General features: G+C 66.2%; 103 protein-coding genes, 3 tRNA genes and 3 pseudogenes (2 of these 109 only partly in view). 29 read left to right on the top strand and 80 right to left on the bottom strand.

The genetic code is table 11. From position 1 onward, the window contains the following. From dprA to ffh, 18 genes are all read right to left on the bottom strand, one after another. Window positions 1–322 carry the 5' end (the start) of a DNA-processing protein DprA gene (dprA, locus tag AC1DGI_RS02495; protein ID WP_476897638.1) on the bottom strand. It extends 866 nt beyond the left edge of the window, so 322 of the gene's 1,188 nt are visible here — the first part of the coding sequence; it begins with the start codon at window positions 320–322; its stop codon lies beyond the left edge, outside the window. 69 nt (window positions 323–391) lie between these two features. Next, window positions 392–1,939 (bottom strand): YifB family Mg chelatase-like AAA ATPase, encoded by a 1,548-nt coding sequence (locus AC1DGI_RS02490; RefSeq protein ID WP_476897637.1) that lies wholly within the window; start codon window positions 1,937–1,939, stop codon window positions 392–394. Then, complete coding sequence (locus AC1DGI_RS02485; protein ID WP_349411446.1) at window positions 1,940–2,296, bottom strand: YraN family protein; 357 nt, start codon at window positions 2,294–2,296, stop codon at window positions 1,940–1,942. It lies immediately after the preceding gene. 91 nt (window positions 2,297–2,387) lie between these two features. Continuing rightward, on the bottom strand, window positions 2,388–2,714 hold the full coding sequence (locus AC1DGI_RS02480) for a DUF2469 domain-containing protein (protein ID WP_056426737.1): 327 nt from the start codon (window positions 2,712–2,714) through the stop codon (window positions 2,388–2,390). A gap of 52 nt (window positions 2,715–2,766) precedes the next feature. Then, window positions 2,767–3,438 (bottom strand): ribonuclease HII, encoded by a 672-nt coding sequence (locus tag AC1DGI_RS02475; RefSeq protein ID WP_476897636.1) that lies wholly within the window; start codon window positions 3,436–3,438, stop codon window positions 2,767–2,769. Between the two features lie 11 nt (window positions 3,439–3,449). Next, complete coding sequence (lepB, locus tag AC1DGI_RS02470) at window positions 3,450–4,253, bottom strand: signal peptidase I (protein ID WP_476897635.1); 804 nt, start codon at window positions 4,251–4,253, stop codon at window positions 3,450–3,452. Beyond that, window positions 4,254–4,931 (bottom strand): signal peptidase I, encoded by a 678-nt coding sequence (lepB, locus tag AC1DGI_RS02465; RefSeq protein WP_476897634.1) that lies wholly within the window; start codon window positions 4,929–4,931, stop codon window positions 4,254–4,256. It abuts the gene before it with no gap. A 105-nt stretch (window positions 4,932–5,036) separates the two neighbouring features. Then, window positions 5,037–5,396, bottom strand: a complete 360-nt coding sequence (rplS, locus tag AC1DGI_RS02460) for a 50S ribosomal protein L19 (protein ID WP_056738299.1) — start codon at window positions 5,394–5,396, stop codon at window positions 5,037–5,039. A gap of 249 nt (window positions 5,397–5,645) precedes the next feature. Next, window positions 5,646–6,455, bottom strand: coding sequence for a tRNA (guanosine(37)-N1)-methyltransferase TrmD (trmD, locus tag AC1DGI_RS02455; protein WP_441403307.1), 810 nt, complete (start codon window positions 6,453–6,455; stop codon window positions 5,646–5,648). A 1-nt stretch (window position 6,456) separates the two neighbouring features. Continuing rightward, window positions 6,457–7,080 (bottom strand): ribosome maturation factor RimM, encoded by a 624-nt coding sequence (rimM, locus tag AC1DGI_RS02450; protein WP_476897633.1) that lies wholly within the window; start codon window positions 7,078–7,080, stop codon window positions 6,457–6,459. Between the two features lie 125 nt (window positions 7,081–7,205). Continuing rightward, entirely contained in the window at window positions 7,206–7,448 is a 243-nt protein-coding gene (locus tag AC1DGI_RS02445; RefSeq protein ID WP_056426755.1) for an RNA-binding protein, read from the bottom strand. 1 nt (window position 7,449) lies between these two features. Further along, the gene (gene rpsP / locus AC1DGI_RS02440) at window positions 7,450–7,866 is read right to left on the bottom strand and encodes a 30S ribosomal protein S16 (protein ID WP_441400837.1); all 417 of its coding nucleotides are present in this window, start codon (window positions 7,864–7,866) and stop codon (window positions 7,450–7,452) included. A gap of 220 nt (window positions 7,867–8,086) precedes the next feature. Continuing rightward, window positions 8,087–8,524, bottom strand: coding sequence for a hypothetical protein (locus AC1DGI_RS02435; RefSeq protein WP_441400821.1), 438 nt, complete (start codon window positions 8,522–8,524; stop codon window positions 8,087–8,089). A gap of 649 nt (window positions 8,525–9,173) precedes the next feature. Further along, window positions 9,174–10,049, bottom strand: coding sequence for a VOC family protein (locus tag AC1DGI_RS02430; protein WP_441400823.1), 876 nt, complete (start codon window positions 10,047–10,049; stop codon window positions 9,174–9,176). A 77-nt stretch (window positions 10,050–10,126) separates the two neighbouring features. After that, the gene (locus AC1DGI_RS02425; protein WP_476897632.1) at window positions 10,127–11,233 is read right to left on the bottom strand and encodes an amidohydrolase family protein; all 1,107 of its coding nucleotides are present in this window, start codon (window positions 11,231–11,233) and stop codon (window positions 10,127–10,129) included. Window positions 11,234–11,236: 3 nt separating this feature from the next. Then, window positions 11,237–11,725: a GNAT family N-acetyltransferase gene (locus AC1DGI_RS02420; protein WP_476897631.1), complete on the bottom strand. Its 489-nt coding sequence runs from the start codon at window positions 11,723–11,725 to the stop codon at window positions 11,237–11,239. 1 nt (window position 11,726) lies between these two features. Next, on the bottom strand, window positions 11,727–12,476 hold the full coding sequence (locus AC1DGI_RS02415; RefSeq protein ID WP_476897630.1) for an alpha/beta fold hydrolase: 750 nt from the start codon (window positions 12,474–12,476) through the stop codon (window positions 11,727–11,729). A gap of 115 nt (window positions 12,477–12,591) precedes the next feature. Then, complete coding sequence (gene ffh, locus AC1DGI_RS02410; RefSeq protein WP_476897629.1) at window positions 12,592–14,178, bottom strand: signal recognition particle protein; 1,587 nt, start codon at window positions 14,176–14,178, stop codon at window positions 12,592–12,594. Between the two features lie 150 nt (window positions 14,179–14,328). Between ffh and AC1DGI_RS02405 the strand changes: the two genes are divergently transcribed. Then, a complete protein-coding gene (locus AC1DGI_RS02405) occupies window positions 14,329–15,717 on the top strand; it encodes a glucose-6-phosphate dehydrogenase (RefSeq protein WP_476897628.1) in 1,389 nt (462 codons plus the stop codon). A 177-nt stretch (window positions 15,718–15,894) separates the two neighbouring features. Here the strand turns inward: AC1DGI_RS02405 and AC1DGI_RS02400 are convergent, their stop codons facing one another. Then, window positions 15,895–16,233, bottom strand: a complete 339-nt coding sequence (locus AC1DGI_RS02400; protein ID WP_441400835.1) for a P-II family nitrogen regulator — start codon at window positions 16,231–16,233, stop codon at window positions 15,895–15,897. Next, window positions 16,230–17,600, bottom strand: a complete 1,371-nt coding sequence (locus AC1DGI_RS02395; RefSeq protein WP_476897627.1) for an ammonium transporter — start codon at window positions 17,598–17,600, stop codon at window positions 16,230–16,232. The genes AC1DGI_RS02400 and AC1DGI_RS02395 overlap by 4 nt, the downstream gene beginning before the upstream one ends. Window positions 17,601–17,826: 226 nt before the next feature. Between AC1DGI_RS02395 and AC1DGI_RS02390 the strand changes: the two genes are divergently transcribed. Then, a complete protein-coding gene (locus tag AC1DGI_RS02390) occupies window positions 17,827–19,068 on the top strand; it encodes an MFS transporter (RefSeq protein ID WP_476897626.1) in 1,242 nt (413 codons plus the stop codon). 554 nt (window positions 19,069–19,622) lie between these two features. After that, entirely contained in the window at window positions 19,623–20,873 is a 1,251-nt protein-coding gene (locus tag AC1DGI_RS02385) for a hypothetical protein (protein ID WP_476897625.1), read from the top strand. An 89-nt stretch (window positions 20,874–20,962) separates the two neighbouring features. On the opposite strand, the gene ftsY is transcribed toward AC1DGI_RS02385, so the two are convergent. Continuing rightward, entirely contained in the window at window positions 20,963–22,171 is a 1,209-nt protein-coding gene (gene ftsY / locus AC1DGI_RS02380; protein ID WP_441402137.1) for a signal recognition particle-docking protein FtsY, read from the bottom strand. 23 nt (window positions 22,172–22,194) lie between these two features. Then, window positions 22,195–25,818, bottom strand: a complete 3,624-nt coding sequence (smc, locus tag AC1DGI_RS02375) for a chromosome segregation protein SMC (RefSeq protein ID WP_476897624.1) — start codon at window positions 25,816–25,818, stop codon at window positions 22,195–22,197. Window positions 25,819–26,063: 245 nt separating this feature from the next. Here smc and AC1DGI_RS02370 point away from each other — a divergent pair, with 245 nt between their 5' ends. Genes AC1DGI_RS02370 through AC1DGI_RS02360 form a run of 3 tightly spaced genes read left to right on the top strand, consistent with a single transcriptional unit; the run spans window position 26,064 to window position 30,786 of the window. Continuing rightward, on the top strand, window positions 26,064–27,086 hold the full coding sequence (locus AC1DGI_RS02370) for a 3-oxoacyl-ACP synthase III (RefSeq protein WP_441402486.1): 1,023 nt from the start codon (window positions 26,064–26,066) through the stop codon (window positions 27,084–27,086). Then, a complete protein-coding gene (locus AC1DGI_RS02365; RefSeq protein WP_476897623.1) occupies window positions 27,080–29,785 on the top strand; it encodes an alpha/beta fold hydrolase in 2,706 nt (901 codons plus the stop codon). Before AC1DGI_RS02370 ends, AC1DGI_RS02365 begins: the two co-directional genes overlap by 7 nt. Beyond that, a complete protein-coding gene (locus AC1DGI_RS02360; protein WP_476897622.1) occupies window positions 29,782–30,786 on the top strand; it encodes an NAD-dependent epimerase/dehydratase family protein in 1,005 nt (334 codons plus the stop codon). Before AC1DGI_RS02365 ends, AC1DGI_RS02360 begins: the two co-directional genes overlap by 4 nt. On the opposite strand, the gene mutM is transcribed toward AC1DGI_RS02360, so the two are convergent. The 5 genes from mutM to coaD all read right to left on the bottom strand — a co-directional run bounded on the left by mutM (window position 30,738) and on the right by coaD (window position 33,889). Further along, window positions 30,738–31,703 (bottom strand): bifunctional DNA-formamidopyrimidine glycosylase/DNA-(apurinic or apyrimidinic site) lyase, encoded by a 966-nt coding sequence (mutM, locus tag AC1DGI_RS02355; protein ID WP_476897621.1) that lies wholly within the window; start codon window positions 31,701–31,703, stop codon window positions 30,738–30,740. The genes AC1DGI_RS02360 and mutM overlap by 49 nt on opposite strands. A gap of 8 nt (window positions 31,704–31,711) precedes the next feature. Beyond that, window positions 31,712–32,428, bottom strand: coding sequence for a ribonuclease III (rnc, locus tag AC1DGI_RS02350; RefSeq protein WP_441402922.1), 717 nt, complete (start codon window positions 32,426–32,428; stop codon window positions 31,712–31,714). Between the two features lie 21 nt (window positions 32,429–32,449). After that, window positions 32,450–32,653, bottom strand: a complete 204-nt coding sequence (rpmF, locus tag AC1DGI_RS02345; RefSeq protein WP_476897620.1) for a 50S ribosomal protein L32 — start codon at window positions 32,651–32,653, stop codon at window positions 32,450–32,452. 36 nt (window positions 32,654–32,689) lie between these two features. Next, window positions 32,690–33,214 (bottom strand): YceD family protein, encoded by a 525-nt coding sequence (locus tag AC1DGI_RS02340; RefSeq protein ID WP_476897763.1) that lies wholly within the window; start codon window positions 33,212–33,214, stop codon window positions 32,690–32,692. Between the two features lie 198 nt (window positions 33,215–33,412). Beyond that, the gene (gene coaD, locus AC1DGI_RS02335) at window positions 33,413–33,889 is read right to left on the bottom strand and encodes a pantetheine-phosphate adenylyltransferase (RefSeq protein ID WP_476897619.1); all 477 of its coding nucleotides are present in this window, start codon (window positions 33,887–33,889) and stop codon (window positions 33,413–33,415) included. A gap of 48 nt (window positions 33,890–33,937) precedes the next feature. Here coaD and AC1DGI_RS02330 point away from each other — a divergent pair, with 48 nt between their 5' ends. From AC1DGI_RS02330 to AC1DGI_RS02320, 3 genes are read left to right on the top strand one after another with little or no spacing between them, the layout of a single operon-like run. Continuing rightward, window positions 33,938–34,834 carry an SDR family NAD(P)-dependent oxidoreductase gene (locus AC1DGI_RS02330; protein ID WP_476897618.1) on the top strand — a complete coding sequence of 299 codons (897 nt, stop codon included), beginning with the start codon at window positions 33,938–33,940 and terminating at the stop codon, window positions 34,832–34,834. Further along, window positions 34,831–36,039 carry an aminotransferase class I/II-fold pyridoxal phosphate-dependent enzyme gene (locus AC1DGI_RS02325; RefSeq protein WP_441402597.1) on the top strand — a complete coding sequence of 403 codons (1,209 nt, stop codon included), beginning with the start codon at window positions 34,831–34,833 and terminating at the stop codon, window positions 36,037–36,039. Before AC1DGI_RS02330 ends, AC1DGI_RS02325 begins: the two co-directional genes overlap by 4 nt. Beyond that, window positions 36,036–36,824 carry a spermidine synthase gene (locus AC1DGI_RS02320; protein WP_476897617.1) on the top strand — a complete coding sequence of 263 codons (789 nt, stop codon included), beginning with the start codon at window positions 36,036–36,038 and terminating at the stop codon, window positions 36,822–36,824. Before AC1DGI_RS02325 ends, AC1DGI_RS02320 begins: the two co-directional genes overlap by 4 nt. A gap of 8 nt (window positions 36,825–36,832) precedes the next feature. On the opposite strand, the gene AC1DGI_RS02315 is transcribed toward AC1DGI_RS02320, so the two are convergent. After that, entirely contained in the window at window positions 36,833–37,324 is a 492-nt protein-coding gene (locus AC1DGI_RS02315) for a MarR family winged helix-turn-helix transcriptional regulator (RefSeq protein WP_476897616.1), read from the bottom strand. Between the two features lie 222 nt (window positions 37,325–37,546). Between AC1DGI_RS02315 and AC1DGI_RS02310 the strand changes: the two genes are divergently transcribed. After that, a complete protein-coding gene (locus AC1DGI_RS02310) occupies window positions 37,547–38,521 on the top strand; it encodes an ABC transporter substrate-binding protein (protein ID WP_476897615.1) in 975 nt (324 codons plus the stop codon). A 12-nt stretch (window positions 38,522–38,533) separates the two neighbouring features. On the opposite strand, the gene rsmD is transcribed toward AC1DGI_RS02310, so the two are convergent. Genes rsmD through rfbB form a run of 6 tightly spaced genes read right to left on the bottom strand, consistent with a single transcriptional unit; the run spans window position 38,534 to window position 45,930 of the window. Next, the gene (gene rsmD, locus AC1DGI_RS02305; protein ID WP_476897614.1) at window positions 38,534–39,115 is read right to left on the bottom strand and encodes a 16S rRNA (guanine(966)-N(2))-methyltransferase RsmD; all 582 of its coding nucleotides are present in this window, start codon (window positions 39,113–39,115) and stop codon (window positions 38,534–38,536) included. A gap of 45 nt (window positions 39,116–39,160) precedes the next feature. Continuing rightward, a complete protein-coding gene (locus AC1DGI_RS02300) occupies window positions 39,161–41,386 on the bottom strand; it encodes an ATP-dependent DNA helicase RecG (protein ID WP_476897613.1) in 2,226 nt (741 codons plus the stop codon). Then, window positions 41,376–42,401, bottom strand: coding sequence for a DAK2 domain-containing protein (locus tag AC1DGI_RS02295; protein WP_476897762.1), 1,026 nt, complete (start codon window positions 42,399–42,401; stop codon window positions 41,376–41,378). The genes AC1DGI_RS02300 and AC1DGI_RS02295 overlap by 11 nt, the downstream gene beginning before the upstream one ends. Window positions 42,402–42,423: 22 nt before the next feature. Continuing rightward, window positions 42,424–43,455 (bottom strand): thiamine-phosphate kinase, encoded by a 1,032-nt coding sequence (locus tag AC1DGI_RS02290; RefSeq protein WP_476897612.1) that lies wholly within the window; start codon window positions 43,453–43,455, stop codon window positions 42,424–42,426. Between the two features lie 57 nt (window positions 43,456–43,512). Then, window positions 43,513–44,928, bottom strand: a complete 1,416-nt coding sequence (locus AC1DGI_RS02285; protein WP_476897611.1) for a sugar nucleotide-binding protein — start codon at window positions 44,926–44,928, stop codon at window positions 43,513–43,515. A 3-nt stretch (window positions 44,929–44,931) separates the two neighbouring features. Beyond that, window positions 44,932–45,930, bottom strand: coding sequence for a dTDP-glucose 4,6-dehydratase (gene rfbB, locus AC1DGI_RS02280; RefSeq protein ID WP_476897610.1), 999 nt, complete (start codon window positions 45,928–45,930; stop codon window positions 44,932–44,934). A 53-nt stretch (window positions 45,931–45,983) separates the two neighbouring features. On the opposite strand from rfbB, the gene rfbA reads away from it, so the two are divergent. The 3 genes from rfbA to AC1DGI_RS02265 all read left to right on the top strand — a co-directional run bounded on the left by rfbA (window position 45,984) and on the right by AC1DGI_RS02265 (window position 47,878). Next, complete coding sequence (rfbA, locus tag AC1DGI_RS02275; protein ID WP_476897609.1) at window positions 45,984–46,847, top strand: glucose-1-phosphate thymidylyltransferase RfbA; 864 nt, start codon at window positions 45,984–45,986, stop codon at window positions 46,845–46,847. 89 nt (window positions 46,848–46,936) lie between these two features. Then, the gene (locus AC1DGI_RS02270; RefSeq protein ID WP_476897608.1) at window positions 46,937–47,518 is read left to right on the top strand and encodes a YdcF family protein; all 582 of its coding nucleotides are present in this window, start codon (window positions 46,937–46,939) and stop codon (window positions 47,516–47,518) included. A 72-nt stretch (window positions 47,519–47,590) separates the two neighbouring features. Next, window positions 47,591–47,878 (top strand): hypothetical protein, encoded by a 288-nt coding sequence (locus tag AC1DGI_RS02265; RefSeq protein WP_476897607.1) that lies wholly within the window; start codon window positions 47,591–47,593, stop codon window positions 47,876–47,878. 29 nt (window positions 47,879–47,907) lie between these two features. Here AC1DGI_RS02265 and AC1DGI_RS02260 read toward each other — a convergent pair whose 3' ends face one another. After that, a complete protein-coding gene (locus AC1DGI_RS02260) occupies window positions 47,908–49,365 on the bottom strand; it encodes a hypothetical protein (protein ID WP_476897606.1) in 1,458 nt (485 codons plus the stop codon). 98 nt (window positions 49,366–49,463) lie between these two features. Between AC1DGI_RS02260 and wecB the strand changes: the two genes are divergently transcribed. After that, entirely contained in the window at window positions 49,464–50,606 is a 1,143-nt protein-coding gene (wecB, locus tag AC1DGI_RS02255) for a non-hydrolyzing UDP-N-acetylglucosamine 2-epimerase (RefSeq protein ID WP_476897605.1), read from the top strand. A gap of 352 nt (window positions 50,607–50,958) precedes the next feature. Here the strand turns inward: wecB and AC1DGI_RS02250 are convergent, their stop codons facing one another. Beyond that, entirely contained in the window at window positions 50,959–51,216 is a 258-nt protein-coding gene (locus tag AC1DGI_RS02250) for a hypothetical protein (RefSeq protein WP_476897604.1), read from the bottom strand. Between the two features lie 305 nt (window positions 51,217–51,521). Between AC1DGI_RS02250 and AC1DGI_RS02245 the strand changes: the two genes are divergently transcribed. The 3 genes from AC1DGI_RS02245 to AC1DGI_RS02235 are packed head-to-tail and all read left to right on the top strand — an operon-like array spanning window position 51,522 to window position 53,738. Continuing rightward, complete coding sequence (locus AC1DGI_RS02245) at window positions 51,522–51,956, top strand: hypothetical protein (protein ID WP_476897603.1); 435 nt, start codon at window positions 51,522–51,524, stop codon at window positions 51,954–51,956. Next, on the top strand, window positions 51,898–52,965 hold the full coding sequence (locus AC1DGI_RS02240) for a GSCFA domain-containing protein (protein WP_476897602.1): 1,068 nt from the start codon (window positions 51,898–51,900) through the stop codon (window positions 52,963–52,965). The genes AC1DGI_RS02245 and AC1DGI_RS02240 overlap by 59 nt, the downstream gene beginning before the upstream one ends. 59 nt (window positions 52,966–53,024) lie before the next feature. After that, entirely contained in the window at window positions 53,025–53,738 is a 714-nt protein-coding gene (locus tag AC1DGI_RS02235; protein WP_476897601.1) for a hypothetical protein, read from the top strand. Window positions 53,739–53,995: 257 nt separating this feature from the next. On the opposite strand, the gene AC1DGI_RS02230 is transcribed toward AC1DGI_RS02235, so the two are convergent. From AC1DGI_RS02230 to AC1DGI_RS02150, 17 genes and pseudogenes are all read right to left on the bottom strand, one after another. Beyond that, window positions 53,996–54,250: a transposase gene (locus AC1DGI_RS02230; protein WP_476897600.1), complete on the bottom strand. Its 255-nt coding sequence runs from the start codon at window positions 54,248–54,250 to the stop codon at window positions 53,996–53,998. Next, complete coding sequence (locus AC1DGI_RS02225; protein WP_476897761.1) at window positions 54,160–54,597, bottom strand: transposase; 438 nt, start codon at window positions 54,595–54,597, stop codon at window positions 54,160–54,162. The genes AC1DGI_RS02230 and AC1DGI_RS02225 overlap by 91 nt, the downstream gene beginning before the upstream one ends. A gap of 79 nt (window positions 54,598–54,676) precedes the next feature. Beyond that, window positions 54,677–54,829 carry a hypothetical protein gene (locus tag AC1DGI_RS02220; RefSeq protein WP_476897599.1) on the bottom strand — a complete coding sequence of 51 codons (153 nt, stop codon included), beginning with the start codon at window positions 54,827–54,829 and terminating at the stop codon, window positions 54,677–54,679. A 25-nt stretch (window positions 54,830–54,854) separates the two neighbouring features. Beyond that, window positions 54,855–55,727 (bottom strand): annotated as a pseudogene (locus AC1DGI_RS02215) (IS256 family transposase). 52 nt (window positions 55,728–55,779) lie between these two features. Next, window positions 55,780–55,872 (bottom strand): annotated as a pseudogene (locus AC1DGI_RS02210) (hypothetical protein); the annotation flags it as partial. Window positions 55,873–56,039: 167 nt separating this feature from the next. Then, window positions 56,040–56,411, bottom strand: a pseudogene (locus AC1DGI_RS02205) (hypothetical protein); the annotation flags it as partial. A 388-nt stretch (window positions 56,412–56,799) separates the two neighbouring features. Beyond that, a complete protein-coding gene (locus AC1DGI_RS02200) occupies window positions 56,800–57,885 on the bottom strand; it encodes a glycosyltransferase (RefSeq protein ID WP_476897598.1) in 1,086 nt (361 codons plus the stop codon). Between the two features lie 2 nt (window positions 57,886–57,887). Next, on the bottom strand, window positions 57,888–60,293 hold the full coding sequence (locus AC1DGI_RS02195) for a glycosyltransferase family 2 protein (protein WP_476897597.1): 2,406 nt from the start codon (window positions 60,291–60,293) through the stop codon (window positions 57,888–57,890). An 89-nt stretch (window positions 60,294–60,382) separates the two neighbouring features. Beyond that, a complete protein-coding gene (locus tag AC1DGI_RS02190; protein WP_476897760.1) occupies window positions 60,383–61,732 on the bottom strand; it encodes a UDP-glucose dehydrogenase family protein in 1,350 nt (449 codons plus the stop codon). A 144-nt stretch (window positions 61,733–61,876) separates the two neighbouring features. Next, window positions 61,877–63,784: a glycosyltransferase gene (locus tag AC1DGI_RS02185; protein WP_476897596.1), complete on the bottom strand. Its 1,908-nt coding sequence runs from the start codon at window positions 63,782–63,784 to the stop codon at window positions 61,877–61,879. 3 nt (window positions 63,785–63,787) lie between these two features. Beyond that, the gene (locus tag AC1DGI_RS02180) at window positions 63,788–64,561 is read right to left on the bottom strand and encodes a hypothetical protein (protein WP_476897595.1); all 774 of its coding nucleotides are present in this window, start codon (window positions 64,559–64,561) and stop codon (window positions 63,788–63,790) included. Window positions 64,562–64,598: 37 nt separating this feature from the next. Beyond that, window positions 64,599–65,894, bottom strand: a complete 1,296-nt coding sequence (gene wecC, locus AC1DGI_RS02175) for a UDP-N-acetyl-D-mannosamine dehydrogenase (RefSeq protein WP_476897594.1) — start codon at window positions 65,892–65,894, stop codon at window positions 64,599–64,601. Continuing rightward, entirely contained in the window at window positions 65,875–67,530 is a 1,656-nt protein-coding gene (locus AC1DGI_RS02170) for a glycosyltransferase family protein (RefSeq protein WP_476897593.1), read from the bottom strand. The genes wecC and AC1DGI_RS02170 overlap by 20 nt, the downstream gene beginning before the upstream one ends. Window positions 67,531–67,781: 251 nt before the next feature. Beyond that, window positions 67,782–68,669: an ABC transporter ATP-binding protein gene (locus AC1DGI_RS02165; RefSeq protein WP_476897592.1), complete on the bottom strand. Its 888-nt coding sequence runs from the start codon at window positions 68,667–68,669 to the stop codon at window positions 67,782–67,784. Then, window positions 68,656–69,543 (bottom strand): ABC transporter permease, encoded by an 888-nt coding sequence (locus AC1DGI_RS02160; RefSeq protein WP_476897591.1) that lies wholly within the window; start codon window positions 69,541–69,543, stop codon window positions 68,656–68,658. The genes AC1DGI_RS02165 and AC1DGI_RS02160 overlap by 14 nt, the downstream gene beginning before the upstream one ends. Before the next feature lie 13 nt (window positions 69,544–69,556). After that, window positions 69,557–71,260, bottom strand: a complete 1,704-nt coding sequence (locus tag AC1DGI_RS02155) for a glycosyltransferase (RefSeq protein ID WP_476897590.1) — start codon at window positions 71,258–71,260, stop codon at window positions 69,557–69,559. A gap of 35 nt (window positions 71,261–71,295) precedes the next feature. Next, window positions 71,296–72,537 (bottom strand): glycosyltransferase family 4 protein, encoded by a 1,242-nt coding sequence (locus AC1DGI_RS02150; RefSeq protein ID WP_476897589.1) that lies wholly within the window; start codon window positions 72,535–72,537, stop codon window positions 71,296–71,298. Between the two features lie 113 nt (window positions 72,538–72,650). Here AC1DGI_RS02150 and AC1DGI_RS02145 point away from each other — a divergent pair, with 113 nt between their 5' ends. Continuing rightward, on the top strand, window positions 72,651–72,872 hold the full coding sequence (locus tag AC1DGI_RS02145) for a hypothetical protein (protein ID WP_476897588.1): 222 nt from the start codon (window positions 72,651–72,653) through the stop codon (window positions 72,870–72,872). 772 nt (window positions 72,873–73,644) lie between these two features. Continuing rightward, window positions 73,645–74,148: a DUF3515 family protein gene (locus tag AC1DGI_RS02140; RefSeq protein ID WP_476897587.1), complete on the top strand. Its 504-nt coding sequence runs from the start codon at window positions 73,645–73,647 to the stop codon at window positions 74,146–74,148. Window positions 74,149–74,238: 90 nt separating this feature from the next. On the opposite strand, the gene AC1DGI_RS02135 is transcribed toward AC1DGI_RS02140, so the two are convergent. From AC1DGI_RS02135 to murA, 4 genes are read right to left on the bottom strand one after another with little or no spacing between them, the layout of a single operon-like run. Next, the gene (locus AC1DGI_RS02135) at window positions 74,239–75,387 is read right to left on the bottom strand and encodes a D-alanine--D-alanine ligase family protein (protein WP_476897586.1); all 1,149 of its coding nucleotides are present in this window, start codon (window positions 75,385–75,387) and stop codon (window positions 74,239–74,241) included. A 2-nt stretch (window positions 75,388–75,389) separates the two neighbouring features. Then, entirely contained in the window at window positions 75,390–76,451 is a 1,062-nt protein-coding gene (locus tag AC1DGI_RS02130; protein ID WP_476897585.1) for an NAD(P)H-dependent glycerol-3-phosphate dehydrogenase, read from the bottom strand. Further along, complete coding sequence (locus AC1DGI_RS02125) at window positions 76,448–77,221, bottom strand: lysophospholipid acyltransferase family protein (protein WP_476897584.1); 774 nt, start codon at window positions 77,219–77,221, stop codon at window positions 76,448–76,450. The genes AC1DGI_RS02130 and AC1DGI_RS02125 overlap by 4 nt, the downstream gene beginning before the upstream one ends. 8 nt (window positions 77,222–77,229) lie before the next feature. Further along, a complete protein-coding gene (murA, locus tag AC1DGI_RS02120; RefSeq protein ID WP_476897583.1) occupies window positions 77,230–78,555 on the bottom strand; it encodes a UDP-N-acetylglucosamine 1-carboxyvinyltransferase in 1,326 nt (441 codons plus the stop codon). A gap of 257 nt (window positions 78,556–78,812) precedes the next feature. Here murA and AC1DGI_RS02115 point away from each other — a divergent pair, with 257 nt between their 5' ends. Then, window positions 78,813–80,177 carry an HNH endonuclease gene (locus AC1DGI_RS02115; RefSeq protein ID WP_476897582.1) on the top strand — a complete coding sequence of 455 codons (1,365 nt, stop codon included), beginning with the start codon at window positions 78,813–78,815 and terminating at the stop codon, window positions 80,175–80,177. A gap of 158 nt (window positions 80,178–80,335) precedes the next feature. Here AC1DGI_RS02115 and AC1DGI_RS02110 read toward each other — a convergent pair whose 3' ends face one another. After that, window positions 80,336–81,586 (bottom strand): MFS transporter, encoded by a 1,251-nt coding sequence (locus tag AC1DGI_RS02110; RefSeq protein ID WP_476897581.1) that lies wholly within the window; start codon window positions 81,584–81,586, stop codon window positions 80,336–80,338. 74 nt (window positions 81,587–81,660) lie between these two features. Here AC1DGI_RS02110 and AC1DGI_RS02105 point away from each other — a divergent pair, with 74 nt between their 5' ends. Beyond that, window positions 81,661–82,203 carry an ArsR/SmtB family transcription factor gene (locus tag AC1DGI_RS02105; protein WP_476897580.1) on the top strand — a complete coding sequence of 181 codons (543 nt, stop codon included), beginning with the start codon at window positions 81,661–81,663 and terminating at the stop codon, window positions 82,201–82,203. Window positions 82,204–82,246: 43 nt separating this feature from the next. On the opposite strand, the gene leuD is transcribed toward AC1DGI_RS02105, so the two are convergent. Beyond that, complete coding sequence (gene leuD, locus AC1DGI_RS02100; protein ID WP_476897579.1) at window positions 82,247–82,849, bottom strand: 3-isopropylmalate dehydratase small subunit; 603 nt, start codon at window positions 82,847–82,849, stop codon at window positions 82,247–82,249. 80 nt (window positions 82,850–82,929) lie between these two features. Next, window positions 82,930–84,363: a 3-isopropylmalate dehydratase large subunit gene (gene leuC, locus AC1DGI_RS02095; RefSeq protein WP_441400928.1), complete on the bottom strand. Its 1,434-nt coding sequence runs from the start codon at window positions 84,361–84,363 to the stop codon at window positions 82,930–82,932. A 160-nt stretch (window positions 84,364–84,523) separates the two neighbouring features. Here leuC and AC1DGI_RS02090 point away from each other — a divergent pair, with 160 nt between their 5' ends. Beyond that, window positions 84,524–85,243, top strand: a complete 720-nt coding sequence (locus tag AC1DGI_RS02090) for an IclR family transcriptional regulator (RefSeq protein ID WP_441400930.1) — start codon at window positions 84,524–84,526, stop codon at window positions 85,241–85,243. Between the two features lie 36 nt (window positions 85,244–85,279). Further along, window positions 85,280–85,822, top strand: a complete 543-nt coding sequence (locus tag AC1DGI_RS02085) for a DUF1697 domain-containing protein (protein ID WP_441400932.1) — start codon at window positions 85,280–85,282, stop codon at window positions 85,820–85,822. An 18-nt stretch (window positions 85,823–85,840) separates the two neighbouring features. Here the strand turns inward: AC1DGI_RS02085 and AC1DGI_RS02080 are convergent, their stop codons facing one another. Together AC1DGI_RS02080 and AC1DGI_RS02075 are read right to left on the bottom strand one after the other, a co-directional pair. Continuing rightward, entirely contained in the window at window positions 85,841–87,457 is a 1,617-nt protein-coding gene (locus AC1DGI_RS02080; protein ID WP_476897578.1) for a GTPase, read from the bottom strand. After that, entirely contained in the window at window positions 87,454–89,241 is a 1,788-nt protein-coding gene (locus AC1DGI_RS02075) for a dynamin family protein (protein WP_476897577.1), read from the bottom strand. Before AC1DGI_RS02075 ends, AC1DGI_RS02080 begins: the two co-directional genes overlap by 4 nt. A gap of 87 nt (window positions 89,242–89,328) precedes the next feature. On the opposite strand from AC1DGI_RS02075, the gene AC1DGI_RS02070 reads away from it, so the two are divergent. Continuing rightward, the gene (locus AC1DGI_RS02070) at window positions 89,329–89,472 is read left to right on the top strand and encodes a hypothetical protein (protein ID WP_476897576.1); all 144 of its coding nucleotides are present in this window, start codon (window positions 89,329–89,331) and stop codon (window positions 89,470–89,472) included. A 149-nt stretch (window positions 89,473–89,621) separates the two neighbouring features. Here the strand turns inward: AC1DGI_RS02070 and AC1DGI_RS02065 are convergent. Both AC1DGI_RS02065 and AC1DGI_RS02060 read right to left on the bottom strand, forming a co-directional pair. Further along, window positions 89,622–89,694 (bottom strand) — tRNA-Glu (locus tag AC1DGI_RS02065). Between the two features lie 84 nt (window positions 89,695–89,778). Further along, a tRNA-Gln gene (locus AC1DGI_RS02060) sits at window positions 89,779–89,850 on the bottom strand. A gap of 342 nt (window positions 89,851–90,192) precedes the next feature. Between AC1DGI_RS02060 and AC1DGI_RS02055 the strand changes: the two genes are divergently transcribed. Continuing rightward, a complete protein-coding gene (locus AC1DGI_RS02055) occupies window positions 90,193–91,653 on the top strand; it encodes a hypothetical protein (RefSeq protein WP_476897575.1) in 1,461 nt (486 codons plus the stop codon). 142 nt (window positions 91,654–91,795) lie between these two features. Here AC1DGI_RS02055 and AC1DGI_RS02050 read toward each other — a convergent pair whose 3' ends face one another. From AC1DGI_RS02050 to AC1DGI_RS01980, 15 genes are all read right to left on the bottom strand, one after another. Continuing rightward, window positions 91,796–92,533: an HAD family hydrolase gene (locus AC1DGI_RS02050; protein WP_476897574.1), complete on the bottom strand. Its 738-nt coding sequence runs from the start codon at window positions 92,531–92,533 to the stop codon at window positions 91,796–91,798. Beyond that, complete coding sequence (gene gltX, locus AC1DGI_RS02045) at window positions 92,533–94,068, bottom strand: glutamate--tRNA ligase (RefSeq protein ID WP_476897573.1); 1,536 nt, start codon at window positions 94,066–94,068, stop codon at window positions 92,533–92,535. The genes AC1DGI_RS02050 and gltX overlap by 1 nt, the downstream gene beginning before the upstream one ends. Window positions 94,069–94,103: 35 nt before the next feature. After that, a complete protein-coding gene (locus AC1DGI_RS02040; protein WP_476897572.1) occupies window positions 94,104–94,880 on the bottom strand; it encodes a fumarylacetoacetate hydrolase family protein in 777 nt (258 codons plus the stop codon). Between the two features lie 74 nt (window positions 94,881–94,954). Beyond that, window positions 94,955–95,746: an MBL fold metallo-hydrolase gene (locus tag AC1DGI_RS02035; RefSeq protein ID WP_441403626.1), complete on the bottom strand. Its 792-nt coding sequence runs from the start codon at window positions 95,744–95,746 to the stop codon at window positions 94,955–94,957. A gap of 100 nt (window positions 95,747–95,846) precedes the next feature. Beyond that, window positions 95,847–96,959, bottom strand: a complete 1,113-nt coding sequence (locus AC1DGI_RS02030; protein ID WP_441403270.1) for a branched-chain amino acid aminotransferase — start codon at window positions 96,957–96,959, stop codon at window positions 95,847–95,849. A gap of 148 nt (window positions 96,960–97,107) precedes the next feature. After that, window positions 97,108–98,160, bottom strand: a complete 1,053-nt coding sequence (locus AC1DGI_RS02025; protein ID WP_476897571.1) for a 3-isopropylmalate dehydrogenase — start codon at window positions 98,158–98,160, stop codon at window positions 97,108–97,110. A gap of 252 nt (window positions 98,161–98,412) precedes the next feature. Then, window positions 98,413–99,969, bottom strand: coding sequence for a methionine--tRNA ligase (gene metG, locus AC1DGI_RS02020; protein WP_476897570.1), 1,557 nt, complete (start codon window positions 99,967–99,969; stop codon window positions 98,413–98,415). 62 nt (window positions 99,970–100,031) lie between these two features. Further along, the gene (locus tag AC1DGI_RS02015) at window positions 100,032–100,799 is read right to left on the bottom strand and encodes an ABC transporter ATP-binding protein (RefSeq protein ID WP_441401963.1); all 768 of its coding nucleotides are present in this window, start codon (window positions 100,797–100,799) and stop codon (window positions 100,032–100,034) included. Beyond that, window positions 100,796–103,585, bottom strand: a complete 2,790-nt coding sequence (locus AC1DGI_RS02010) for an ABC transporter permease (protein WP_476897569.1) — start codon at window positions 103,583–103,585, stop codon at window positions 100,796–100,798. The genes AC1DGI_RS02015 and AC1DGI_RS02010 overlap by 4 nt, the downstream gene beginning before the upstream one ends. A gap of 202 nt (window positions 103,586–103,787) precedes the next feature. Continuing rightward, window positions 103,788–105,383, bottom strand: a complete 1,596-nt coding sequence (gene serA, locus AC1DGI_RS02005) for a phosphoglycerate dehydrogenase (protein ID WP_441401961.1) — start codon at window positions 105,381–105,383, stop codon at window positions 103,788–103,790. Window positions 105,384–105,526: 143 nt separating this feature from the next. Then, window positions 105,527–106,552 carry a ketol-acid reductoisomerase gene (gene ilvC / locus AC1DGI_RS02000; RefSeq protein ID WP_476897568.1) on the bottom strand — a complete coding sequence of 342 codons (1,026 nt, stop codon included), beginning with the start codon at window positions 106,550–106,552 and terminating at the stop codon, window positions 105,527–105,529. Window positions 106,553–106,648: 96 nt separating this feature from the next. Continuing rightward, a complete protein-coding gene (gene ilvN / locus AC1DGI_RS01995) occupies window positions 106,649–107,161 on the bottom strand; it encodes an acetolactate synthase small subunit (protein WP_441402795.1) in 513 nt (170 codons plus the stop codon). Between the two features lie 2 nt (window positions 107,162–107,163). Next, window positions 107,164–109,062, bottom strand: coding sequence for an acetolactate synthase large subunit (locus tag AC1DGI_RS01990; RefSeq protein ID WP_441402794.1), 1,899 nt, complete (start codon window positions 109,060–109,062; stop codon window positions 107,164–107,166). Between the two features lie 363 nt (window positions 109,063–109,425). Further along, complete coding sequence (ilvD, locus tag AC1DGI_RS01985; RefSeq protein ID WP_476897567.1) at window positions 109,426–111,147, bottom strand: dihydroxy-acid dehydratase; 1,722 nt, start codon at window positions 111,145–111,147, stop codon at window positions 109,426–109,428. Window positions 111,148–111,285: 138 nt separating this feature from the next. Next, window positions 111,286–112,224, bottom strand: coding sequence for a LysR family transcriptional regulator (locus tag AC1DGI_RS01980; RefSeq protein ID WP_476897566.1), 939 nt, complete (start codon window positions 112,222–112,224; stop codon window positions 111,286–111,288). Between the two features lie 105 nt (window positions 112,225–112,329). Here AC1DGI_RS01980 and AC1DGI_RS01975 point away from each other — a divergent pair, with 105 nt between their 5' ends. From AC1DGI_RS01975 to AC1DGI_RS01960, 4 genes are all read left to right on the top strand, one after another. Further along, window positions 112,330–113,196: a sunset domain-containing protein gene (locus AC1DGI_RS01975; RefSeq protein ID WP_476897565.1), complete on the top strand. Its 867-nt coding sequence runs from the start codon at window positions 112,330–112,332 to the stop codon at window positions 113,194–113,196. Between the two features lie 2 nt (window positions 113,197–113,198). Beyond that, window positions 113,199–114,293, top strand: a complete 1,095-nt coding sequence (locus AC1DGI_RS01970) for a PQQ-dependent sugar dehydrogenase (protein ID WP_476897564.1) — start codon at window positions 113,199–113,201, stop codon at window positions 114,291–114,293. 118 nt (window positions 114,294–114,411) lie between these two features. Next, a tRNA-Lys gene (locus AC1DGI_RS01965) sits at window positions 114,412–114,487 on the top strand. A 141-nt stretch (window positions 114,488–114,628) separates the two neighbouring features. Beyond that, window positions 114,629–114,835: a hypothetical protein gene (locus AC1DGI_RS01960; protein ID WP_476897563.1), complete on the top strand. Its 207-nt coding sequence runs from the start codon at window positions 114,629–114,631 to the stop codon at window positions 114,833–114,835. A 44-nt stretch (window positions 114,836–114,879) separates the two neighbouring features. Here AC1DGI_RS01960 and AC1DGI_RS01955 read toward each other — a convergent pair whose 3' ends face one another. After that, window positions 114,880–115,343 carry the 3' end of a DUF1648 domain-containing protein gene (locus AC1DGI_RS01955; RefSeq protein WP_476897562.1) on the bottom strand. The gene runs 619 nt beyond the window's last position, so the window shows 464 of its 1,083 coding nt (coding positions 620–1,083); the start codon falls outside the window, past its right edge — the gene reads right to left on this strand; the stop codon is at window positions 114,880–114,882.

The raw sequence follows: 115,343 nt of genomic DNA, 5'->3' as shown, positions 1-115,343 counted from the left end.
GCCACAGTGGATCCGCCGGAATGATCAGGCGGCCGCCGAGGCGCTGCACGGTCGCGAGGTCGCGCGCCGGCGCCAGGTCGGGAACTCTCGGTGCCCAGCGTTTCAGTGCCAGGCCCAGCCCGGTCCAGCCTCCGCCTGCGCCGTGCTCCTCCAGCACGTGGGAGAGTTCCTGTTCCAGCCCGGGCCCTGCGGTCAGCTGCCCGGTCGCGATCCTCAGGGCGTCTTCTGCTCCGGCGACCCGCACGAGCGCCAGGCCTGCGGCGTCCTGGGGTTCCAAGAGCCTGGACAACGCGGCCCGGGCAGTCCGTTCGTTTTCAGTCATGGTGCTGCTTTCTCTTCGTGCTGCTCTCTTCTCAAGCCGGGGTTCCGATGCCGGCATCCCGTGGCGCCGTCAGGCGGCTGTGGCTGTGGCCTGCCGAAGGCCGAGTGCCTGGCCGATGTCGTCGGCATCGGGGACGGGGCGGGCAGAGAGGTCCGCGAGGGTCCAGGCCAGGCGCAGGACCCGGTCGTAGCCGCGGGCCGTGAGGGCGCCGCGTTCCAGTGCCCGGTCGAGAATCCGGGTGGTCGGGCCTGCCAGCCGCAGCGGGCCGCGGAGCACCCGGCCCGGTACCTGCGCATTGGTTTCCAGCCCGAGCGGCCGGAGCCGGTCCAGTTGACACTCCCGGGCTGCCTGCACCCGCACCGCAATCTCGGCTGTGGTCTCTTCGCCGCGGGGCTGGCCGAAGTCCGCGAGCGCCACGCGTTCAACCTCCAGCTGGATGTCGACCCGGTCCAGCAGCGGGCCGGACAGCTTGGCGAGGTAGCGGCGCCGCATCATCGGGGTGCAGGTGCAGTCCACCCCCTTGCCGGAGGCTTTGCCGCAGGGACAGGGATTGGCGGCGAGGACCAGCTGGAACCGGGCCGGGTAGGCTGCCGTGCCCGCCGAGCGGTGGATGACCAGTTCGCCGCTCTCGAGCGGCTGGCGGAGTGCGTCCAGGACGCGTCGTTCGTACTCAGGGGCCTCGTCAAGGAAGAGCACGCCGCGGTGGGCGCGGGAGGCCGCCCCCGGCCGCGGGAGCCCTGATCCGCCGCCAATGATCGCGGCCGCTGTGGCCGTGTGGTGCGGGTTCTCGTAGGGCGGCCGGCGCAGCAGTGTGACCGTGGCCGACGTCAGCGAACTCAGTGAGTGGATTGCTGTAACTTCCATCGCCGCCCTGTCGCCAAGGTCCGGCAGCAGGCCCGGCAGCCGTTCGGCCAGCATCGTCTTGCCAGCCCCCGGGGGGCCGGTGAGCAGGACGTGGTGCGCCCCGGCCGCTGCCACCTCCAGGGCCCGCCGCCCGTCGCCCTGGCCCGAGACGTCGCACATGTCCGGCACCACGTCGGCGCCGGCGTCGGCCCCGGGGTCGTCCGGTTCGTCGTCATCGGGTTCGAAATCCAGGGCCAGCTCCTGCGGGTCGGCGCCGAAGTCGAAGGCCAGCCGGGCCAGGGTCCGGTAGCCGCGGACCTGGGCGCCCGGCACCAGTGCGGCCTCGGCAGCGTTCGCCTGCGCCACCACCACCTCTGGAAAGCCCGCCTGTACGGCAGCCATGACGGCCGGGAGGATGCCGCGCACGGGGCGCAGGCGTCCGTCCAGGCCAAGTTCCGCTAAGAAGACATGCCGCCCGGTGGGGCGGACGTCGTTGGCGGCCAGCAGCACGGCCATGGCGATGGACAGGTCGAACCCGGAGCCTCGCTTGGGCAACGACGCCGGGATCAAGTTCGCGGTAATCTTCCGTCGGCTCAATGGGATACCCGAGTTCTGCGCCGCGGATCGGATCCGTTCCTTCGCCTCGTTGAGCGATGCGTCCGGGAGGCCCAGGATGACGAACGCCGGAAGGGTCTGGCCGATGTCGGCCTCGACCTCGACGATGTAGCCGTTCAACCCGACCAGCGCGACCGAATAGGTCCGCCCCAGCGCCAACTACCCCACCCCTTTGAGGTGTTCGATGGCCGGTCCGCCGGTGCCGTCGTCGAGTACAGCGATGACGTCCACACGTCGAAGCGGCATCCGCAGCTCATGGTCCCGGCACCACGCCGAGGCCAGCCGGTGCAGCCGCGCGAGCTTATCCACGCCCACGGCCTCGAAAGGGTGCCCGTAGGCGAGGGATTTACGTGTCTTGACCTCGGCGATGACCAGGGCGTCGCCGTCGAGCGCCACGATATCGATCTCGCCCTCCGGGCAGCGCCAGTTGCGGTCCACGATCCGCATGCCCTGGGCTTCGAGGAAGCCGGCGGCGAGTTCTTCGCCGCGGCGGCCCAGCACATCCTTTGCTCTCATGCCTCCAGCGTGCGTCCTGAAAAGACGCCGCCACAGGCACCGGTTGGGCTATGTGGGTAACTTCAGCCCTTGCACCAGCTCGGGACGGGGATCAGTTGCCCAGGCCCTCGACCTTGGGCAGGGCCAGCTCCTCGCTGCGCGGGAGTTCCTCGACGTTGACGTCTTTGAAGGTGATGACGCGGACGCTCTTGACGAACCGGGCGGAGCGGTACACGTCCCAGACCCAGGCGTCCTGCAGCGTCAGGTCGAAGTACACCTCGCCGTCGGCGCTGCGTGCCTGCAGGTCCACGTGGTTTGCCAGGTAGAAACGCCGCTCGGTCTCGACCACATAGCTGAACAACCCGACGACGTCGCGGTATTCGCGGTAGAGCTGCAGCTCCATGTCGGTTTCATAGTTTTCAAGGTCCTCGGCACTCATGGTTCCATCTTGCACCATCGGGCGCCGGCCGCGCGCCACCGCCGGCCCCGGCTCAGTCGCGGAGCAGCTGCCAGCTGACGCGGTGGTACGGGGTGGGACCGGAGGCGCGGAGCGCGTCTTTGTGCGCGGCGGTGCCGTAGCCCTTGTTTTCGCTCCAGCCGAAGGCCGGGTACTCGGTATCCAGGGCAGTCATCTGGCGGTCGCGTTCAACCTTGGCCAGAACGGAGGCCGCGGCAACGCTGAGGCACTGCATGTCGGCCTTCACCAGGGTGTGCACCGGCGCGTCGCAGCCCGGCTCCTGTGGCCCTTCGTCGAACAGGGAGGCCTGCGCCACGGGTGAAAGCCAGTTGTGGCTGCCGTCCAGCAGCACCACGTCCGGCGTCACGCCGGCGGCCAGCACCGAGAACCAGGCCCGGTTGCCGGCGAGCCGGAGTGCTCCGATGATCCCGAGCGCGTCGATCTCCGCGGCGCTGGCGTGCCCCACGGCCGAGGCGACGCTCCAGCTCCGCACCAGCGGCTCGAGCCGTTCCCGGTCCGCGGCTTTGAGCAGCTTGCTGTCGCGCACGTCCGCGAGCAGCTTCTGCTGGTGCAGGTCCACGACGGCGATCCCGACGCTGACGGGGCCTGCCAGGGCACCGCGGCCCACCTCGTCGATCCCGGCGAGCAGCCGGGCGCCGGAGCCGCGGAAGCGGCGCTCGTAGTCGAGGGTTGGAGCTTCGGACACGGCCGTTGTCCCTACTTTCCGGTCGCCGCCGGGACGCCGCGGAAGACGTCCGGGTAGTTGTCGAGGGCGCTGATCCGGTTCAGCGGCCAGGCGATCACTGCGGCTTTGCCTTCAATGTCGGCTTCGTCAATGAAGCCGCCGTTGGTTTCCATGTGGGCGCGGGAATCGGCGGAGTGGTTCCGGTTGTCTCCCATCACCCAGACCTTGCCGGCCGGCACGACGACGTCGAAGTCGCGCACCTGCGGCACCTCGGCGCTGTTGATGTACTTCTCGTCCAGCGGAGCCCCGTTGACGGTGAGCCTGCCGCTGCCGTCACAGCAGACCACGTGGTCGCCGGGCAGGCCGATGACGCGCTTGACCAGGTGCTGTTCGGAGTTGTCCGGGAGCAGGCCCACAAACGTCAGTGCGTCCTGCACGCCGGAGAAGGCTCCGCCCGGTTTCTGCGCTGCAGGAGCCAGCCAGCCCTTGGTATCGCGGAACACGACGACGTCGCCGCGCTGCATGGCGATCGGCTCCGGCACCAGGAGGTTGACGAAGATTCGGTCGTTGACGTCCAGGGTGTTCATCATCGATTCGGACGGGATGTAGAACGCCCGGAACAGGAACGTCTTGATCAGGAAGGACAGCACGACGGCGATCACCACCACCGTGGCGACCTCTTTGAACCAGAGGAACACGGGGCTGCGGCCCTCACGAGCTTTCGCCCGGCGCGCACGTGCCGGGGCTGGCTGGTCGGCGTCGGGGGTGGGCGGAGAGGTCACCAGGGGCTCGTCGTGCCCTTGCGGATCAGGTGTCCGTGGTCCGGTCTCGGGCATCTACTGTCCGTTCTTGATTGTCGTGGCGGCTTCGTCGGGCCGCGCTATTGCTGCAAATCTATCAAGCGGCCAGATGATCTGTACCGGCCGGCCAATGATCCGGTCCAGCGGGACCATTCCGCCGCCCGGCGCCCCCAGCAGGCTGCGGGAGTCGGCCGACTTGGACCGGTGGTCCCCCATCAGCCAGAGCCGGCCGGCCGGGACAATCACACTGAATTTTAGCTGGCTTGGGGCATCGCCCGCATACAGATAGGGTTCCGCAACTTGCTGGCCGTTGACTGTGAGCCGGCCGTCGGCGTCGCAGCAGACCACGTGGTCGCCGGGCAGGCCGAGGACGCGCTTGACATAGGTCGTGTCGCTGCCGGTCAAGCCCAGCCAGTGGCCGGCGCCGGCAAGGAAATCCGCCGCCGGGCCCTTGCCGCTGTTGAGCGGGGCGAAGGAACCGCGGCCGTCAAACACCACGACGTCGCCGCGGCGGACCGGTTCAAAGGCAAAGTCCGTGCGCGAAACCAGGATCCTGTCCCCGTCGCGGAGCAGCGGTTCCATCGATGCCGACGGGATGAAGTAGATGTCCAGCCAGAGCGAGCGGACCAGGCCGCTGATGAGGACAGCGAGGACCAGGCCCAGAAGCGCAAAACGCCAGCCCAGTTTCCTGGGCCGGCGTTTTGTCTGTTCCATGATCCGTGTCCCCTGGCGCTCTTCTAAATTGAACAGCGCAGTGGCGGCTGGTTGCGGCAGATGCCGGAACCAGTCCGTGGATCCGCGCAGGATCGTCCGGAGAACTTACTTGGCGGTCTGGAAGTCGCGCTTTTCCTTGATCTTCGCAGCCTTACCGCGCAGTGCACGCATGTAGTAAAGCTTGGCGCGGCGCACGTCACCCTTGGAGACGAGCTCGATCTTGTCGATGATCGGGGAGTGCACCGGGAAGGTACGCTCCACGCCAACGCCGAAGGAGACCTTGCGGACGGTGAAGGTTTCGCGCACGCCGTCGCCCTGGCGGCCCAGGACGAAGCCCTGGAAAACCTGGACACGGGAGTTCTTGCCTTCGATGATGTTCACGTGCACCTTGATGGTGTCACCCGCGCGGAACTCGGGAACATCGTTGCGCAGCGAGGCTGCGTCTACGGAATCGAGGATATGCATTGATCCACTCCTGGTGAACGCCACAGGTCATTCACGTTGGGTCACGACGGCCAAGCCCGGGCGCATTTGCGCGCCGGAAATTCCCGCCGAAAGTATTGTCGTTCCGGCTCCGTCAGGAATTGACGGGGCCGGGGTGCCGCTGTTGGTCACGCTCCCCCTGTGGCAGGTTCGCTACCCAGCAGGCACAAAGACTAATTTTGCCACATTCCGGGGCGTTGTGGTGAATTGGCGTCGCCGGATCGGCTTCGCTCAGGCGTCGCTGCGGCGCTGGAGCCGGCCGTCGACGACGTCGTATCCGAGTTCCCCGAACGCCGTGCGGTCCGCGCGGGGCAGTTTGCCGGCGTCGAACACGTCGAGCAGGTCCGGACGGCGTTCAGCGGTCCGCCGGTACTGTTCGTGCCGCCGCCATTGCGCGATCTTGCCGTGGTTGCCGCTCAGCAGCACGGCGGGAACCTCGCGGTCCCGCCAGCTGGAGGGCTTGGTGTAGACCGGATATTCCAGTAGGCCGTCGGAGTGGGATTCCTCCACGAGCGACTCGGGGTTGCCGACGACACCGGGCAGCAGACGGCCGACGGCCTCGACCATGGCCAGCACTGCCACCTCGCCGCCGTTGAGCACGTAGTCGCCCAGGCTCATGGGCCGGACGGTGAAGTGGTCCGCGGCCCACTCCAGGACGCGTTCGTCGATGCCCTCGTAGCGTCCGCAGGCGAAGACCAACTGGTCCTCGTACGCGAGTTCGTGCGCGATCGCCTGGCTGAAGCGCTCCCCCGCCGGCGACGGAACGATCAGCACGGGCTTGCGGGCGTCCCCGCCGGCGGCAGCCGTGGGCGCGGCTTCGGCAACGGCGGTCAACGCCTGGGCCCAGGGTTCGGGCTTCATCACCATGCCGGCGCCCCCGCCGTAAGGAGTGTCATCCACCGTGCGGTGCCGGTCCGTGGTGAAGTCCCGAAGGTCGTGGACGTTCAGGTCCAGCAGCCCGTCCTGGCGCGCCTTCCCGATCAGGGAAAGCTCCAGCGGGGCCAGGTATTCGGGAAAGATGCTGACGACGTCGATCCGCATCTCAGGCGCGGTTCCCGTCGCGGGCACCCGCGTCGGTACCCTCCGGCCCCGGGCCATTGTCGCCGTCGGAGTCGCCGTCGTCGCTGTCGCCGTCGTCGGCGGTGGCTCCGGTCTCGGTGTTGACTTCGAAGAGTCCGTCCGGCGGGGTGACGAGGACGTACTTTTCGGCGATATTGACCTCGGGGACGATCTGCTCCACGAACGGGATCAGGATTTCCTTCCCGCCCTGGTCAGTCACCACCAGCAGGTCCTGGACCGGGAAGGTGTGCAGCCCGGAGACCTTCCCAACCACCGTGTCACCGACCMGGACGTCCAGGCCCACGAGTTCGTGCTCGTACCAGCCCTCGTCGTCGTCCTCCTCGGCCAGGTCCTCGGTCTCGACGAAGAGCTTGGCGCCGCGGAGGGCTTCCGCGTCGTTGCGGGTCTCCACGCCCTCGAAGGCCAGCAGCAGGATGTCCTTGTTCCAGCGAGCGCTTTCCACGGTCAACGGGCCGGCCGAGGCCGGTTCCACCACGAACTGCGTGCCCGGAACAAAGCGGTCTCCGGGCGCGTCCGTGAGCACCTGGACGGTCACTTCGCCGCGGATGCCGTGGGGCTTGCCGATTCGTGCCACCTGAAGCTGCATCTGTTCCTCTGTTCGGATTTTTCTTGAAGTCTGGGGCTTGTTGGCGCTTACTGCGCAAAACAGTCCGGCCCCTCCACCATAAGCTGGTGGAGGGGCCGGACTAAAGGCAAGTGTTGCTGGCTGCGCTACCGGCGGCGGTCGGTATCGACGACGTCGACCCTGACCGGCTCACCATCGGCCAGTGCCGCCACCACGGTGCGCAAGGCACGTGCGGTGCGGCCCTGGCGCCCGATCACCCGTCCGAGGTCGTCCTGATGAACGCGCACCTCGAGGGTGTCCCCACGGCGGTTGTTCTTCGCACTGACCTTGACGTCCTCGGGGCTGTCAACAATCCCGCGGACCAGGTGTTCGAGCGCTTCTGCCAGCAAGTTACTCAGCCTCGGTGGTCTCTGCTTCGGCGGGAGCCTCGGCGGCGTCGTCCTTCTTTGCCTTCTTGGTGATGGCTTCCGGGATGATCACGGAACCCTTTTCCGGGGCAACGAAGGCGGCCTTGGGAGCCTTGGTCTTCAAGGTGCCCTCCTGGCCGGGGAGACCCTTGAACTTCTGCCAGTCGCCGGTGATCTTCAGGATCGCGGCAACCTGCTCGGACGGCTGCGCGCCGACGCCGAGCCAGTACTGGGCACGGTCCGTGTCGACCTCGATGTACGAGGGCTCTTCGGTGGGGTGGTACTTGCCGATCTCTTCGATGGCACGGCCGTCACGCTTGGAGCGTGCGTCCATGACGACGATGCGGTAGTACGGTGCGCGCATCTTGCCGAAGCGCTTAAGGCGAATCTTTACGGCCACTTTTGTGGTCACTCCTGTTTCTGAAACGGGGTCGAGCCCGGCGTTCTGCACCCGTGGGGCGGGCCATACTAGGGGGTTCTAAAGGACAGGATCCGGACGCGGAGAGAGGGGCCACGCAGATCGAGTACCTGTTCATTGTGCCAGATCACCGCGCGGATTTCGACTTGACACCCGAAGCCGGCATCTTTCAGCGCATTTTGGCGGCGCCGGCTGGTGGGCGTCAGGAGGTCCAGACGTAGAGCCCGTCCTTGGTGGCGGGGTCCACGCCCGCGGCGAGCTCGGCCAACTGCCGGACATAGCGGGCGGCCTGCTCGGCGCCGAAGGGCATGTCCTCCTCGGCGGCCCAGCCCTCGGCGACATCTGTCAAGACGTCGCCGTCGCCTTCGGTCTCGTAGCTGAGCAGGTCCGCCAGGGTCCGGACCATGGCCGCCGGTACACCCAGCAGCGAGTCGCTGGCCACGTCCACCATCGCGAGCTCATAGTCGGCGCCTGCGGCATGCACGGCGGTCCCGGCAAGGTCGCCGAGGCGCTCGACCTCGAAGTCGCTGATGTCCGGAATCCGGACGGCTCCCGCGGCGGCCGGGGCGCCCTCGTCGAGGGCGGCCGCACGCTTGAGGGCGGCGTCGTGGGTGGCGACGAAGATTTCAGTAAATCCCAAGGAAGTGCTCCTCATGAAGGTCGGCTCGGCGTTCGTACCGGCGGCCGCATCGCAGGCAAGAACCCGCGCCGGCCGTCCGGTTTCAGCCTAGCCCAGCCGGGGGGACATGCCCTCCCTTCGCCGCGAGCAGCGGACACATAGGCACTATGCCCACGCCTGGCAGCGACCACTGAGCATGTTCCGCGTTTTCGTCCGCTACCACTGGACATGTCCCGCGCTTGGGGCTGCGCCACCGGGACATGTCCCGCGTTAGGGCTGCCCGGTGGACATATCGGCACTATGCCCACGCCTGGCAGCGACCACTGAGCATGTCCCGCGCTGGGGTCCGCGACCACTGGACATGTCCCGCGCTTGGGGCTGCGCCACCGGGACATGTCCCGCGTTAGGGCTGCCCGGTGGACATATAGGCACTATGCCCACGCCTGGCAGCGACCACTGAGCATGTCCCGCGCTTGGGTCCGCGACCACTGGACATGTCCCGCGCTTGGGTCCGCGACCACTGGACATGTCCCGCGCTTGGGGCTGCGCCACCCGGACATGTCCCGCGTTAGGGCTGCCCGGTGGACATATAGGCACTATGCCCACGCCTGGCAGCGACCACTGAGCATGTCCCGCGCTTGGGTCCGCGACCACTGGGCATGTCCCGAGGTCAGCGAACGGCGACGCGGATCCGGTTGCGCCACGGATCGTCGAAGCGCAGTTCGGCGCCGGTGTGGTGGGACTGGACTCCGGCGGTCTTGAGGCGGTCCGCGAGGGCGCCGACGTCATCGCCGGACGGTACTTCGATCAGGACCTCACCCAGGCCCAGGGTGTCGCGGCGGGGTCCCGCGCCTCGGCTGTTCCAGACGTTCATGGCCATGTGGTGGTGGTAGCCGCCGGCGGAGACAAAGAGCGCCTGCCCGTGCCAGCCGGCGGTCTTCTCAAAGCCGAGCGTGCCGACGTAGAAGTCGTGGGCGGACTGTACGTCGCCGACCTGCAGGTGGATGTGTCCGATGCCGGCGTCGGACTGCCGCTGACCGGCCAGGGACGCCTCGGTGAGGTGTTGTTCGAGGTAGCGCTGCGGCGGCAGGGCGAGGCTGTCCATCACGACGTTGCTGCCCTCCCAGGACCAGGCGTCCCGGGGACGGTCCCAGTAGAGTTCGATGCCGTTGCCCTCGGGGTCATTGAAGTAGAAGGCCTCGCTGACAAGGTGGTCGGCGCTGCCGGTGAAGAACTGCGGCGCGTACTGGGCCGCGCTGGCCACGGTGGCGGCCAGCGCCGGCTGGTCCTCGAAAAGCAGGGCGGTGTGGAAGAGCCCGGCCTCGCCGCGCGAGGGCAGGTTGAGCCCGGGGGCCGGAGCAAGGTGAACCAGCGGCTTCTGCTTGCGTCCAAGGTAGAGCCCGCCGTCCTGCTCGGCCACGATGTCGAGGCCCAAGGCACGCTGGTAGTAGTCGGTCATGAGCTTCATGTCGCCGACTTTGAGCATCACAGTGCCCATGGTGAGTTCGGCGGGAAGAAGATCCTGGGTACTGGCTTCTGCTGTCATCGAAACGCTCCAGTGGTTTTTGCGGCCACCGACTCTCGGCGACCCTTTCATACTACTAAATTACTTGAAGCTTCAATTTATTCCTTAGGTGCCGGGACGCTCGGCCGGACCAGTTCGCCGCGCAGCACGATGCTTCGCAACTCCCGCAGGGTGGCGAGATTGGCACGCGGATCCTCGCCGCAGACCAGCACGTCGGCACTGGCGCCTTCGGTGATCGATTCCGCTCCGAGCCAGTCGCGGGCGGCCCAGGCGCCGGTGTCGAGCGCGGCCCCGGCCGGGAGTCCGGCTGCGTGCAGCGCCTCGAGTTCGTCGACGATGCGTCCGTGCTGGATGACGCTGCCCGCGTCCGTTCCGGCGTAAATGGCCACGCCGGCCTCGTACGCTTCGAGAATCCGCTCGGCGCGTCGTTCCCAAAGCGAGCGCATGTGCGCGGCGTAGCGGGGGAACTTCGACTCGGCCTGGGCTGCAATGTCCGGGAAGGTGGCGATGTTGATCAGCGTGGGCACGATCGGGACGCCCTGGTCGACGAAACGGGGCAGGTGCCGAGGGAGCAGCCCGGTTCCGTGTTCGATGCAGTCGATGCCGGCGTCGAGCATGTCGTCGAGGGTGTCCTCCGCGAAGCAGTGCGCCGTGATCCGGGCGCCTTCATCATGGGCCGCCTGCACAGCGTCCTTGACGTTCGACGCCGGGAAGCTGGCGGCGAGGTCGCCCGCGTCGCGGTCGATCCAGTCCCCCACCAGCTTGACCCAGCCGTCGCCGGCGCGGGCTTGCTTGCGGACGGCCTCCACTAGGTCCTCGGGCTCGACTTCGACAGCCAGGCCGCGCAGGTACCGGCGGGTCCGCGCGATGTGCCGGCCGGCGCGGATGATGCGCGGCAGTTCGCTCCGCTGCTGGATCCAGCGGGTGTCGTGGACGGCTCCGGCGTCGCGGACCAGCAGGGTTCCGGCGTCACGGTCCGTCCTGGCCTGGCCCTCGGCGACTTCTTCCGGGACGTCCCCACCGGGACCGAGCCCGATATGGCAGTGCGCATCGACCAGCCCGGGGATAACCCAGCCGTCCAGGACCAGGTCCGGGGCCGCGCGGGGACGCCTAAAGGTCAGCCTGCCGTCGACGGCCCACAGTCCGCGGTGTTCCCTGCCGGGTCCGGTGAGGACGGGGCCGCTGAACTCGATGATGTTGCTCATGGCTTAAAGCCTAAGCCGCATGGCTATCCGTGGGCCCAACTCATCCAGCCCCAGCTGCGCCTCGTGCGCCCGCAAGGCCGCGAGTTCTCCGCCGGGGTTTGCGACGGGCTCGAAGCCGCAACTCGCGTAAAACGGTCCATTGAACGGAATGTCCGCAAACGTGCAAAGCGTCATCGATTCATAACCCCGGCACCGGGCGGCGTCGACGGACGCTCTAACCAGAGATCGTCCGATCCCGCGGCCGGCGAAGTCAGGATGCACCGAGAGTTGTTCCAGATGGGCTTGTCCGTCGACTTCATCAACGCGCACAAACCCTACGGGTGGATTTCCGGCAACCAGGACACAGACAGGGTCAACCGAGGTCGGGAGCAGAGGAGTCAGGAACGCGTGATACCCCAGCTCCGCCTCCAGCATGCGGTCTGCCGCGGCCTCGATGGCGGACAGCGCAGGGAGGTCTTCCGGCGTTGCCGTCCGGATGCGCGGCGCGGCCACCTTAGGACGCCCGGGCGTGCCCGCTGCGGTTGACCTCGGCGATGAAGGAGCGGATGGCGCGGTCGCCTTCCTTCGAATCCTGGGGACGATGGCCGCCGGCGGCGATGCGGTGCAGCGCGCCCGTCTCCCGCAGGTAGCCGGCGATTTCCTCGTAGAGCGGTTCCCAGCCGCCGGTAAGGACCAGCGTGGGCACGCCGGGGACGATTTGCAGCGGAGCTTCCCAGCCCGGGGCCTGCAGCCTGAGTCGGTGTGCTTCCCGCCCGTCGTCTGCGGCGGGCGCGCCCAGGGTGCCGCGGACCGGGGCGTGTGCGGCGAACACGCGGCGCACGAATTCTCGGTGGAAATCCTCATCGCTGAGGTTGTTGCGGACGTCGAAGAGCGGCTGCATGAGCGCCCGGTGCGCCGCGGTCGCCGGCAGTTCGGCCGTAAGCGAGAGGCAGGCGGGTTCCACGAGAGTGAGCGACCGGACCAGATCGGGACGTTCCACGGCCGCCATCATCGCCGCAATGGCCCCTTGGGCGTGGGCCACGACGTGGCCGCCGGAGTCGCCGCGGCCGTCGTCGGCGAGGGCACGCAGGACAATGCCGGCGTCCGCCGCGAAATCGGTTGCCAGCGGGTCGGCGACGGCGTCGAAGCCGTGCCGCCGCAGGAACAGTGCGTCATAGCCCAGGGCCATGCCATGCTGTTTCGGCCACGCCGCGGCGCCAAAGCTGCCGGCACCGTGGACGAAGACTACGCGCTCCTTGAACATGTCCTAAGCCTATGGCACCGTCCCGGCATCCCGGCCGACGACATACTGGTGTTCGACATGCGGGTCATCGACATAATGTTCATCGACATACTGGCGGGGACCAAGCCGGCTTCCGCTACTTGCTGCCGCCGAGGAACTTGTCGAAGCCCTTGGGCAGGTTCAGCTGGGACGGGTCGAAGTCTCCGCCCTGCTGGCCGAAGGCAGCGCCGGTGGGCAGGGCCTTGGCGCCGGCGGCACGGCGCGCCTCCGCGTCCTTGAGCTCCTGGGCGGCCTTGGCCGGGTTGCCGGAGCGTGCCTTCTTCTTCGCCGCAGGCTTGGACCCCTTGCGGGCTCCTCCCCCACCCATCCCGGGCAGCCCCGGCATGCCGGGCATCCCGCCGCCGGCCGCCATTTTCTTCATCATCTTCTGCGCCTGCGCGAATCGTTCCAGCAGGCCGTTGACCTCGGAGACGTGCACGCCGGAACCGCGGGCGATGCGGGCGCGGCGGGAGCCGTTGATGATCTTCGGGGACACCCGCTCGTGCGGAGTCATGGACCGGACGATCGCCTCGACGCGGTCAATCTCGCGCTCGTCGAACTGTTCCAGTTGCTGCCGGATGTTCTGCGCCCCCGGCATCATCATGAGCATCTTCTTCATCGAGCCCATGTTGCGGATCTGCTGCATCTGGGCGAGGAAGTCCTCGAGGGTGAAGTCCTCCTGGTCGGCGAACTTCTTCGCCATCCGGGCCGCTTCGTCCTTGTCCCACGACTTTTCGGCCTGCTCGATCAGGGTGAGCACGTCGCCCATGTCGAGGATGCGCGAGGCCATCCGGTCCGGGTGGAAGAGCTCGAAGTCGTCCAGGCCTTCGCCGGTGGACGCAAACATCACCGGCTTGCCGGTGACCGACGCGACGGACAGCGCGGCACCGCCGCGGGCGTCGCCGTCGAGCTTGGAAAGCACAATGCCGGTGAAGTTGACGCCTTCATCGAAGGCCATCGCCGTGTTCACGGCGTCCTGGCCGATCATCGAGTCGATCACGAAGAGGACTTCGTTGGGGACGATGGCCCGGCGGATCTGGCGGGCCTGTTCCATCATCTCGGCGTCGACGCCGAGGCGGCCGGCGGTGTCCACGATCACGACGTCGTGCAGGGTGCGCTTGGCTTCCTCGACGCCGGCACGGGCGACGGCGACCGGGTCACCGGCGGGGTGGTCCAGCTCGGAGGAGGTGGCGCCCGGGTGCGGGGCAAAGACAGGAACACCGGCGCGCTGCCCGACCACCTGCAGCTGCGTCACAGCGTTGGGGCGCTGGAGATCGCAGGCCACCAGCATGGGGCTGTGGCCCTGCGCCTTGAGGAACCTGGAGAGCTTGCCGGCGAGGGTGGTCTTGCCCGCACCCTGGAGGCCGGCGAGCATGATGATGGTGGGCCCGGTCTTGGCCAGCCGGATCCGGCGGGTCTCGCCGCCGAGGATCTCGACGAGTTCCTCGTTGACGATCTTCACGATCTGCTGGCTCGGGTTCAGCGCACCGGAGACCTCGGCGCCGAGGGCGCGCTCACGCACGCGGGCGGTGAACTCACGGACCACCGGCACGGCGACGTCGGCGTCCAGCAGGGCACGCCGGATCTCGCGGACCGTGGCGTCAACGTCCGCCTCGGTGAGGCGGCCCTTGCCACGGAGGTTCTTGAAGGTTGCTGTCAACCGGTCAGAGAGTGAATTGAACACGCGCCGTGCACTTCTTTCAGTGGATCTACAGCTGGCGGCCAGTGCGGCGCGCCAGAGTCGTGACTGTTTCGCCGGAACGAACTGCCTCGACAACGGGACTCGACTATCTAGGGTACCAAGCCGCACCTTCAAGGTGGCATGCTGGCGTAGGTGACCAGTCAAACAACTGTAAAGACCTTGCTAATCCTCGGCGCTTCGGGCGACCTGACCGGCAGGCTGCTGCTGCCGGGACTGGCCCGCCTGGTGGCGAGGGGCCACACGCCGGACCTCACGCTGGTAGGCGCAGGCTCGGACGACTGGACCCAGGAGCAGTGGGTGGACCGCCTGGAAACCTCCTTCGCCGACGCCAACTCCCAGGCCAGTTCCAGCGGGAAGCGGGAGCTGAAGCGGCTCCGCGCGGGCACCAGCTACCACCAGCTGGACGTCACCGCCGGGGGCCAGCTCGCCGGCCTGCTCGCCAAACTGGCGGGACCGGTGGCGGTGTACTTTGCCCTGCCGCCGAAGATCAGCCAGCTGGCCTGCGAAGCCCTCACCCCCGACCAAGTGCCGGCCGGAACCCGGCTGGTAATGGAGAAGCCTTTCGGGTCCAGCGAGGAATCCGCCCGGAACCTCAACAAGACCCTGGCCGCCCTAGTCCCCGAGGACCACATCCACCGGGTGGACCATTTCCTGGGCAAGGCCACCGTGCTGAACATCCTGGGCCTGCGTTTCGCGAACAACTTCCTGGAACCGATCTGGAACCGGGACCACATCGCGAAGGTGGAGATCATCTTCGATGAAGACCTCGCCCTCGAAGGCCGGGCCCGTTACTACGACGGCGCCGGCGCCCTCCGGGACATGATCCAGAGCCACCTGCTGCAGGTCATGGCCCTGATGGCGATCGAACCGCCGGCCTCGGTGGACGAACGGGACCTCCGCGACGCCGTCGCCGCGCTCCTGCGCGCCAGCAGTATCAAGGCGCCGTACGCCAAAAACACCCGGCGCGCACGGTATACCGCTGGCACCATCGACGGCCGGAAGGTCCCCGACTACGCCAAGGAAGCCGGCGTGGACCCAACCCGGGAAACCGAGACCCTCGCCGAGGTCCAGGTGAGCATCGACAACTGGCGCTGGCAGGGCGTGCCGTTCCTGCTCCGCTCGGGCAAGGCGCTCAGCGCCACCCGCAAGGAGGCCGTGGTCACCTTCCATCCGGCGCCGCACCTGCCCCGGGGCTTCACCGGCGTGGACTCCCCCAACCAGCTGCGGATCGGCTTCGGCCCGGACACGCTGCAGTTCGACGTCGACGTCAACGGCCCCGGCGACGTACTGAGCCTGGACCGGGCCACCCTGCACGCCGAACTGAGCGCCTCCGACCTGCTCCCCTACGGTGAAGTCCTGGAGGGGGTCCTCAGCGGCGACCCGCTGCTCTCCGTGCGGGGCGACACGGCGGAGGACTGCTGGCGCATCATTGACCCCGTGCTCAAGGCCTGGGCGCGGGACAGCGTGCCGCTGGAGGAATACGCCGCCGGGACGCCCGGTCCGGCGGGCTGGGCGACGTAGCGGACACAACGACGCCGGGCACCGCCGTCGGACGCACGGCTTGGCACCGCCGTCGGACGCCGCTGGGCACCGCCGTCGGGCGCACGACAGCGGGCCGGCCACCTCTTCAGGTGTCCGGCCCGCTGTCGCAACCCTCATTCGCGGTCCGCTGGCGCGGTGCGGCTGGAGGGCCGCAGCCTAGATGGCTGCCGCGCCGCGTTCTCCGGTGCGGACCCGCACGGCCTCGAAGACATCCACGGTCCAGACCTTTCCGTCACCGGCCCTGCCGGTGTTCGAGCTGGCGATGATGACATCCAGGATGTCGTCCGCCTGCTCGTCGGTGGCGAGCACCTCGACCCGGATCTTGGGCAACAGGTCCACGTTGTACTCGGCCCCGCGGTACACCTCGGTGTAGCCGCGCTGCCGGCCGTAGCCGCTGGCCGCACTGACCGTCAGGCCCTGCACCCCGTAGGCTTCCAGGCCTTCCCGGATGGCGTCGAGCTTTTCCGGACGGACGATTGCTGTGATCAGTTTCATGCCCCCACACTCTCCTTGCCAGCTGCTGTCTTCTTGCCGTTGGAATGGGCGTTCACGGCTTCGGGCGCCGGGGTCACGGCGTCGCCCTGCGGCTTGCCCGTGATCAGTTCGTGCAGCGGCTGGAAGCTTCCGCCCTGGCCGCCGACGCCGAACTCGTAGGCCGTCTCAGCGTGCAGGCTGAGGTCCACACCCACAGCTTCCTGCTCCTGCGAGACCCGGAAGCCCATCGTCTTGTGGATCGGGAAGGCAATGACGAAGGTCATCACAGCGGTGAACACGATGGAGAACAGTGCCGCGAGGGCCTGAGCGACGAGCTGTGTGCTGCCGCCGCCGTAGAACAGGCCCGCGGCGCCTTGGGACGGGGTGGCCAGGAAGCCGATCGCCACGGTGCCGATGACGCCGGACACAAGGTGGACGCCGACGACGTCGAGCGAGTCGTCGTAGCCGAACTTGAACTTCAGGCCGACGGCGAGGGCCGAGGCGACACCGGCAACGAGGCCCAGGGCGATCGCACCGAGCGGCGAGACGTTGGCGCAGGCCGGGGTGATGGCGACCAGGCCGGCCACCACGCCGGACGCGGCGCCGAGGGACGTCGGGTGCCCGTCGCGGAAGCGTTCGACGGCGAGCCAGCCGAGCATCGCGGCGGCGGGAGCGGCCAGGGTGTTGACCCAGATCAGGCCGGCCTGCTCGACTGTGGCGGCGGCGCCGGCGTTGAAGCCGAACCAGCCGAACCAGAGGATTGCGGCGCCGAGCATGACGAACGGAATGTTGTGCGGGCGGTGGTTGGGGTCCTTGCCGAAGCCCTTGCGGTTGCCGATGATCAGGACCAGGATCAGGCCGGCCACACCGGCGTTGATGTGGACCACGGTGCCGCCGGCGAAGTCGATCACCGGGGCGAAGGTCTGGCCGAACCAGCCGTCCTTGGAGAAGAGGCCCCCGCCCCAGACCATGAAGGCCAGCGGCGCGTAAACGAGGGTGGCCCAGATGGGCGTGAAGATGACCCACGCCGAGAACTTGGCCCGGTCCGCGACTGCGCCGGAGATCAGCGCCACGGTGATGATGGCGAAGGTCGCTGCGTAGCCCACCTTGAGCAGATCCGCCGGGTCGGTGAAGTTGTGCAACCCGAAGTGGCTGAACGGGTTGGCGACGATCTGGAAGAAGTTGTCTTCGTTGCTCGTGGCCATCGAGGCGCCCCACAGGACCCACGTGATGCCGACGGTTCCGATGGCGACGAAGCTCATCATCATCATGTTCAAAGCCGACTTGGCGCGGGTCATGCCGCCGTAGAAGAATGCCAGGCCCGGGGTCATGAACAGCACGAGGGCTGAAGCGACCAGGAGCCAAACGAGACCTGCGGTGAGTTCCATGGTCTGCGTCCTCTCTTGCTTTTGGTGCGGAGTAGTCCGCCGGTCCCAACGCATTTTGCGTTCTAAGAAGAGTCTGCTGGGGCCGTGTTTCACCGACTGGGGATTTACATTGCCGGGTTGTTACAAGAACCTCCCGGAAGTAAATGGTGCGTCTCAGGCTTGTTACGGTTATGTTTCCGGGACCCCATCCGCCCCCGGCCTCCCTCCCGGCACTGAAAGCAGCACCATGAGCAAAGCAACCCGTTCCGCCCACGGAGCCCGGCCCCCGACGGGCCTGCCGCGTCCCGGCCGGCCCCGCCTGCCACGGGACATCAAGGTGATGCTGGCCGCGGCCTTCCTGATCGCGTTGGGCTTCGGCCTGGTGGCACCGGTGCTCCCCCAATTCGCCACCACGTTCAACGTCGGCGCGACCGCCGCGGCGGTGATTGTCAGTATCTTCGCGTTCATGCGGCTCGTGTTCGCGCCGGCGGGCGGGGCGCTGATCGTCCGGCTGGGGGAACGCCCGGTCTACGTGGCCGGGCTGCTGATCGTGGCGGCGTCGACGGCGGCCTGCGCCTTCGCCCAGGACTACTGGCAGCTGTTGATCTTCCGGGGCCTGGGCGGGGCCGGATCGGTGATGTTCACGGTGGCGTCGATGACCCTGGTGGTGCGGCTGGCGCCGCCGGAGAGCCGCGGCCGGGTCTCCGGCGCCTATGCCTCTGCCTTCCTGATTGGCAATGTGTGCGGCCCGATCGTGGGCGGGCTGCTGGCAAGTTTCGGCCTCCGGGTGCCGTTCCTCGCCTACGCGGCCGCGCTGGTGCTCGCCGCCGCCGTCGTGCAGACCCAGCTCAGCCACGTCCCCGCAGGTTCACGTGCAGCCGGCGACGCGGCGCCGGCCATGCTGTTGCGGGACGCGCTGCGGGACAGTGCCTACCGGGCCGGGCTGGCGTCCAGCTTCGCCAACGGCTGGGCCACGTTCGGGGTCCGGATGGCCACGGTGCCGCTGTTCGCCGTCGCGGCACTGGGCGCGGGGTCGTCCTCCGCGGGCTGGGCGCTGGCGGTCTTCGCGGCGGGCAATGCCCTGGCGCTCACCTTCTCCGGGCGGCTCACGGACAGCCTCGGACGCAAGCCACTGGTCCTCGCCGGGCTGGTCGTCACCGGCCTCGCCACCGCCAGCATCGGCCTGACACACGTGTTGCCCTGGTTCCTGCTGGCCTCGACCGTCGCGGGCGTCGGGGCGGGGCTGCTCGGGCCCGCCCAGCAGGCGGCCATCGCCGACGTCGTGGGCAACGAACGCTCCGGCGGCCGGGTGCTGGCCGTGTTCCAGATGACCTCGGACAGCGGCGCGATCGTAGGGCCGATCATCGCGGGGCTGCTCGCGGACCGGCTGGGCTACGGCTGGGCGTTCGGCGTCACCGGCGGGGTGCTGCTCGTCGCTGCCGTGGGCTGGCTGCTGGCCCGGGAAACGTTCCGCGCCACGGAAAGGTGAGTCGCAACTCCGGACACCATCCGTCGGCGGCCAAATTTGGCTAGGCTGTCGGAGTTCCCAACAGAAGCCGGAGAAGTTCTTACATGCCAACCCACGAAGGTCCGTCCGAGCAGAGCCCTGACGACACTTCCCTCGAACGAAGCGATGACGCAAACGCGGTGCAGCGAAGGAATCTCCGTCCCGCCGTCGTGATCTCAGCCATCGCAGTGATTGCCGTGCTGGCGTCGCTGGTGCTTTTCCTGAGGCCAACGACGACGGGCGGTGCGACAGCGTCTCCGGCCGCGAGCACCACCCCCAGCGCGACCACGTCGCAAGCCTTGACCGCATCCGCGGCGGCCCTGCCGCCGACTCCCGCAGGCCCCGTCTACAAACAACCCGGGCCCCCCGCCGGCTCGCCGCTGGAACCGGTCGAACCGCTGAAAGTCAGTGTTTCATCGGACCAAGTTGGAACAGTGCTCAATAAAAGCACCGCCGGGTTGTCGTTTGAGGCTACTGACCTAGGCGATCCGGCCCTTTCCGCGGAAAACAAGACTGTCGTCGCGCTCCTGAATCAAATGGATCAGCCGTTCCTGAGGTTCGGCGGGCGGGCCGTTGACCGCCGCTTCTTCTGGACCTCGTCCGGGGAGTCGCTGCCTGAGAATTACCGTGGGGATAAAGCACACCTGCCACGGGTGGTCGGCCCGACAGACCTGACCCGGGTGGAAGCCCTGCTGGAGGCAACCGGCGCCAAGCTCACGATCACCGTGGACCTCGGACACTACGACCCTGCCCGGGCTGCGGATTTCGTCAAAAACGCAGTCAAAATTTTCGGCGACCGTCTCCTCAGCGTCACCGTCGGCAACGAACCGAACGGATTCGCCGCCGATGGCGTCCGTCCGCAGAGCTACAAAGTCGAGGACTACCTCAAAGAACTGCAGGCCTATGCCTCCGCCATCTACCAGGTCGCTCCCAACCTGCCTATTTCCGGCCCGGGCACCTACGAGGAAAGCTGGTGGAAGCCCTTCGCCGACCTGAAGCTGCCGCAGCGCAAGATCCTTACCTTCCACTACTACGGGCTCTTCAGCTGCGACGGCCGGAACGCCGACAGCTCACCGGTGATGTCGAACCTGATGAGCACCCGGATGCACGAACGTGCCGTGCAGTACATTGGCGAGGCACTCAAAATCGGAAGGGCCGCGGGGATCGAAACCTGGCTGCCGGAGACCGGCGCTTCAACGTGCCCGGGGTCCAACGACATCACTAAAACGCATGCCTCCGCATTGTGGGCCGCCGACTACAGTCTGAACGCGGCGCAGTTGGGCATTTCCAGGCTTGCATTCCACAGCTCCCTGCTCACGTGCGTCGGCGGACCGCCCATGTCAGCCATCTGCAACGGCGGGCCGTACCTGCAGCCCAACGGGTTGCTCTCTCCCCGGGCCAACTACTTCGGCATTGCCATGGTCAGCGCACTCGAGGGCGCAAAGTTCTTGAAGACCAGCAGCACTGGGGGCGGCCTTGCGACCGCCTACGGTTTGCAGAATCAGGACGGCAGCACCACTGTCGTCCTGGTCAACGAAAACAACCCGGAGAAGGCTGCCCAAACAGCCGTGACCCTCATCCTGCCAGGAAAGGCCCGGACGGGAACCATGACACAGCTGACCGGGCCCAGCTACGCCGCACAGGACAGCACACTGATCGACGGGGCCAAATCCGGACCAGTTCCGCTCGCTGACCGTGCCACGGTGGAGGGTTTCCAGCCCGATTCCGCGACGCAGAACATCAAGCTGACCGCGGGCACGGTGACGGTGCTGAACTTCAAGTACTAAGGCACTCCCGTAAGCAAAGTAGCTCGCAATAGGTGCCGTTTTCAGGGCTGAAAACGACAACAAGTGCGAGCTACTTGGGCGGGGAGGGGCTAGTTCAGCAGCGCGTCCACGAAGCTTTCGGCGTCGAAGGGGGCGAGGTCGTCCGCGCCCTCGCCGAGACCCACCAGCTTGACCGGCACACCAAGGGACTTTTGGATCGCGACGACGATGCCGCCCTTGGCGGTGCCGTCCAGCTTGGTCAGCACGATGCCCGTGATGTTCACCACCTCGGCGAAGACGCGGGCCTGGTTCAGGCCGTTCTGGCCGGTGGTCGCATCCAGGACCAGGAGCACCTCGTCCACCTCGGCAAGCTTTTCGATGACGCGTTTGACCTTGCCGAGCTCGTCCATGAGGCCGACCTTGTTCTGCAGCCGGCCCGCTGTGTCGATCATGACGACGTCGACTTCCTGGTCGATGCCGGCCTTGACCGCCTCATAGGCGACGGATGCCGGGTCCGCGCCGTCGATGTCCGACTTGACGGTGGCGACGCCGACGCGCTGGCCCCAGGTGGCGAGCTGCTCGGCCGCGGCGGCACGGAAGGTGTCGGCTGCGCCGAGCAGCACGTCCTTGTCCTCGGCGACGAGCACGCGGGCGAGCTTGCCCACCGTGGTGGTTTTGCCGACGCCGTTGACGCCCACCACCATCATCACGGCGGGCTTGTCCGCGTGGCGCTCGACGTTCAGGCTGCGGTCCATGCCGGGGTCAACCAGCTTGATGAGTTCCTCGCGCAGCATGGCTTTGACGTGTTCCGGCGAGCGGGTCCCCAGCACCTTGACGCGTTCGCGGAGGGCGTCCACGAGCTGCATGGTCGGTTCGGTGCCCAGGTCCGCCAGCAGCAGGGTCTCTTCGACTTCGTCCCAGACGTTCTCGTCGATCTTGTCCGCGGAGAGCAGGGCGAGCAGGCCCTTGCCCAGGATGTTGTTGGACTTGATCAGGCGTTCGCGCAGCCGGGTCAGCCGGCCTGCCACCGGCAGCGGGGTCTCGACCGGAACGGTCTCGAGGCCCGCGACGTTGTCCGGTACCTCGACGGTCTCGAGTCCTTCGACGTCGACGCCGGCCGGCGCCGCCGGTCCGCCGGGCGGGGCCGGGCGGTCCTCCAGCAGCGTCCCGCCGCCGGTGCCCTGCACAGGGTCGTTCGCGTCGCGCGTTCCGGGGTAGTTGGTGATGTTCTTCCGGGTCTTCATGAGCACCGGGATGAGCGCACCGAGGACCACCAGGACAACGAGGATGGGCAGCAGAATGGGAAGGATGTCGTTCACACCCCTAGCTTCTCACAGGGCTCTCAGACCTCGGCGCCCAGCCGCTGGCTGATGACAGTGGAGACGCCGTCGCCGCGCATGGTGACGCCGTACAGCGCGTCCGCGACTTCCATGGTGCGTTTCTGGTGCGTGATGACGATCAGCTGGCTGGACTCGCGCAGCTCCTCGAAGATCGTGATGAGACGGCCCAGGTTGGTGTCGTCCAGGGCGGCCTCCACCTCGTCCATGACGTAGAACGGCGAGGGCCGGGCCTTGAAGATCGCCACCAGCAGGGCCACTGCCGTCAGCGACCGTTCGCCGCCGGAGAGCAGCGAAAGCCGCTTGATCTTCTTCCCGGCGGGACGTGCCTCCACTTCGATGCCGGTGCTGAGCATGTCCGAGGGGTCGGTCAGGACCAGCCGGCCCTCACCGCCGGGGAAGAGCCGCGCGAACACCCGGACGAACTGGGCAGCCGTGTCCTCGAACGCCTCGGCGAACACCTTCTGCACGCGGTCATCGACTTCCTTGATGATGTCCAGCAGGTCCTTGCGGCTGGCTTTGAGGTCCTCCAGCTGGGTGCTCAGGAACTGGTGTCGTTCTTCGAGGGCCGCGAATTCCTCAAGCGCGAGCGGGTTGACCCGGCCCAGCGCGGAGAGGTCCCGTTCGGCCTTGCGGAGCCTCTTCTCCTGCTCGTCGCGGACGAAGGGTTTGCCTTCGATGATCTCGCGCCCGTCCTCGTCCACTGGGGCGCGGAGGGCAGCCCACTTGTCCGCCGTGGCGCCCGCCGCAACCGGCACGGGCCGGTCGGGGCCGAAGTCGGCGACGAGCTGGTCGGCGGTCAGGCCGAGTTCCTCGATGCTGCGCAGTTCGAGGGCTTCGATCCGGAGGCGCTGCTGGGCCCTGGCCAATTCGTCGCGGTGCACGGAGTCGGTCAGCTCGGCCAGTTCGCGCGCAAGGCCTTCATTCCCGCCGCGCACCTCGGCCAGTTCCCGCTCCATCTGCTCGCGGCGCTCCTCGGCGCGGTCACGTTCACGGCGGGCCAGCTCCACCGATACGTCGATGAAGCCGATCACCCGCTCCACGGCGGCGGACACGGCGGCGGCGCGGCCGGCCTGGAGCCGTCGGCGGCGAGCCCGTTCGGCGGCTTCCTCGCGGGCGCGGCGTTCGGTGGCGGCGGCGCGCTCCAGCGACGTCGCCCGGTTGCCGATGGCGGTGAGCTGTTCCTCCGCGCTGCGCAACGCCAGGCGGGCCTCCATCTCGGCCGAGCGCGCGGCCGACGCCGCCAGCGCGAGGGCGTCGCGGTGCTCGGGCGAGGGCTCTTCCTCCGCGGGGGCCTCCTGGGCGGCGGCCAGCCTGGCCGCCACGGTTGCCAGCGCTTCCTGCTCCCTCTGGATGCTGGCCTCCGCCCGGGCCAGCGACGCGGCGAGGCGTTCGCTCTCCCCGACGGCGCTGCGCAGCACCGAGTTCAGATGGCCGAGGCGTTCGGCCACAGCGGCGAGCCGCGCGTCCGAGTCGTGCAGTTTTTCGAGGGCGGCGTCCGCCCTCCCCTGTGCGGCTGCGCGGCGGGATTCCGCGGCGGACAGTGCGAAGCGGTTCCGTTCCAGATCGGCTCCCACGCCGGCGAGGCGTGCAGCTGCGTCGTCGACGGCGGCCTGGACTTCCAGCAGCGACGGCGCCGTGGCGGAGCCGCCACTAACCGTGAGGGCGGTGAACACATCGCCGGCGCGGGTCACCGCAATCAGGTCCGGCCGGTCGGCGATCAGCCGTGCGGCGGCGTCAAGGTCCTCGACGACGGCGGTGCCGGCCAGCAGCCGGGCCAGCAGCCGCGGAAGCGGGACGCCGGCACCAGAGGCTCCGGCCGGCGTTACCAGCGCGGCGGCCCAGCTCGCGCCTGCCGGAAGCGCGCCGGGAAACGGGTCCGCGCCCGGCGTGTCGGGCGCCCTGTCAGATTCCGCGGCGCCGGCCAGCAAAAGCGCGGCGCGGCCGGCGTCGTCGTCCTTGAGGAGCTGCACCGCGGCCGCGGCGGAGACGGCGTCGCGGACCACGACGGCGTCCGAACAGCTGCCCAGCGCGGCAGCGATGGCGGCCTCGTAGCCGGCCTCAACGGCCAACATCCCCGCGAGGGCGCCGAGGACGCCGGGCAGTCCGGCGGCCAGGACGCGTTCCGAGCCGTCCTTGCGGTTGAGGCCCAGCTGCAGGGCGTCGCGCCGGGCCACGAGGGCGCCGCGCTCCCGCTCGGCGTCGCGTTCCGCGGCCTTGAGGGCCTCGATTTCCGCTGCCACGGCGTCCAGGGCCCCGCTTGCGGCTTCGTATTCGGCGTCGAGGGTTTCCTCGCCGTCCTCGACGCCTGCGACCTGCGACTCGAGCGCGGTGAATTCGCTTTGGGCGTGCCGGCGGCGTTCCTCGCCGGCCTTTTGCGACTCGCGCAGCCTTCCGAGCTCGGCCTGGGCGGATTCGACCCGCGACCGCGCAGCACCGACCTGGCCGGCCAGCCGGGCGAGGCCCTCGCGCCGGTCCGCTGCGGCGCGGAGCAGGGTGGCGAGGCGTTTGTCCTCGGCGGCGGCCGCGCTTTCGGCTTCCTGTTTGGCGGCGGAGGCTGCGTCCAGGGCGGCGCGCTGCTCCACGATCTGGGCTTCCAGCCCGGCCTGCTCGGCGCGGACCCGGGCAGCCTGCCGTTCGAGCTGTTCGGGGTCGCGTCCGGGGTCGGGGGCCGCGTCCGCCGCGCCCAACAGGCGACGCCGTTCCTCGGCGAGCGAGCCGAGCGAGCGCAGCCGTTCCCGCCCGGAGGAGAGCTGGTACCAGTTGTCCCGGGCGGCGTTGAGCTTCGGGGTGGCCTCGGCGGCGAGCTGCTCCAAGCCGGCCTGGCGCCGGCGCCCGCTGTCCAGTTCCCGTTCGACGACGGCGCGCCGTGCCTTCAGCGCGGTCTCATCCGCGACGTCCTGCTCCAGGACCGACTGCAGCTGGACCAGGTCATCGGCCAGCAGCCGGGAGCGCGCGTCACGCACCTCGAACTGGACGGTCTGGGCACGGCGGGCGACTTCCGCCTGCTTGCCCAGCGGGGTGAGCTGGCGGCGGATCTCACCGGTGAGATCGCTGAGCCGGGCCAGGTTGGCCTGCATGGCTTCGAGTTTGCGGACCGTCTTTTCCTTGCGGCGGCGGTGTTTGAGGATGCCGGCCGCCTCCTCGATGAAGCCGCGCCGGTCCTCCGGGGTGGCATGCAGGACCTTGTCCAGCTGCCCCTGCCCGACGATCACGTGCATCTCCCGGCCCAGGCCGGAGTCGGAGAGCAGTTCCTGGATGTCCAGTAGCCGGCAGCTTGCCCCGTTGATGGCGTATTCGGAGCCGCCGGTGCGGAACAGCGTGCGGGAAATGGTTACTTCGCTGTAGTCGATGGGCAGCGCGCCGTCGCTGTTATCGATGGTCAGCGAGACGTGCGCCCGGCCCAGTGGCGGACGGCCGGAGGTGCCGGCGAAGATGACGTCTTCCATCTTGCCGCCGCGCAGGGTCTTGGCGCCCTGCTCGCCCATCACCCAGGACAGCGCGTCCACCACATTTGACTTGCCCGAGCCGTTGGGCCCCACCACGGCGGTGACGCCGGGTTCGAATTCGAAAGTCGTCGCCGAGGCGAACGACTTGAACCCGCGGACGGTCAGGCTTTTCAGGTGCACTGTGTTTCGGGTCTCCTGCTTGGTGCGGTCTGCGGGTGTTCTGCCGCTGGTCTGGACGGCCCCGGGTACCTACAATCTACTGCGGAGCTGTGACAATTCCGCGCAAAACCCGCGAGAACCCGCGGCCGGGGCGGCGGGCGCGTGCGGGAACCGGCCTGAAGCGGGCATAGTTAAGCACTTGGGCTTGTGCTTAAAGGGTGTGGTCAACCGCCGGAGCGCAGGACAGATACGAACAGAGGCTTGATTTGATAGGGAATGCAACATTCCGGCACCGTAATACCGCGTTGCTTTCGGTGAGCAGCGTCGAAGCACCGAAAATCGTCAGTTCCGCGGACTTCGACCGCACGCTGGCGCCGACCCTGCAGCGGTTGAAGTTCCCCCCCAAACTCCTCGAACGGGTCGCCGGCATCACGCACCGCCGCTGGTGGGCCCCCGGGACGTCGTTCGACGACGCCGCCATTGAGGCGGGCGCGAAAGCCCTGGCCGAGTCCGGCGTCGAAGCATCCGAGGTTGGCCTGCTGATCAACACCTCCGTCACGCGGCGCAGCCTTGAGCCGTCCGTCGCGGTGAAGATCCACCACGGGCTGAGCCTGCCGTCGTCGGCCATGAACTTCGACCTGGCCAACGCGTGCTTGGGCTTCGTCAACGGCATGACCCTGGCCGCCAACATGATCGACTCCGGCCAGATCAAGTACGCGGTGATCGTCAACGGCGAGGACGCCCAGGCCACCCAGGAGGCCACCCTGGCCCGGCTGCAGCGGCCCGAAACGACCCGCGAGGACTTCAGCCGCGAGTTCGCCACGCTCACCCTGGGCTCCGGAGCCGCCGCCGCCGTCCTCGGCCCCGCGGACGAACACCCCGGGGCGCACCGGATCGTCGGCGGAGTGATGCGCGCCGGCACCGAGCACCATGAACTGTGCGTTGGCGGCATCGACGGTATGACCACCGACACCAAGGGCCTGCTCGACGGCGGCCTCCGGCTGGTCGTGGAGGCCTGGCACGAGGCGAAACCGGAGTGGGACTGGGCCTCCATGGACCGGTACGTCACGCACCAGGTGAGCAACGCCTACACGCAGGCGATCATCGACGCGATCGACCTGGACCCGGCCAAGGTGCCGATCACCTTCCCGCATTGGGGCAACGTGGGCCCGGCGTCCCTCCCCATGACCCTGGCTGCGGAAGCGCAGACCCTCGTCACCGGCGACCGCGTGCTGTGCATGGGCGTCGGTTCCGGCCTGAACACCGCCATGGTGGAAATCGCATGGTAGAGGCCGACTGGCCCGGCGTCGACCCGGAATGGTCACGCGAAATCGATGTCCCCTCCAGTTCCGCCGCGGATGAGCCCGGCACGACGCGCCGCTGGCACCTGCTTGACAACGGCGCCCAACTCTCACGCCGGGGCCTGGTCCCGGCCGGCACCCTGTTGTGCGTGCACGGCAACCCGACCTGGTCCTACCTGTGGCGGACCCTGCTGGCCGCCGGAACCGATCCGGCCCGGCCGTGGCGGGTGGTGGCAGTGGACCAGCTGGACATGGGCTTCTCCGAGCGCACCGGGACGTTCCGGCGACTGGCGGACCGGATCAACGACCTGGGAGACCTCACCGCCGCGCTCGGGCTGGCCGGGCCCGTGGTCACCGTCGGCCACGACTGGGGCGGCGTTATCAGCCTCGGCTGGGCCGTGGCACACCCCCGGCAGCTCGCCGGCGTGGTGCTGACCAACACCGCTGTGCACCAGCCCGCCGGCTCGCCCATCCCGCCGGCTCTGCGGCTTGCCCTGCACCCTGCCGTGCACCCTTGGGGAACGACGACGTCGGACACTTTCCTGCGGGTGACGCATGCGCTGGCGCACCCGCCGCTGTCCCCGGCTGTCCGCACCGCTTTCATGGCCCCTTACCGGGGCGCCGGCCGCCGCGCCGGAGTGGGGAATTTTGTCGCGGACATCCCGGCCGACCCGTCCCATCCCAGCTTCCCGGCGCTGAGCAGGGTCGCCGAAGGGCTGCGCGGGCTGAGCGTCCCGGCCCTGATGCTTTGGGGCCCGCGGGACCCGATCTTCTCCGACCGGTACCTCAAGGACCTCATCGGCCGCCTGCCGCACGCGCACGTGCACCGCTTCGAGGGTGCCGGCCACCTGGTCGCCGAAGACCGGGACATCGCTGCGCCCGTGTTCGAATGGCTCGCCGGGCACGACCCGGCCAGCGGAACGGCTGCCGCCCCGACCGCCGCCGGCGCCCCGCAGCCGGACACGGCCGCCGAAGCCGCGCGGCCGGGCACCGAGCCCCTCTGGGCCCCGCTTACCGAGCTGGCGTCCGGCGCGGCCGGCGGCGACACCGCCGTCGCGGAAATGGCAGCGGACGGCAGCGTCTCCCGCTCGCTCAGCTGGCGGCAGCTGGAACAGGACATTGCGGCCCTCGCGGCGGGCCTGACGTCAGCCGGTGTGGGGAGCCGCAGCCGGGTGAGCCTGATGGTGCCGCCGGGCGTGGATCTGACAGTGGTCCTCTACGCCTGCCTCCGGCTGGGCGCGGTGGTGGTCGTGGCCGACGCCGGCCTCGGCCTCCGCGGCCTGAGCCGGGCAGTGAAGGGCGCCACCCCGGATTTCCTGATCGGAATCGACAAGGCGCTGGCGGCTGCCGCGGTGCTCGGCTGGCCGGGACGGCGCATCAGCGTGCGGGACCTGCCACCTGCCCGCCGCCGCCTCCTCGCCGTCGACACGTCCCTCGCCGCCCTCGCAAGCCGCGGAACGGCCGCCAGCCAGGAACCCCCGGCCCCGGACACGACGCCGGACCGGACCACGGACGCGGACGCCCCGGCCGCTGTGCTCTTCACCTCCGGCTCCACCGGTCCCGCCAAGGGCGTGCTGTACACACACCGGCAGCTGGCGGCGATGCGGGACACCGTCGCCGCGACGCTGGGAATCCGCCCGGGCGCACGCCTGGTGGCGGGCTTCGCCCCGTTCGCCCTGCTGGGACCGGCGCTCGGAGCTGTTTCTGTGACGCCCGCCATGGACGTCACCGCGCCCCGAACCCTGACGGCCCGATCGCTGGCGGCCGCCGCCGCGGCCATCGACGCCACAGTGGTCTTCGCCTCGCCCGCGGCGCTGCGTAACGTCCTCGCCACCAAGAGCGGCTTGGACCGGGCCGGCCACGATGCCCTGGGCCGCGTGGAGCTGGTGCTCTCCGCCGGCGCGCCCGTCCCCGAGCCGCTCCTCGCCCAGGTGCAGCGGCTGGTCCCCCGGGCCTCCCTGCACACCCCCTACGGCATGACCGAGGCGCTGCCGGTCACCGACATCAGCCTCGAGCAGATCCGCGCCGCCGAGGCCGACGCGGCCGGCGGAACCATGGCCGGGGCCGGCAATGGTGTGTGCGTCGGCCTGCCGGTGCACGGCGCCCGCGTCGCCGTCATCCCGCTCGCCGCGGACGGCACCGCGCCCGGGACCGGCTCGGTCACGGACCCGGCAGTGACGGGTGAGATCCTGGTCAACGCCCCGCACGTGAAAGAAGCCTACGACAGGCTCTGGCTGACCCAGATGGAGAGCGACCGCACGCCGGGCTGGCACCGCACGGGCGACGTCGGACACTTCGACGCGGCCGGGCGGCTCTGGGTGGAAGGACGGCTCGCGCATGTCGTGACGGCGCCCGGTACTGTCGTGACGCCGGTGGGCGCCGAGCAGGCTATCGAGGGCCTGGCCGAGGTCGGCCTGGCCGCCGTCGTCGGGGTCGGCCCGTCCGGGACGCAGGCTGTCGTCGCCGTCGTCGAGACCGTACCTCCCGCCCGCCGGGCCGGCCCCGCCGCCCCGCAGCTCGCGGGTCGGGTGCGGGACGCCGCCCGCCGGGCCGGTGTCAGCATTTCCGCCGTGCTCACGGTCCCCTCCCAGCCGACCGACATCCGCCACAACGCCAAAATCGACAGGACCCGGCTGTCCCGCTGGGCCACCAAGGTGCTGGCCGGCGGCCGTCCGGGCACGCCGTGAGGGTCCTGGTCACCGGCGCGAGCGGCCTGCTCGGCCGGGCTGTGGCCGCGCTGCTGGTAGGCCAGGGGCACGATGTCACCACGTTCCAGCGCCGGCCCTCAGGCGTCGACGGCGCCGCGGACGTCCTCGGCTCCGTGACGGACGACGACGCCGTCCGCCGCGCCGCCGTGGGCGCGCAGGGCGTCATCCATCTGGCCGCGAAGGTCTCCTTCACCGGCCGCGCCGCGGAATTCGACGAGGTCAATGTCGAAGGCACACGGCGCCTGCTCCGGGCGGCCCGCTCGGCCGGGGTGCGGGACCTGGTGTTCGTCTCCTCCCCGTCGGTGGCCAACTCGGGGGCCGCCATCGCCGGACTGGGCGCCGAGCCGGCGGATCCGCTCCGCACGCACGGCGACTATTCGCGGACCAAGGCCGAGGCTGAACTGCTGGCCCTCGCCGCGGACTCGCCGGAAGTCCGGGTCGCGGCGGTGCGCCCGCACATTGTCTGGGGACCGGGCGACACGCAGCTGGTGGAACGGGTGCTGGAGCGTGCGGGCCACGGGCGCCTGCCGCTGCTGGACGCCGGCGCGGCCCTGATCGACACCACTTACATCGACAACGCCGCATCGGCCATTGCCGCCGCGCTGCACCGCATGGCGCACATCCACGGCCGGGCGCTGGTGGTCAGCAACGGCGAACCGCGGCCGGTCGGCGAACTGTTGGCCGGCATATGCGCCGCGGGCGGCGTCCCGGCACCGTCGTGGCGGGTGCCGGGCAGAGCGGCCCGGGCCGCAGGATCGGTGGTGGAGAGGGTCTGGACCTGGAGCGGCCGGGCGGAGGAACCACCGATGACCAGGTTCCTCGCCGAACAGCTTTCCACGGCCCACTGGTTCGATCAGCGCGAGACCCGCGAACTCCTCGACTGGACCCCCTCCGTGTCGCTGGACGATGGCCTGGCGAGGTTGGCTGATTACTACCAGCGCCCGTTCCGCGGGCGCGGCTGGCAGACCGGGCAGGTGTAGGACGAACGGTTCATGAACTGTTCACGCTTGACCAGGCTGACTATTCCGGCCGCGGCGCAGCGCCGGCATTCCTGGCCCACGCGGCCGTAGGCGTTCAGGGACCGCTCGAAGTAGCCGGAGGCACCGTTGACGTTGACGTAGAGCGAATCGAAGCTGGTTCCGCCGGCCGCCAGGGCGTCGGCCATGACCTCCCGGGCGGCGTCGAGCACGCGCAGCGCCTCGGAGCGCCGCAGCGTGTCCGTGGGGCGGGCGTAGTGCAGCTTGGCGAGCCAGAGCGCCTCGTCGGCGTAGATGTTGCCGATCCCGGAGACCAGGCCCTGGTCCAGGAGCGCCCGCTTCAGTCCGGTTTTCCGGGCGCGCAGCCGCCGGTAGAAGGTATCGAAGGAAAAGCACGGGTCCAGCGGGTCCCGGGCGATATGCGAGGCTTCTTCGGCGATGAGCGGCAGCGGGGTTTCCGCGAGACCGCCGGGGCCGCCGTCGTACGTGGGGATCAGCGAGGTGAGGAACAGGCCGCCGAAGATGCGCTGGTCCACGAACCGCAACTGTTCCGGCATGCCCGACGCGGGGCTCAGCCGCAGCCGGATCTTCAGGTGCTTCTCGTCCGGGACGTCGGCGTCCTGCATCAGGAGCTGGCCCGACATGCCCAGGTGGGCCATCAGGGCGACGGCCGGCGTGCCGCTCCCCGCGTCGCCGCGGTCGGGCGCGGGATGGTCGGTGAGCGGGAGCCAAAGGAATTTCCCGCGTCGGACCACGTCCAGGACGCGGGCGCCTTCCAGGTTCCCGGCGAAGTCCTCGGCCCCCAGCGCGTGCCGTCGGATGGAGCGCGGATCCAGCACCTCCACGGCGGTGATGGTCCGGCCCCGCACCCAGTTCACCAGGCCGCGTCGGACCACCTCGACCTCGGGCAGTTCGGGCACGGTGGCGCCTAGCTGCCGGTCTCGGGCTTCAGCCGGGAGCCCTCGGCGGGCGCAGAGAGCCGGCGCCAGGCGTCTGCTGCCGCTTCCTGTTCGGCTTCCTTCTTGGAATTACCCGCGCCGGTGCCGTAGTCGTGGCCGCCGATCCGCAGCACGGCTTCGAAGGTCCGCGCGTGGTCCGGGCCGGAGCCCTCCACCGCGTAGTTGATGGTCCCGAGCTGGCGGCTGGCCGCGAGCTCCTGGATGCTGGTCTTCCAGTCGGTGCCGGCGCCGAGCGCGGCAGCGTCTTGCAGCAGCGGCCCGATCAGCCGCATGACGAGCTGGCGGGCGGACTCCAGGCCGTTGGACAGGTAGGTGGCACCGATCAGCGCCTCCATGGTGTCCGCCAGGATGGACGCCTTGTTCTTGCCCTCGGTGAGCTTCTCGCCCTGGCCGAGGTAGATGTACTCCCCCAGCCCGATGCTCCGGCCGATGCCGGCCAGTGCCCGGGTGCTGACGACGGCGGAGCGCCGCTTCGCCAGCTCGCCCTCGGGCAGGTCCGGGTTGTCCCGGTACAACGCATCGGTGACGGAGAAGCCCAGGATGGAGTCGCCCAGGAACTCGAGCCGTTCGTTGGTGGGGATGCCGCCGTTTTCGTAGGCGTAGGAACGGTGTGTCAGAGCAAGACGAAGCGTCCCGGCGTCAATAGAGACACCGAGACGCTTCAGAAGCTCTTCAGTTGAAGACATCTTGGTCAGCCTGTTGGCGGATTAGACGTCTGCGACCTTGCGGCCCTTGTACTCAAGGAACAGCGCGGTGCCAGCCGAGTCGGTAACGACCTTTGCCTGGTGCGGCAGGCTGTATACAACCTGGCCGTTTTCCACGGTCTTCACCAGGGCGGGGGCAGTTGCCTTCCACTGGGAGCGGCGGGCGCGGGTATTCGAGCGAGACATTTTCCGCTTCGGGACAGCCACGGCTAACTCATTTCTCTCTAGTCCAACACTTACAAATCAGTTTTGCCGGTCAGGCTTAGCCAGGTCGGCTAGGGCAGCCCAGCGAGGATCTACGACCTCGTGGTGATGCCCCGGCTCGTCTTCCAGGCGAACTCCGCATTCGGAGCAAAGGCCCTGGCAGTCTTCCCGGCACACCGGCTGGAACGGCAGCATGGTAACAACTGCGTCCCGCAACACCGGCTCAAGATCGATCAGATCGTGCTCGACTCGACGTTGCTCTTGTTCGTCTTCTTCGTCCGGGAATTCAGCTTCCCCGTACAAGAAAAGTTCTTGCACATCGACCTCTTGGTCATACGCAAGGGGATCCAGGCAGCGACCGCATTCGCCGGTTACTTTGACGATAGCGGTACCTGATACCAGAATTCCTTCGTGTACGGCCTCCAGGCGCAGATCCAGCCCGATGTCCGAGCCTTCCTGCACACCGATGAGCGCCACACCAAGATCACTTGGCGCGGGTACATGTTCCGTCAGTGTCCGCATGCTTCCCGGACTGCGTCCGAGGTCCTTGACGTCGAACGCCAGGGGCGAACTAGCATCTCGTTTAATGAGAACTCCTGTTGAACATATGACCGACGTACCATCCTAGCCTGAACTTCCGGGCGGACTCAAACCGGACGGCAGCGCGCGGTTCAGCACCGCACACCGGCCAGATCGGGGCCGCGCAACCGGCAGCAGGCCGCCGAGTACCGATCAAGCTTACCCTCTGCGCGGCGGTTCCGGTTACAGCTCGCCGGACTTCAGCCGCTTCAGCACGGACCTCGGCACGAAGTCGGAGACGTCACCGCCGAGCGTGAAGACTTCCTTGATCAAGGTGGAGGACAGATGCAGGTAGTGGCCCTCAGCCGGGAGGAACACCGTCTCGACCCCGGCGAGCTGCCGATTCATCGTCGCCATCGGCAACTCGTAGTCGAAATCCGAGGAGGAGCGCAGGCCCTTGACGATCGCCGAGGCGCCACGCTGCCGGCAATACTCGGCGAGCAGCCCCTCCCCCACGGGTTCCACCACGATCCCGCGCAGCGAGGCCAGTGTCTCCCGGGCCATGTCGAGGCGTTCCTCAAGCGGGAAGCGGTACTTCTTGGCGTAGTTGGTGGACACCGCCACGATGACCTCGTCGAAGAGGCTGGCCGCCCGGGCGATGACTTCCAGGTGGCCGTTGTGAATGGGGTCAAAGGAGCCAGGGCATACCGCGCGTCTCATGCTCCGAACCTACCGCATGGGCCTTGCGGGCCGGGATAACATGGCGGAATGTCAGGATCAAACAGTTCTTCTGCCGGCTCCGTATCTTCCGCCGATTCCGTCGAGCCGTTCACCGTAGCCGGAGGCGTCGTTCTTGTGACCGGCGCTGCCATGGGCATGGGGCGCCTTTACGCCCTGCGCGCGGCCCGCGAGGGTGCCGCCGTCGTCATTCTCTGGGACGTTGACGCCGACGGGCTCGCCCGGACGGCCGGCGAGGTCACCGCACTCGGGGCGCGCGCCGTCGTCCGCCGGGTGGATCTGGCCAGCCGGGAGGCAATCGCCGAGGCCGCCGGGGAGGCCGCGTCCGAGGGTCCGCTGACGCTGCTGGTCAACAATGCGGGAATCGTGCGCGGCGCCCTGTTCTGGGACCATGAGCCGGCCCGGGACATTGCGCTGACCATGGACATCAATGCCCTCGCGCCGATGTATGTCACCCACGCCTTCCTGCCCGCCATGATGGCAAACGGCGGCCGGCCGCGCCGGATCCTGAACATCGCCTCCGCCGCGGGCACCGTGTCCAACCCGCGGATGAGCGTCTACGCCGCCTCCAAGTGGGCGGTCATCGGCTGGAGCGACTCGCTGCGGCTGGAACTCGAAATGCAGGGCTATGCCCACCTGAAGGTCACCACGTTCTGCCCCAGCTACATCTCTACCGGCATGTTCACCGGCGCGCGCGGCCCGCTGTTCACGCCGCTGATGACCCCGGACGACGCCGTCGAGCGCGCCTGGCGCGCCACGGTGGCCGGCAGGCCGCAGCTGATCGCCCCGGCGACGGCGCAGCTCGGCAAGGTGCTCCGCGGCCTGCTGCCGGTCCGGGCCTGGGATTTCGTCGGCGGCAGGATCTTCGGCATCTACACCACCATGGACAAGTTCACCGGACGGGACGAGAAGGCGGGAACCCGGTGAGCGGGCAGCCGCTGTCCCCCTGGCAGCGGGCTGCCACCGGCGCCAACCTGCTCTCCCCCGGCGGAGACCTCGGCGTCACGATCTTTGAGGAGATGACCACGCTGGCGCTGACCACCGGTGCCATCAACCTCGGCCAGGGCTTCCCGGACGAGGACGGACCGGCGGAAATCAAGGACGCCGCCCAGGCTGCGATCGCCGCCGGCGCCAACCAGTACGCCCCCGGCAAGGGCATCCTGGAGCTGCGGGAAGCGATCTCCGTCCACCAGCGGCGGTTCTACGGGCTCGCCCCGGATCCACAGACCGAAATCATCGTCACCACCGGCGCCACCGAGGCCATCGCTGCCGCGCTGCTGGCCCTGGTGGGTCCCGGCGACGAGGTCCTCACGTTCGAGCCGTTCTATGACTCCTACGGTGCGATCATCGGCCTCTCCGGTGCCCGGCATGTCACCGCGCCGCTGCTGGCGCCCGATTTCATGCCGGACCTTGATGCCCTCGCCGCGGCGTTCACCGACCGCACCAAGGTGGTGCTGCTGAACAATCCGCACAACCCCACCGGCGCGGTGTTCCCCCGTGAGGTCCTCGAGCGCGTCGTCGAACTCGCCACCAAGCACGACGCCGTGATCATCACCGACGAGGTCTACGAACACCTCACCTTCGGCGTGGCGCATCTGCCGGTCGCCACCCTGCCCGGGGCCGCCGAGCGCACGCTGACCATTTCGTCCGCCGGCAAGACCTTTTCCTTCACCGGCTGGAAGATCGGCTGGCTCAGCGGCCCGGCCCACCTGGTCGCCGCCGCCCGGACGGTCAAACAGTTCCTCAGCTACAGCTCCGGGACACCGTTCCAGAGCGCCATCGCGGTGGGCCTGGGCCTGCCCGACGAGTTCTATGCCGGCATCGCCGACACCCTGCGGCTCAAGCGCGACATCCTCAGCGAAGGCCTGCGCGCGGCGGGCCTGGAGGTGTTGACCCCGCAGGGCACCTACTTCGTGAATGTGGACACGGCCCCGCTGGGGATTTCCGATTCGGTAGATCTGGCGCGCCGGCTGCCGGAGCTGGTCGGGGTCGCCGCCATTCCGGTCCCGGTCTTTTGCCACCCGGCGGGCGCCGAACGGACCCGCAGCCTGCTCCGCTTTGCGTTCTGCAAGAAGATCTATGTCCTGGAGGAAGCCGCCGAGCGGCTCTCCACCCTGCGGGACAGGCTGTGAGCGGGGACGCCAGCCGGGGCGCCACCCGTTTCCTGCGGACCACCGGCCAGCACGCCGTGATCGAGCCCGACGCGTTCACCGACGGCGGGTACCTGCTGAGCATCGGCGGCGCCGAGCAGTCCCACGTGGACCTGGCCGACCCCGCCGACATCTTCTACGAGTATCTGCGCCGGATCGGCCACGTGGTGGATCTTGCGGCGCCGTGGGGCGAGCCCATCACGGCCCTCCACCTTGGCGCCGGCGCCCTGACACTGGCACGCTACATCCAGGCCACGCGGCCCGGGTCCGTGCAGTACGCGGTGGAGCTGGAGCGGGAACTGCTGGACTTCGTGCTGCAGCAGTTGCCGCTGCCGGAGGGGACCGAGCTGCACACCGTGATCGGCGACGCCCGGGAGTCGCTGGCTACGCTGCCCGCGGAGCTGCGCTTCGACGTCGTCATCCTGGACATCTTCTCCGGACCGGAGGCGCCGGAACACATCGCCTGCACCGACTTCTACCAGGAGGCAGCGGCCCGACTGACCGCGCGGGGCGTGCTGATCGTCAATGTCGGCGACGAGCCGGGCCTAACCCTGGTCCGCAGCCAGGTGGCCGCGCTGCGCCGGGCGATGGCCGACGTGGCAGCCTTCGCCGAGACCGGCATGTTCGCCGGCCGGCACCCCGGCAACATTATCCTGACCGGCACGCAGGGCCAATGGCCCGACGCATGGACCGCCGCGCTCACCGCCCGCGGCCCGCACCCGGCGAAGGTGCTCGCCGGCGTCGAACTGGACATACTTTCGGACTAGGCGCGGCCTCAGCCGAACGCGATCTTCCGCAGCAGGACCCGGAGCTGGTCCCGTTCCGGGCCGTCCAGGGGCGCCAGGGACGTGTCTTCGGCCACCCGGACAGCTGCCGCGGCACGCTGATGCAGCTCCACGCCCGCTGCCGTCGGGCGGATGACCTTGGACCGCCGGTCGCGCGGATCCGGCGCGCGGAGCACCAGTCCCCGCTGTTCCAGCGCATCGACCAGGGAGACAATCTGGCTGGGATCCAGCCGCAGGAAATCAGCGAGCTCACGCTGCGAGGGCTCGGTGCCGCTGCAGGCCATCGCGAGGACCGAGTAGGAGCGCACCTTCAGGTCCAGCGAGGCCAGCATGGCGTTGGCGCGGCTGCTGCCCAGGGACCGCGCCCGCGCCGCCAGGAATTCGATTTCGTTCACCAGGTCGCTGGCGAGGAGGCGGTCAGGGACGGCCGGCAGCAGGCCGCTCTCCCACGTTTCCTTGTCCTGCTGGGTTGCTTCGGCCACAGGTCCTCACAGCATCGGTTGGCGTCTAGAAACGCTTGACGGCCTCAACGATACCGCCGCGCCATGACCATCCGGAAAACTGTTGAGAAAATTATGATTGACAACATCAATTATATGGGTTGTTATCTATGTAACCTCGGTGCTGCCGGCAGGACGTTGCAAGGCGGGGCCTGCCCGGCAGCCCCGATCGTCTAATAACTCACCCCAAGGAAGTGGACTGTTATGAAGAGACTCAAATTTGCGATTGTCGGCGCTGCTGCGGCGTTGCTGCTCACCGGCTGCGGTGCCGGGTCGCCGTCGGGGTCCACCTCATCGGCTGCCGCCGGCGGCGACGGCGTCCGCAACATCAGCGTCGGCGTGATCTCGATTGCGCCCTCCGCCGCTGTGCAGCTGGGCATCGACGAGGGGATCTTTGCGAAGCACAAGCTGAAGGTCGAGTTGCAGAGCGGGCAGGGCGGCGCGGCCATGCTGCCGGCTGTCTCCACCGGAACGATGAACTTCTCCGTGGGGAACCCGCTCTCCGTGCTGCTGGCCAAGAACAAGGGCCTGGACATGAAGATCGTCTCGGGCTACTCGAACTCCCTGGCCACCGGCAATGACATCAACGGCGTCGTCGCGAAGGCCGGCTCCGGCATTACCACGGCCAAGGACCTCGTCGGCAAGAAGGTCGCGGTCAACACCATCAACGCGCAGGGCGACCTGACCATCAAGGAAGTCGTGTCCCAGCAGGGCGGCGATCCGAACGGGGTCAAGTTCCTCGAACTCCCGTTCCAGGACATGGGCGCGCAGCTGGCCCAGGGGAACGTGGACGCTGTCTGGGTTCCGGAACCGTTCCTGTCCAAGCTGTTGGCGGACGGCAACAAGCTGGTGACCTACAACAACCAGGCGGCGCTGCCGGGCCTGCCCACCATGGTCACGTTTACCAGCGGCAGCTATGCCCAGCAGAATCCGCAGGTGGTGGCCGACTTCAAGGCGGCCATGACCGAGACGCTCGCCCTGGCGCAGGGCAACCCGGATAAGGTCCGGGCGCTGCTGCCGGCGTTCATGAAGATGCCGGAGGCAGTGGCGAAGGGCCTGCGGCTGGAGGCCTTCGACGGCAAGGTGGATGAACCCACGCTGGGCAAGCTTGGCGAGCTGATGGCCAAGTACGGGATTGTGCCCTCGACGCCGGACGTTTCAGGCACGATCCTCAAGTAGGACGGCCCCGTCCTACTCCGTGCCCTCCACGCCGGGCTCGGCGAACCAGAGCCGGGTTTCGCCGTACTTCTTCTCCGCGAACCGTTCCAGGCCCTCCGGCCAGGACGGTTCCGCGGAGCGGGTGGAGCGTTCCACCACGACGACGGCGCCCTCGGCCAGGTGCGGGAGCAGTTTGGCGAGCACCGCGGCCAGGCCGGCCTCGTCCAACGGGTAGGGCGGGTCCAGGAACACCAGGTCCCATTGGGTCCCCTCGGCGGCCCGTTCCAGGAACGATTCGACCTTGGACCGGTGCACGGAGACTACCTTGTGCCCCGCGACGGTATTAATGAGGTCCGCGTTGCGCTGGCAGACCTCGCTGGCCTTGCCGTCGGATTCGACCAGGTCCACGGTGCGCGCCCCGCGACTGGCGCTTTCCACGCCGAGCGACCCTGACCCGGCGTAAAGGTCCAGTACCCTAGCTTCCGCGATGATCTCGAAGGCGTCCAGCCGGGAGAAGAGAGCTTCCTTGACTCGGTCCGTGGTGGGCCGGGTCAAGGATCCGGGGACGCTGGCCAGCGGGGTGCCGCCGGCGGCGCCGGCGATGATCCTGCTCATGGTTGCAGCTCCCGGACGGCTCCGCCGCGTGTTCTGACTGCGTTCCTAACCGCGTTCAAGGAACGCCTCCTTTTCAGGGTTGAGGTAGTCGTCAATGGCCGCGGCGAGCACGGTGTGGCGGTCCAGCCCGGGGTCCGCGGCCACGATCGCCTGGGCGTCCTGCCGGGCGCGCGCGATCAGGTCTTCGTGTTCCAGGACCCGCAGCAGCTTCAGGGTGGAACGGCCGCCGGACTGGGAGGCACCCAGGATGTCGCCTTCGCGGCGGAGTTTGAGGTCCTCCTGCGAGAGTTCGAAGCCGTCGGTGGTGGCCGCCACCGCGTCGAGCCGGCGCCGGCTGGGGTGTCCCGGTTCCAGGCTGGTGACCAGCAGGCAGGTTCCGGGCAGGCCGCCGCGGCCCACCCGGCCGCGGAGCTGGTGGAGCTGGGAAATACCGAAACGGTCCGCGTCCAGGATCACCATGAGGGTGGCGTTGTGCACGTCCACCCCGACTTCGATCACGGTGGTGGAGACCAGCAGCTGGGTGCGGTTGGCGGTGAACGAGGCCATGGTGTCCGACTTCAGGGCCGGATCCTGCCTGCCGTGCAGCGGTGCCACGCTGATGCCGGCCAGCGCCGGCACGTTCCGCAGCTGTTCGACGACGCCGGTCACCGAGGCGAGCTCCCGGGCGCCGTTCTCGGCCAGGTCCGCGTCGGTGGGCTCCGCCTCGCCGGGACTGAAGTCGCCGTCGTCGTCGGTGCCGATCTTGGGGCAGACCACGTAGACCTGGTGGCCGGCGTCGATCTCTTCGCGGGAGCGGGACCAGATCCGGGTGGCCCAGGCCGGGTGTTCGGCCAGGCCCACCACGTGGGTGGAAATCGGCGCGCGGCCGGCCGGCAGTTCGTCCAGCACCGAGGTTTCCAGGTCGCCGAACACCGTCATGGCCACGGTCCGCGGGATCGGCGTCGCCGTCATGACCAGCAGGTGCGGCGGCTTGCTGGCCTTGGACCGCAGGACGTCCCGCTGCTCGACGCCGAAGCGGTGCTGTTCGTCGACCACGATCAGCCCAAGGTCGTAGAAGGAGACGTTTTCGCTGAGCAGGGCGTGGGTGCCGATCACGATCCCGGCGGTCCCGGAGGCCGCATCCAGCATGGCCTGTTTCCGGGCGGCGGTAGACATGGACCCGGTCAGCAGGGTCACCTGGACCGAGTCCGGGTCGAGGCCGCCCAGCAGCCCGTCGCGGGAAAGCGGTCCGAGGGTCCGCCGGATCGAGTCGAAGTGCTGGGCCGCGAGGACCTCGGTGGGAGCCAGCAGTGCGGCCTGGCCACCGGCGTCGACCACCTGCAGCATGGCGCGCAGCGCCACGATCGTCTTGCCGGAGCCCACCTCGCCCTGCAGCAGCCGGTTCATCGGCGAATCCAGCGCCAGTTCCTCGGCGAGGGTCTTGCCGACCGCGCTCTGGCCGGCGGTCAGCGTGAAGGGCAGCTGACGGTCAAAGGCGGTCAGCAGGCCGTCGGCGGCGGGGCGGCGCGCGGTGGCTTCCTCGGCCGCCAGCTGGGCGCGGCGCCGGGCCAGCGCGGACTGCAGCACCAAGGCTTCCTGGTAGCGGAAGCGGTCCCGGGCACGCTGCCAGTCACTGGTGGTCTGCGGGGTGTGGATCAGCCGGTAGGCGTCCGGGGCGGGCAGGAATTTCTCGCGGGCGGCGATGTCGGCGGGCAGGGGGTCGTCCAGGTGATCCAGCTCGAGGGTGTCCAGCAGCGTGGAGGTGACCTTTTGGATGGACCAGCTGGTCAGTTTGGCGGTGGCCGGGTACACCGGGATAGGCATGGCGGCGAGCTGTTCCGGGTCCATGCCCGGGATGTCCGGGTCTTCATCCAGCAGCTGGAACTCGGGGTTGGTCAGGCCCAGCGAGCCGCCGTAGCGGGTCACCTTGCCGGAGAACAAGGCACGCCGGCCCGGCTGCAGCTCGGCCTTGGCGCGGAAGCCGTTGAAGAAGCTCACCTTGAGCGTGCCGGGCACACCGGTTCCGGCGTCGTCGGTAATCACGACGTCCGTCAGCGTGCCGCGGCGGGCGCGCATGGACCGGGTGCTGTTGGAAAGCACGCGGGCGATCAGGGTGACCTCTTCATCCAGCGGGACCTCGCTGATGGGGGTGAGTTCGCCGCGGTTCATGTACCGGCGGGGAAAGTAGTTCAGCAGCCCGCCGACCGTGCTGATGCCGAGGTGTTTTTCGATGACGGCCGCGGAACGCTTCCCGATCCGGCGTTCCAGGCCCAGTTCAAGCTCAGCGTTCATGTCCGTCGAGGTCCCGGGGCAGGGCGAGGTCGCTGACGGTCAGGTCCGACGGTTCGCCGAGCGAGCGGATCAGGGCGACGGCGGGCGCGGGGTCGCACACGTGGACGTGGACCCGCCAGCGGTAGGCGCCGTCGGCGTCGGCCTCGCCGCCCACCTGGCTCATGATGACGGACTCGCCCATCTCGTCGAGCCGCTGCCTGAGGGTGGCGGCGTCCAGTGGTGAGAGCCTGATGGTGCACATGACTTCCACGCCGTCGTCGCGCGGCAGGTCGGCGTGGATGTGCGGGGCCTGGACGTCGTAGCCGTGCAGGCCGTCGAACAGTTGATCCTGGAGTTCCTCTCCGAGCACTGCAGAGCGCAGGCAGTCGAGGATGAGGAGCATCCCGACGCCGCCGGCATCCACCACGTGGGCGGTGTGCAGGGCCTCGAGCTGGTCCTCGGTGCGGACCACGGCGGCCAGGGCGGCCCCGACGGCGGCGTCAAGGGCCAGGCCGAGGGTGTGGTTGCTGTCGTCACCGTCGTGTTCGGCGTCGACGGCGGCCGCGGCGCGGCCGGCCGCTTCCATGACCGAGAGCATGGTCCCGGGGACCGGGTCGCTCAGCGCGGACCAGGCCCGGATCTGGGCGCGGTTGAGGGCGGCTGCCAACAGGGGCGAGCTGAGCCGGGCGTGTCCGGCCAGCGGTTCGGCGGCGGCGCACAGGAAGACGGCGAAGAGTGTGCCGGAGTTGCCGCGCGCCTGTTCCATGGCGGCCTGGCCTGCCCGGGCCAGAACGGCTCCGACGTCGTTCTGCGCCGGGAGGGGCGGGCCCACCACGTGCAGGTGGGGGTCGCCGCTGAGCAGCGGCAGGGCCGCCGTTTCGGTGGGGACGTCCTGCAGGGCCCGGGCGGCGGCGCGCACCGTGAGGTAGAGGTTGGTCCCGGTGTCGCCGTCGGCCACGGGAAAGATGTTGATGGCGTTCAGGCGGTCGCTGTGGTTCCCAAGCGTTGTTTCGGCCTTGCCCAACCACCGCTTCATCGCTTGCGCGTTGGCGGCAATTTTAGTCTGCAAAGTGATCCCATCCCACAGTGTCAGCGGGCCTGCCCGCTATGGTCACGCCCGCGCTGGCTGTTGCTGCCGGGGCTTCTACCGAGCCTATCGCAGTGAAACCGTGAGGGAGCTGAACGTCCGCGGGGAAAGCGGCGAGCAGGCCGTGGTCCTCGCCGCCGCCAAGGACCCACGGCATCGGGTCCCCGCCCAGCAGGGTAGCGGCCGGCTGCAGCGGTGCTGCGAGCTCCTTGAGGGCCGCCGGGTCCAGGTTGAGCACCACGTTGCTGGCCGCGGCCAGCCGTGCCCCGTCCCGGACGAGTCCGTCGGAGATGTCCATCAGGGCGGTAGCTCCGGAGTCCCGGGCCAGCGGGCCGGCTTCGAGCGGCGGCCGGGGCCGGCATTGGGTGTCCAGCAGGGCGCGCTGCTCCTGCGTCAGGTCGTGCACGGGAACGGCGGATTCCAGCAGGGCCAGGCCGGCGGCGGCGCGGCCGACGGTGCCGGCGAGCGCCAGGGTGTCCCCCGGCCGGGCGCCGGACCGCAGCACCGGAGCGTGTCCGTCGAGGGTGCCGAGGATGGCGACGCTGACGGCGAGCTCGCGTCCACGGCCCAGGTCCCCGCCGGCGACGGCGCAGTCCGAGGCGCCGAGCTCACGGATCCCGGCGCTCAGCCCGTCGGCGAAGTCCTCCACCCAGGACACGAGGGTCTCCGGGGGCATGGTCAGGCTGACCACCAGCGAGGTGGCGCGGGCGCCCATGGCGTTGATGTCGCTGAGGTTCTGGGCGGCGGCTTTCCAGCCGACGTCGTAGCCGGAGGTGCGGTAGCCGTTGTTCCACTCCAGCCGGAAATCCTGGTCCACCACCTGGGTGTCGATGCTGACCACCGTCCGGCCGTCCGGAGCCGCCACGATCGCGGCGTCGTCGCCCGGGCCCAGCAGCAGGCTACTGCTGTCCCCGCCGTGGAGCCGGGGGAAGATGCGCGCAAGGAGGTCGGACTCGGAGAGTTCGGCCACGGTAAGGCGCGATGAGGTGAAGGGTTCAGGCACAGCCCTACGCTACCGCGAGGGGGTGACAATGGCGTGTCCGGGGCGGGGAGCCCCGGGTCAGCCCGGGCCGTTTAGGTACTGCCGGAGCCTGGCTTCGGCCGTAGGCGGGCTGAAGCCCTGGGACGTAAGTTTGCCTAGGTCCAGCGTGCTGCTCGCCGGCCGCGGTGCCGCATTCTTCCCGGCGAAGTACTCTGCCGCGCTGACGCCCTGCACCGAAGAGCCCGGGCTGCCGCTCAGTTCGTAGACCTCCTCCGCGATGTCCGCCCAGGTGCAGGGCTCGCCGTCGTTACTGAGGTTGTAGGTGCCGTACGGCGCGGCGGTGTCCAGGAGGTGCCGGATTCCCGCCGCGATGTCCTCAGCGAAGCTCAACCGGCCGGTCTGGTCGTTCACGACGGACGGCGCAATTCCCCGACCGGCCAGCGATGCCATGGTGCGGACGAAGTTGTTGCCCTCGCCGATCACCCAGCTGGTGCGCACGATGTAGTGCCGCGGCACCACACTGACGACGGCGTCGCCCGCGGCCTTGGTCTGGCCGTACACCCCCAGCGGCGAGAGCGGCTCGTCTTCTGTGTGAACGTCCCGGGTGCCGTCAAAAACGTAGTCGGAGGAAACGTGAACGAGCCGTAGATCGTGTTCGACCGCGGTCCTGGCCAACCGCGCGACGGCGGTGACGTTGACGGCCCAAGCGGCGGCCCTCCCCTCGGCGGTTTCGGCTTCGTCGACCGCGGTGTAGGCGGCGGCGTTGATGATGGTTGAGTAGTTCTTCCAGTGCCGCGCCGCGAACGCATCATCACTTCCGAGGTCAAACTCAGCCCGCCCGGCGAACTCGACGGAATTGTCGCCGTCGTACAGTTTCCGCAGTGCCTTGCCGAGCTGTCCATCAGCGCCGACGACGAGCGTCTTCTTTGCCGGCATCGGCGCAACGTCCGCCAGGCGCGGGTGGGCCTTGTCCTTGTCCGAGAGCTCGGCCTGGTCCAAGGGAATAGGCCAGGCAATCGCCGCGGTCTCATCGGCGAGGTTCAAGAACGTGTATTTGCCCTGGGCATCGGCGGACCAGTGGTCATTGACCAGGTAGGTGTAGGCGGTGTTGTCTTCGAGCGTCTGGAAGGCGTTGCCCACTCCGCGGGGAATGAAGATCGCCTGGCTGGGATCCAGCTCGGCGGTGAACACCGCGCCGAAAGTGGGCCCTTCCCGCAGGTCGACCCAGGCACCGAAAATCCTGCCGGTGGCCACGGAGATGAATTTGTCCCACGGTTCGGCATGGATGCCGCGGGTGGTGCCGGCCTTTTCGTTGAACGAGATGTTGTTTTGGACGGGCCGGAAGTCAGGCAGGCCGAGCCCCACCATCTTTTCGCGCTGCCAGTTTTCCTTGAACCAGCCGCGGTTGTCGCCGTGGACCGGGAGGTCGTAGAGAACGACGCCGGGAATTGGGGTTTCGTGGGCGGTGAGCTTTTTCGAAAACTCGATCGTCATCTTCTACTGGCCCTGTTCCTGGTACTTGGCTTCGGTCGCGGCCTTCTGGGGACGCCACCAGTCCTCGTTGTTCCGGTACCAGCGAATCGTGTCCTCGATGCCGGCGTCGAAGTTGGAGAACTGCGGCTGCCAGCCGAGTTCGGTGCGGAGCTTGGCGGAGTCGATGGCGTAGCGCAGGTCATGGCCGGCGCGGTCGACGACGTGGTCGTAGGCGTCCGGTGCCTGGTCCATGTGTTTGAGGATCAGTTCGACGACGTCCTTGTTGTTCTTTTCCCCGTCGGCGCCGATCAGGTACGTCTCGCCGATGCGGCCCTTGGCAATGATGGCCAGCACGGCGGAGGAGTGGTCATTGGCGTGGATCCAGTCGCGGACGTTCTCGCCCTTCCCGTAGAGCTTGGGCCTGATTCCGTCGATCACGTTGGTGATCTGGCGCGGAATGAATTTCTCCACGTGCTGGTAGGGCCCATAGTTGTTGGAGCAGTTGCTGATGGTCGCCTGCAGGCCGAAGGACCGCACCCAGGCACGCACCAGCAGGTCCGATCCCGCCTTGGTCGACGAGTACGGACTCGACGGGCTGTACGGCGTGGTCTCGGTGAAGCGCTCCGGATCATCGAGATCCAGGTCGCCGTAGACCTCGTCGGTGGAGATGTGGTGGAAGCGTTTGTTGTGCTTGCGTGCGGCCTCGATCAGCGTGTACGTGCCGATGATGTTCGTATTGAGGAACGGTCGCGGGTCGTGCAGCGAGTTGTCGTTGTGGGACTCCGCGGCGTAGTGGACCACGACGTCGGCCTGCGCCATAAGGCTGTCCACCACCTCGGCGTCGCAGATATCGCCCTGCACGAACCGGAAGCGGTCCGCGGGAAGGCCCGCCAGCGACGCCACGGTGCCCGCGTAGGTGAGCTTGTCGAGGACCGTGACGTGATCTTCGGTGTGCGCCAGGGCGTGGCGTACGAAGTTGGCACCGATGAAGCCTGCCCCGCCGGTAATCAGTAATCGCTGCATATTGCAAGACCATACCTGTTGCGGTATCTCCGATAAACAAGAATGATGTGCCAATGCGGGGAATTATTTTGGCCGGGGGTACCGGATCACGCTTGCATCCAATTACGTTCGGGATCAGCAAACAGCTGGTCCCGGTCTACGACAAGCCGATGATCTACTATCCGCTGTCTACGCTGATTCTGGCTGGCATCCGGGACATCCTCATCATCACGGCGCCACAGGACTCGGAGCCCTTCCGCCGGCTGTTGGGGGACGGCTCACAATTCGGAGTCAGCATCTCCTATAAAGTCCAGCCCTCTCCGGACGGGTTGGCCCAGGCGTTCGTCCTCGGAGAGGAACACATCGGCCGCGATTCGGTGGCCTTGGTGCTGGGCGACAACATTTTCTACGGACCGGGCATGGGAACCCAACTGGCCCGGTACACCAACGTAGACGGCGGTGCGGTCTTCGGCTATTGGGTCCAGAATCCGGGTGCCTACGGTGTGGTCGAGTTTGACGGCGCCGGACGGGTGCTCACGCTGGAGGAAAAACCCGGAGTTCCAAAAAGCAATTACGCGGTTCCGGGCCTGTATTTCTATGACAACGATGTGGTAGAAATTGCCCGCGAGCTCAAACCGTCGGCCCGCGGGGAACTCGAAATTACGGATGTGAACAGGGCGTATCTTGGCCTGGATAAGTTGCACGTCGAAATTTTGCCCCGCGGCACTGCCTGGCTGGATACCGGGACTTTTGACGACCTTAACGACGCCTCGAATTTCGTCAGGACGGTCCAAAAGCGGCAGGGACTGATCATCGGCGCGCCGGAGGAGATCTCGTGGCGTCTGGGGTTCCTCAGCGACGACGAACTGCGGGCGCGGGCCGAACCCCTCGTGAAGAGCGGCTACGGAACCTACCTGCTCGGGCTGCTGGAGCCATAGCCCGGGCGCCCGGAGCGGCCCCAAGTCGAGGCGACCCCCAAATGCGCTCGTATTTCGTGCATGGAAGGGCACATGCCAAACTCTTAGGCATGCCCCGACCCGCCCTCACCGTGCCGCCCGCAACGGCACAGGGCCTGGCGTTCGCCCTCGGGGCGGTTATTCTCTGGCTGATCATCGCCGTCCAGCTCTTCGTCAACGTTGATCCCCTGACCATGCACCGCACGGACGCGGTCATCATGCTGGGCGGCGCCAGTTCCGAACGCCTGCCGGTGGCGCAACGGATCCAGCAGGAACTGGGCGCGCCCGTGCTGGCGCTTTCCCATACGGACACCCCGGGCAACAAGCTGGCCGATGAAACGTGCAATACAGCGCAATTCCCCAACTCCGGCCTGGTCTGCTTCCGCCCGGATGACTACGACACCCGGGGTGAGGCGCAGGCCGTCCGGAAACTGGTGGCCGCGAACGGCTGGAAGTCCATCACGGTGGTGACCTCCAGCTACCACCTCACCCGGGCCGGACGGCTGATGGAGCAATGCGCGACGGCCGATGTGCAGATGGTGCCCTCGCACCCGGATATCTCACCGGCACAGTGGCTGAGGCGTTTCGTGATCGAGACCGGCGGCCTGATCGATGTGTCGCTGCGGCCGGAATGCTCGTCCGCCGCCCGGTGATGTAAGAATTGAGGCCGGCCCGGTATCGAACGTCGACGACGACGGTCACCGAACGAGCGAGGAGGAAAGACGTTGGAACACGCAACGGATGACACTCCCCCGCGGGTCCCCGCGCCCCGGCACCTGCGCCGGCGCCGCTTCCGTGACGACATTTCCGATCTGCTGCTGGTCCCCGGCGCGGAACCGTACCCCGAGCCCCACCAACCGGCCGCGGGCCCACCTTCCGCGAAACGCTCCGCCGCGGCCGCTTCGCCGGACGAAGCCACGTACCGGCGTAAACGCCTGGTGGCTTTGGTCCTGGTAATTGCCGTCCTTGTCAGCCTGCCGGTGCTCATAGCCGCACTGGTACTCGCCGGCTGAGGCCGCGGCGCCGGTGAGCAGGTCGGCTCTCATCCGCTCTTCGCATAGAGGGGGTTGGTGGCGCCCCAGCCGTCGGTCACTTTGACGATGTAGTACTTTCCGGCTCCTAGGGTCGTTGCCCCCATGCTGGCATTGATGCTTTCCAGACCCGGGTTCAGCCCCTGCTGCTGGCCGAACACAGGGTTGTAGCCGGAGGCAGCCACGGTCTTGGATTGCACCAGACCTGCCGCAGTGGTCCACCGCAGTTCGACAGTCGCCCCGCTGAGATTGAAGCCGGTTACCTGTAATGCGCCGGAGGCTGCGTTAAAGCTGCTGTCGGTGACGATGGGAGGATTTTTTCCGTTCTGTAGTTGCTGCGCCAGGGGCACGCCGGTCCCGACGCAGGTGTAGTACGTGTCCCACATGAAGGAAAGGATCTTGCGCGGGGCGTTGGCCATCTGCTGGAGCTGCCTGTCGATCCGCCCCTTCGTCGTTTGGCCCCAAAGGTTTGCATCGCACGGATTGGTTCCGTTGGCGGGTGCCATTCCTTCCATGTTCGCCCAGAGAGTCGCCCCGGTTCCGGCCACTCCGGCGGCCGCCGCCTGGAAGTAGTCCCGGTTCGGGGCCACGTATTTGCTGCCCCAGGCGCCCGCCCCCACCGTGGCCGCGGCAAACTGGTCCACGGGCGAGTTTGCCTCGCTGCCGAAGTAGGCGCCGCCTTTGCCGGTCCCCATCCCGTCCTGAACGGCGATGCTCAAGGGTGTTCCGCCAGCAGTGAGCGCTATGTTGCGCGCCCCGCCCTGTGCTTGCCCCGGAGAGCCGTGGCCCGGCGCGGCGGTACGCGCGTCAATGTAGGGGCTCACGACGGCGCCGCGGCCCGGCATAATGGCCCGGATGGCTTGGTTCTGTATCCGGTAGACAGTCAGTGCGGGTTCAAAGGCCGGCCCATCGTTGAGAGGCATCTCGGTGGACAGGTAGAAGCCGGCAAGCCCTGGCACGTTGTTGGCCGCTGCTTGGTATTGCAGGTACCGGTCGGTGAACTGCCTGAACGTGTCCTGAAAGGACATGTCCGGAAGGTAGGCCACATCGGTTCTGTTGGACGGGATGGGCATGCCCGGGTAGAACTTCATCCCTTGGTCTGTCCAGGCCCGGGCCAGGGAGCCTGTAGCGCCCGCGCCTGGCGCGCTGCTGCCGCTGACAACCACGACGTCGTACAGGTTGTTTGAGGCGTCGCATCCGGCGCCGGTGGTGGGTAGTACTAGTACGGTGAAGAGCTTGTTGTTGTTGGTGATGCTCCGGTCGCGAGGGCATCGGACGGCGGCGGGTCCCCACTGGCTGGCGTCCGCGTAGGTGAATACCCGGTTCAGCAGAACACCGCTCGCGGCTGACTGGGCGCAATTGACCGTTGAGATCTGGCAGTCCGCGGGAATCCCGGCAACGCTCACCGGCGCCAGGCGGGACCCGAAGGTGATCACGGTGTCTCCCCCAATTGCCTTGATGGCCTTCAACTCACTTAGTGAACTGCGGACCCATCGATTCAATCGTTAGAAGCCCATGCCCGTAGCATTAAGGGCAACATTCGTTTATTTACTCTGGGGGAAAAACCGTGCCTACGATCATGCCGATCTTTGGGACGAGGCCGGAGGCCATCAAAATGGCCCCAATCGTCGCCGCCCTGCAGCAATCAGAGCTGTTTGAATGCACAGTCACTGTCACTGGCCAGCACCGCGAGATGCTCGACCAAGTCAACGAACTCTTCGGCATCGTCCCTGCCCATGACCTGGATATCCTGCAGCCGCGCCAGTCACTCTCGGCCATTATGACCCGAACCATCGACGGGCTGGACAAGCTCTTCAGCGACAACAAGCCCGACGCTGTCGTGGTCCAGGGCGACACGACTACCTCCACTGCAGGAGCCATCGCGGCCTTCTACCACGGCATCCCAGTGGTGCACGTCGAAGCCGGCCTTCGCAGCGGTGATTTGTTCTCCCCATTCCCGGAAGAGGCCAACCGCAAGCTGACGAGCCAGCTTGCGAGCCTGCACCTGGCTCCCACCAGCGTCAGCAAGTCAAATCTCGTGGCCGAAGGAGTGAACCCGCAGGACGTCGTCGTGACCGGTAATACTGTCATTGATGCCCTGCTCACCACCGTCGGAAAGCAAATACCGTTCGCCGACCACCGACTGGAAGACCTTGCTGGCGCCGGGCGAAAGATCCTTCTGGTCACCACTCACCGACGCGAAAACCAGGGTGACGCCATGCGCGGCGTGGGCAGGGCGCTGGCCAGAATCGCAGATGCGGAGCCCGACCTCGTTATTGTGCTGCCTGCCCACAAGAATCCAGCCGTGCGCGAAGCTGTGCTGCCCGCCCTCGAAGGCAAACCGAACGTCATTGTCACGGAACCTCTCCCCTACGGCGAATTCACCCGAATCCTGTCCCTTGCGCACATCATCCTGACCGACTCTGGCGGGGTGCAGGAAGAAGCACCGATCCTGGGCAAGCCAGTCCTGGTGATGCGTGACAACACCGAGCGGCCCGAAGCTGTTCACGCAGGCACCGTGGCCCTCATCGGAACAGATGAAGATCGCATCGTGAAAGAAGTGGACCGCCTGCTGAATGATCCGGCGCACTTCGATTCCATGGCCAACGCCGTAAATCCTTACGGTGACGGGCATGCGGCTGCGCGGACCATAGCCGCGATCGCGGAGCTGCTCGATTTGGGAAAGAGGCTGCAGGACTTCGGACAGTGACGTGGCTGGAACTACCTCGGGAGGGGAGCCTGTCCAGCCGAAAATCGCTAAAAATTCCGAGCATAACTAAGAATCCGTTCCACGAGGATGCCTGTGCAGCTAGAGCCAAGGAGTGCTCTAAAGCGGAGGGCTCGCCTCTCGCCGAAGCCAATGCAGCCATCGAGATGCTGGCAGCCACTTCCGGATGGGGCCGCCCGTTATCGGCTCTACGCCGGTCGGAAGGGTCAATCCCTACCAATCCCTGCTCTGCAAGGCCGCCGCCCATTATGAAATTGCAACCGCCCTCATTATTGACAGCTGGACTTTAGACAAATTGGCCGATGTGCGGCACGACGCGTTTCCGCGTAATCCCTCATATCCATTGGACTTTCTTTGTCTCGAACGGAATTATGAGTTGCGCGAGCGTGACGAAAACTTGCAGGATTTCCGGGATGCCATCCGGTCGTCCAAAAGCTGACGCGGCGGAATTGTCCGGACACCTCACAACTTCATTCCGTCCTCCCTGGATCTCGAAATGAGCGCCCGGCAGATTCTTATAGACGAAGCCGACCTCCTTCATGTGCTCGCCGATGCTTTGGCCGAAACGATGGCCTCCGCCGTAATCATCCACGGGGAGAGATCGTCGACGGTCCCGCATCCGACTATCGGCTGACCTACGGGGCTACGTCACGCGGAACAACGCTCGGCTTGAGTTCGGTATTCTTCCCAAAGACCGTGTCTACGTTGTCCTGGGGTCCTTCAAGGCGTACAAGGGTCTGAACAGGTTGCTAGATTCCCTGACGTGCCCTGTGCCGCTGGCCTATCCGTTCCCCGTACGCTGTTGGTCGCCGGTAAACTGGACGGCACCCCGGAGGTCGCCGAGTTTGCCGCGGGGTGCGAGGCAGATCCCAACGTCCTGATCGAAAGCAAAAAAGCGTGAATCATATTGTTCAGAACTACATGGGCGCGGCCGACATAGGATTGGCACCGTACACCCGCATGCTGAACAGCGGCGCGGTTCTGCCCTATCAGTCCTTGAACCTTCCAGGCATCGCCTCTAACTTCCGGATAATATGGGAGGGCATGCGGGTTGAAATCGGTGAACGGGTGCACGACAACTCGGCTGGGCGTCTAATTGGACCCTTCCAGGCGTCGAAGGGTTTTTCCAGAGCGGAACCCAAAAAAGCCGTGGGGCGGTATGCCGACCAGTTAAATTCTTTAGATCTGTCGCACAACTTCCCACACGTGGTCGTCGAAAAGCTCGACCAACATCTCGTCAAAGTTAGTGAAAAGGCCCGGAGGAACAGAACCTATGACGTCAATAGACGCCTCGATCGAGATCCAGAAAACGCGTTCCCCGTATCGGGGTAAACCTGCCAAGAATTTCTGGAAAACTGGGGTGCCCAAAGATGATGCTGAGGCGCTGAATGGTTTGCATGAAAGGAAATTTCCCATTGGCGAGTTCGATGCCGTTGCCACTGCTGGCAGTTGCTTCGCGCAGCACATTGCTAGAAACTTGCGGCTCAACGGTTTCAACGTCTTGGACGCTGAGCCCGCCCCGATCTCCCTCAGCGCGAAAATGGCCGAGAAATTTGGATTCGGCGTCTATTCGGCACGATTCGGCAACATCTATTACATTCGCCAGCTGCTCCAGCTTGCCCAGGAGGCCCTAGGCGAGCGAGAGCCAAGCAACTGGATATGGACAAAAGATGGGCGCTACTACGACGCCCTGCGTCCGTCCGTGGAGCCTGACGGTCTCACTACCCCAGAGTCCGTAAGGGAGCACCGAGAACAGCACATCGCCGCCGTCCGGAGGATGGTCAAGTCGGCCACGGTTCTGGTGTACACATTCGGTCTGACGGAGGGATGGGTGGACACTGCATCGGGAACCGTATTCCCCACGGCACCGGGCACCGTCAGTGGAGATTTTGACCCTGCTTTGTTCGAATTCAAGAACTTTGATTATACAGAAATCCTTGCGGACTTCGAAGAGCTGCGGCTCCTCCTCCATAAGCACAATCCCGGCCTGAAGTTTATTGTTACCGTGTCTCCGGTGGCTCTGGCCGCGACCGCAACGGATGACCATGTTTTGGTGGCCACGACCTATTCGAAATCCGTCCTCCGCGCGGTAGCGGGGGAACTTGCCCGACTCCACCCCGACATAGATTATTTCCCATCATTCGAAATCATCACCGGAAGCCAGGCGAAGGGCCGGTTCTGGGACGACACCCTTCGAGGCGTCTCACCGGAAGGCGTAAACACCGTAATGCGGCATTTCTTCCATTCCTACCCTCCGGTCGCAGCCGCACCGCCCAATGGACGTGTAAGTGAAGAGGAAATCCTCTGCGAAGAAGTCCTGCTGGAGGTGTTCGGAGAATGAAATATTGCTTTATTGGTGATTCCCATTTGGGTCACGTCATGCCCGCTTGGAATGAAAGCGTGGGCGACAGCGATTCGCACAAGGCCAGATTCCACATTGAACGCACCTTCGGAGAGCTACCGATGAGGATCCTCGACGGGGCGAAGGAGGTTGCACGCTTTGATGATATCCAGTGCGCACACTCTCCCGACGTTGATGTCAATTCCTACGACTTATTTGTCGTCTTCGGCATGCACTTTTCCTTTACGGCATTAGCCAAGACCTACGAGAAATTCAGATCTGAAGCGCACGAGCGCGATGAGCATTCTTACCTACTGTCGTCGGCAGCGCACGCCGCCATGCGCCATGACCTCTATGCGGGGTCAAAAGCAATGAGGGTCATCAACGCTTTGCAGCTCAACACGTCAAAGCCCGTCTTCTACGTCCAGCAGCCTCTTCCTCTGGAGTGGGTACTGGACCGCACCGAAGATCACCTACGCTTCTTTCGAAAGCTCTCGGACTCCCAGGATTTCGACAGCTTCCTAGCGGAGTATGAACTTCGGCTCCGCCAGCTGGAGGCCAGCGGAGTGCCTGTTCTAGCCCAGCCACAGTCCACACTGGGACGTCCCGGTTTCACGCAGGGACGGTTCGGGCTCGCCGATACTACGGACCTTGGTGCGGACAGCCCATATTCTAAGGGCGATTATTTTCACATGAATACCGAGTATGGCCGCCTGGTGGTCAAACAACTTACTGACCTGTCGATAGCGCCGGCTCTTAAGGAAACAACATGAGAATGCTTGATACCCGGATTTCCAGCCCTCGGTCCAAGTAGCACCTTGCAGCACCAACGGCTTCACCGGAGTTCGTGTATCGACCTAGTGACGTCAGTGCCCACTAAAGGGAACCTTGGAGGTTCTAGGGGGATGTGGGATCGTTTTTGGCTAGCAAAAGAATCGTGGTCCTGCTGGGACGACTGTTATTTGGCTCCTCGCGGTTCGTGGGGAAAGTCATCCCCGGATGTGTCAAGCCGTCGCCCGGACGGCGCTTCTCATGAGGATAATCGATTGGCGGTGCGTTTGATGTGTTTGATGCCGGTATTGTTGGCTTCGACCTTGCCGGTGGTGGCGCCGGTGACGATGAGGACTTCGATCTCGTTCCACCATTGGCAGAGCGTGCGGTAAACCTTGTTGGTCTCGGGCCGTCCGGCGTCCTCTACCAGAGTTTTGAGTTCGGTCGCAGCGGCCGCGTCGACCAGGGAGCTGGTGCGCAGCAGCGCCCCGAGCCGTTCTCTGACCTTCCACACGGCTTGGAGCTTGCCGGTCGGGTCGTCGGCGGCGAAGACCTCAGCCAGCCGGTGTCGCCGGCCCGCAGCAGCAACATCCGTTGGGCCCAGGCCTTGTCCATGCGGCGGCCCCGTCGGCCCTTGACCTGCTGGGACAGGTTCTGGCGGGCCTCGGTCATGGCCTGGTTGTCGAGGGAGGCCAGATGGAAGTGATCGACCGCGACAGCGGTGCGGGGCAGCCACATCCGCAGCGCTTTTCGGAACGCGGCCGACGGGTCGATCGAGACGACCTGCACACCGAGGCGCAACTGGGGCGGGCGGGCGAAGAGCCAGCGGCCGACGCCCCCGTGGTCCCGTCCGTCGACCATACCCAGGACATGGCCGGTGTCCAGGTCCACGATGGTCGTCATCCAAGGCTCGTGCCGGATCCATGAGCTGGATTCCGGGTTACGGAAGAACGAACCGGAATCGGTGTTCATCGATGCCCAGCATCCGCGGCTTGGGCTCGTCCACGTCGGGCAGGGTGAGGAGGCATGCTTCGGTCAGCGCGGCGCGGACTGTCCACCAGAACACCACGAATGCGGCAGCGGTCTCCGACACGGCGCCGCCGGAGCTGATGACAGCGTCAAAAATTGGTCCCGGAGACGGCAGGTGGATCGGACATGGCGCGGGACCTAGTCGGTGGATTCGAGGAAGGAGAACCGCGGACAGACGGGTTCCTCGCAGTGACAGCAGTATTTGAACCAGAGAACTTCCAGAGCGCCAGCGACGGGAGAGTCCGATGGAAGCGCCGTTCTTTCCTCCGCCTTGCGACAACATCGCAGTTCGGGCGGCCCGGTGGCGGTCCGTTTCGACAATGACCCGTCGCCTGCCGTCGTCCGCCGATGAACCGCTTCGAAGCCCGGAGCAGGTGCACGACGCAAGTCTGGACGGTCGCGGCCGGCCACGTCGCCGCGATCGCCTCAGGGAAGCCGGTCAGCCCGTCGCAGCAGACAATGAGCACATCCTTCACCCTGCGGTTGGCGCGCTCGGCACAGACCCCGGCCCAAAACTACGCGCCTTCGGTGGCCTCCACCCAGATCCCCAGGACAAGTTTGATGCAATCCATGTCCACGCCCACCGCCACGTGCGCGGCGCGGTACTGGACCTGGTGTCCGTTGCGTATCTTGACGACGATCGCGTCCAGATACGGGATCGGATACAGCGGCTCCAAGGGCCGTTTCTGCCATTCGAGGACCTCGTCGGTGATCTTGGAAATCGTCTCGTGGGACAGCTCCGTGCCGAGGGTGGATTCCAAGTGCTGCGCGATGTCCCGGACCGTTATCCCGCCGGCGTAAAGGCTGACAATCATTGTCATCGAGCCCACCGGTCCGGCGCGTACCCTTCGGGACCAGATGCGGGGCGAAGGCCCCGTCACGGTCCCGCGGCACGGCCAGGTCCACGTCCCCGCGGAGGTCCCGAGCGTCTTCGGATAGGACCCGCTGCGTGCGCTGGGCACGAACGGCCGACCGGATCGCCCTTGTCATAACCCAGGTGCCGGACAGCTCGGCCTGCAGTCCGCGCTTCAGCGGGGCCTTGATCAGCTGCTGGATAAAACCGTCCTTGCCGTCGAGTTCCGGCTGCCCGGAATCGATCTGCGGCATCAGCTCATCGAAGGCACCCGAAGCCTTCAACGCATCCATGCTCCCGGCCGCAGCCGCCCTGGGCGCAAGCTCCTCCGACAGCACCTCAAAGATCAGTCATAGCCACAATGATTCTCCAATCGATCAGCGACTACAGCCCCTCCTACACAAATCAATCTGACACCCCCTCCGTAGCCGAAGAGTTGCGAGTTCGCCGCGGTGCGTTCGAAGAGGGACAACGTCGCGTTCGAGGGAAGATGACGGAAGACCCCCGGTGAGGAACGCAGGATGTCCAGGTACGAGACATGTTCGCCTCCGGCGGCGAGCATCGCTGCCAAGAACCAACCAACCAGTGGGCCCGGCCGGTGCCTCGCGCCAGAGGGAACAAACGGTCACAGCCTGTCCTCACACAGCCTGCCGAGACCCAGGGCATCCATGAAGCTCGTGAGGACCGTGACCCCGGCATGGGAGATCAGCGGCCGGCCGGTGAACGTGACCGGAACGGACGGAATACACGGGTAGACTTTTGCATCGAAAGGGCACTCCTTCGGTCGGCAAATAACGGTCTCGACAACCACTATTTTCCCAGTTCAGAGGACTTTTCCGCGATTAAACGCCATCCCGGCCCACCCGTCATGAAAGCCTTGGGCTAGCGTCACTCGTCCCAGCAGGGCCATGGGCTCCTTCTCTACCTACGACACGGAATCAATTCCCCACCAACCACGAAGAGCCGGTTATCGTCGTGAGAAGTGCCGCCCGGGCGGCGGCCTGACACTCATCCGAGAATCCACTTCCTCACTAACCTTGAAGAGTCGGTTTTCCCTGTGTCCGCTGAAACAGTCCTGCCCGTCTTCAGCGCAGTAGCAGCAACCGAAACGCAGCCGAAGGCGCAGCAACGATGTTGGAAGGCTAGGCCTCGCTTAATCCGCTAAGGCGCCCATGAGATCGTCAGCTAGCTATTGACTCGAGGATATCGGCATAATCGGAGGACATCATATAAGGGGTGTACTGACGAGCGAACATTGTTGCATCAGTGGACGCCTTCTCGGCGTCATCGAATGCGGAAATGATCGAATACGCCAACTCCTGAATTTTAGCATCCGAGTGATAAAACTCCACCCATCTTTCGTCCCCAAAAACTGTCCTGAGCGGAGCCTGATCAGGAACCAGACACTTAGTTCCAAAGGACGATGCCATGTGAAGGGACCCCGAATTGAGCGAAGCACGATATGGAATGACGGCCAAATCCGCGGCCTTAAACCAATCAGGTGCCTGATAAGGAGAAATGTAATGCAGTTTGGAGACCGACTTGAGGGCAGGATCAGCCAGAGCATCCTGGACCGCCTGCTTCTCTGACGCAAGTGTACTGCCGGCCAAAAGCAGAGTGACGCGTGGATCAATTTGGGCAGCAAGCTTACATGCATCGATCAACTCAATGGCGCCCTTATAGGGCCTTATATGGCCGAACAGGAGAACGGCACGGGCATCGGTGGAGACGCCCAACTTCTTGCGGGCTGCAATTTTCGTTCCGGCCTCATCATACCAACCCCGGTAGCTAGAATGTCGCAGCAATACAGTCTTCTCAGGCGGGAGATCGTAAGACTCGGCGACATACTCGCGGGTTCGCGGGTTTATTGCCAGGATCAGATCGGCGACTGATCCCAGCCAGGCACAGAGTTCAATCTCCAAATCTTCGAACGGCGATTCATGCGCTAGTACGTTATGAATGGTCCATACCAAGCGCACTCCGCGATTCTTGGCACTTACGACAACGTCCTTGAATTGCTGCAGCCGGTGTTCAGCCTCGCGACGGTTTGGTGCCTCCTGGCATACGGGCGCCGTCCAATGAACGTGTATGACATCCCCATCGCCGCTGAGGCTGGCTTGGGAAGCCAAAGTGTCGACAGAGGTCGTCTTCACGATCCTGACGCCGCGAGACTTAGCAGCCAAGTACAAAATATCTTGATACGGATTGCCATCCCAGTACGGAAAGACCAGTATCCTGCGCGAGCTCATACCTAATTTTTCCTGCAAGTCTACTTTCCTTTCCTCGAGGCCATAGTCTGTAAGCGACGGCCGGCCCTTACTGTTTTGACTGCAGCCGCTCGCATCGGGGCTGGCATATGCTGAGCAAGCTTTCGGGCCCGTTTCATTCCGGGGGAAGTCAGACTACGGCTATAGACACTCAGGCCGTCCTTTGCTCCCGAAATAATCGCGTCCATACGTCGCTTATCCTCGATCGATCTCAAGTAATTGCTAATGCCGTGTTGTCGTTTCCTTGCGAAGGACGCTACGAGCCGCTGCGCCTCCGCGAACTCCGCTGGGCGCAATTTATCCAGATCCCGCAGAATGCGGTCAACGACGCCGCGTGCGAAGAGATCTTGGCGCCAGTCCAAGTCGAGATCATTGTACCCAAGGACGAGCAGTGCCTCCCGCCAGCCAAACATTTTGCTAAGCCGCAGATTCGGGATAGACAGAGCCTTTTCTTGCATATTTAGCAAAACGTTTACGTCCGCCTTCTTAATTAAGAAGTAGACAATCCTTTGCTGATCCGGTAGACCATCGAAAAATTCGTTCGGAATCTTGTTGATCACAGCGGATGCAGCGGAAATAACGGCGAGACCAGAATTTGTACGGGAATCGGGAGAATCAAAGAACGTCTTCAAGTGGGTCCAAAGATCATCCTGAACTAGCATTGAAAGGAAGGCGGCCGTTAGGGAAGCGTCATTCTTGCGTCGAACAGAATCCAGCGCGATATTCACTTGCTCGAGGTATCCCACCATGCTCGCCGTAGACCCTACCTGAGCAGACATCGACGTGGTACCGGGGCGTCTGCGATAGAGGTAAGAACAACCAGCGGCCACCTCTATAGAAGCTGCCTCCAAGTATGCGCGCGTCATCGGCACCAGGTCGTTTGCCCTTCGTACATCGGGGAACGAAATACGGGCCTCAAGAAAAAAGCTTCTGCGAAATAGCTTGTTCCAACAATAGCGGTTGAGCAATAACTCCGGCCTATCGGCAATTGTGATCGCGGAGGCGTCCCTGAAGAGCTCATTTTCAGTATTCGGCGACCAGCTATTGGTGACGCTAAACTGCATATAATCCATTACCACCATGTCAGACCCGCTACCGGCGAGACGGTCGATCATCGTCCGGTAAGCACCGTCGGCCACAATGTCGTCTCCGTCAGCGAAGGCGATATATTCACCAACGGCATGCTGGATTCCAATATTGCGTGCAGTCCCGCCTCCCGCGCCGAAAGTGTTGAAATACCGCACTAAGCCGGCCTCAACGAACTCACTAGCAACCAGCAGCGTATCGTCAGTGCTTCCGTCATCAACAAGGAGAACTTCGATCGAGTCGATGCCCTGCCGAAATATACTGTACAAGCACTCATCCAGCCAGGGCCCGACATTCTTAGTCGGAACAACAACGCTGAGTTGCGGTTCCCTAGGCAAATCCTCGGGGGTCTTGAATTGCAGGCTCAGGCCAAGATACAGCGACTTAACAGCAAGAGGAAGCTCATCAAATACGTCGGCAGGGACAAACTCGCGCAAGAAATCAATGAAATCCGCAAACTGACGTACAAGCGGAGGGGGCCACGCAAGGCTCATATGCTTGGCACGATTGTATGCTTCCGACTCGAGCATCCGCTTGGCGTACGCTCGCGTAACTTTTTCTGACGACTGCGCACGAATGACGTCGGCAACCTTGCCCGATTCTACGAGCCACTCGGAAACGAAACGATTCTCAAATAGCGAATTTGAAATGGCACCGTGTCGTCGCCGGTGCTCGTAGACATAATTGCTGACCACGTCTACTGAAGATGCGCGCGTAATGGCAACGGCACTGAACAATACGTCCTCGCAGGAGGTATTCTCGGAAAAGCGAATAGCGTTGTCACGGATAAAGTCCAGGGCAAAGATCTTATTCCAGGCAGTATGATCCAATATCAGATCCGGACACGACTCCACAGTCAGCCCCTGCTTCTTCTGCGAATAGATGCTCGAGCTGGTTGTCCAATATGTCAGGAACTTATCCGGGCCCGAATAAAAGTCGGCCGCCCTGCCCGCAACAATTTGTGATCCGCTGCTGCGTAGCGAGTCCATCATGACTTCAAATGCGTCCACGGGCAGGCGATCGTCACTATCCGGGAACGAGATGTAAGCGCCGCGCGCAAGCGCGATCCCTCTGTTTCTCGCCATGCCCAGACCACCGTTTTCGAATGAGTGGACCGAAAAGCGCGCATCGTTTAGGCAAAAGCCCTCCGCGATTTGCAGCGACGAGTCGGTCGATCCATCGTTGATTATTAGTACCTCAAACTCACTGAAGGATTGCCGCCGAATACTTTCAAGACATTCGGTCAGCCACTCAGCTACGTTATACACAGGAACGACAACACTTAGAAGTGGCCGCTCTGAGGACTCAGCTAGTTCGCTCATTGGCATTCTCCTGGAAAAGATCGAGAGGTGGGCAAAAGAACATCAGGGGGACGATCACTCACACTCCCCCGCCGTACGAAAAGTTACAGTCAGGGTGAGACGGTCAAGGAGGCTGGCTCCGAAACCCGCTTCTGCCCTAATGCAAGGACGTTCCAGCCTTGTGAGGTCCAGAGCGCCCCATCTATGACGTTACGTCCATCAAGGATCACTTTCTTGGCGACGAGGGGGCCCAAGTCATCCGGCTGCAGGGCTCTAAATTCGTCCCATTCCGTCAGCACTAGTGTCAGAGACGCACCGGTGACAGCCTCGTCAAGGCTGGTGGGATAGCTCAGCCGTGGAAACCTACGGGCCGCGTTCCTGCCGGCGATAGGGTCGTACACGGCCACATCAAACCCTCTTTCGTGCAGCCTGCTGGCTACATCCAGCGCCGGCGAGTCTCGCACGTCGTCGCTGTTGGGCTTAAAGCTAGCCCCCAAAACGGCTACCCGTTGCGGTCCGTCGTCGGAATCAAGGTGCTGCATGGCCAGACTTACAGTTCGGTCCCTGCGCCGCAAGTTGATCTCATCGACGCCAGCAAGAAAGTTCATTGTCTTGTCCAAACCAAGTTCACTCGTTCGCGCCTGCAGTGCGCGGATGTCCTTTGGTAGGCAGCCGCCGCCGAACCCAATGCCAGCGTTCAGAAATTTCCGCCCGATGCGGGCGTCATGTCCCACAGCATCAGCGAGCGTCCGGATATTTCCGCCAGTAACTTCCATAATTTCCGAGAAGGCATTGATGAATGAAATTTTGGTAGCAAGAAAGGCATTTGCAGCAACCTTTACGAGTTCAGCCGTTTCAAAGTCCGTCGTTATGACAGGCGTAGCCGCTGATATAGCTTGGCGGTAAATCTCTCGAAGAAGGTATTCCGAGGATTCAGATTCGGTGCCGAACACTAATCTATCCGGATTCAGGGTATCCTGTACCGCAAAGCCCTCCCTTAGAAACTCAGGGTTCCAGGCCACGTCGACATCGATTCCCCTATCAACGAGTTTTAGAGCCTCAGCCTGAAGACGACGCGCTGTACCAACCGGTACCGTTGACTTCCCAACAATAAGGGCGTCCCGGCGGAGGTGACTAAGAAGGCCTCCGAATGCCGAATCAATGAAGGTCATATCCGCTCGGCCATCGTCTTTCCGCTGCGGAGTCCCAACCGCCAGGAAATGCACGTCCGCCGAATCAGCCGCCTCGGCGATCGACGTCGTAAATCGCAACTTTCCAGAAGCAACATGCTTCTTTAGCAACTCCGGAAGAAGCGGTTCATGAAATGGAAGTTTTCCCGCGTTTAGGCTTTCAATCTTAAGGGGATCCTGATCGACCCCAAGCACGTCAAAGCCGAGCTCAGCCATGCAGACAGCGTGAGTAGCCCCGAGATATCCTGTGCCGATTACGGACAAAGACAGTGTCAACGAATTTCCCCCATTTAAAGTCTAGTGAGCATCCAAAAAGTGCCCCTGATAAGTATAGCTCTTCGGCCGTCCAGAGGTTCGCAAAACGACGTCTCCCGACCAGACGTGGGGCAAATCTCGGCCCCGAAGGTACAGACGTTATCGCCCCGTCCGTCCCATCCAGCTTGTGAATGCAGGCAGCCGTCCTGCTATTGGTCGGTGTAAGTCATTAACGTCGAGTTGTGGGGCCGGTTCGAACCCGTCCCATTGCTCCAAACAGTCCCGAAAAAATACCGAATTGTCGGCATTCCAAGTGTGAACGAGGTCCCCTTCTTGCGCCGTTCGTCGATTCATCATGTAGTTTTGGCCATGGTTTCTATAGACCGTCCCTCCCGACTTGCGAACCGCGTCTATGAGGGCCCGATCGACCGCGCTGGAAACAGGGCGCCAGCCTCCAAGAGAGAGCAACTGGGTCCTCGAAATCCAGAGTGTGCCTCCGGCAACGTGGTCCGAAAAAATTTCTCCCCGATGGTTCCTGCGAGTAGTAACATCAACCCCTCCTACATACGCGAACTCCACAGGACTTCCGACCAACATGGCATTTGAGTATTTTTGGGCGAGATAAAGATCTTCTAGATGGTGCTTTCCGTACCAATCGTCGTCGTCCATCTTTGTGACAAATTCGCCACATGCAGCGCGCGTCGCAAGATTGAGAACGTCCCCGAAGCGAACGTCCCCACCGGCCTCAAGCATAAGCAGCGGCCGGGGAAATGACTCGATCGCACGACGAGACGAGGCCGGCACGGTATCGACTCCGTGGAGTACGACTATCGTCTCGACCTCCTTCCACGTCTGTTTCGCGATCTGCTCCAAAATCGACGGAAGCATCCCAGGTCTCCGCGTAGCTAAGACAACACTCACCGTTGGAGTGGCCCTTCCTCCGAGACCGGCTTTTCGCCTTAGATGTCCCAGCCGCGCTTCCGGCAAGAAGCTCTTGAGCGCCATGCGTCTGCTGTTGATCGACAAGGATTCGCGCTCGATAGGCCTACAGGTCGCTCCTCCGAATGCCTCCACAGCCTCTAATACGCTCGGCCCCAACAAGTCCCGCACGTGCGGTGTTGCCCTTGAGAACTGGACGGGAATGCCGGCGCATGCAAGTTGGGAGAGCATCCGGGCAAAATCCCAATCGCTGCAATCGGTACCGCGGTCGAGCCGAACCAGGTGGAACTGCCGAAGAAACTTCACCTGCGCCTCGCCGAGCACCGTGAATCGCTGACCGTCCATTTCGCCCCGAGCGCCTACCGGCATACCACCAATAACCCAGCCGAAACCAGCGCCGAGGTGGCGCAGCTCGCATTCTGCAACAGCCGGGTAGGGATCAAACCCGGCCGGATTGTAGATCACGGGATCTACGGGCGGAAGCTCAAGCACTTCAGCAGTCACGCACGACGCTCCCGCCACTGAGAACGCACCAGGCGAGGCGCTTGGTTCATCTGACGAACTGGAAATGGCGAGGTCCACTGAATTTACTGGGTCAATGTCGTCGAAGGAATAGTCATTGCCTATCCATCCAGCGGATGGATTGCCGATTGCCCACGCAGCTGCAGCTGCGTCCGAGACGCCTATCTTGATGCAATCCGACGTTGTCAGGCCTAAAACCAAGCTTGATAGGATCCCGTGGATATCAAGCCAATGTACAGCACGTAATTCTAAAAACATCGCGTGGCTAAAGCCGGGAATTTTGCCCTGCCGGACGGACAGGGATTCCTCGAGAGTACTGGAAACAAGGCTAATAAAACCCGGCGCGGAATTTTCGACAATGATCCCAATATTATGGGCGCGCCCTTCCGTTGTGAAGAGAGGCAATAGGAGCCGCAATTGCGCGATTGATTCAACAATGACCACATACTCCGCATACCACGGCCCTGGGCTATTTTCCGTGGTGCACTCAAATCCATCTGCCGCTATTTCACGGTATTTCCAATCTTCAGTCTTCCAATCAGGAAAGGCGGCATCGAGAAGGGGGCCGAGGTTACCCGAACCAAGTGGAACGATGACGTGTTGCACTTTCTATTTCCTCTTCAAGCTGCGATACTTGCGCATTTGTATACGCCCTATTCCATAGATCGATAGTCTATTCCAAAGATCTGTGCTGCCGGGTCTAGCTAATGTCCGTGTTTTGGAAGTCAAAAGCTTTTTGAGTCTTGAAATCTCCCGTCGCAGTGCAACCAACTCTTCGTTCACAGCTGTCATGTTTAATTCCCGCTTTGCATCGAAAAGCATCACTTCCACGATGTGGCGGTCGGCGGCTCCCCTTCGGAAGAAGACTCGTGGCGGCGAGTCTCCGATTGCATGGATACCAAGCGCCTCACCATTTATCCACCGCTCACCGCCGCTGGCCCGGGCAGCGCTTTCGGCCTTTCTTGGGCCCGTCCGGTACAAAAAATCTGTGGACCAAAATTCAACTCCGCTTGGGACGTTGCTTACTGCTACGCGCACAACTCGGACTAAAGGTAGTGCCAGCGCCTGGTAGAGGGCCTCCATCGCATAGGGCGTCAGAATGACTCCTGAAGGCAGGATCATGGTTGACTGCGAGCCGTTTCCTTCCAATCCTTTGGACTCGATGATAGAGAACCTCGCGTCGCCTCCCAACCATTGCCAAATGCGAGCATCGGTCCCGACGACATTGTCTTCTAAGAGGGCCTCAAAGTCTTGGCAGCTAGATTTGAGCAACGAGACAATGGTGGCAACGACATCCTCAACGGAATTGCAATCCACAATAAAGATCTTGGTGCGGGGAAACCTCCCATGGGGCCCGAGATATGGGGGCAGTGCGACGCCCATCGACTCAAGCCACCTCGCTGTCGACCGTTCACTGTCCTCACCCGTTTGACAGCTCACGCCAGAATCCCCTCGTATCAATCAGAGTCTTGCCTTTCAGGGATAGACGATCGATGTCGCGGAACTTGTCATGATCCACGAGCAAAACAACAACGTCGGCTGCTTCAATGCCCGCTTCAGCTTCCACGAGTTGGACGTTGTGGAAAGCATCCAGGGCCGCTGGCAGTTGATCCGAATGCGGGGCTGCGACGAGAATCCTGGCCTCAGGCGCCGACTCCCCCAGCCGCCGAACAATCTCAAGAGCCGGGGACTCGCGCATGTCATCGATGTTGGCCTTGAACGCCAACCCGAGGGCTGCAATGGTGGGCCTATCCATACCCGACACCGCAGCCATCACTTGTGAGACGACGTGGGCGGGCTTCGCGTCGTTGACCTCGCGAGCGGTCCGGATGAGCCGGGAGTTAGTCCTGTCTGCAGCTACTATGAACCACGGATCTACTGCTATGCAGTGGCCGCCGACACCGGGTCCCGGTTGCAGTATATTGACACGCGGATGGTGATTTGCGAGTCCAATAAGGTCCCAAACATTGATGCGAAGGTTGTCGCTGATAATGGATAGCTCGTTAGCAAACGCAATGTTTACATCTCTATAGGCGTTCTCTACAAGCTTGGCCATTTCCGCGGTGGCCGCGTCAGTTAGATGAATGTCACCCTGACAGAAAACGCTGTAAAGGGCAGCTGCGGCCGCGGCCGCCTTAGGCGTGAGACCTCCAACGATTCGATCATTAGTGACCAACTCGATCATGATCCGGCCAGGCAAAACACGTTCCGGGCAGTGAGCGAACAAAATGGTTGGCCGGCCGCCTTCTCCGTGGAGGCTCAGATCAGGCCGAAGCTCAAGTACGAATTTCGCCAGCATTGCGGTGGTCCCGGGTGGCGATGTCGACTCCAAAATAATCAACTCACCTCCGCTTAACACCGGCGCAATGCCCTCGGCCGCGGACCGGACAAATCGCAAGTCTGCTGATTTGTCTTCCCCGAAGGGAGTGGGAACGGCAACGATGTAGGCATCAGCCGCCGGCGTTGTGGTCTGGGCGATCAGCGCACCCTGGCTAACTGCCCCGGCCACGTGGATGCCCAGGTCCGGCTCCACGAAGGGGACGTTGCCGGCATTGACCGCGTCCACAACAGTCTCATTGAGGTCGACCCCTACGACGGACAGACCATTGGCCGCCAAGATGGCGGCGGTGGGCAGGCCTATGTACCCGAGGCCAACTACGGCAACTTTCTGAACGGCAGACACGAATTCGCCCGGCTTAAATGTTGATGTGGTCATTGGGTTCCCCATAGAATTTCAGGCTTCCCGACGCCAAAAGTTTGGCATCGCTGATTTGCCAGGTGTGATCTGACCCCCCGCGGACTTGGAGGTAGTTGAAGCGGTCCGCCGAATAGATAGTCATGCCCTGCTGCTGGGCATTTTGAAGAAATGCCGTGTCCTCACCCAATCCCAATTGGGCAAAAGGGTTGTCCACAAAGACCTGCCGAGGCGCCATGATGGTAGGCCCCATAACAAAGTCCGTGTAACGGTGCTCCTTTTCCGCAAATCGGAGGACATTAGCTCGGGAGTTCTTAAGGTGCACGTAGTGCGCCTGTTTGCCTACGATGTCCGCTCCCGAGAAGCTGAGCGCGAAAAGCTGGTCGCTGAGATACTCCGGACCGTAGCAGTCGTCATCGTCCATTTTGGTGAGCACCTCGCCGCCAGCAGCGCCCGCGCAACGGTTGAGACACTCCCCCAGCGACACTGCGCGAGAAGCGCTGAGTACGACGGCGTTTTGCAGATCGAACACCTTCCGCAAGTCTGAGATCCTCCGCGCCGCAAGCTCAAAGCCGTGGGTCAGCATCACGAGCTCGGTTTGAACGCCGCACTGATCGGCCAGAGTTCGGAAGACTTGTTCGATTTTTTCCGGTCGGATGGTGGGAACGAGTACTGAAATACTGGGCCGTGAGACGGGCTTGGCACGCGCTGGCAGAACCTGTCCCAAAACCTGTTCGGCGCGATGGGAATACGTGTGTGCCTGCCAGATTTTTCGCTGCGCCAGGTGCGCGGTGCGGTCATTGAGCTCGGGGTTGTCGACCAGTGCTCGCGTGAGTTGGGCGGCGTGTTCCCGGTCGACTGCCACCGGAACTTCCTCTTCGGTGAAGTAGTTTCCAACGGCCTCACTCGGAGCGGTGATAACGGGTGTGCCGGCCGCGCTGATTTCAAAGATCCTGCGAGCGCACATGCTGGCCGAGTCGACGACAGAGTTGACGTTGAGGAAGACCTTGTAGGCCTTGTACGCGTTGAGCATCTGCGTATAGCTCAACGAGCCCACGACTCGCGTGCTCAACGGAGCCGGAAACTGGTAGCGGGCGTCACCACCGAGCCGACGAGAAAAAATCTCGAGCCCCGTAGTCATCCGGGCTGAGGCGTCCATGGCACCGCCCAAAAGTTGGTCCATTTGCTGGCGCCGGTCGGGGTATTTGTGCGAAAAGTACATGCCAGCAAAGGCGACGTCCCTGCTGTGTCGCCCGCGGCGCGGCCTCACCGGATTATGTACCGCCGGCTGGGCAGCGAACGGCAGGACGTCAATGCGGCTGTGGCCCAGATCAGCTTTGTACTGTTCCACTCGACCTGAATCTGATGTGAAGACGTAATCGAACAACTTCCCTGCGGGGAGGAAATCGTCATAATGGGGCGGATCTTCCTTATTCCAGAAGACCGTGGGCGTCCCTTGCTCCTTGCACCATTGCAGCAGTTCCCTGAATGGCGCGGCGGGGCCCGTAGGGCCAGCAATTTTTCCCCGCCAGAGACCGTTGTTGCCGGTCCACGCCGATTCTACAAAGAGCAAATCGATCTTGAGGCCGCTGAGGTCCTGGCGCCATGAGTTGGGATGAACGGCGTGAATCGACCATTCGTATCCGAATGCAAGCATGGAAAAGTCATCCAAGATAACTGCGGCTTTGATGTCCGGACGAACCGGGTCTAGCTCCGGTAGCGGAGCCGCCGCAAACGAGAGCCTGCGCTTCCTCCCCCGTCCGGTCCAGCCGCCTTCTACGCCTTGAACGTGCCTCGGGGCAGCGAAGCCTCGTTCAACCAACTGACGTTTACGCCACGTCTCTAGCTGCGGTAGGCCGCCCTTACGGAAGTGCCAAACGGCGCTGCGTAGATCCTTCGTTATCCCCATCAAACCCTGACCCTTCGCGAAGTTCGTTCGCGGACCTCAGTTGCCACCAAGACGGCCTTGGCATCGTCCAAGATCATTGAGGCCGAGTTGTTGTTTCCCTTTGACAGGTGCTTCGTGAATTCTTGGTAGGTCTTGATGGCAACCGCCGGATCCCCGTCCATGATGAGATCACCCTTGTCCAGCCAAATAACACGCGTGCACATGTCCCTAATGGTGTCCAGGCTGTGGCTGACCAGGAAAACGCAGCCGGCTTGAGCACGAAGTTCGTCCATCCGGAGTTTGCTGCGATCGGCAAATTGCGCATCACCCGTGTTCAGGGCCTCATCAACCAAGAGAATCTCGGGATCAACCGCTGCGGCGATGGCAAAACGTAGCCGAGAGGCCATTCCGGACGAGTAGGACTTCATCGGCAGGTGGATCGATTTCTCCAGGCCGGATAGCTCCACGATACCGTCAAATTTTTCGTGGGCCTGGACACGGCTCATGCCCATGGCGAGGCAACCCAGGATAACGTTCTGGTCGCCGGACAGGTCCTGGACCAAGGCCGCGTTGACGCCCAGCATGATGGGAGTGCTGGAAGCATAGACCGCGCCCGACGTGGGCTTGGACTGCCCGCTAATAATTTTCATCAGCGTGCTCTTGCCTGAACCGTTACGGCCGATGATGCCGACGGATTCCCCGCGTTCGACCACCAGGGACAGCTCGTTCAGGGCGTGCACGGTCACCATATTGGGCTTACTGACGGCCCTGCTCAGGAAGCGGCGCCGGATTCCATCCGTAGGCTGTTCAGAGACCTCGCTGGATGCGACCCGATACCGCATTTGCACGCTGTCCACCACCACGCACGGGTGGCCGGCGATGTATATCTCCTTCTCACCCGCGCCCATAGGACTCCTCCCCTTTCCAGAAGTACACCAGGCCCACAGCCAGGGTTCCGAGGGCCCATGCCGCAAGAATCGCCCAGGACTGCCATTGCGGAACCCTGGCGTACAGCACACAGTCGCGAATGATGTCGATGACATTGAACAAGGGGTTGAGCTTGATGACGGCCAGCAACTGCGGGTGGGTCACGAAACGGTCGTAGGTATAAAAGATCGCGGACAAGTACATCCACGCCCTCAGGGCAAAGGGAATAAGGTGCGTGACGTCGTTGATCCGGGAAATCATGCGAGCCAGGATCAGCCCGACGCCCAAGTTGAAAAGCGACTGCAGTAGTACTGCCGGTATCACCAGCAGCCAAAGCCACGTAATCTCTTCGGCCGGTGGGAGGACCACTGCGATTAGCAGCATCGCAAGGATCAGCGGAACCGCTGACAACAACTCACGCACATTCGCCCCGATGGGCAGGGCGGCTCTCGGGAAGTTGAAGGCCTGAACTACGGACTTGTTGTTTCGGATGGACCGAGCACCGGCGGTGATCGCGCCCGAGCTGAACTGGAAGATGAAAATACCAATAACGAGATATCCGAGAAAATTCTCGATGCCACCGCTGGTTTTCAGCAGCAGCCCGAAGATGAAGTAGTAAGTGAGTCCGTTGAAAATCGGGTTGAGGAGCAGCCACGCACTACCCAGCCGATCGCGCCGCGTGCCACTTTGCACACGCGCCCGGGAATCATAAAAAATAAATTGCCGGAAGTCCCAGAGCTGGACCAAATATTCGAGGAAGCCGGGACGGGACCCCACCCTGGTAAGGCGGCGCATGTCCACGGACAGCGGCTGGACAGCCGTCTGGTCCGGCTCCACTTCGGTTTCTGCGGACACTAACTCGTTCTCCTCATTTATCACGTAACAGCTCCGTGTAAGCCGCTGCCAGGGCGCTGGCGTTTGCTGCCCAAGTCCTCGAGGCCAGCACTTTCGCGCGGCCGGAGGTTCCCATGGCTGACCTCGCTGAGTCGTCTGACAGGAGCGCCGCCAAGGCTTCCGACAGCGCCGCCGGATTCTCCGGCTGCACCAAGAGACCGTCGACACGCTCGTCGACAATTTCCTGCAGTGCCGGCAGCCTGCTCGCCACCACCGGGCGGGCGCAGGCCAAAGCCTCAACGGGCTTGAGGGGCGTTACGGAGCGCGTCACCTCAAGGTCCTTGCGTGGCACAACAAAGACATCCAGAGCTTGGTGGTAGCGCGCCGCCTCTTCACGGGGAACCCTCCCCGTGAAGATGATCCGCTCGCAATAGCCCGACTCCCGGGCTTGCACCTCGAGTGCGGGGCGGGACACGCCGTCGCCCACGATCAGCAATCTAAGCTGCGGGAAACGGGGCGCCAGCAGCGCAAACGCGTCGATAAGGCAGTCGAGACCTTCGTAGGCCACCAAGCTGCTGACCGTGCCGATGTACTGTCCGCCCTCTTTGAGGCCAAGCACACGGCGTGCCGATGCCGTGTCTAAGGGCTCCTCGAGGAAGTCACCGCCCACAGCGTTCGGGGCAATCAGGATCTTGCCTTCCGGGATGCCGGCGGCGACGATATTGGCCTTCATCGCGGTACCCAGGGTGACTACCAGATCAGCGTCCCGCATGACCCCGGCCTCGCGGTCCTGGAAGAGTCGGTAGTACTGGCTGCTCTTCGCGTCCGCTCCGCGGGTGGAAGCCCACGTGTCGGCCAGTTGCCCACGCACCTCGTACACCCAGGGAATACCCACGGCGCGGGCCACGGCTCGGACCACCACCGCGTTCACGAAGTGCGTGGTGGTGTGCAGGACGCTGGGCTTGAAATCCAGCACGATGGCCAACAATTCTTCGGCTTGCTGCTGAAGCCGGGCGTCCAGGGTATCGGCCAATTTTGCCGGAAGGAGCCGCCGGTAGCGGACGCCGTCCACTAGATCTTCGGCTCTGGCACCGAGCTTGCCGACCTGAACCGGATAGCCCAGCCTGGTCACGGCCAGGACCTCCCAGCCCGCGGCCTGCTGGGCGGCCAGGATGGAGTGGGACCGTTGCGCATACCCGCTGGTAGTGTGCGGCAGCGAGTTGCTCAGGAGGTGCAGCACTCGCCCGGGCACGGCAATGAAATCCTCGTGGTCCAGCGCGGGACCCGCGGCGCCTTTCAGCACACTGACTTCGGCTGCCAGCCGCGCCCGCTGCCGCCGGCCAGCCCGGCCTTCAGTATCCAAGACCGCGACGGCGTCGCCGACGGCGCCGTCGTACCAAAACCGGCGGGCGCGGGTAGCCGCCAGGCTGCGCGCGCCACTCGAGCGGCCAAGAAAATCATCGGCCAGCCCAGGCAGTTGGGCGGCAAGGGCGACGTCGGCGAGGCGCCGGGCACGTTCCCCCGCCAGCCCGGCTGCAGTGGCCAGGGAGAGCCGCCGCTTCACGTCGGCGTCGTCGCCCGACACAAGTGCGGCAATCAGGACCGGAACATCGGTGGACTCGGGGCGTGCGAAACGAACAACCGCCGTCGAAAGCGGCCGCACCAGCCGCGCCGGGAACCGGCGGCTGAGCTGCAGGAGGAGTAGGAGCGGATCGTCCGTCAGGTGGCTGCTTGCCACGCCTGCGGCCAATCGAACATTGCGGAGAAGCTGGATCATCGCGCTGGGACCGGCTCCCGGCCGAGCAGTCCGGCGATGAGCCCCATGTACCGCTCGGCCAGCTGGGCGTAGTCCGCGTTTTCCTTGACCCACTGACGGCTGGCTTCGACGCGGACCAGCCGCGAGCGGTCTGCTGCGAGCTCGCGCCAAAGCTCGGCGACGGCTTCCGGGGTGCTCGCCACAATGTCGCCGGCTTCCGCATCTTCGATGATGCGCGCGGCCTCACCCTTGACGATTGCCGTGACGTGACGGCCCAGGGACAAGACTTCGTAGGTCTTGGAAGGGACAGTGGTTTCGAAGGACTTCCAGTCGTCCCGGAGCGAGATGATGCAGGTGTCCGCAGAGGCGTAACGGTCCAAGACGGCCTGGCCGTGCAGGGGCTGGTGGAAAGTGACGGGAGCGCCAAGGTCGCGCGCTAGTTTCTCCAGCGCCGGCAACTGCGTGCCGTGCCCCACCAGATGCAAGTGCATGGCATCACCCACCAGCGCACTGGCGCCGATCACCACTTCCAGCCGCTGGCTTGCTCCGTGGTTGCCGAGGTAAAGCGCTTCAAAGACCTCACGCTCCGGTTCCGGCGGCGGCAGGAACGGAATGGTATCGACGTGCAGGCCGTTGCTGACGGTTGCCACGTTCCTGAGTCCCCGCATGCGGAGCGTGTCCGCAAATCCATCCGTGACGGTGACCACCAGGTCGGCGCGACGTTGGATGAACTCGACGGCCACTTCGACCACACTCTTGACGCGGCCCTTCACCATGCGTGAATCCCGCGCCAGATCCGGCCACGCATCGCGCATCTCGACGATCAGCGGAACCTTCCGCGCCTTGGCCAGGAGGTAGCCGGCGGCGAGGATGGGCAGGCTGGGTGCAGTGGCGAGGACCACGTCAGGCTTCCGCGTCAGCAGCCCCAGCGGCACGGTCATTGCGGCTGAGAAACAGTGGTCAACGAAGCGCGCCAGCTGGGAGTTGCCGTGCGGCAGGTACGGAACACGGCGGATTTCTTCGGTGAACTGGCCCTTTTGCCGGCGGAAGGGGCGGCCGGCCCGCTCCTGCGGCAGCTCGCGCCGGCCGGCCGGGGCATGGGCGACCGGTGTGACGACGTCGACGTCCCAGCCGGAGGCGCAGAATTCCTTCAGCAGTGCCGTCCAGCGGCGCTGCGGAGGGCTGCTCTCCGGCCAGTAGGAATGCACCAGGAGACTTACACGGACGGGACGGTCCTCGGCTGCGGCGATTCGTGACACGTCCTGGAAGGTTTGCCGGGCCATCCTACTTTCCGGCCTTTGGCGAAATACGAGCACCCTTGCCACCCAGGGCACGGAAGTAAGCAAGTCCTGCACCTAGCAGGATCAGGACTGTGACCAACTGCACGCCGAACGGGCTGCCAGTTGCTGCCGCCACCGCCGCCTGGATGACCGGAGCCGCCTGCACCGGCACGGGGGCCGGCGTCTTGGAAGGAGCCGCCGACGGCAGCGCGGCGGCCGTGGCGCTTGCCGACGGGGAAGGCGCTTCTGTGACTGCTTCTGCCGGCTGCTCGCCCGGCGGCGTGGTTTCCACTGAGGGCATCACTGTCAGCTGAGGCACGGGCGCGGGGCGTTCCGGCGAAGCCGGAGCTGGGACAGGAATGGCGGGAGCCGCGGGTGCAGCGTCCCCGCCCGGGGCTGGAGCCGGTTGGGAATCCCCAGACTGCTCGGGCGGTGCCGTAGGGGGTAGAGAAACGATCGGCGAATCCGGGATGGGATCGGGCGCCGAGGGTGTGTCCGTTGGTGTGTCCGTTGGCCCGTCCGTGGGCGTTGGCGCGGGCGTCGTATCCAGAATCACCAAGGAAGACGGGCTGGGGTCGACTTGATCGTCCGCGTGAGCGGGGGCTGCGCCGAGGCCGAGGGTCAAAACCGCAGAGGCGCAGAGCGCCGCCGCAGCAGTCCCAAGAGTGCTCCATTGGGCACTGCTGTGTGATGAAGCCAAGTGTTCCCCCAAAGCAAATTTTCCGTGCGGTACGTCGCCAGGTTCAGGGTTCGTACGGTCTGTCGGAGCCGCCAAACTTACGCGGCACCGTGAGTACTCTACAGGTTCCCCGGCAATTCCCGGGTTGCTGCCAGCTTCATATGCTGCGGATTTGTAGAAGTTACGAAGTATGTTGGTCCGTCCCCGCCCAGTACCGCGACAACCTTGGCTGCTGATTCTCAGCGAATTGTTCGCTGCCTCTCGGGCACCTCGGCACCGCTCCAACTGTTGGTGAACGGCCGGGAAACGAGAGCTGGTTGGTGTCGAAAGTCACGGCACCGTTGCTGTGAGTGGGGTCTAACCGCGCATGTTCGAGGCAACCCCAACCACCGGGATAGGCTGGATGGATGCAACAGCTCCGCCGGCCCGGTCCTCTTCGTCCGCTTCGCCTTCTTGCCACCGCAGCCGCCGCCGGGCTGGTACTCAGTGCTTGCTCCCCCGCCGTCGACGTCTCCCCTGCCAAGGACGCGGCGAACGCCGCCTGCGCGCCCATGATGGTGGCGCTGCCGGACAGTGTTGGGGACGCGAAGCTGCGAAAGACGAACAGCCAGGCGACGGCGGCGTGGGGTGACCCGTCCGTTCTTGTCCTGCGGTGCGGCGTCAACGTTCCCGGCCCCACCACGGACCGCTGTGTGAGCGTGAACGGCGTCGACTGGGTAATGAAGGAGGGCAACCCGGTGTGGACGCTGACCACCTTCGGGCGCGATCCCGCCACGGAAATCCTGATGGACCCGAACAAGATCAGCTCGGCCACCGTGCTGGCGGAGCTGTCGGCGTCGGCCTCGAAAATCAAGGCGACCCGGAACTGCGTGGGTCAGGCGGACCTGCAGAACCTGCCCACCGGCCAGTAGGCGGGCCGGCGCGGCCGCAGCCCGCGTGCTGGGCCCACGCCGGCAGGGTTCCCTGGCCGAAGCGGAGCGAGGTTAGGGTGCCGGTGGGGACTAGCGGAGGCCGGTCTTGCGGTGCAGGGCCAGGTGGATCAGCTCGTCGATCAGTTCCGCGTAGCCCAGCCCGGAGGCCTTCCACATTTGCGGGTACATGCTCTTGGGCGTGAAGCCGGGCATGGTGTTGATCTCGTTGATGATGAGTTCGCCCTCAGGCGTGTAGAAGAAGTCCACCCGGCTCAGGCCCTCGGCGCCCACGGCGTCGAAAGCGACGGCCGCCAGCTCGCGGACCCGGGCGATGGCTTCCTCGGGGAGGTCGGCCGGGCAGCTGAGGGCGGCGGCGTTGTCCTCGACGTACTTGGCATTGAAGTCGTAGAAAACGTGGCCTCCGCCGGCGACGGAAATCTCACCGGGCATCGAGGTGCGCGGCGCGTCGGTCCCGCGGCCCTCCAGCACGGCGCATTCGATCTCCCGGCCGACGATGCCGGCCTCGATCACGAGCTTGGGATCGTGTTCCCGCGCGGCCTCGATCGCGGCGTCGAGTTCCTCGAGCGAATCCACCTTGGAGATGCCCATCGAGGAACCGGCCCGGGCCGGTTTGACGAAGACCGGGAAACCGAGGGCGTCCACGCGCTTGCGCACCAGCTCGGGATCGGTGAGCCACTGCCGGTCCGTGACCGCGATGTAGGGACCTACGCGCAGGCCGGCGGACTCGAAGACCACCTTCATGTAGTGCTTGTCCATGCCGACGGCAGAGGCCAGGACACCGGCGCCGACGTAGCGGGTGTCGGACAGTTCCAGCAGCCCCTGGATGGTGCCGTCCTCGCCGAACGGCCCGTGCAGGAGCGGGAAGACCACGTCCACGGTACCGAGTTCCTGCGGAACCTGGTTGGGAGCCGCCACAATCAGCTGGTGTTCGCCGCCGATCTCGGCCAGCGTCACGGTGCGGTCCGACGGCGCAACCTCCGGCAGCGAGCTGGCGGAGAGCGACCATTCCTTGGTGTCGCCGGAGGCCAGCACCCACTGGCCTGTCTTGGCGATCCCGATCGGAATCACCTCGTATTTGGCCTGGTCAATGGCGCCGAGCACCCCGGCCGCCGTGACGCAGCTGACCGCATGTTCGCTGGAACGGCCGCCGAAGAGCACCGCTACCCGGGGCCGGGAGCGGACGGGCTGGGCCTCTGGAGTCAAGTTATTTTCCGGCACTCTTAGTAATCGCCTTCGGATTTCAGGTCCCGGGACAGCAGCAGCGGTCCCAGGTCGTCTACGGACAATTTTCCGGCCAGCACCGCGACGACGGCGGCGGTGATGGGCATCTCGACGCCCAGCTTGCCGGCCAGTTCATGCACGGCCTGGGCCGACTTGATGCCTTCGGCGGTCTGCGTCATTTCGGTGGTGACCTGTTCCAGGCTCAAACCGGTGCCGAGCAGCCGTCCGGCGGTGTGGTTCCGCGAGAGGGCGGAGGAACAGGTGGCGACGAGGTCGCCCAGGCCCGCAAGGCCGGCCATCGTCCGGGCTTCGCCGCCCAGGGCGAGGGTCAGCCGCGAGGTCTCGGCAAGGCCGCGGGTGATCACGGACGCCTTGGTGTTGTCGCCCATCTCCTTGCCTTCGCAGATGCCCACGGCGAGGGCAATGATGTTCTTGACGATGCCGCCGATCTCGACGCCCACCACGTCCACCGTCGTGTAAGGGCGGAAGTAGGGCGCGGTGCAGCTGCGGGCAATCCAGCCGGCAGCCGTCGCGTCGGAGCAAGCGACCACGGAGGCCGTCGGTTCCCCGCGGGCGATCTCCATGGCCAGGTTGGGACCGGACACGACGGCGACGCGCTCGGCCGGAATGGCCAGCTCCTCGCAAATCACTTCGCTCATCCGGGCGTCGGTGTGCAGTTCCAGGCCCTTCATCAGCGACACGACCAGCGTGCCGGGCCCGATCAGGCCCTTCCACTCGCGCAACTGGGGCCGCAGGGTCTGCGCGGGAACGGCCAGGACCACCAGGTCGGCACCGTCCAGGACCTCGGCGACGTCGGTAGAGGCGGTGATGCTGACCGGCAGCTCGATGTCTTTGAGGTACTGCTCATTGCGGTGCGCGGTGTTGATCTGGTCCACGACGGCGGCGCGGCGGCCCCAGAGTCGGATGCGGCGGTCGACGTCGGACGCTTCGGCGGCGTCGGCGAGGATCTTTGCGAAGGTGGTCCCCCAGGAGCCGGCGCCGAGCACGGCGACGCGGACGGCCGAACCGGCGGAACTTGGGCCCGCGAGTTCTGCCGTCATTTGGCACCGTCCGCAGGGGTGCCGGGCTCGCCGCCGCGCTCGACAAAGCGGCCGTGGCTGGACTGGTTGTGCTCCGACGGGTCCCAACGCACCAGCGGCGGCTGTCCCCCGCGGAGCGTGGCCAGCAGTTCGGTGATGGCGTCCATGATCACGTTGGTTGCTTCGGTCAGCGTGGCTTTGTCCAGCGGGCGCCCGGCGAAGGCGCTCAGGTCCACCGGGTCGCCCACGAGCACCCGGGAAGTCTTGCGGGGGAAGACGTGGAAGCGCTTGGCGTAGCGCGGGAAGACCTCATGCGCGCCCCAGTGGGCCATCGGGACCGCCGGGATGCCGCTCTGCAATGCCATCCGGGCCGCCCCCGTGTGGCCCCTCATCGGCCAGAGATCCGGATCGCGGGTCAGCGTCCCCTCCGGATAAATCACGATGGCGCCGCCCTCGTCCACGATTTCCTTGGCGAGCTGCAGCGAACGGTTGGCGCCCGACGTCGAGCGTTCCACCGGGACCTGCTTGGTGTTGCGCAGCACCGCGCGCAGCACCGGGACCTTGAACAGGCTGCCCTTGGCGAGGAAGTGGGGCATCCGTTTCTGGTTGTAGAGCATGTGGCCGATCACCAGCGGATCGATCTCGGTGCAATGGTTGGGCACGGCGATGAAGCCGCCGGCCGGGAGCTTTTCCAGCCCCTCCCATTTCTTGTTCATCAACAGGTTCATGACCGGCCGGACGACGCCGGCGGCGATGGCGAAGTTGAGGTGGCTCTTGGCCGTTTCCTTCACGTGGTCCTCTACCCGGCCGTGGTGATGTCGAAGTCGGCGCCGAGGCCGGCGAGCTTCTCGGTGAAACGCTCGTAACCGCGGTTGATGATGTCGATGCCCGTCACGCGGGAGGTGCCGGTGGCGGCCAGGGCTGCGATCAGGTGGCTGAAGCCGCCGCGCAGGTCCGGCACATCGATGTCGGTGCCCTTGAGCTGGGTGGGGCCGGAGATGACGGCCGAATGCAGGAAGTTCCGCTGGCCGAAGCGGCACGGGACGCTGCCGAGGCACTCGCGGTGGACCTGGATGTTTGCGCCCATCCGGATCAGGGCGTCGGTGAAGCCGAAGCGGTTTTCGTAGACGGTCTCGTGGACGATCGAGACGCCTTCGGCCTGGGTCAGTGCGACGATGAGCGGCTGCTGCCAGTCGGTCATGAAACCGGGGTGCACGTCGGTTTCGAGGACCAGCGGGTTGAGTTTGCCGCCGGGGTGGTAGAAGCGGATGCCGTCGTCGCCGATGTCCATCCCGCCACCCACCTTGCGGTACGTGTTTAGGAAGGTCATCATGTCGCGCTGCGTGGCGCCCTCGACGAAGATGTCGCCGCGGGTCACCAGGGCGGCGGAGGCCCAGGACGCGGATTCGTTCCGGTCCGAGAGGGCGCGGTGGTTGTAGCCGCCCAGATCGTGGACGCCCTCGATCCGGATGGTGCGGTCCGTCTGGACGCTGATGATGGCGCCCATCTTTTGCAGCACGGCGATCAGGTCCACGATTTCGGGTTCGGTGGCCGCGCCGGTCAGCTCGGTGATGCCCTCGGCGCGGGTGGCGCTGAGCAGAACTTGTTCGGTTGCTCCCACGGACGGGTAGGGCAGCGCGATCTTGGCGCCCTTGAGGCCATTCGGGGCGGAGATGTGGATGCCGCCCGGGCGCTTCTCCACGACGGCGCCGAACTGGCGCAGCACGTTGAGGTGGTAGTCAATGGGACGGTCGCCGATCTTGCAACCGCCGAGGTCCGGAATAAAGGCCTCGCCGATGGCATGGATCAGGGGTCCGCACAGCAGGATCGGGATGCGCGAATCGCCGGCGTGCGCGTCGATGGCGGTGTGCGAGGCCGTCTTGGCGTTAGTCGGGTCCAGCGTGAGGTCACCGGTGACCGGGTCCTTGTCCACGGTGACGCCGTGGAGCTGGAGCAAGCTGGTGACAACCTCAACGTCTTTGATTTCGGGAACGTTGCGCAACACGGACGGCTCATTGCCCAGCAGGGCAGCCACCATCGCCTTGGGGACAAGGTTCTTGGCCCCACGCACGGTGACGCGGCCGGTCAGCGGGACGCCTCCGCGGATTGTCAGAACACTACTCATTTACCAGTTTCCTCACGACTACTCGCCCCCAAATCCTTACAAAGGCACCCGCTAAGCATAGGAGCATGCGTTACCGATCCGAAATACGGCGCGGCCGGAAGAGGCGGGAATCGCCTCATTGCACTGCCGTGTCAGGGGGCGTCTCCCTGGGTGAGAGCCGCGAAAAACGCACACCTTTCCGGCGCCAATTGGCGTCTGCTTCAGGGCCGCGCAACGCGTACATCATTAATGTCAGACCCCTGCTGGACACTTAATACATGGACGGCATTCAGGCGCACGAGAGGGTTTCGGCCGCGGCGGCATCGATGGTGGGGCGCGCCGTGACGGTCGCAGAGCTCGCCCGGCTCCTGGCCGGCCTCCCCGCCCCGGCCAGCGCCGCCGCGCTCATCGACGAAACACGCCAACTCGAGGACCTGAAGTCCGCCCTCGCCGCCCGTCAGGCCCGCCACGCGGTCGCTTTCGACCTGGCCCAGCGCCGCGAACAGGCCGACGCCGGGATCCCCGCCGAGCAGCTCGGGACTGGGGTCGGGGCGCAAATCGCCCTGGCCCGGCGCGAATCCCCCGCCCGGGGTGGCCGGCTCCTCGGCCTCGCGAAAGCCCTCGTCACCGAAATGCCCCACACCCTGGCCGCCCTGGAAACCGGGCAGCTGAACGAATGGCGCGCCACGCTCCTGGTCCGGGAAACCGCGTGCCTGACCGCCGCCGACCGGACCGCCGTCGACGACGAGCTCGCCCCCGACACCGGCACGTTCACCGGAGCGGGCGACCGTGCAATCGTCGCCGCGGCCCGGGCCGCCGCCTACCGCCGGGACCCGCGCTCGGTCACCCAGCGGGCCGCCCACGCCGAGGCCGAACGCCACCTCAGCCTCCGTGCGGCCCCGGACACCATGTGCTACCTCACCGCCCTGCTCCCCGTCGCAGCCGGAGTCGCCGTCCACGCAGCCCTCACCCGGCACGCCGACGCCCTACGCTCCGCCGGGGACGCCCGTTCCCGGGCCCAGCTGATGGCCGACGCGCTGGTCGAACGCACCACCGGCACACCCGGCGGAATCAGCGGCATCGAAATCCAACTCGTCATGACCGACCGCACCCTGCTCCAGGCCGACAGCGAACCCGCCCGGCTCCCCGGCTACGGCATCATCCCCGCCGGCCGGGCCCGGGCACTCCTCACAGACGCAGGCCGGACGCCGGGCGCGGGAGCGGGCGGCGGAAATGACGATCCGGCCTTCAGGATCTGGGTGCGCCGGCTCTACACCACCCCCGGCACCGGCGACCTCGTCGGCATGGACTCCCGCGCCCGGATCTTCCCGCCAAGGCTGCGCCGCTTCATCCAGGCCCGCGACCACACCTGCCGGACCCCCTACTGCGACGCCCCGATCCGGCACCTGGACCACATCGTGCCCTGGCACAACGGCGGCACCACCAGCGGCGGCAACGGCGCCGGACTCTGCGAAGCTTGCAACCACACCAAAGAAACCCCCGGCTGGACCGCCCGACCCCGCCCGCACCCTGGCTCCGGCCGACACACCCTCCAACTCACCACCCCCACCGGCCACACCTACCACTCCACCGCACCACCCCTGCCCGGAACCGGCGACGGCCCCGCATATCCGGCCTCATAACGGATCGGGCAACGCGTCAGGGCCAATCACCTCGAAACGATTCACCGCAGAAAACTCCGGCACCGGGCAAAGATCATCATGGGCGCCCGCCTGGCCGCGAGCCATGCCGCCTAGGTGCGCCTGGGCAAGGGGCTCCCTGCTCCCTCGTCGAGCACCACTTAGGATCCGACGTCGGCCGCGGCGATTGCTTTGTCCGTAAGGATGGGCATCATGGTGAGCAGCGCGAGCGTCAGCAGTCCCATGAGGCCGAACATGGCTTGCAGGCCCAGCCATTGGGCCAGGAGGCCGCCCGCCGCGGCACCGAGCGGCATGGTGCCCCAGGCCAGCAGGCGGTAGGCACTGTTGACCCGTCCCAGCAGCCGGTTGGGAGTGATGCGCTGGCGCAGGGACACGGTGATGACGTTCCAAAGCACGATCAGCATGCCGCCGACAAAAAGGAACGGCCCCAGTACATAGGGGTTGTCGGTTATGGCGGGCGCAGCCACGAACATCGTGCTCCCAAAGATGGTAAGCATCAGGGACTTGGACCGCCCCAGCTTGGCCTCGGCCCATTCGGCGAAAAACGAGCCGACAAATGCGCCGAGCGCGGAGGTCGTCAAAAGCAGGCCGAACCCCACTTCAGACAACTTCATCTGCGAAGCCGGGCCCACGGCGAACAGCACCAAGACCGCGAACGCCGCGCTGGAGGCAAAGTTGAACACCCCGGTCATCACCGCGAGCGTCCGGAGGATCGTCTGGTTCCAAAGGAACCGCAGACCTTCACCTATGTCGTAGCGCAACGTTGTCTTCTGTTCCCGCTCAGGGCGGAAGGCCCCCGGGACCAGGAGCAGGCCACCGACGGCCGCAAGCCACAGGGCCGCCGGCACGGCAAAGCCCGCGACGACGCCGGTTGCCACCAGCAGGCCGCCCAGCGGCGGCCCGACGAACTGGTTGGTGGTGAGCTCGACAGCGTAGAGCCTGCCGTTGGCGCGCGAAAGCTGATCCCTATGCACCACCTGCGGCATGATCGACTGCGCGGAAGTGTCATAGAGCGTTTCGGCCACACCCACCAGCAGGGCGACGACGTAGAGCACCCAAATGGACCCGACGTCCAGCAGGATGAGCGCGACCACCAGAACGGGCAGCACGGCGCGGCTCAGGTTGGCCCACAACATGAGCTTGCGCCGATCCAGCCGGTCGGCCAGCGCTCCGGCGGTCAGCGCGAAGATCAGCCAGGGAAGGGTCGCCGCGACCGTTAGTCCGGCAACCAGCGTGGGTGACTGAGTGAGCTGAACGGCCAGCAGCGGCAGCGCGATCTTGAAAACACCGTCCGCCAGGTTGGATAGCCCGGAGGCGGTCCAGAGCTTCCAGTAGGAGTTACCCAGCGGCGAACGGGTCCGTTCCTGCACCTGCTCAAGATGTCCGGTCATAGGTGGACCATGCCACAGCCATTGAGAAACTTCAAGGGGGTTTGAATCTAGTACATCACTTGTAGGATGGGTACATGACCGATGCAGCACAGCCGAGAGCGGACGGGAAGAGGCCCTCGGCCAGCGCCCAGGAAATCAAGGCGCTGGCCCATCCGTTGCGCCTACGGATCTTGCGCCTCTGCGGGCTGCACGAACTGACCAATAAGCAACTCGCCGACCGGCTGGGCCAAGACCCGGGGACGATGCTCTATCACGTGCGGCAATTGCTCTCCACGGGCTTCCTCGAGCCCGCCGAAGTCCGCACCGGGGCGAGCGGTGCCCTGGAGAAGCCGTACCGCTCCACCGGCCGGTCCTGGAATCTGGACAGTGCGCTGCGGGAAGCCGGTCCGGGCGGTCCGCTGGCACCGATTGAGGCGTTTCGGGAAGAGCTGACGGAGGCAGGACCGGACGCGCTGGCCAACCTGTCCCGCTTCGTGCTGCATCTCTCCGAGGCAGACGCTGAAGATCTGGCTACCCGCATCCACGCTGTGCTGGACGAATACACCGACACCGACCGGCAGCGACTGGACCAGCCCGCCTACGGCGGCATCTTTGTCCTGCACCGAACAGCGGATTAGCTCGACGGCGCTTCCCGGCGGCACTCTGTGCGCCGGCTCGACGTCAGGAGAGCTTGGCCGGCAGCGTCCTGGGCATGAAGGCGGGCCGCGTGGCTTCGAATGCGGTGATATCTTCCTCGTGCTGCAGGGTGAGGCCGATGTCGTCCAGGCCTTCCAGCAGGCGCCAGCGGGTGTAGTCGTCAATCTCGAACGGAGCAACCACGGTGCCGCACTCGACCGTCTTGGAGACGAGGTCCACTTTGACCTCGGTGCCGGGGGCGTTTTCGAGCACCTTCCAGATGAGCTCGATGTCGTCCTGGGCCAATTCGGCGGCCAGCAGGCCCTGCTTGCCCGAGTTGCCCCGGAAGATGTCCGCGAAACGCGAGGACAGCACGGCCTTGAAACCGTAGTCCTTCAGCGCCCAGACGGCGTGCTCACGCGAGGAGCCGGTGCCGAAGTCCGGCCCGGCCACCAGCACGGAGCCGGCGCTGAAGGGTTCCTGGTTCAAGATGAACGCGGGATCCTTGCGCCACGCCGAGAAGAGGGCGTCCTCGAACCCGGTGCGGGTAATGCGCTTGAGGTAGACGGCGGGGATGATCTGGTCGGTATCGACGTTGCTCTGGCGCAGCGGGACACCGATTCCGGTGTGGGTGGTGAACTTTTCCATGGCGGATCCTTTGGGGCGGGGTTGGATCTGAAGTGGGGGAATCGATGCAGGTGGATCGATGCTGGTGGTCGGTGCCGGGGCTACGCCAAGGCGGGCTCGCGGTCCAGATCCGACGGCGAACTCAGCGTGCCACGCACTGCCGTCGCCGCCGCGACGACGGGTGAGACGAGGTGCGTGCGGCCGCCCTTGCCCTGGCGGCCTTCGAAGTTGCGGTTGGACGTGGACGCGCAGCGCTCCCCCACCTCCAGCTGGTCCGGGTTCATGCCCAAGCACATCGAGCAGCCGGCGAACCGCCATTCGGCACCGAAGTCCGTGAAGACCTTGTCCAGGCCCTCGGCCTCGGCTTCGAGCCGGACGCGGGCGGAGCCCGGCACCACCAGCATCCGCACGTTCGGGTCCTTGGTGCGGCCGCGGATGATGTCCGCGGCGGCCCGCAGGTCCTCCATCCGGGAGTTCGTGCAGGAGCCGAGGAACACGGTGTCCACCCGGATCTCCTTCATCGGCGTCCCGGCTTCGAGACCCATGTACTGCAGCGCCCGTTCCGCGGCGGCCTTGGCGTTCTCGTCCCCGAAGTCGGCCGGCGACGGCACCTTGGCGGACAGGGACACGCCCTGGCCGGGGTTGGTTCCCCAGGTCACGAACGGTTCCAGGGTGTCGGCGTCGAGGTCCACTTCGACGTCGAAGGTTGCAGCGTCGTCGGTGCGCAGCGTGTTCCAGTACTCGACGGCGGAGTCCCAGTCCGCGCCCTGCGGCGCGTGCGGGCGGCCCTCCATGTAGTCGTACGTGGTCTGGTCCGGGGCCACCAGGCCGGCGCGGGCGCCTGCTTCGATGGACATGTTGCAGATGGTCATCCGGGCTTCCATAGACAGCGCCCGGATGGCGGAGCCGCGGTATTCCAGCACGTAGCCCTGGCCGCCGCCGGTGCCGATCTTGGCGATCACGGCCAGGATGATGTCCTTGGCCGAAACACCGGGGCGCAGCGTGCCCTCGACATTGATCGCCATGGTCTTGAACGGTTTCAGGGACAGCGTCTGGGTGGCCATGACATGCTCCACTTCGGAGGTGCCGATGCCCATGGCAAGCGCCCCGAAGGCGCCATGGGTGGAGGTGTGCGAGTCACCGCAGACCACCGTCATGCCGGGCTGGGTAAGGCCAAGCTGCGGTCCCACGACGTGCACGATGCCCTGCTCGGCGTCCCCGAGGGAGTGCAGCCGGACGCCGAACTCCGCGCAGTTGTTGCGCAACGTCTGGATCTGGGTACGGCTGGTGAGATCGGCGATTGGCTTGTCGATGTCCAGCGTGGGAGTGTTGTGGTCCTCGGTGGCGATGGTGAGGTCCGGCCGGCGCAGCTTGCGCCCGGCCAGGCGCAGACCCTCGAAGGCCTGCGGGGACGTCACCTCATGGACCAGGTGAAGGTCGATGAAAAGGAGGTCCGGCTGGGCGTTGGCGCCTTCGCCGTCCCCCTTGCGCACCACGTGCGCATCCCAGACTTTCTCGGCCAATGTCTTTGCCACGGCCTGCTCCCTTCACTGCTGTCTTTACTGCGTGATTGTCATCGCTGCTCAGCGACTGTCCCGATTCGACGGGTTGATGATGTCCACTGAATCAGCACCGCCGTCAAATACGCCAGCGCAATGATTTGCATCTCAGATATTGAGACGGCAATATCATTACATGGACAATTCTAGCGGCGTTGGTGTCATCGATAAAGCTGCCCACGTGCTTGACGCACTCGAGGCCGGCCCCACCACCCTGGCGCAGCTCGTGGCCGCCACCGGTCTCGCCCGGCCCACCGTGCACCGCCTAGCACTCGCACTCGTCCACCACCGCCTGGTGAGCCGCGACATCCAAGGCCGCTTTGTGCTCGGCAGCCGCCTGGTGGAGCTGGCCTCCGCCGCCGGCGAGGACCGGCTCATCGCCTCCGCCGGGCCGGTGCTGATGCAGCTCCGCGACGCCACTGGCGAAAGCGCCCAGATCTTCCGCCGCCAAGGCGACTGGCGCGTCTGCGTGGCCTCCGCCGAACGCCCCATCGGCCTCCGGGACACCATCCCGGTGGGCACCCAACTGTCCATGAAGGCAGGCTCCGCAGCTCAGGTGCTGCTGGCCTGGGAGGACCATGACCGCCTGCTGGAAGGCCTCCAGGCCGCCCGCTTCACGCCCACCGTTCTGGCCGGAGTACGACGCCGGGGCTGGGCCCAGAGCCTCGGGGAACGCGAGCCGGGGGTCGCCTCCGTCTCGGCGCCGGTCCGCGGACCCTCCGGCCGGGTGATCGCCGCAGTCTCCATTTCCGGCCCGATCGAACGCCTCACCCGCCAGCCCGGCCGGCTGCACGCCGAAGTGGTCTGCAACGCCGCCCGCGTCCTGACCGAGGCGCTGCGCAAGAACAACGACTAGAGCCCGCCGTTCGTGGGCACCGCTAGGCTGTGCCCAATGAACAGCTATGCGGTCTTCCTGCGCGGGATCAACGTGGGCGGCATCAACATCAAGATGGCCGAGCTCAAGGCGGCCTTGAAGGCTCGCCCGTTTTCCGCCGTGACGACGCTCCTGGCCAGCGGCAACGTCGTGCTGGCCAGCGAGCTTCCGGCGGCGGAAGTGAAATCCGAGTTTGAGTCCTGCCTGCGGGAGGCTTTCGGCTACGACGCCTGGGTGGTGGTGCTGACTGCGGCCCGCGTGGCGGAACTGGTGAAAGCCTGCCCCTACCCCGCCGACGACGCCGCCACGCATAGCTACGTGACGCTGTCCTCGGACGCCGCGGCACTCGCTGAACTGTACGACGCCGGCACGGCCCTCGGCGGGGTGGAGCTGACCCTGCTCGGCCCCGAAGCCATGGCCTGGCTGGCGCCAGCCGGCGGCACCCTTGACAGCCCGTTCAGCAAGATCTCCGCCAAGGCAAAGTACAAGCGCAGCACCACCACCCGGAACCTGCGGACCCTGGTCAAGGTCCGCGACGCCGCCGCCGGGCTGGCCGCCTAGCCCGCCGCGCGGCCGACCTTATCCCGCGGCCGACTTCAGCGCGGCGTTGAAGGACGCCAGCCGGCTGATCTCGAGTTCGACCGGTTCGACCACGAGGTCCTGCGCGACGGCAGCCACCGAGGCATTCAACCGCCGCCGGGCCGCCGACGCACGGGCGCGTGCCGCGGCGCCGGCGATAAATCTCGCCGCTAGGCCCAGCACGATGCCCAGCAGCACGCCGCCGGCCACCAGCACCGTCGGGACCGGCCAGCCCTGCACCCGGGGCACCTCGGGCACGGGCAGCTGGAAGTACCCCAGCCCGGCCAGCACACCGAGCCAGCCCAGGCCGCCGAGCGCAATGAGCAGGCCCAGCCACTGGAGCACATTGAAGGCAGTCCACCACCACGAGCTGCGCCCGGCCTTGAGATCGGTACCGGCAATCGCCTGGTCGAGGGCATCCGGAAGCCGCTCCCGTCCCTCACGGGCCACGCCGCGGATGGCCGCCCGCCAGGGGCCCGGCGCGCCGTCGGACGCGGCGTCGGCAAACTCCCGCACGGCGGCGTCGGTGCGGGCCCGTGCCGGGGCTCCGGCGGGCGGCAGGGAGGTCCGGTTCAGCTCCGGCCGCTCCCCCGCCCGGCGCAGGTTCAGCCGTCGCAGCGGGTCGGCCCGGAACCGGACCATCCAGCGGGTGACCGGCCAGCCGGTGCGCCGCGTGGCTTCCTGCCGGTAGGAGCGCGCCACGGCGTCCACCACCAGCGGAACATTCGCCGCCACGGCCAGTTCCGCGGCCAGCCGGTCCCTGGTGCTGGCCTTGACGCCGTGCGCCTCGCCGGCGCCGGACGCCGCCGCGAGCCGCGCGGCCGCGCGGTCCACATCGGCCGCCAGCCGCTGGGAGAGCGCCAGCCGCTGCAGTGCGGCCTGCCGGATGGCGGCCCGCACCTTGTCCACGCCGGTGCCGACCACGGCCGAGGCGCCCAGTACCTGCACCGTGCCCAGCCCGTCCCGCGCCAGGATGGCCTTCAGTGACTCCAGCACCGGGCCGATCTCGGGTTGCGGCAGCCGGTCCACCTGGTTGAGCACCACCAGGGTGACGGCCGCGTGCGAGGCGAGCGGGGCGAGGAAGTCGTTGTGGACGGCGGCGTCGGCGTATTTCTGCGGGTCCAGCACCCATACGAGCACGTCCACGAGCCCCACCATGCGCTCCACGATCTGCCGGTTTTCCGCGCGGGTCGAGTCGAAATCGGGCAGGTCGAGCAGGATCAGCCCGGTGCCCTCGTCGGCGAAGCCGGGCACGGCGGCTGCGTAGTGCCGGCTGCTGACCTCCAGCCAGTCGAGCAGCGGCTCGCTGCCGGCGGCGCCCCAGATGCCGGCAAGCGGTTCGGACGTCGTCGGGCGGCGCGCGGCCGCCGTCGCGATTTCCGCTCCGCTGACGGCGTTGAAGAGCGACGATTTCCCGCTTCCGGTGGCGCCGAAAAAGCCCACCACGGTGTGATCCGCGGAGAGTGAGCGCCGGGAACTTGCGCGCTCCAGCACTTCGAGCACCTCGTCCAGGGCTTCGTCGGGCAGGGCGCCGGCGCCCAGTTCGCTGGCCTGGTTGAGGGCTTCCAGCCGGCGTTGCAGCTGTGAGGCTTCCCGCGCGGCGCCGTGGCGGTTCATCCGGAGGCCGCCAGCCGGCCAAGCGCCGCGGCCTGTCCGGCCAGGGTGTCCGGCGGAACGGCCTCCGGCACGTCAAGGCGGGCCAGGAACCGCTGGCGTTCGGACTGCAGCAGCCGCTCGCAGCGGGTCTGGAGATCCTCGCGCGCCGTCTTGGCCAGCCGGCGCACGGCATCCTCGCCGAAAACGGCTTCGAGCACACGCTGGCCGACGACGGCGGTCCCGCCGGCCACGCCGATCTCCAGGCCGGTCAGGCCCGCGGTCATCGAGAACACCACGATCATCAGCGCCGCACCCAGGCCGTTGATGCCGAAGGATAGCCAGCGGGCCTGGCTGCGCTTGTCCTGGCCTTCGGTGCGGATCAGTTCCATCAGGCTGCCCTGCCACGCACGGATCTCGGCGGCGACGGCGTCGGCGAAGCCCTCGCTGGTGCCGGAGAGGTCGTCGGTGCCGAGCAGCTGCCGGCCCGCCGGGTCGGAGCGCCAGCGCTGGTCGGCTTCCTCGGCGGCGTTGGCGGCTTCATCGAGGATGACCGCCTGCAGGCCCGTCTCGATCGCGGTCTCCACCCGTACGGCCGGGGTCGGTTCGCCGCGGAAGAAGGCGCCCATCCGGTCCCGCAGCCGCCCGATGTTCTGCTCCATGGCGCGGAAGAACTCCCCGGTTCCTACGAAGGCCTGCCAGCGGGCCAGAACCTCGCCACGGAGCAGGGCGCCGTCCCGGGTCGCGTCCAGGATCCGTCCCACGGCGTCATGGTACGCGCCGCTGACATCCGCGCTCAGCAGGGCGGCGGCGCGGTGCTGGGCGGCGGCGGCCTCCGCCACGGCCTGCACCCGGCCGCCCAGCGCCTTGACCGTGCCGTTGAGCGTCCGGCGGGCAATCCCCGCGCGTCCCGCGGCGTCGGCGGCGAGTTCCTCAAGCCAGCGCCGGAGCGGGTCCAGAGCGTCTGCGGGCAGCATGGCCGCYGCGTCCAGGACCACCTCGGGAATGACGAAGAGCCGGGCGGCGGCCAGTCCCTGCCGGCCCAGCATGGAGCGGAGATCGGCGCTGACCTCCTCCTCGGCGGCCGGGGGCACCCGGTCCAGCACCACGGCCACCATGATGTCGCGCGCGGCGGCGTCCAGCAGCAGGCGCCACGGGACGGCGTCGGCGTAGCGGTTGGCGGTGGTCACGAAGATCCACAGGTCGGCGGCCGCGAGCAGCTGGCCCGCCAATCTGCGGTTGTTTTCGGAGACGGAGTCGACGTCGGGAGCATCCAACAGCGCGATCCCTGGTGGCACGGCCGGGTCGGCGGCGAGCACGAGCGAGGTGACGGCGCCGGTGTCGGCGCCGGGACTGGGCCCGGCCGGGGCGGCCGGCACCGCTGTGGTGACCACGGTTCCGCGGATCCGGCTGAGGCTCGGCAGCACGCGCTGGTCCTCGAACCACGCGGCGTCGTCCGGGTGGTGCAGCAGGATGGGCTGCCGGGTGGTGGGCCGGATCGCGCCGGCGCGGGTGACGGCGTGGCCCACGAGTCCGTTCACAAGGGTGGACTTGCCGGCGCCGGTTGAGCCGCCGACGACGGCCAGCAGGGGCGCGTCAAGGCTGCGGTAACGGGGCAGGATGTAGTCGTCGAGCTGGGCCACGGCGTGGCGGATGTCCAGCCGTGCTGTCTCGGCGCCGGGCAGCGCCAGCGGCAGCGACACCGCGGAGAGCTCCCGTCGGACGGTCTCGAGCAGTTCGACGGCGGCCGCCTGCCGGGCAGCGGGTGACGACTGCCCGGTCCGGTCGGCGCTTTCGCTGGTGCTCACAGCATCATCATGCCAGTTGGACCAGCCGGAGCCCCGGGGTTCTGCGCCTCACAGCTTGCTCCAAGGTCCGCCTGTCAAGGTTTTGCGGTGACAACAGAACTCAGCCCTAGGACGGGCGACAAGCTCCTCGACATCCACAACTACGCGATCGCCCTGAAGGGGTCAGACCTCCGGGAAGAAGCCACCGTAGGCCATAACCTGCTGCTCATCCTCAAGGGCAAGAACCCGTAGTCCGCACCGGCCCGGCTTCGGGCCTCCGGGGGCAGCCCCTGTGGACGGGACGACCGCTCGGCCCACTCCGACCCCTCGGCCCACCCGTTGAACAGTTCTCTCGGGTAACAAAAAGTCCCCCGGAAACCGTGGTTTCCGGGGGACATTCGTGACCCCAGCGGGATTCGAACCCGCGTTACCGCCGTGAGAGGGCAGCGTACTAGGCCGCTATACGATGGGGCCTTGCACTTTTTCCAAACGTGTTCCAAACCGGCTTGACCGATTCAGAACCCCTGAACTGCCGCAGAAATCCGCGGTCTTTCAGAGCTGGGATACCAGGACTCGAACCTAGAATGACGGTACCAGAAACCGTTGTGTTGCCAATTACACCATATCCCAATGGAACTTTCGGGCCGGTTCCGCAGGTCCAAACCCGCGCTCCCAGCGCCTCAGCACGAGTAATTACTTTACCCGAGACTTTTGCCGCGCACAAATCGGACCGCACGCGCCCTCCTCGACACCTTCGCACCCCTCCGGCCGCCGCACTTTTGGAGATTCTTCCCCGGAAACCCTTGCCAACCCGGCCGCGACAAGTTTACTCTCGGTAAGTTACCAATGAGTAACAACCCCCTCCCCCACCCAGTTGAGGGCAGAATAACGACCGCTTCGGAGTGTTAGCTGCATCACATTCCGGGCCGGCAGCAGAGCCGTTGCCGGCGAGATCGTCGAGAGGAACAGTCAGTGTCACAGAGCCGTGCCGCCACCGCCCAAATCCGAACCCGTGCCCAGCAGATCGCCATCGCCATACTGGCCCTGCTCCTGATCGCGCTGCTGGGGTTCTACACCCTGGTCACCGGCCGGATCACGGACGGATCCGCCAAACTCAACGACGGCGCCTCCCAGGCCGCCGCCGGCGCCGACCAGCTCAAGGACGGTGCCGGCAAACTCGCCACCGGCGCGGGCCAGGCGGACACCGGAGCCGGCAAAGTCTCGGAAGGGGCTGAGAAGATCCACGCCGGAATCGCCGGCAAACTCGCCCCGGGCGCGGATCAGCTCCAGGCCGGTGCCAGCGAGCTGGCTACGGGCGCAGTGAAGATTCAAACGGACGTCGAAAACAAGCTGGCCCCGGGCGTGTACCAGGTGGACGACGGCGCCCGGAAGCTGGCCGCCGGCGCCGGGCAGCTCTCCGCGGCGCTGACTCCCACCGCAGCGGGCAACGCCGAAAACAACCTGGCCGACGGTGCTACCCAGCTCGACGCCGGCGCCAGCAAGCTCGAAGCCGGCACCAACCAGCTGGCCGCCGGCACCAACCAGCTGACGGCCGGAACCAACCAGCTGAAGGGCTACCGCGGGGCCAACAACAACCCGGAGGCCGGCACGGGTACCGCGGCGCTGGCCCAGGCCCTTGAGCTGCTGCAGGCTGCCGCCAATGATCCCGTCCAGGGGTTCGTCCCGTTGTCCCTGGTCAAGGACAAGATTGCGAAGATCCTCGCCGGCGCCCACCAGCTGGATGCAGGCGCCTCCCAGCTCCAGGCGGGGGCGTCCCAGCTCCAGGCCGGGGCCGGGCAGCTCCAGGCCGGCGCCGGGCAGCTCCACGCCGGGACCGGCAAGCTCACCGCCGGGTTCGCCACCCTGGCGGGCAAGCTCAACAGCCGCGACCCCAACAACCCGGGCGTGGTGCTGGGGACGGAGTTGCTGGCGGACGGTACCGGCAAGATCAGGGTCGGCATGGACGGGGTCCCCGGAGATCCCGAGCACCCCGGCCTGCTGAAGGCCGCGGCCCGGATGACAGACGGAAGCTCACGGCTGGCCGACGGCACCGTGGCGCTGAACGCCGGCATCAAGGGTGATCCCGCCGACCCGGCCAACCCTGGTCTGTTGACCGGTTCGGGGGCCCTGGCTTCCGGCGCGTCGGAGCTCTCGGCGGGCAACACCAAGCTGGCTTCCGGCTCCACGCAACTGTCCACCGGCGCCGACAAGCTGGCCGACGGCAACGCCAAGATTGCCGCGGGTACCGGCACGCTGTACTCCAGCGCCGCTGCGGTCTCGCCGTCGAACATGATCAACGGCGACGTCGCGGTGGCCGTGGGCCTCGTGACATTGCTGGGCCTGGGCGCCGTCGGTGCTTACCTGATCCTGCGGAACCGCCGGATGGCACAGGACCGAATGGCGGAGGACCGCCTGGCACGTCAAGCAGCCTAGCCGTCCATCTGGTCGGTAACGCAAACGGCCCCGTCGGAGGAAGGATTCCTCCGACGGGGCCGTTGGGTTGGGCCCGACGTGTTGGATGCGGCTGTGCTGGACACTGCTGTGTTGGATCCTGCTGTCTGGGGCTGTCGCGGGGTCAGGCCAGCAGGTCAAGCAGCGAGGCGACCTCGCGGCCGGCGAAGCCGGGAGCAGGCTCTCCGCCGCGATTGAGCCAGACGCCCAGCAGGCCGGCCGCCGTCGATCCTTCGGCGTCGAGGAGGCGGTTGTCGCCCACGTACAGCGTTTCGCCGGGCCCGGTGCCGAGCCGGCGGACGCCTTCGAGGTAGATCGCGGGGTCCGGCTTGGCCACGCCGAGGGTGTCGGTGCCGACCAGGATCCCGATGCGGTCCAGGCCGGCGGCGTCCAGTTTCACCCGCTGGTAGTCGTGGACGTTGTTACTGACGGCGCCGTACGGGACTCCGGCGGCATCCAGCGCATCCAGCAGCGGTGCCACGTCGTCGAAGGCGCGGATGTAGCTGTGCTGGAGGCTGGCGTAGGAGCTGACCCAGTGCTCTGCCCGCTCGCTGTCCTCGAGTTCGACGCCGAAGTGCCCCAGCGCCGCGCGGCCGCGCAGCAGACGTTGTTCGTTGAAGCTGAGTTCGCCAGCCAGGTAGCGGTCGTAGAAATGCGTCGTTTCCCGCGTGAAGATCCGCCCGAACCGCTCCCAGCCGGCCTCGTCGAGGCCCGGCAGGAGGTGTTCGCTGACCCCGCGCAACGCCGTCGTCATGGCGAACTCGAGGTCCACCAGGGTGTCATCGATGTCGAACAGCACACCGCGGATGCCGTCCAGCCCGGCCGCGAGGACCCCGCCGTCGGAGCCTGATCCGCCGTTCATCAGCCGCGGAAGGCGCGCAGGCGCGCCAGGGACGAATCCTTGCCCAGGATGACCATGGATTCGAACAGCGGCGGCGAGATCCGGCGGCCGGAGACGGCCGTACGGACGGGGCCGAAGGCCAGCCGCGGCTTGACCCCCAGGCCCTCTACGAGGGCCTCCCTGAGCGCGGCCTGGATGTTCTCCGCAGTCCACTCGGCAACGGGCTCGAGGGCCGCCAGCGCGGCATCGAGGACCTCGGCGAGGTTCTCCGGGAGACCCTTGCGCGCGTCGTCGGCGACGTCGATCGCGCCGTCGTCCTTGAACAGGAAAGCCAGCATCTCCGGGGCCTCGCCCAGCAGCGAGATGCGCTCCTGGATCAGCGGGGCCGCCTCGGTGAGGATCTCGTCCTCGCGGGCGGTGAGGCTCTCCCCCACCAGGCCGGCGGCCTGCAGGTAGGGAACCAGGCGGCCGCGGAAGTCCTCCGGGTCCAGCATGCGGATGTGCGTACCGTTGATGGCCTCGGCCTTCTTGATGTCGAAGCGCGCCGGGTTGGCCAGCACATCATGGACATCGAAGTTCTCGATCAGCTGGTCCACGGTGAAAATGTCCTCGTCGGCGGATAGGCTCCAGCCGAGCAGAGAGAGGTAATTGAGCAGCCCCTCGGGGATGAACCCGCGGTCCCGGAGCAGGAACAGGTTGGACTCGGGATCCCGCTTGGAGAGCTTCTTGTTGCCCTCGCCCATGACGTACGGCAGGTGCCCAAACACCGGCAGGTAACTGGCGACGCCGATCTCCATCAGCGCGCGGATCAGCACCACCTGGCGGGGTGTGGAGGAGAGCAGGTCCTCGCCGCGCAGCACGTGGGTGATCCCCATCAGCGCGTCGTCCACCGGGTTGACCAGGGTGTAGAGCGGCGAGCCGTCGGCGCGGACGATCACGTAGTCGGGGATGCTGCCGGCCTTGAACGTGATCTCGCCGCGGACCATGTCGGTGAAGGTGACGTCCGTATCCGGCATCCGCACCCGGAGCACCGGCTTCCGGCCCTCGGCCTGGAACGCGGCGACTTGCTCTTCGGAAAGCTCCCGGTCGAAGTTGTCGTAGCCCAGTTTGGGGTCGCGGCCCGCGGCCCGGTGGCGGGCTTCGACTTCCTCCGGCGAGGAATAGCACTCGTAGGCGTAGCCCGCGGCCAGGAGCTTGGCGACGACGTCCTTGTAGAGGTCCAACCGCTGCGACTGGCGGTACGGCTCGTGCGGGCCGCCCACCCCGATGCCCTCGTCCCAGGTGATGCCGAGCCACCTGAGGGCCTCCAGCAGCTGCTGGTAGCTCTCCTCCGAGTCGCGCGCCGCGTCGGTGTCCTCGATCCGGAACACGAAGGTGCCCTTGGTGTGCTTGGCGTGGGCCCAGTTGAAGAGGGCCGTGCGGATCAGGCCGACGTGCGGGGTCCCGGTCGGTGACGGGCAGAACCGGACCCGGACCGGGGTTTCGGCGGTGACTTCGCTGGTCATTTCCGTGGTGGCAGTGCTGGAGACGGCGTCGGGCGCGGTGGGAGTAGTCATAGTGGTACCAACTTTACCGCGCGTCGGGCGTTGCCTTAGCGGCGGACCACCGGGTTCGAGAGGCGTCCGATGCCCTCGATCTCGACTTCGTAGCGGTCGCCGGCCTTGACCAGGCCGACGCCGGCCGGGGTGCCGGTCATGATGACGTCGCCGGGAAGCAGCGTGAAGGCGTGCGAGACGATCGACACGAGCTCACGGACGCCGCGGATCATCTGGCTGGTGCTGCCGTCCTGGCGGAGCTCTCCGTTGAGACGGCCCTGGATCTGCAGGTCCTCGGTGTCCAGTTCGGTCTCGATCCACGGGCCCAGCGGCGCGGAGGTGTCAAAGCCCTTGGCCCGCGCCCACTGCAGGTCAGTCTTCTGCACGTCCCGTGCGGTGAGGTCGTTGCCGCAGGTGTAGCCGAAGACGACGTCGTCGACCCGTTCTTCCGGGACGTCCTTGCAGATCCGGCCGATCACGACGCACAGCTCGGCTTCGAACGAGACCTCATCGGAGAACTCCGGCAGGATGATCGGATCGTTGGGCCCGATCACCGAGGTGTTGGGCTTCAGAAACAGCAGCGGCTGCGCCGGTACCTCGTTGCCGAGCTCGTGGGCGTGCTCGACGAAGTTGCGGCCGACGCCGATGACCTTGCTGCGCGGGATGATGGGCGCGAGGAGGCGGACGTCCTCCAACTGGTGCTTGACGGTGGTCCGTTCCACGCCGTGGAAGAAGGGGTCGCCGTTGATGACGGTGACTTCCTCACTGCCGGGCTGGCCCTCCACAATGCCGTACATGGGATCAGAATCGACTACAAACCGGGCGATACGCATGGGTCCTAGCCTACCGTCCCAACTGACTCGCATTTGTTGTCACTATGAGCGCTGAGAACGACACCTACTGCGAGCTAGTTGGGGGCGGAGCGCAGGTAGTCCAGCTGCGCGGCAACGGACAGTTCCGCGGCCGGCCGCACAGCCGGGTCGACGGCAGCGTACACGGCGTCCGCCACGGCATGGACCCCGGCTCCCTCGCCAAGTTCTTCGAGCGCGCCGCGGATCTGCGCGAGGCGGTCCTGCCGGTGGTCGCGGTAGGCACGGACGATGCTGTCCAACGCCGGGAGCATCGGCCCGTGGGCGGGCAGCACGGTGGCCGGCCCCAGGCGTTCCAGCCGGTCCAGCGAGTGAAGATAATCCCCCAGGGTGCCATCGGGATAGTCCAGGACGGTGGTGCCGACGCCCAAAATGGTGTCCCCGGTCAGGACAGCCCCATGGGCACCGTCCGCCGGAAGGTGGAAGCAGACCGAGTCGGAGGTGTGGCCCGGCGTCGACAGCACCCGGATTTCCACCCCGGCCGCGTGCAGCACCTCGCCTTCCCGGAGCGGCTCGCCGCCGTGGCAGTGCGCGGGGTCGACGGCGCGGACGGGGGCGCCGGTGAGCTCGGCGAAGCGCTTCGCGGCGGCGGTGTGGTCGGCATGGCGGTGCGTGATGAGGATCAGTTCCACCGCACCGTACTGCATCAGCTCGTGCAGGTGCTCCTCGTCGAGAGGGCCAGGGTCCACCACAACGACGCCGGCTGAACCGGGCGCGGCCAGCACATAGGAGTTGGTGCCGTGCAGGCTCATCGGGCCAGGATTCGGGGCAAGCCGGAAGCGCGTCAACTCGGTGCTGCGGACCAGGGCACGGTCATCATCGGGGATCACCCCACCATCATCCCACCGAGGGACCCAAAGAAGCAGGGGACGCAACGACGGCGGCCCGCGCCGTGAGGTGCGGACCGCCGTCGTACTTATGCGGGCAGGGCTAGGCCAGACGGGTCAGCCATCCGTGGGTGTCCTCGACGGTGCCGGTCTGGATGCCGAGCAGCTGTTGGCGGATGGCCATGGTGGTTTCCCCGGCCTTGGCATCCTCGGCGCCGATGAATTCGGTGTCGTCCTTGAGCACGCCGATGGGGGTGATGACGGCGGCGGTACCGCAGGCGAAGACCTCGGTGATGTCGCCGGACGCCACGCCGTCGCGCCATTCCTCAAGGGTGATCTTGCGTTCGGTCACGACGCGGCCCATGTCGCGGGCCACCTGCATCACGGATGAGCGGGTGACCCCCTCCAGGATGGTGCCGGACAGCGCCGGGGTAACCAGCGAGCCGTCCTTCATCACGAAGAAGACGTTCATCCCGCCAAGTTCCTCGACGGCGTTGTCATTGAACGGGTCAAGGAACAGGACCTGCTTGCAGCCGTGGGCCTCGGCTTCCTGCTGCGCGATCAGGGACGCGGCGTAGTTGCCGCCGCACTTGGCAGCGCCGGTGCCGCCGCGGCCGGCGCGGGCGTACTCGCGGGAAATCCAGATGGACACCGGTTTCAGCTCGCCGCCGAAGTAATTGCCGGCCGGGGACGCGATGACGCGGAAGGACACCTCGCGGGCGGCCCGGACGCCCAGGAAGGCCTCGGTGGCGATCATGAAGGGCCGCAGGTAGAGGGCTTCGCCGTCGCCGGAGGGAACCCATTCCCGGTCTGCGGAGACGAGTTCGCGGATGGCCGTCAGGAAGTACTCCTCCGGCAGCTCCGGCAGGGCCAGGCGGCGGGCGGACTTGTTCAGGCGGGCGGCGTTGGCCTCGGGGCGGAAGGTCCAGATCGAGCCGTCGGCATGCCGGTACGCCTTGAGGCCCTCGAAGATCTCCTGGCCGTAGTGGAGCACCGCGGCGGAGGGGTCCAGGGAGATGGGACCGTAGGGTTCGATCCGTGCATCGTGCCAGCCGCCCTTGCCCTCGGCGTCGACGCTGTAATCGACCACGGCGGTGTGGTCGGTGAAATAGTCGCCGAATCCAGGGTTGGCCAGTATGGCTGCACGCTCTTCAGCGGACTTCGGGGTTGCCGAGAGCTGCTGGGTGAATTCGACGCCATGGGCAGTCTGGGTCATGGTTCCTCCACGGTCGGCTGCCTGGTGTGTGAACGTGGTTCATCCTCGGACCACGGCAGCATGTTGGTGATTCGAAACAAGCTTACGCCCGCGCAGGTGTCCGGGCTCCGTGCTCCGGGCTCCAGGAGGGCCCGGCTCCTCCCGGCTCCTAGAGCGCGGCGGCGATGGCGTCGCCGATGGCGGCGGTGCTGCGGAAGCTGCCGTCCCGGCGATCGATGTCAGCGGCGACGGCGGCCTCGATCCTGCGGGCCGCCGCGGCATGGCCCAAGTGGTCCAGCAGCAGCGCGGCCGAGAGGATGGCGGCGCTCGGGTCCGCCTTCTGCTGGCCGGCGATGTCCGGGGCCGAGCCGTGGACCGGCTCGAACATTGACGGCGCGGTGCGGTCCATGTTGATGTTGCCCGAGGCTGCCAGGCCGATGCCGCCGGTGATGGCGGCGGCGAGGTCCGTGAGGATATCGCCGAAGAGGTTGTCCGTGACGATGACGTCGAAGCGCGCCGGATCGGTGACCATGAAGATCGTGGCCGCGTCCACATGCAGGTAGTCGTGACTGACCTCGGGGAACTCCTGGGCGACGGCCTCGACGGTCCGCTTCCAGAGGTGCCCGGCGAAGACCAGGACGTTGTGCTTGTGCACCAGGGTCAGCTTCTTGCGCGGGCGTTCGTTGGCGCGGCGGAAGGCATCGCGGACCACGCGCTCCACGCCGTGGGCGGTGTTCAGCGAGACCTCGGTGGCCACCTCGTGCGGCGTGCCGGCGCGTAGCGTCCCGCCGTTGCCGACGTACGGTCCCTCGGTGCCCTCGCGGACCACAATGAAGTCCACCTCGCCGGGGTTGGCCAGCGGACTGCCGACGCCGGCGTAGAGCCGTGAGGGCCGCAGGTTGACGTAGTGGTCCAGGCTGAAACGGAGCTTGAGCAGTAGTTCACGTTCGATGATGCCGGAGGGAATCCTGGTATCGCCGGGAGCGGCACCCACCGCGCCGAAAAGGATCGCGTCCCGCCCGCGGAGATCCGCAAGGGTATCCTCCGGCAAGGTCTCCCCCGTCGCCAGCCAGTGCTCGGCGCCGAGTTCGTAATGCGTCTGCTGCAGCACGATGCCTTCAGCGGCGGCAGCCTTCTCGAGGACCTTCAGGGCTTCGGCAATAACTTCCGGGCCGATGCCGTCGCCCGGAATTACGGCCAGATCAATGGTGGATGCGCTCATGTTTTCAGCGTAGCCAAAGCATCCACATGGTGGGCAATTCGTCTCAATATACGAACACACTGCGACGCTCCCTCACGTCCCGCCGGTAAACATGGGACGCTCCCTCACGTCCCGCCGGTAAACATGGGACGCTCCCCGGCAAGACCTGAGGGAGCATCAACCCCAGCACGGCAAGACCTGAGGGAGCGTCAACCCCAGCACGGCAAGACCTGAGGGAGCGTGAACCCCAGCACGGCAGGAGCTGAGGGAGCGTCAGGAGGCGGGTTCCTCGTACTTCGGGAATACCGGGGCCGGGGCCGGCAGTGCGGTTCCGGCTTCGATCGGCGTGCCGAGGGCGGCAAAATCGCGGGCTTCACCTTCCGGCTGGCCCAGGCTGTCCAGGATGGCTCCTGCCGCCGTCGGCATGACCGGCTGCGCCAGGATCGCGACGTTGCGGAGCACTTCAAGGGTCACGTACAGGACCGTGTTCATCCGTTCGACGTCGGTCTTCCGCAGCACCCACGGCGCCTGCGCGGCGAAGTAGGCGTTGGTGTCGCCCAGCACGTTCCAGATGGCTTCGAGCGCGCGGCTGAACTCCTGCTTTTCAAACGCTGCGCGGGCGGTCTCCAGCAGTCCCTTGGCCTGCCCCAGCAGCGCGGTGTCCTCGGCGCTGAAACCGGCCGGAACGGGGACCTTGCCCTCACAGTTCTTGGCCACCATGGACAGGGAACGCTGCGCGAGGTTGCCGAAGTTGTTCGCCAGGTCCGCGTTCATGCGGCCGACAATCGCGTCGTGGCTGTAGCTGCCGTCGGCGCCGAACGGCACCTCGCGCAGCAGGAAGAAGCGGACCTGGTCCAGCCCGTACTGCGCCACGAAGTCCGCCGGGGCCACCACGTTGCCCAGCGACTTGGACATCTTGACGCCGTTGTTCTGCAGGAAGCCGTGGATCATGACGCGCTTGGGCAATTCCAGCCCGGCGCTCATCAGGAAAGCCGGCCAGTAGATGGCATGGAACCGCGAAATGTCCTTGCCGATCACATGGACGTCCGCGGGCCAGAACTTCTTGAAGGACGCGGACTCCACGTCCGGGTAGCCGACGCCGGTGAGGTAGTTGGTCAGCGCATCGACCCAGACGTACATCACGTGCTGGTCGTTGCCGGGAACCGGGACGCCCCAGTCGAAACTGGTCCGGCTGATGGACAGGTCCTCCAGGCCACCGCGGACGAAGCTGATGACCTCGTTGAAGCGGTACTGCGGGGCGCCGAACTCGGGGTGGTCCTCGTACATGGCGAGCAGTTTGTCCTGGTAGGCGGAGAGCTTGAAGAAGTAGCTCTCCTCCGCCGTCCAGCTGACCTCGGTGTCCGTTTCGCGCGAGTAGCGGACGCCGTCGTCCTTCACCACTGTCTCGTCCTCGACGTAATACGCCTCGTCGCGGACCGAATACCAGCCTTCGTACTTGGACAGGTAGATGTCGCCGTTGGCTTCCATCTTCTGCCAGATGGCCTGCGAAGCCGCGTAGTGGTCCGCATCCGTGGTCCGGATGAACCGGTCATAGGAGATCCCCAGCGCCGCGTGGGTCGCCTTGTAGATCTCCGCGTTGCGGTTCACCAGCTCCTTGGGCGTGATGCCTTCCTTCTCCGCAGCCTGCGCGACCTTCATGCCGTGCTCGTCGGTACCCGTCAGGAAGAAAACGTCGTAGCCGTCCAGCCGCTTGAAACGGGCCATCGCATCGGTGGCAATGTACTCATAGGCGTGGCCGATGTGCGGCACGCCGTTGGGGTAGGTGATGGCCGTGGTGATGTAGAACGGGGTTTTGGCTGAAGACGACACTCTTGGAATTTACCTTTTTCTGATGCGGTGCAGGCCGGCGGACGGGTACGCTACCCCAAAACCTAGATCAGCTCGGTCACGGTATCGCTCAGGCGGACCAGTTCGTGGTCGTGCGAGGCCACCAGGACGGCGATCCCGTCCGACGTCGTGTCCTTGAGGATGCTGATGATGCGGTTCGCCGAGGTGCGGTCCAGGCTGGCGGTGGGCTCGTCCACCACCAGCACCCGGGTGCCGAGGATGAGGGCGCGGGCAATCGCGACGCGCTGGCGTTCGCCGCCGGAGAGCTGCGCGGGGCGGTGGCGCATGCGCCGGCCCAGGCCGACCAGGTCCAGCAGGTCCTTGGCCATGTCGCGTCGCTGTTCGACCTCGCCGTCAGGGACGGCCGGCAGCAGCACGTTTTCGAGCGCGCTCATCCCGTCGATCAAGGCGCCGCCCTGGTCCACGTAGCCGATCAACGCCCGACGGCGGTCGGCGATTTCGTCGTCGCCCATGGTTTCGAGCGAGTCGCCTTCCCAGAAGACCCGGCCCGACGTCGGCAGGGTCAGGCCCGCGCCGACGGTCAGGATGCTGGTCTTGCCCGAGCCGGAGCGGCCGGCGACACAGTGCATTTCGCCGGCGTGCAGCGTCATGTTGAAGTCATCGACCACGTTCACGGCCTCGGCGCCGCCCTTGCCGCCGCCGTAGTGGATGGTGATGTTGCTCAGTTCCAGCGGCGTGGCGTGGTCCGTGGACTTCACGATCGTGTTGGCGCGCGTCTGGTGGCCGCCGGCCCCGGTGCTTGCCGGCATCCGGTTCCGGGCCGCCCGGGTCTGGTTCAGCTCGTTAGTCATCGGACCACTTTCGTTGCAATCGGAATCCAGCAGAGTACCGCCACAAGTCCGGCGATTCCGGCCCAGAGTGCGGCGTAGGGGGCGAGGAGCAGCCCGATGCCAAGGGCGCCCAGGACACCCAGCGGCAAGGCGATGGTTCCCACCATGGCATTTTCGAAGAAGCGGACCTGGCCCAGCATGTCCGGGTTCCAGCCCATGGCCTGCAGGGTGCCCAGGTACTGGCGCTTGGCCCCCAGCTCGAAGCGGCCGGTGACCATGGTCAGCAGCAGCCCCACCGCGACGCCGGCCAGGGCCAGGATGACGCTGGGTAAGGCGATGCTGGCCGCGGCCAGCCCGCTCAGGGCGCTGGCCCCGGCGGCCCGCGGGATGTCGATCAGCAGCGCGACGAGCCCGCCCACCGCGGCGCCGAAGACGCCGACGGCGATCGCCAGCGAGCCGGTGTTGAACTTGTTCGTGCTCAGCTGCCGGCTGGCGAAGGTCAGCGGCGAGTCGACGGGGATCAGCCGCTCGTCATGCTGCGGCTCCTGGTCGATGATCTCCCGGTGCCGCAGCTGCTGGGCGGCGAAGTAGGCGGCGCCGCAGTAGAGGACCAAAACCGCGGCGGAGACGATCGCGGTGGCGGGGTTCCAGCTGATCAGGCTCAGGGCGATCCCGGCGAACGCCAGCAGCGCCGCGCCGACACCGAACTCGGCCAGCACCCAGGACCGGACCCTGCGCTGCGTCCAGCCCATGGCCCGCAGCGTTCCTGCCTCGCGGCGGCGCTTCCGGACGTAGCTGACGGTGGACGCGCCGGTGAGCAGGGCAGCACCGCACAGGGTCAGGAACAGCAGGGTGAGGTTGGTGCCGGTCAGCGAGCCGGAAACCGCGCTGGCGGCGTCCTGGCGGACCCACGACTGCTGCACGGTGCCCAGCGGCGATTCCTTGCCGGCGTCGTCCTTGGAATAGCCGGGCACGAAGATGCTGGCATCTTCGCGGGCGGAGCCGGCAACCACTGTGGCCTGCAGGCCCATGTCGCGGATCTCATTGGCGAGCTTCTCGACCGCGGGCTGCGCCTGCTTCCAGCTGCCGTCGACGTTGGCGCGCACGCGCACGGCGTCGATCACGGAAGCGTTGCTCTGGTAACCGCGGGCGGCGGCCAGGCCGTAGTAGTCGGTGATGGCCCCGGCCGACTGGCTGACCAGCCCGGTGCCGCTGAGCGAGGGCTTGAGCACGGTTTGCTCGACGTCCTTGCCGGCGGCGTCCTTGGTCAGGGTCAACGGGGTCGGGTCGTAACCGCCGAGCGGGAGGCGGTTGACGTCACCGGCCGCCGCCTGGACCTTGGCGGGGTCAAAGGTGCCGTAGACCATGGCCAGGGGCGTGGCGGGCTTCTTGCCGGTCGCGAGGCTGTCGCGGTAGGAGCGCTCGTCGACCGGCGTGCGTTGCGTCTGGTCGACGGCGGCACCGTCGAGGCCCTTCTCCGGAAGCCGGTTCACGGTGACCCAGTCACCCGGGATCGCCGACTTGTCGACAGCGCCGTTGCCTGCGGTCTTGCCGTCCTGGTACTTGGGCGCGGCGGCGAAGTCGGTGCTCCAGGTCGCGGGGTTGTACAGGCCCTGGCCGAAGCTGCCGGTATCCCCCATCAGCCCGGTGAGGTCCTTGGATCCGGGCCACGCGAGGGCGAACGGCGACTTGGACACGAACGGCAGGTAGTCCTTGTCCAGCGACCGCGAGGCGGTGCCGACGTCCTTGGTGACGTTGCCGGCCGCGTCGATTTCCTCGATCTTGACCGAGTACTTCAAGTCAAGGGAGGTGCCGGACCGGACGATCAGCGGAATCGCCTGCGAGTCAGCGGTGAGCTGCCCGGCCCGTTTGGCCTGCTGGTACTGGGTCATCAGCGGGGCCCAGTACTTGAGTTTGACGCCGAGGAAGTCGGGGCCCTCTTTGAGCTGGTCCATGGTGATGCCGTTGGTGAAGAGGCTTTCGAAGTGGCTCCCGACCGCGCTGGCGCTGCGCGCATCGGCGGGCGGCGCCTTCTCCAGGGGCGCGAGGAAGTCCCCGGCACCGCCCAGCAGCGCGCGCTCCGAGACCGGGTCGACGGCGACGACGGACTCGGTCACCTGCGGGGCGGTGGGCAGCGAGACGGAGAGGTTGAAGAGGTTGTGTTCGGAGCCGCCGGCCGGGGCCGGGAACTTGATCCCGGTCTCCCCTGCCGGGCCCGCAATCCGGACGTTCTTGCCGCCGGCGACCTGCTCCTCGACGAGCTTGGCCTTGCCGAGGGTGCCCTCGGCGGTCGTCTTGAACAGGGTCTTCTCGGAGGCGCCGTCCGAGCTGACGGCGCTGGCGGTGAGCCGGTACTTCTTGGGCGTGCCGCTCAGGACGGACTCGGCAGCGGGCCACTTGGACGGATCGGTGGCGGTGGGGTCGCCGGAGGTGCCGGCCAGGCCGGCGTTGTAACCGAGGTAGTCAGTGGCGTCGAGCCGCGGTGCCTCGAGGTTCTGGGAGACCCTGGAGACCAGGCTGATCGGCGCCGCCACCGAGGTGCCGGAGAGCTTGCGGATCGCATCCAGCTGCCCGAAACTGATCCCGCCCTGCCCCGAGGCGATGTCCGGCTGCATGAGGCCGCCGTTGTCGTCGGTCTTGGCCTGGACCAGGACGTCGTAGAGCCCGCGGGAGTTCTGGTCGACGGTCCGGTTCAGCGCGGCCTGCGACTGGCCCTGCACCAAAACCGACAGGCACATGGCCGCGATCAAAATGGACGCGGTCAACAAAAGCACTCTGCTTCTGATGAACCTTTGGACGGCGTTCATTGGGCTCCTGAAAGCTGGATTGCGTGCGCACACCGCTGTTCGTTCCGCGCGGAAGTGTCGGCGTCCTCGGCCGGGTGTGCAAAAGTAAAGGCCGGTCTGCCGGCCACATCCGAAATTTCGGACCTAGCCATTGTACCCAGACCGGCCGCCCGTTCGTGCCCGGCCGCGGCGGTGTTGCCGCCGCAGCCGGACCACCCGGGTCTTAGTCCGCGAGGTCGACCTCGCGCACCATGTCTGCGCCAATTCCGGCCTTGATCGCTTCCAGCACCTGCTGCGGCACGGAGCTGTCGATGGTCAGGAGCGCGAGCACCTGGCCGCCCTCATCCTGCCGCGCCACCTGCATGCCGGCGATGTTTATGTTGTTCATGCCGAGGATGTGGCCGATCGTGCCGATCACGCCCGGCCGGTCCGAGTACGCCACCACCACAAGGTGCTCACTGATCGGGATTTCCACCTCGAAGCCGTTGATTCCGACGAGCTTCTGGACCTGCTTGGGGCCGGTCAGGGTGCCGGCCACCGAGATCTGGCTGCCGTCGCTCAGGGCTCCGCGCAGGGTCAGGACGTTCCGGTAGGACTCCGTGTCCGGGGTGGTGATGAGCCGGACGTTGATGCCGCGCTGCTCGGCGATCACGGGCGCGTTGACGTAGGAGACCTGCTCGGTCACGACGTCGGCAAAGATGCCCTTGAGCGCGGCCAGCTCGAGGACCTTGACGTCGAGCGAGGAGATCTCGCCGGCGACTTCCACGTCGAACTGGGTGAGCGAGGCGTGGGTCATCGCGGTGAAGATCCGGCCCAGCTTCTCGATCAGTGCGATGCCGGGGCGCACGTCCGGGGCGATGATGCCGCCGGCGACGTTCACGGCGTCGGGCACCAGCTCGCCGGCCAGGGCCTGGCGGACGGACCTGGCGACGGAGACACCGGCCTTTTCCTGGGCCTCGTCGGTGGAGGCGCCCAGGTGCGGGGTGACCACGACGTTGTCGAGCTTGAAGAACGGCAGGTCCGTGCTGGGCTCCTTGACGAAGACGTCGACGCCGGCGCCGGCAATCTCGCGGGACTCCAGCGCGGCGTAGAGCGCCTCCTCGTCCACCAGGCCGCCGCGGGCGACGTTGACGACGTAGGCGCTGCTCTTCATCTTCTTGAAGGCCTCAGCGCCCAGCATGCCGACGGTCTCGGGGGTCTTGGGCATGTGGATGGTGATGAAGTCCGCCTGGGCCAGGAGATCGTCCAGGGTCACCAGCTGCACGCCGAGCTGCGCGGCGCGGGCGGAGGTGACGTAGGGGTCGTAGGCAAGGATCTTGGTGTCGAAGCCCTTGAGCCGGGCCGCGACGAGGGCACCGATCCGGCCGAGCCCGATAATGCCGATCTTCTTCTCGAAGAGCTCCGTACCGGTGTACTTGGAGCGCTTCCACTCGCCCTCCTTGAGTGCGGCGGATGCCTGCGGGATGTGCCGGGCGAGGCTGAGGATGTGGCCGACGGTGAGTTCGGCGGCGGAGACGATGTTCGACGTCGGGGCGTTGACCACCATGACGCCGGCCTGGGTGGCGGCCTTGATGTCAACGTTGTCCAGGCCCACCCCGGCGCGGGCGATCACCTTGAGGTTCTTGGCGGCCGCGATGGCCTCGGCGTCCACCTGGGTGGCGGACCGGATCAGGATCGCGTCGACGTCGGCTATCGCGGAGAGCAGCTGGGAACGGTCGGCGCCGTCGGTCTGGCGGATTTCAAAGTCCGGGCCGAGGGCCTCGACAGTGGCGGGCGAAAGTTCCTCAGCGAGGAGTACGACAGGTTTGGTGCTTGTCACCGGTGACCTCTTTAGCTCTCTTGTATTCAGGTGGGGACTTTGGAACGTTGGTTGGCAGACGGCGGTGTCCTTTCGGCTGCTGCGCTCGTACCTCACGCAACAACGCAGCCTTCAAGGACACCACCGCCCACCATCACCGTGATCTAGCGGGCTACGGAACCTTCGGTGTAGTCGTCTTCGTTCTTGATCCAGGAGAAGAGCTTGCGCAGTTCGCGGCCGGTGGCCTCGATCGGGTGGTCCTCACCCTTCTTGCGCAGGGCCTTGAACTCGGGAGCTCCGGCGTCCTGGTCGTCGATGAAGCGCTTGGCGAAGGTGCCGTCCTGGATGTCTTTGAGGACGGCCTTCATGTTTTCCTTCACCTCGGGGGTGATCACGCGCGGGCCGGATACGTAGTCGCCGTATTCCGCGGTGTCAGAAACACTCCAGCGCTGCTTGGCGATGCCGCCCTCGACCATCAGGTCGACAATCAGCTTGAGCTCGTGCAGCACTTCGAAGTAGGCGACCTCGGGCTTGTAGCCGGCCTCGGTGAGGGTCTCGAAGCCGTACATGATCAGCTGCGAGGCGCCGCCGCACAGGACGGCCTGCTCACCGAAGAGGTCGGTTTCGGTCTCTTCGGTGAAGGTGGTCTCGATAACGCCGGCGCGGGTGCCGCCGATGGCCTTGGCGTAGGACAGGGCCAGTTCCTTGGCCTTGCCGGACGGGTTCTGCTCGACGGCGATCAGGTCCGGCACGCCGCGGCCGGCCTCGAATTCGCGGCGCACGATGTGGCCGGGTCCCTTGGGGGCGACGAGGGCGACGTCGACGTCGGCCGGCGGCTTGATGTAGCCGTAGCGGATGTTGAAGCCGTGGCCGAAGAAGAGGGCGTCGCCGGCCTGCAGGTTCGGGGCGATCTCGTCGGCGTAGACGTGGCGCTGGACCTGGTCCGGGGTGAGGACCATAATGAGGTCCGCTTCGGCGACGGCGTCGGCGACGTCGAGCACCCGCAGGCCCTCGGCCTCGGCCTTGGCGCGGGACTTGGAGTCTGCCTTCAGGCCGACGCGGACGTCAACACCGGAATCGCGCAGGCTGAGGGCGTGGGCGTGGCCCTGGGAGCCGTAACCGATGACGGCGACGGTGCGGCCCTGGATGATCGACAGGTCGGCGTCGTCGTCGTAGAACATTTCAGTCACTGGGGTGTCTCCTTATGAGTGGATTCTGTGGTGCTGGGGAAATCGGGGAAATTCGAAGGTGGTGCTGGTGGTGGGGCGGCGGGTCCGGCGCGCGGTTTAGGCGGTGCGCAGGGCCCGGTCGCTCATGGAGCGGGACCCGCGGCCGACGGCCAGGGTTCCGGACTGCACGATTTCGCGGACGCCGAACGGCTCGAGCACCGAGAGCAGTGCCGTGAGCTTGTCGGGGTGGCCTGTGGCCTCGATGACCACCGACTCTGTGGAGACGTCGACCACCGAGGCGCGGAAGAGGTCGGCTGCCTGGGTTACCTGCAGCCGGGTTGCGGCGTCCGCCCGTACCTTGACCAGGATGTGGTCGCGCTGTACGGAAGATTCGGGGGTGAGCTCGACGATTTTGATCACGTTGACCAGCTTGTTCAGCTGTTTGGTGACCTGCTCGATCAGCTCGCCGTCGGCGTCGACGACGACGGTCATCCGGGAGATGCCCGGGACCTCGGTCGGGCCGACGGCCAGGGAGTTGATGTTGAAGGCACGGCGGGCGAAGAGGCTGGCGACGCGGGTCAGCACACCGGGCTTGTCTTCGACCAGAACGGAGAGTGTGTGGCGTGTCATGTTCAGTCCTCTTCTTCCCAGTCCGGGGTCAGGTTGCGGGCAACCTGGATCTGGTCGTTGCTGACTCCGGCGGGGACCATCGGCCACACCATGGAGTTGGGGCTCACGACGAAGTCGATGACCACGGGTCGGTCGTTGATCGCCAGGGCCTGCTGGATGGTGGCGTCGATGTCCTCGTCGCGTTCGCAGCGGAACGCGGCGCAGCCGTAGGCGTCCGCAAGCTTGACGAAGTCGGGGATCCGGACGGTGTCGTGGCCGGTATTGAGGTCGGTGTTGGAGTAGCGGCCCTCGTAGAACAGGGTCTGCCACTGCCGCACCATGCCGAGGGAGGAGTTGTTGATAATGGCGACCTTGATCGGGATCTTGTTGATCGCGCAGGTGGCCAGCTCCTGGTTCGTCATCTGGAAGCAGCCGTCGCCGTCGATCGCCCAGACCACCCGGTCCGGCTCCCCTACCTTGGCGCCCATGGCTGCCGGAACGGCGTAACCCATGGTGCCGGCGCCGCCGGAGTTCAGCCAGGCGTGCGGGCGCTCGTACTTGATGAACTGCGAGGCCCACATCTGGTGCTGGCCGACGCCGGCGACATAGATGCCCTCGGGACCGGTCAGGGCTCCGATCCGTTCGATCACCCGCTGCGGTGCGCTGAGTCCGTCCTCGGGTTCGGTCCAGCCGAGCGGGTAGGTCTCCTTGAGGTTGTTCAGGAACGCCCACCAGTTGCTGAGGTCCGGAGTGCCCGCGGTTTCGAACTGCAGGCGCACGGCTTCGCTGAGTTCCGGGATGATCTCCTTGACCGAGCCGACGATCGGCACGTCGGCCGTGCGGTTCTTGGAGATTTCCGCCGGGTCGATGTCCGCGTGGATCACCTTGGCATGCGGGGCGAAGGACTTCAGGATGCCGGTGACCCGGTCATCGAAGCGCGCACCGAGGGTGATCAGCAGATCGGACTGCTGCAGCGCGGTCACGGCGGACACCGCGCCGTGCATGCCGGGCATGCCGACGTGCTGCGGATGGGAGTCCGGGAAGACGCCGCGGGCCATCAGCGTAGTCACCACGGGGGCGCCGGTGAGTTCGGCCAGGGCCCGCAGTTCCGCGGACGCGTGGGCCTTGACCACGCCGCCGCCGACGTAAAGCACCGGCTTGTGCGCCGCCGCGATCAGCCGGGCGGCCTCACGGACCTGCTTGCTGTGGCCGCGGACCACCGGCCGGTAGCCCGGCAGGTCGATTTTGGGCGGCCAGGAAAACGTCATCTGTCCCTGCTGGGCGTCCTTCGCGATGTCCACCAGGACGGGGCCCGGACGGCCGGTCGAGGCGAGGTGAAACGCCTCGGCCATGACATGGGGGATGTCGTTGGGGTCGGTAACCAGGAAGGAGTGCTTGGTGATCGGCATGGTGATGCCGACGATGTCCGCCTCCTGGAAGGCATCGGTGCCGATGACTCCGCTGGAAACCTGTCCGGTGATGGCCACCATCGGCACGGAGTCCATGTGGGCGTCCATGATGGCGGTAACGAGGTTGGTGGCACCGGGACCCGAGGTGGCGATGCAGACGCCAACCCGTCCGGTGACCATGGCATAGCCTTGCGCGGCGTGGCCGGCTCCCTGTTCGTGACGGACCAGAACGTGGTTCATTTTGGAGGCCATCAAGGGGTCATAGGTGGGCAGGATCGCGCCACCGGGCAAACCGAAAATGTCCTGGACGCCGAGTTCTTCGAGCGCGCGGACGATTGCTTGCGAGCCGGTCATCACCGTCGGGGGTACGACGTTGTTCGGCCCAAGGACGGGAGAGGCAGCAGCATGCTCGACGCCGGCATCTGCCGGACGTTCGACGCGTTCCGGAGCCTTGTGGGCTCCAGCGGACTTTGTGGCCATCAGCGAGGGGCTGATCGGCGATCCTTTGCTCATCGGACTCTTCCTTTGGTGGATCTTCTGTGATCGTGGAACTGCGGGTAATAAAAAAACCCCTCAGCCCTGAGGGCTCTTCGAGGGGTTGCGCGTGACGGTCCGTTACCGTGAGGCTATTGAGCCACGCGCTTGGTAAGGACGACGACTGCCTCTGCAGCAGCGCAGCTGGTAACGATTTCGATCATGCGTTCAGTTTTCCCTCTGCGTGAGACGGCTGTCAACGAGCCCGGCCCCCGTCTCACTATCTGGACATCATTGTCCAATTATCGGACCCCTCCCCCAACTGACTAGCAGTAGTTGTCGTTATGAGGGCTCATAACGACAACTACTGCGAGTCAGTTGGGTGGACGGTCCAACGCCGGTTCAGCCGCAGTACGCGCCGGTGGAGGCGCTGTGCACGAGCTTGGCGTACTTGGCGAGCACGCCCTTGGTGAACTTGGCCGGCAGCGGCTCCCAGCCCACCTTGCGGGACTCGAGTTCGGCGTCGTCCACCAGCAGATCGAACGACCGGGCGGCGATGTCCACCCGGATCCGGTCGCCGTCCTTGACGAAGGCGATCGGGCCGCCGTCGGCCGCTTCCGGGGCGACGTGGCCGATGCAGAGGCCCGTGGTGCCGCCGGAGAAGCGACCGTCGGTGAGCAGCAGGACATCCTTGCCCAGGCCGGCGCCCTTGATGGCGCCGGTGATGGCAAGCATCTCGCGCATGCCCGGACCGCCCTTGGGGCCTTCGTAGCGGATGACGACGACGTCGCCGGCCTTGATCTCGCCCTTGTCCAGCGCGTCGAGGGCACCCTGCTCACGCTCGAAGACGCGGGCGCTGCCCTCGAAGACGTCGGCGTCGAAGCCGGCACTCTTGACGACGGCGCCTTCCGGAGCCATTGAGCCGTGCAGGATGGTGATGCCGCCGGTCTTGTGGATCGGGTTGTCCATGGCGCGGAGCACCTTGCCGTCCGGGTCCGGCGGGTTGATCGAGGCGAGGTTCTCGGCCACGGTCTTGCCGGTGACGGTGAGGCAGTCGCCGTGGATCAGGCCGGCGTCGAGCAGTGCCTTCATGATGACCGGGACGCCGCCGATCTTATCGACGTCGTGCATCACGTAGCGGCCGAACGGCTTGAGGTCGCCCAGGTGCGGGATCTTGTCGCCGATCCGGTTGAAGTCATCCAGGGACAGCTCGACCTCGGCTTCGCGGGCGATGGCCAGCAGGTGCAGCACGGCGTTGGTGGAACCGCCGAAGGCCATGGTCACGGCGATCGCGTTCTCGAAGGCCTTCTTGGTCATGATGTCGCGGGCGGTGATGCCGAGGCGGAGCAGGTTGACCACGGCTTCGCCGGACTTGTGTGCGAACACGTCGCGGCGCCGGTCGGCCGAGGGCGGGGCGGCCGAACCCGGGAGGGACATGCCCAGCGCCTCGCCGATGCAGGCCATGGTGTTGGCCGTGTACATGCCGCCGCAGGCGCCTTCGCCCGGGCAGATGGCCTTCTCGATGCGGGTCAGGTCTTCCATGCTCATCTTGCCCGCAGCGCAGGCACCGACGGCTTCGAAGGCGTCAATGAGGGTGACTTCCTTCTCGGAGCCGTCCTCGAGCTTGACCCAGCCGGGCATGATGGAACCGGCATAGAGGAACACGCTGGAGAGGTCCAGGCGGGCGGCTGCCATCAGCATGCCGGGCAGGGACTTGTCGCAGCCGGCCAGCAGTACGGAGCCGTCGATCCGTTCGGCCTGCATCACGGTCTCGACGGAGTCGGCGATGACCTCGCGCGACACCAGGGAGAAGTGCATGCCCTCGTGGCCCATCGAAATGCCGTCGGATACGGAGATGGTGCCGAACTGCATCGGGAAGCCGCCGCCGGCGAAAACGCCTTCCTTGGCACCCTGGGCCAGCCGGTTCAGGGACAGGTTGCAGGGGGTGATCTCGTTCCATGAGCTCGCCACGCCGACCTGGGGCTTGGCGAAGTCGTCGTCGCCCATGCCGACCGCGCGGAACATGCCGCGCGCCGGCGCGGCATGAATTCCGTCGGTAACGACCCGGCTGCGGGGCTTGATGTCCGGCTTGGTGTCTGTCGCTGTCTCGGTGTCCTGGCTCATGGTCCAAAGTCTAGGGCCCCGTCAGCGGCCGCCACGATCCGGCCCGGCTCATTAAGCGTAAATCCGGGAATATTTCGCCCAAATGGTGGACGTTTGTCTCACCTAGTGGACTTTTGATAGGCGATTCAGAATCCGGATTCAGTTGCTGTGAGCCGCATCACGCAGCACGGAAGCTTCGGCCACGGCCCGCGCTTCCGCCTTGAGCATGGCGAGCACCTGCTGGATGGTGGTCCGCGCCGCGACCTCGGGACGGACCAGCACCACGACGCTTCGACTAGCCTTGACCCCGCGGAGCGGGCGCAGCACGAAGCCGCTGCCCTGGTTCTTGAGCGCGGTATAGCGCGGCAGCAGGCTGAGCCCGTGCCCGGCGGTGACCAGTGCCTCCAAAACGCGCAGGTCCGGAAACAGCTGCGCCCGCAGGGCCGGGGCGCCGGCCTGCACTTCGATCTGGCGCAGGACGGTATCGAAGGGGAAGCCATCCGGCACCCCCATCCACGGGAACCCCACCAGGTCCGCGGCGCCAAGCGCCGCCTTGGCCGCCAGTGCGTGGCCCGCCGGGACCGCCACGTCCAGCGGCTCGTCCAGCAGGGGGATCACCATCAGGTCCTGCCGGGCGAAGACGTCGGGCCCGTCGACGCTGTGCGCCAGCACGATGTCGTAGTCTGCGGCCAGGGCAGCAAAGCCGGCGACGCCGGGATCCTCGAAGTGCGCCTGGAAGCGGAGTCCCTCGATGTCCTTTACGCGGTGCAGCAAACCCGGCAGGAACATCTCTGCGGCACTGGGGAAGAAGGCCGCCTTGATCTGGGTCTGCCAGCCAAGCCGGTAGGTGTCGATGGTCGCCTCGGCGCGGGCCATGGCGGTGGACACCTCGGCTGCCGCGCCGGCCATGGCCAGCCCCGCCTCGGTCAGCCGGACTCCCCTGCCCGACTTTTCCACCAGGACCACGCCCAGCTCGTCCTGCAGCGTCTTGAGCTGCTGTGAGACCGCGGACGGCGTCACCCGCAGGGCCTCGGCGGTGGCCCCCACTGTGCCGCGGTCCGCCAGTTCGCGGAGAATCCGGAGTCTCTTGAAATCCATGAAGCGAGGCTACACGGGCCGCGTCCGGAACTATGGACAGCCGCGACGGGCCGGACGTAACGTCAAGCATCGGCAACCCTGCCGCCTGGACGGAAGGATTCGGCCATGGATTGGATTATCTGGCTCATCGTGATCGTGGTGATTGTCGGCGTCGTATGGTGGCTGCTGAACCGCAACAATTCCCGCGGTGCCGCCGGAACGTCGACGTCCGCCGGCTCCGGATCCGCCGCCTCGCCGCAGGCTCCCCCCGGGCCGGAAAAGCACGACGGCGCCCTGTCCGGCGGGAACGCGGCGGCGTCTGCCGTCGCCGCCGCCACCACCGGGATTCCGTCCGCGGCCGGCTTCGGCAACGCCGAGCCGGTCTCGCCGACGACGGCGGACGACCAGGCGGCCGCCGGCGAGTGGGAGACCCAGTGGTCGGAGACGCCGCCTGCCGAGGTCCCGGCCAGCACCCACCACGACGTTCCCCGCGGCGCGCACGCCGCACATGTGGCTGACACGGCCCAGCCCTCCGACGTGGAAACCAAGGCAGGCGCCACAACCGCTTTGCCGGACGAAACCGCCTCGCCCGAGGCGGCGGCACCGGCGCAGCACGCCCCGGTGCACCATCCCGAATATACCGAGCCGCACTCCCCCACCCTTCCCGGCGCGGAATCGGCTGCGGCCGAAGCGGCCGAGGTGGAGACGGCACAGGCCACATCCTCGGCAGCAGCCTCCGAGGGCGCCGCGAGCCACACCGCTGCGCCAGCCGGGCATCTGGCCGTGGAGCAGCCTTACGGTGAAGGATCCGCGGCCCCGGGCCCCGATGGCAGCGGGCCGGAGGGCTTCACCGTGAAGGGGACCGCCTCGTCGATGACTTACCACGATGAGACTAGCCCGTCCTATCAGGAAACCCGGGCCGAGGTCTGGTTCCTTTCCGCGGCGCACGCCGAGGCCGCGGGCTTCCGACCGCCGCGCCGTTCACGGTTGTAGCCGTGCCCCGGCGGTCGCCGCTGCGGGCCGCCCGGGCGGCCGTGGTGGCTGCCGCGCTCCTGGCAGCGGCGGCCTGCACCAGCAACCCCACTCCTTCCCCTTCTGCTGGCAACAGCCTGGCCGCCCCGGAGACGCCCACGATCACCGCCCGCATCGACGCCGGGCTGACGTTGCCATGGTCGACGGTCTTCCTCCCCGACGGCACCGCCCTCATCTCGGAGCGGGACAGCGCGCTGCTGAAGCTCCTGCCGCCGGGCGCCAGCGGACCGGCGGCCACGGTAGCAAAGGTCCCCGACGTCGTCCCTGACGGAGAAGGCGGACTGCTGGGACTGGCGCTGTCCCCGCACTTCGCGACGGACCGCTACCTGTACGCGTATTTCACTGCCCAGACCGACAACCGGATTGCCCGCTTCCGGCTCGACGGCAGTAGCAGGCAGCCTTCCCTTGGGGCACCCGACATCATTTTCACCGGGATCCCGAAGGCCTCTACGCACAACGGGGGCCGCATCCGCTTCGGCCCGGACGGGTACCTCTACGTCGGCACCGGCGATTCCCAGCGCCGCGACCAACCGCAGGACCGAAACGCCCTGGGCGGCAAGATTCTCCGCCTCACCGCCGAGGGGAAGCCCGCCCCCGGCAATCCCTTCGGCAACAACCCCGTTTACAGCCTGGGGCACCGAAACGTCCAGGGCCTCGATTGGGACAGCGCGGGGCGCTTGTGGGCCAGCGAGTTCGGCCCGGACGTGGACGACGAACTGAATCTGATTGTCCCCGGCGGCAACTACGGCTGGCCCGAGGTGACGGGCGCGCCGCACCGGGCAGGGTTCCTCGACGCGAAAGTGGTGTGGCCGTCGACTGCGGAGTCATCGCCCAGCGGCCTCCAGATTGTCGGTAACACCGCCTACCTCGGCGCGCTCCGGGGCCAGCGCGTCTGGGCAGTCCCGCTGAGCGGTGATGTTGCCGGCCTCCCTGTGGCCTATTTCACAGGAGAGTACGGCCGGATCCGCGACGTTTCGCTCGCGCCCGACGGCCGCCTGTGGGCCCTGAGCAACGGCCAGAACCCCGATTTTGTGCTGGTTTTGAGCCTGCGCGGGTAGCCGCCCCGGCGCCCGCCGCGCCGATTTCACACTCCGCCCAAACTCGTGTAGAGTTTCATGTCGTTGCGGAGAACACCACGGGAAACAAAAAGCCCCGGCGGAACCCAAAACAACAGCTGCACCTCTAGCTCAACTGGCAGAGCAATTGACTCTTAATCAATGGGTTCCGGGTTCGAGTCCCGGGGGGTGCACCAACGAAAAACCCCGTCTTTACTGGCCTAACGGTCATAAAGGCGGGGTTTTGTTTTGCCCGGATTTCGCGGGAGAAACAAACCACGAGTCCGCCGGCAGACCGGGGCCTTCCCGCGCACCACACCGAGTGGGACGATGCCATCATGAGTGAGAAACATGACGGGCCAGCGGAGGATCACGGCCAGCACCTCCGCGCCCATTCAGCGCCGACGACGCAGCAGATCCGCACGGTCGGGCAGCGGCGGCGGGAGGCAGAGGAAAAGCTGGAGCACCACCTGGACGAAGCGCGCCACAAAAGCGAACACCACGATGCCCCCGAGCAGGGATCCGCAACGGAGACAGACCGGTAATCAGCCGTGGCTCGCGGTGCCGGCGGATCCCCGCCGGCTGCGGGTCAGCTGCCTAACCGGAGGATGATCACCAGAACGATGAGGGCAACCAGACCGGCCAAAAGCATCGATGCCCTTGGATTGCCGACATTGATCGTCCAGCCGAGACCGAACCGACGTGGAACAAGCAAGGCATGGTCTTGCCTGTTGACGTAGACCAGGCCTCCCCGCCAGTACTTGTCGTCGTCCCGGTGCGTCAAGCCGGTCTCCGCCTCACTGCCGCCGCGCTCTCGGTTGTTCCTGGCCAAAACCACGACGGTGGCAACAACGGCCGCCAGGATCGGCACCGCGACCACCAGGGGTGCCCATGAGGTGATGGTTCCAGTCCACATCAGCAGCGATGACACCATCATTCCCAGGTCGATCGTGGCGACCAGTGCGAGCAAGGCCCGGGCGCTCAGTGACATGTAGTGGCGGGACCAGCGCGCGGATCCCACCGGCTGGGCCGGGTCGATGTCGGGCCTGCTGC

Source organism: Arthrobacter sp. 05N428_2, from assembly GCF_056397065.1.
The sequence above is the reverse complement of the archived record's forward strand: the minus strand, read 5'-3'. Positions and strand labels throughout refer to the sequence as shown.

What these genes read in the sequence shown, in the direction of transcription:
- AC1DGI_RS02485 (WP_349411446.1), bottom strand. Translation starts at nt 2,296, where the DNA reads ATGAGAGCAAAGGATGTGCTGGGCCGCCGCGGCGAAGAACTCGCCGCC.
- AC1DGI_RS02480 (WP_056426737.1), bottom strand. Translation starts at nt 2,714, where the DNA reads ATGAGTGCCGAGGACCTTGAAAACTATGAAACCGACATGGAGCTGCAG.
- lepB (WP_476897635.1), bottom strand. Translation starts at nt 4,253, where the DNA reads ATGCCCGAGACCGGACCACGGACACCTGATCCGCAAGGGCACGACGAG.
- lepB (WP_476897634.1), bottom strand. Translation starts at nt 4,931, where the DNA reads ATGGAACAGACAAAACGCCGGCCCAGGAAACTGGGCTGGCGTTTTGCG.
- rplS (WP_056738299.1), bottom strand. Translation starts at nt 5,396, where the DNA reads ATGCATATCCTCGATTCCGTAGACGCAGCCTCGCTGCGCAACGATGTT.
- trmD (WP_441403307.1), bottom strand. Translation starts at nt 6,455, where the DNA reads ATGCGGATCGACGTCGTCAGCATCTTTCCCGAATACCTGGCCCCGCTG.
- AC1DGI_RS02430 (WP_441400823.1), bottom strand. Translation starts at nt 10,049, where the DNA reads ATGACAGCAGAAGCCAGTACCCAGGATCTTCTTCCCGCCGAACTCACC.
- AC1DGI_RS02425 (WP_476897632.1), bottom strand. Translation starts at nt 11,233, where the DNA reads ATGAGCAACATCATCGAGTTCAGCGGCCCCGTCCTCACCGGACCCGGC.
- AC1DGI_RS02415 (WP_476897630.1), bottom strand. Translation starts at nt 12,476, where the DNA reads ATGTTCAAGGAGCGCGTAGTCTTCGTCCACGGTGCCGGCAGCTTTGGC.
- AC1DGI_RS02400 (WP_441400835.1), bottom strand. Translation starts at nt 16,233, where the DNA reads ATGAAACTGATCACAGCAATCGTCCGTCCGGAAAAGCTCGACGCCATC.
- AC1DGI_RS02395 (WP_476897627.1), bottom strand. Translation starts at nt 17,600, where the DNA reads ATGGAACTCACCGCAGGTCTCGTTTGGCTCCTGGTCGCTTCAGCCCTC.
- AC1DGI_RS02390 (WP_476897626.1), top strand. Translation starts at nt 17,827, where the DNA reads ATGAGCAAAGCAACCCGTTCCGCCCACGGAGCCCGGCCCCCGACGGGC.
- AC1DGI_RS02385 (WP_476897625.1), top strand. Translation starts at nt 19,623, where the DNA reads ATGGATCAGCCGTTCCTGAGGTTCGGCGGGCGGGCCGTTGACCGCCGC.
- AC1DGI_RS02365 (WP_476897623.1), top strand. Translation starts at nt 27,080, where the DNA reads ATGGTAGAGGCCGACTGGCCCGGCGTCGACCCGGAATGGTCACGCGAA.
- rnc (WP_441402922.1), bottom strand. Translation starts at nt 32,428, where the DNA reads ATGTCTTCAACTGAAGAGCTTCTGAAGCGTCTCGGTGTCTCTATTGAC.
- coaD (WP_476897619.1), bottom strand. Translation starts at nt 33,889, where the DNA reads ATGAGACGCGCGGTATGCCCTGGCTCCTTTGACCCCATTCACAACGGC.
- AC1DGI_RS02330 (WP_476897618.1), top strand. Translation starts at nt 33,938, where the DNA reads ATGTCAGGATCAAACAGTTCTTCTGCCGGCTCCGTATCTTCCGCCGAT.
- AC1DGI_RS02310 (WP_476897615.1), top strand. Translation starts at nt 37,547, where the DNA reads ATGAAGAGACTCAAATTTGCGATTGTCGGCGCTGCTGCGGCGTTGCTG.
- rsmD (WP_476897614.1), bottom strand. Translation starts at nt 39,115, where the DNA reads ATGAGCAGGATCATCGCCGGCGCCGCCGGCGGCACCCCGCTGGCCAGC.
- AC1DGI_RS02300 (WP_476897613.1), bottom strand. Translation starts at nt 41,386, where the DNA reads ATGAACGCTGAGCTTGAACTGGGCCTGGAACGCCGGATCGGGAAGCGT.
- AC1DGI_RS02295 (WP_476897762.1), bottom strand. Translation starts at nt 42,401, where the DNA reads ATGAAGCGGTGGTTGGGCAAGGCCGAAACAACGCTTGGGAACCACAGC.
- AC1DGI_RS02285 (WP_476897611.1), bottom strand. Translation starts at nt 44,928, where the DNA reads ATGACGATCGAGTTTTCGAAAAAGCTCACCGCCCACGAAACCCCAATT.
- rfbB (WP_476897610.1), bottom strand. Translation starts at nt 45,930, where the DNA reads ATGCAGCGATTACTGATTACCGGCGGGGCAGGCTTCATCGGTGCCAAC.
- rfbA (WP_476897609.1), top strand. Translation starts at nt 45,984, where the DNA reads ATGCGGGGAATTATTTTGGCCGGGGGTACCGGATCACGCTTGCATCCA.
- AC1DGI_RS02270 (WP_476897608.1), top strand. Translation starts at nt 46,937, where the DNA reads ATGCCCCGACCCGCCCTCACCGTGCCGCCCGCAACGGCACAGGGCCTG.
- AC1DGI_RS02240 (WP_476897602.1), top strand. Translation starts at nt 51,898, where the DNA reads ATGACGTCAATAGACGCCTCGATCGAGATCCAGAAAACGCGTTCCCCG.
- AC1DGI_RS02225 (WP_476897761.1), bottom strand. Translation starts at nt 54,597, where the DNA reads ATGGTCGACGGACGGGACCACGGGGGCGTCGGCCGCTGGCTCTTCGCC.
- AC1DGI_RS02195 (WP_476897597.1), bottom strand. Translation starts at nt 60,293, where the DNA reads ATGAGCGAACTAGCTGAGTCCTCAGAGCGGCCACTTCTAAGTGTTGTC.
- AC1DGI_RS02180 (WP_476897595.1), bottom strand. Translation starts at nt 64,561, where the DNA reads ATGGGCGTCGCACTGCCCCCATATCTCGGGCCCCATGGGAGGTTTCCC.
- wecC (WP_476897594.1), bottom strand. Translation starts at nt 65,894, where the DNA reads ATGACCACATCAACATTTAAGCCGGGCGAATTCGTGTCTGCCGTTCAG.
- AC1DGI_RS02170 (WP_476897593.1), bottom strand. Translation starts at nt 67,530, where the DNA reads ATGCTTGCATTCGGATACGAATGGTCGATTCACGCCGTTCATCCCAAC.
- AC1DGI_RS02165 (WP_476897592.1), bottom strand. Translation starts at nt 68,669, where the DNA reads ATGGGCGCGGGTGAGAAGGAGATATACATCGCCGGCCACCCGTGCGTG.
- AC1DGI_RS02140 (WP_476897587.1), top strand. Translation starts at nt 73,645, where the DNA reads ATGCAACAGCTCCGCCGGCCCGGTCCTCTTCGTCCGCTTCGCCTTCTT.
- AC1DGI_RS02130 (WP_476897585.1), bottom strand. Translation starts at nt 76,451, where the DNA reads ATGACGGCAGAACTCGCGGGCCCAAGTTCCGCCGGTTCGGCCGTCCGC.
- murA (WP_476897583.1), bottom strand. Translation starts at nt 78,555, where the DNA reads ATGAGTAGTGTTCTGACAATCCGCGGAGGCGTCCCGCTGACCGGCCGC.
- AC1DGI_RS02115 (WP_476897582.1), top strand. Translation starts at nt 78,813, where the DNA reads ATGGACGGCATTCAGGCGCACGAGAGGGTTTCGGCCGCGGCGGCATCG.
- AC1DGI_RS02110 (WP_476897581.1), bottom strand. Translation starts at nt 81,586, where the DNA reads ATGACCGGACATCTTGAGCAGGTGCAGGAACGGACCCGTTCGCCGCTG.
- AC1DGI_RS02105 (WP_476897580.1), top strand. Translation starts at nt 81,661, where the DNA reads ATGACCGATGCAGCACAGCCGAGAGCGGACGGGAAGAGGCCCTCGGCC.
- leuD (WP_476897579.1), bottom strand. Translation starts at nt 82,849, where the DNA reads ATGGAAAAGTTCACCACCCACACCGGAATCGGTGTCCCGCTGCGCCAG.
- AC1DGI_RS02090 (WP_441400930.1), top strand. Translation starts at nt 84,524, where the DNA reads ATGGACAATTCTAGCGGCGTTGGTGTCATCGATAAAGCTGCCCACGTG.
- AC1DGI_RS02085 (WP_441400932.1), top strand. Translation starts at nt 85,280, where the DNA reads ATGAACAGCTATGCGGTCTTCCTGCGCGGGATCAACGTGGGCGGCATC.
- AC1DGI_RS02080 (WP_476897578.1), bottom strand. Translation starts at nt 87,457, where the DNA reads ATGAACCGCCACGGCGCCGCGCGGGAAGCCTCACAGCTGCAACGCCGG.
- AC1DGI_RS02050 (WP_476897574.1), bottom strand. Translation starts at nt 92,533, where the DNA reads ATGAACGGCGGATCAGGCTCCGACGGCGGGGTCCTCGCGGCCGGGCTG.
- gltX (WP_476897573.1), bottom strand. Translation starts at nt 94,068, where the DNA reads ATGACTACTCCCACCGCGCCCGACGCCGTCTCCAGCACTGCCACCACG.
- AC1DGI_RS02040 (WP_476897572.1), bottom strand. Translation starts at nt 94,880, where the DNA reads ATGCGTATCGCCCGGTTTGTAGTCGATTCTGATCCCATGTACGGCATT.
- AC1DGI_RS02030 (WP_441403270.1), bottom strand. Translation starts at nt 96,959, where the DNA reads ATGACCCAGACTGCCCATGGCGTCGAATTCACCCAGCAGCTCTCGGCA.
- AC1DGI_RS02025 (WP_476897571.1), bottom strand. Translation starts at nt 98,160, where the DNA reads ATGAGCGCATCCACCATTGATCTGGCCGTAATTCCGGGCGACGGCATC.
- AC1DGI_RS02015 (WP_441401963.1), bottom strand. Translation starts at nt 100,799, where the DNA reads ATGACTAACGAGCTGAACCAGACCCGGGCGGCCCGGAACCGGATGCCG.
- AC1DGI_RS02010 (WP_476897569.1), bottom strand. Translation starts at nt 103,585, where the DNA reads ATGAACGCCGTCCAAAGGTTCATCAGAAGCAGAGTGCTTTTGTTGACC.
- ilvN (WP_441402795.1), bottom strand. Translation starts at nt 107,161, where the DNA reads ATGACACGCCACACACTCTCCGTTCTGGTCGAAGACAAGCCCGGTGTG.
- AC1DGI_RS01990 (WP_441402794.1), bottom strand. Translation starts at nt 109,062, where the DNA reads ATGAGCAAAGGATCGCCGATCAGCCCCTCGCTGATGGCCACAAAGTCC.
- ilvD (WP_476897567.1), bottom strand. Translation starts at nt 111,147, where the DNA reads ATGAGCCAGGACACCGAGACAGCGACAGACACCAAGCCGGACATCAAG.
- AC1DGI_RS01980 (WP_476897566.1), bottom strand. Translation starts at nt 112,224, where the DNA reads ATGGATTTCAAGAGACTCCGGATTCTCCGCGAACTGGCGGACCGCGGC.
- AC1DGI_RS01975 (WP_476897565.1), top strand. Translation starts at nt 112,330, where the DNA reads ATGGATTGGATTATCTGGCTCATCGTGATCGTGGTGATTGTCGGCGTC.
- AC1DGI_RS01960 (WP_476897563.1), top strand. Translation starts at nt 114,629, where the DNA reads ATGAGTGAGAAACATGACGGGCCAGCGGAGGATCACGGCCAGCACCTC.